Here is a 115,343-nt window from a genome sequence, read left to right as displayed (position 1 = left end):
CCGCGCTCCAGGCGCTGGATCTTGCCCAGGCCGCAGTTGCGAGCGATGTCGCTGGCCTTGCTCGACCATGGCGAGATGGTGCCGAAACGCGGCAACACCAGGAACAGACGACCGGTCGGTTCCTGGACCGGAACACTTGGACCGTACTTCAGAAGGCGCGCCAGCACCTGCTGTTCGTCGCCGGTCAGGACGCCGGTAACTTCGGCGAAGTGAGCGAATTCAGCATACAGGCCGCTGACAGCCGGAACCTTCTGGCTCAGTTGCTCAAGGAGCTTGCTGTGGCGAAAGGCAGAAAGGGCAGGAGCGCCGCGCAGGATCAACATCTTCGGGACAGCCTCGGGAAGGGGTGTGCTTTGAGGCCGTGCATTCTAGCCTAAACAGCCCGCGACAGCACCCGAAACGCTACGCACGGTTGCACTCGAGTGCCGATCTGTGTTTCTGCCCCGAGAGTCAGGTTAACCGGGCGTGTGGCGACAGCTTATTTTTACTGTATCAAAATGCACAAAAGGTCCATTCCTGCGGGCTTTCGGCCGGTTTTTCGATCGCTAGCAGATAGGCCCTTCGCTGTCGAGATATGGCGCCCGTGGTCCTTTGCGTATACTGCGCAGATGTTTTCCCCAACGGCTTTGCGTCCGCGGTACGCCAAATGGCTGATCGCAACCGGACTCTTCCTGATGCTCAGTGGCTGTGTTGATAAACCCAACACACTGGAGCGCGTAAAGGAGGATGGTGTGCTGCGGGTGGTTACCCGGAACAGCCCCGCCACCTACTTTCAGGATCGCAACGGTGAAACCGGCTTCGAATACGAGCTGGTGAAGCGCTTCGCCGACGATCTGGGGGTCGAGCTCAAGATCGAGACGGCCGACAACCTCGACGACCTGTTCGATCAGGTGGGCAAGCCCAATGGCCCGGTACTGGCGGCCGCTGGCCTGGTCAGCAGTGAAGCGCGCAAGAAGCAGGTGCGGTTTTCCCACTCCTACCTGGAAGTCACGCCGCAGATCATCTACCGCAACGGCAAGTCGCGCCCTACCGACGCCAAGGATCTGGTCGGCAAGAAGATCATGGTGCTCAAGGGCAGCACCCACGCCGAGCAGCTCGCACAGCTGAAACAGAAATTTCCCGGCATCGAATACGAAGAATCCGACGCGGTCGAGGTCGTGGATCTCCTGCGCATGGTCGACGAAGGTCAGATCGATCTGACACTGGTCGACTCCAATGAAGTGGCGATGAACCAGGTGTACTTCACCAACATCCGGGTCGCCTTCGACCTGGGGGATGCCAGCAACCAGAGCTGGGCCGTGGCCCCGGGTGACGACAACAGCCTGCTCAACGAGATCAACGAGTACCTCGACAAGGTCAAGAAGAACGGCACCCTGCAACGCCTCAAGGACCGTTACTACGGGCATGTCGATGTGCTCGGCTACATGGGCGCCACCACGTTCGCCCAGCACTTGCAGCAACGCCTGCCCAAGTACGAACAGCATTTCAAGGCGTACGCCAAGAAAGAGAAAGTCGATTGGCGCCTGCTGGCGGCCATCGGTTATCAGGAGTCGTTGTGGCAACCGACCGTCACGTCCAAGACCGGCGTGCGTGGCCTGATGATGCTGACCCAGAACACCGCGCAGGCCATGGGCGTGTCCAACCGCCTCGATCCGAAGCAGAGCATCATGGGCGGCGCCAAGTACCTGGCCTACATGAAAGAACAGTTGGACGATTCGATCCAGGAACCGGATCGCACCTGGTTTGCCCTGGCCGCCTACAACGTCGGCAGCGGTCACCTCGACGACGCCCGCAAGCTGGCCGCCAAGGAAGGATTGAATCCGGACAAATGGCTGGACGTGAAAAAGATCCTGCCGCGCCTGTCCGAGAAGAAGTGGTACAGCAAGACCCGTTACGGCTACGCCCGTGGCGGCGAACCGGTGCATTTCGTGGCGAACATCCGTCGCTACTACGACATCCTGACCTGGGTCACGCAGCCGCAGCTTGAAGGTGATCAGGTGGCCGAGGGTAACTTGCATGTGCCCGGCATCGACAAGTCCAAGCCGTCCCAGGAACCTGCCCCCCTCTAACATCCACCACCAAACAACTGTGGGAGCCAGCCTGCTGGCGATAGCGGTTCATCATTCAACATCTTTGTTGACTGACACTCCACTATCGCCAGCAGGCTAGCTCCCACATTGGTTTTGTGTTGTTGCTCAGGCCTTGGCCGCAGCCAGGATCAAGGCTTTCATTTCGGACACGGCGGATTTGAACCCCACAAACAACGCATGGGCCACCAGCGCATGCCCAATGTTCAGTTCGTTGATGCCCTTGATCGCCGCCACCGCCTCGACGTTGTGATAATGCAGGCCGTGGCCGGCATTGACGATCAGGCCTTGAGTCAGGCCGAACGCTACGCCATCGGCGACGCGCTTGAGTTCTTCAGCCACTTCGGTCGGCGTCTCGGCGTCGGCATAACGCCCGGTGTGCAGTTCGATGGCTGGCGCACCGACGCGACGCGAGGCCTCGATCTGCCGTTCGTCGGCATCGATGAACAGCGACACTTCCGAACCGATCTTCGACAGGCGCTCCACCGCGGCCTTGATCCGCGCTTCCTGCCCCGCCACATCCAGCCCGCCTTCGGTCGTCAGTTCCTGTCGGGTTTCCGGCACCAGGCAAATATGCGCCGGGCGAATACGCTCGGCGAACTGCATCATTTCCTCGGTGACGCCCATTTCGAAGTTCATGCGGGTTTGCAGCACGTCCTTGAGCAGCAGCACGTCGCGCTCCTGGATGTGCCGGCGGTCTTCACGCAGGTGCACGGTGATGCCGTCAGCGCCCGCCTCTTCCGCATCCAGTGCTGCCTTGACCGGGTCCGGGTAGCGAGTGCCCCGGGCCTGACGCAGGGTGGCAACGTGGTCGATGTTTACGCCAAGAAGAATGCGGGTGCTGGTGGTCACGGAAGCGCTCCAGAATCAGAAAAAGTTCGGTGCACAGCATACGGGGAGACTACGGCTTGCGAAACAGCTCGCGACTGACCAGAGGCCGGCCACCCAGGTGAACGGCCAGCGCCTGGCGCATCAGACGCTTGGCCGCCGACAACGCACCCGGTGCGCTCCAGTCAGCTTCAGCCATGGCCAGCAGCTCCGTGCCATTGAACAACCCGGGCTGCAGCAGATAGACCCGCTCCAGGCCCGCATCCACCTGCAAACGGTAAAGACCGTCTGGCGCAACGGGTTGGTCGTGGATATCGGTTTTCAGTGAAAAACCGTAGCCCAGGTCATCCAGCAAGCGCCATTCGAACGAGCGCAGCAACGGCTCCAGCGGACGGCCTTCGGCCAAGGCCAGCAAAGTCGCGGCATAGTGATCGAACACTGCGGGGAAAGGGTCTTCGGCAGGCAGCAGGCGAATCAACAGCTCATTGAGATAAAGCCCGCTGAACAGCGCCTCGCCGTTGAGCCAGGTGGCGATGCCGGCACTCTCCATGCGCCCGACGTTCTTCAGCTCGCCCCGCCCGCGAAACTCGACCTCCAACGGCACAAACGGGCGCGCCAGCGTCCCGGCCTTGCCCCGCGCGCTGCGCAACACCGCCCGCAGCCGACCTTGCGGCGTGAGGAAGTCCACCAGGGCGCTGCTTTCGCGGTAGGCACGGGAGTGGAGGACGTAGGCGGGTTGGGGGATGGGTTGGGACATGGAGATCAGAGCTCTCAATGAATAAACGCAGTTTTACAAGCAACCCAAAACCAATGTGGGAGCGGGCTTGCTCGCGAAAGCGGTGTAACAGTCAACATCAATGCTGAATGTTACATCCTCTTCGCGAGCAAGCCCGCTCCCACAGGGTTTTGCTGTGTATCTGAAGCCCCAGTTACAGGTCGCCGTAACCCAGCGAACGCAAGGCGCGCTCGTCATCGGACCAGCCACCCTTCACCTTCACCCACAGGTTGAGCATGATTTTGGAGTCGAACAACAGCTCCATGTCCTTGCGCGCTTCGGTGCCGATGCGCTTGATGCGCTCGCCCTTGTCGCCAATGATGATCTTCTTCTGGCCATCACGCTCGACGAGGATCAGGGCATGGATGTGCAGGGTCTTGCCCTGCTGCTTGAACTCTTCGATTTCAACGGTGATCTGGTACGGCAGCTCGGCGCCCAGCTGGCGCATGATTTTCTCGCGTACCAGCTCGGCGGCGAGGAAACGGCTGCTGCGGTCGGTGATCTGGTCTTCCGGGAAGAAGTGATCGTTTTCCGGCAGATGATCAGCGATGACCTTTTCCAGCGCGTCGAGGTTGTGCCCGTGCTGCGCGGAAATCGGGATGATCTGCGCGTTCGGCAGCTGCTCCTGCAACCAGCTCAGGTGCGGCATCAGCTCGGCCTTGTCTTCGATGCGATCAGTCTTGTTCAGTGCCACGATCAGCGGGCCGGTCACGTACTGGACGCGCTCGAGGACCATCTGGTCTTCGTCGGTCCACTTGGTGCGATCGACCACGAAGATCACCACGTCGACGTCTTTCAACGCCGCCGAAGCGGTCTTGTTCATGTAGCGGTTCAGGGCCTTCTCGCCACCCTTGTGCATACCAGGGGTGTCGACGTAGATCGCCTGCACATCGCCCTCGGTCTTGATGCCGAGCATGTTGTGACGGGTGGTTTGCGGCTTGCGCGAGGTGATCGCCAGCTTCTGGCCGAGGATGTGGTTGAGCAACGTGGACTTGCCCACGTTCGGACGGCCGACGATGGCAACATAGCCACAGCGTGTTGCGTTTGTATCAGTCATTGCCATTCTCCACACCCAGGGCAATCAGTGCTGCGGCGGCCGCTACCTGTTCGGCAATACGACGGCTCACACCCTGACCTCGGCTTTTTTCATTCAATAGGATGATTTCACATTCGACGAAGAACGTCCGGCAATGCGGTTCACCCTGGATATCCACCACTTCGTAACGCGGCAGCTCGCAACCACGGGACTGCAGGAATTCCTGCAGGCGGGTCTTTGGATCTTTGTTGGTGTCGACCAGCGTCAGGCCTTCGAACTCTCCGGCCAGCCAGGCCAGCACGCGCTCGCGTGCCACTTCCATGCCAGCGTCCAGGTAGATCGCACCAATCAGCGCTTCCAGGGCATCGGCCAGGATCGACTCGCGACGGAAACCGCCGCTTTTCAATTCACCGGAGCCCAGGCGCAGGTATTCGCCCAGGTCGAAACCACGGGCCAGTACGGCCAGGGTCTCACCTTTGACCAGGCGTGCGCGCAAACGCGACAGCTGGCCTTCGCGGGCCAGCGGGAAGCGATCGAACAAGGCCTCGCCGGCGACGAAGTTGAGGATGGCATCACCGAGGAATTCCAGGCGCTCGTTGTTACGCCCGGCAAAACTGCGGTGAGTCAGAGCCAGGACCATCAGTTCCTGATCCTTGAAGGTGTAGCCGAGCTGACGCTCGAGACGGCTTAAGGAGACGCTCACGGTTTACCCACGCTGAGTTCGTGGTTGGATTCCACCGCCATCGCCGTGAGTCGGCGCAGGCTTGGGACAATTAACGCTGTGTTCAAAAATAACGTCCTGAATATCGTTGTTTTCATGCAACTGTCGCCGATTGTACCGACTCCAGAAATGCATTCGGCGCTGTGTTCAACAGCGCCGTGTTTGATTACTGGATCAGGCCAACCCGCGAGAAATTCGGCAGGTGACTGAGTTTGGGTTCCGGCCAGCTCATCCAGACTGCGAAGGCCTTGCCGACGATATTCTTGTCGGGAACCATGCCCAGCAGATCCTTGGGAATGGCTGGATCATCCCAGTAGCGACTGTCGTTGGAGTTGTCGCGGTTGTCGCCCATCATGAAGTAGTGCCCGGCTGGAACGGTCCAGGTACGGTCCGGCGTTGCGCGGTAGCGGCTCATTTCCTTGCGGATCAGGTGCTCGGCGACACCGAGTTTTTCCTTGTAGAGCTCGGCGCTGCCCAGTGTGCCCGGTTCGGAGCCGACCAGCTTTTCGGCAATCGACTCGCCGTTGACGAACAGACGCTTGTCAGCGGTGTACCGCACCGTGTCGCCCGGCAGCCCCACTACACGCTTGATGTAGTTGACGTTCGGATCGCTCGGGTAGCGGAACACCATCACATCGCCACGCTGTGGCTCACCGACTTCGATGACTTTCTTGTCGATCACCGGCAAGCGGATCCCGTAGGAAAACTTGCTCACCAGGATGAAGTCGCCGACGTCCAGGGTCGGTTTCATCGAGCCGGACGGGATCTGGAACGGTTCCACCAGGAACGAACGCAGCACCAGCACGATGAACAACACCGGGAAGAACGACTTGCCGTATTCAACCAGCAGCGGTTCCTTGCTCAGCTTCTCGACCACCACCCCGTCAGGCTGGCTGACGCTGCCCTGATAGGAAGCGATGGCGGCACGCCGACGCGGTGCCAGGATCAACAGATCGAGCAACGCCAACAGGCCGCAGACGAACACGGCGATGACCAGCAACAGCGGGAAATTTAGTGACATAGGACCTAACTATCCAACCTGAGCACGGCAAGGAAGGCTTCTTGTGGAATTTCCACGTTGCCGACCTGCTTCATGCGTTTCTTACCGGCCTTTTGCTTTTCCAGCAGCTTTTTCTTACGGCTGACGTCACCGCCGTAGCATTTGGCCAATACGTTCTTTCTGAGCGCCTTGACGGTTGTACGCGCCACAATCTGCCCGCCAATGGCGGCCTGGATTGCCACGTCGAACATCTGCCGCGGAATCAGTTCTTTCATCTTCTCGGTCAACTGGCGACCTTTGTAGTGCGCATTGTCACGGTGCACGATCAGCGCCAGGGCGTCGACCTTGTCGCCGTTGATCAGCACGTCCAGTTTCACCAGACTAGCCGATTGGTAACGATCGAAATGGTAATCCAGCGAAGCATAGCCGCGACTGGTGGATTTCAGGCGATCGAAGAAGTCCAGCACCACTTCGTTCATCGGCAAGTCGTAGGTCACCTGGACCTGGGAGCCGAGGAACAGCATGTCGACCTGCACGCCACGTTTTTCGATACACAGGGTAATGACGTTACCCAGGTGCTCTTGCGGCACAAGGATATTGGCGCGCACGATCGGCTCGCGCATGTCTTCGATCGACGACAGATCCGGCAATTTAGACGGGTTATCGACGTAGATCGTCTCACCGGTCTTGAGCAGCAGCTCGAAGATTACCGTCGGCGCCGTGGTGATCAGGTCCAGGTCGTACTCGCGCTCCAGGCGCTCCTGGATGATTTCCATGTGCAGCATGCCGAGGAACCCGCAACGGAAGCCGAAGCCCAGGGCGTCGGAGCTTTCCGGGGTGTACTGCAGCGACGAGTCGTTCAGGGTGAGCTTTTGCAGGGCTTCACGGAAGTCTTCGAAGTCGTCGGAGCTGACCGGGAACAGACCGGCGTAGACCTGCGGCTGAATGCGCTTGAAACCTGGCAGCACATCGACGTCCGGTGTCGAGCTCAAGGTCAGGGTGTCACCTACCGGTGCACCGTGAATGTCCTTGATACCGGCAATGATGAAGCCCACTTCACCGGCCTTCAGGTCGACGGTAGCGGTGTGTTTCGGGTTGAACACGCCCACGCTGTCCACCAGGTGGATCTTGCCGGTGGACTTGACCAGGATCTTGTCGCCCTTCTTCACGCGACCGTGGCGCACGCGCACCAGGGACACGACGCCCAGGTAGTTGTCGAACCAGGAGTCGATGATCAACGCCTGCAGCGGATCTTCGATGTTGCCGGTTGGCGCAGGAATGGTGGTAACCAGGCGCTCCAGCACTTCATCGACGCCCAGGCCGGTCTTGGCACTGCAAGTGACCGCGTCGGTGGCATCGATGCCGATGATTTTTTCGATTTCTTCTTTGACGCGGTCCGGATCGGCCTGTGGCAGGTCGATCTTGTTCAGCACCGGCATCACTTCCAGGCCCTGCTCGATCGCCGTGTAGCAGTTGGCAACCGACTGTGCCTCGACGCCCTGACCGGCATCGACCACCAGCAGCGCGCCTTCACAGGCGGCCAGCGAACGGCTCACCTCATAGGTGAAGTCAACGTGGCCGGGGGTATCGATGAAGTTCAGCTGGTAGGTGACGCCATCGCGAGCCTTGTAATACAGCGTAACGCTGTGCGCCTTGATGGTGATCCCGCGCTCACGCTCAAGATCCATGGAATCCAGTACCTGGGCTTCCATTTCACGCTCGGCCAGGCCGCCGCACATCTGGATGAAGCGATCGGCCAGCGTCGACTTGCCATGGTCAATGTGGGCGATGATGGAGAAATTGCGGATATGACTCAAATCACTCACGGATCAACACTCAAAAAGGCTGCAGGCATAGCCCGCCGAAAAATAGCCGGGAATTGTACCTGATCCACGGCGCAAGCGTCACGTTTGCAGGCCAGACGGCCCGTACAAAAACGCCCCGGTCTGGTGACAGGGGCGTTTTTCATCATCGGCGCAGCGCGGAACAGGCCGCCATCAACCGGCGCGACGCAACAACCAGAGCCCGGCCAGGGCACAGACACTGGCGGGCACGAGCACCGCGAACAGTGGCGAAAAACCGAACACCAGGCTCGAAGGCCCGAGCAAATCCTGGGCAATACGGAAGGTGAAGCCCACCAGTACGCCAGTGAACACCCGCTGACCAAGGGTCACAGAGCGCAGCGGACCGAAGATGAAGGAGATCGCCATCAGCACCAGGGCCGCGGTGACCAGGGGCTGCAACACCTTGACCCAAAATGCCAGCCAGTAGCGGCCGTTGTTCAGCCCCTGGTCCGCCAGATAGTGGATGTAGCCCCAAAGCCCCGAGATCGACAGCGATTCCGGCGCCATCACCACCGTACTCAACAGTTGCGGGCTCAACGCCACTTCCCAGCGCTCGACCGGAGCGGTGACCACTTCGGTGCTCTTCTCGTGGAATACCGTGGTGGTGACATCGGACAACTGCCAGTGATCCTTGTCGAACTCCGCGCGCTTGGCGAAGCTCGCCGACAACATGTGGCGTTCCTTGTCGAAGTGATAGCGGGTCACGCCATACAGCAGGCCATTGGGTTGCACGGAGTTGACGTGGATGAACTCGTCACCCTGGCGATGCCACAGGCCGTGCTTGGCGCTTTGCGCGTCGCCACTGCCCTGGGCCAGCGAGCGGTTGGCCTGGGCGGTGCTTTCGGTCGCCGGCGCCACGTATTCGCCGATCAGCACCCCCACCACCATCAGCACCAGCATCGGCTTCATGACCGCCCAGACGATGCGCCCGATGGACACGCCAGCCGCGCGCATGATGGTCAGCTCGCTGTTGCTGGCCAGGCTGCCGAGACCGATCAGGCAACCGATCAGGGCTGCCATCGGCAGCATGTCGTAGAGCCGGCGTGGCGCCGTCAGCAACACGTAGCTCAGGACATCGAGCAGGGTGTAGGTATCGCTGGCGTCGCCCATCTCGTCGATGAACGCGAACAGCGTGGCCAAGCCGAGAATGATCCCCAGTACCGCCAGGATCGCCACGAATACGCTGCTACCGATGTAGCGATCGAGCTTAACCACGGGCCACCTCCCGCGCGCTGCGGCGACTCGCCCGCTTCAATTGCAAGGGTTCCCAGTAGAGCAGGCCCAGGCCGATGACCAGGAATATCCCGTGCACCCACCACAAGCCCAGCGCCGGCGGGATCTTGCCCTTTTCGAGGGCGCCGCGCGCGGCAATCAGGATGGTCAGGTAAGCCATATAAAGAAGGATCGCCGGCAACAGCTTGAGGAAACGGCCCTGGCGCGGATTGACTCGCGACAACGGCACCGCCATCAAGGTAACGATGAACACCAGCAACGGCAGGGACAGGCGCCATTGCAGCTCGGTGCGGGAACGGATGTCGTCGCTGCCCAGCAAGGAGCCCGTGGTCATGGCGTCACGGTCGGTCACTTCGTCGCTGACGTCCGGCTTGGGCAGCAGCACGCCGTATTCGTCGTACTTGATCGCCCGGTAATCAGCCTGCCCCGGGTTACCGTCATAGCGGTAGCCGTTGTCGAGGATCAGGTAGCGGTTGCCGTCGGGGCGGATTTCCTGCCGGCCTTTTTCAGCCACCAGTACGGAGATCCCGCGATCCTTCTTGTCGGAACTGATGTTCTTTTGCGAAATGAAGACCCCCGCCAGGTTGATGCGGTCGTCTGTCAACTGCTCGGTATAGGTCACCCGCGTACCGTCGCGCAGGGCCTGGAAGCGGCCTGGCTCGAGGGTGTCGAACTCGGTCAGGGCATCCTGCTTGTTCAGCAGCAACTGGAACTGATTGGCACCCTGGGGCGCCAGGCTCAGGCTCAACCAGGCAACGACCAGGGCAACCAGGGTCGCCGGGAACAGGGTCATGCGAAACAGGCGTTGCTGGCTCATGCCCGTGGCCGACAGCACGGTCATCTCGCTTTCAAGGTACAGGCGGCCATAGGCCAGCAGGATCCCGAGAAACAGGCCCAGCGGCAGGATCAGCTGCAGGAACCCTGGCAGGCGAAAGCCCATGATGAGGAACAGCGAGCCCGGATCCAGTTGACCCGAAGCGGCCTGCGCGAGGTACTTGATGAAGCGTCCACTCATGATGATGACCAGCAACACCGCACTGACGGCGCTCAAGGTCAACAGGACTTCGCGGGATAGATAACGGAAGACAATCAAACCAGACACTCCAGGGTTGTCAGGCTAAGGCGGCCAAACAAGCAAACACATCAGACAGCCCGCATTGCAGAACTGCTGAAAAAAAGATGGCGCATTATCCTGTGATTGGGTGCGCCTGTCACTGCGCAATGCGCGGGCAGGTATGTAGGAGCGAGCTCGCTCGCGATGGTCGTCAACGATAACGCGTGAAGCCTGACACCCCGTGGCGCTCTCAGGTTTTTCGCGAGCAAGCTCGCTCCTACAGTGGCCGACGAAACCGTGAAGATCGTACAACACAGGGTTGTCAGGCCCCGCCGGCGAGGTTCAAACTGCCGCCTTCGTCGCCGGTCGATCCTGGCGCCTCTCTCTTTATAAGCAAGCGCTGCCCGCACCTTGTCCAGCGCTTGCGTATCGACCATCAATTCAGGGACCCGGACATGGAACTGGTTGTAAAAAGCGTCAACCCGCAAACGTTGAAAACCGCCACGCTGGTGGTTGCCGTCGGCGAAGGCCGCAAGCTCGGCGCTGTTGCCAAACAGCTCGACGAACTCAGCGCCGGCGCCATCAGTGCCGTGCTCAAGCGCGGCGACCTGGCCGGTAAGGTTGGCCAGAGCCTGTTGCTGCACAGCCTGCCGAACCTGAAAGCCGAGCGCGTATTGCTGGTCGGCGTGGGCAAGGATGAAGAACTGGGTGACCGCCCGTTCCGCAAGATCATTGCCGGCATCCTCAACACCCTCAAGGGCCTGGGCGGCAGCGATGCCGTGCTGGCACTGGATGAAATCGTGGTCAAGGGCCGTGACAGCTATGGCAAGACCCGCCTGCTGGCCGAAACCCTGGTGGACGGCGAATACCAGTTCGACCAGTTCAAGAGCCAGAAAGCCGAGCCACGCGCCCTGAAGAAAATTACCCTGGTGACCATCAAGGCCGCCGAGGCTGAAGTGCAACGCGCCGTGAACCACGCCACCGCGATCGCCAACGGCATGGCTTTCACCCGCAACCTGGGCAACCTGCCGCCGAACATCTGCCACCCGACTTTCCTCGGCGAGCAGGCCAAGAGCCTGGGCAAAGAGTTCAAGGACCTGAAAGTCGAAGTCCTCGACGAGAAGAAGATCAAGGCCCTGGGCATGGGCTCGTTCTACGCCGTCGGCCAGGGCAGCGCCCAGCCTCCGCGCCTGATCGTCATGCAATACAACGGCGGCAAGAAGTCCGAGAAGCCTTACGCCCTGGTCGGCAAGGGCATCACCTTCGACACCGGCGGCATCAGCCTCAAGCCGGGTGCCGGCATGGATGAAATGAAATACGACATGGGTGGCGCCGCCAGCGTGTTCGGCACCCTGCGTGCCGTGCTCGAACTGAAGCTGCCGATCAACCTGGTGTGCATCCTGGCTTGCGCCGAGAACATGCCGAGCGGCAACGCTTCGCGTCCGGGCGACATCGTCACCACCATGAGCGGCCAGACCGTGGAAATCCTCAACACCGACGCCGAAGGCCGCCTGGTGCTGTGCGACGCCCTGACCTACTCCGAGCGCTTCAAGCCGCAAGCGGTGATCGATATCGCCACCCTGACCGGTGCCTGCGTGGTTGCACTGGGTTCCCACACCTCGGGCCTTTTGGGCAACAACGACGAACTGATCGGCCAACTGCTGAGCGCCGGCAAGGCTGCCGACGACCGCGCCTGGCAACTGCCGCTGTTCGATGAGTACCAGGAACAGCTGGACAGCCCGTTCGCCGACATCGCCAACATCGGTGGCCCGAAAGCCGGCACCATCACGGCGGCCTGCTTCCTGTCGCGCTTCACCAAGAACCTGAACTGGGCGCACCTGGACATCGCCGGCACAGCCTGGACCAGCGGCGGCAAGGACAAGGGCGCCACTGGCCGTCCGGTTCCATTGCTGACCCAGTACCTGCTGGACCGCGCCAAAGCCTGAAACCAATGATCCCGGGTGGCGTTGCCTGCCAGTGACGCCACCCCGGCTCAGGAACCGCAATGACCAAAGTCGACTTTTATATCCTGCCCAGCGCCGATCCTTCGGCACGCCTGGACTTTGCCTGCAAGCTCACCGAGAAAGCCTGGCGCATGGGCCACCGCATCTACCTGCATTGCAGCGATGCGACCCAGCGCGATGATCTCGATGCGCGGCTGTGGGCGTTCAAGGGCGAAAGCTTCGTGCCCCACGGCCCTGCCGACAGCGAACCAGACGGCTTGATTGTCCTGGGATTGGGCGAAGACTGCGGTCAGCATCAGGATTTGCTGGTCAATCTCGACCTGAAAGTCCCGGCCTTCGCCAGCAAGTTCGCCAGAGTGGCGGAAGTGGTGGTGGAGGATCCGACGATCAAGGCTGCTGCGCGGGAGAGTTTCCGTTTCTACCGCGAACAGGGCTATCCTCTGCAAGATCACCGTTTACAGCGACTCTGAGCATTCCGATGGACACTCCAAAACCGCTGCAACAATCCGCGCACCTGCTGGACGACCTCGAGTCGATCCGCCAACTGCTCGGCGATGACAACCTGCAACCACCGCTGCTGACCGATACGGTCGAAGAAGGTGACCAGGAACAGATTCCGATGCTGTTCGACACCGTCAGCGAGCCTGCGCCGGTCGTCGAGCCACCCGCCCCCAAACCCGCCGCTGATCCGGCACCGACGGCCAGTAAAAGCGCCGACGCCCTGCTGTATCTCGACAGCGAACTGCGCGCCGCCGCGCAATTGATCATGCAAGACGTGATCGACGACTTCGCGCCGCACATCGAAACCGAAATCAAACGCCGCCTCAGCGCGCGGATGGATCGGCTCCTGAGTCAGTACAACGACTGAGCCATACACAGATCCACCTGTGGGAGCGGGCTTGCTCGCGAAGGCGTCGTGTCAGTCAGCATCAATATTGAATGTACGACCGCATTCGCGAGCAAGCCCGCTCCCACATTTGATCTTGTCGCGCCTTTGATAAGGCGCCCTGTCCGCACTCGCTCGCCCTGCGCCCCATGCCCCGCTATACTTGCCGGCTTTTCCTGAACAAATGCCAATAGGGTCCCGCCGCGCATGGATAAGACCTACCAGCCGCACGCCATTGAAACTTCCTGGTACAACACCTGGGAGTCAGAGAATTACTTCGCCCCGCAAGGCGCGGGCGAGTCCTACACCATCATGATCCCGCCGCCGAACGTCACCGGCAGCCTGCACATGGGTCACGGCTTCAACAACGCGATCATGGACGCCCTGATCCGTTTCCGCCGCATGCAGGGTCGCAACACCCTGTGGCAACCGGGCACCGACCACGCCGGTATCGCCACGCAAATGCTGGTGGAGCGTCAACTCGAAGCCCAGGGCCAGAATCGCCACGACCTGGGCCGCGAAAAATTCCTCGAGAAAGTCTGGGAATGGAAGGATCAGTCCGGCGGCAACATCAGCCGTCAGATCCGTCGCCTCGGCTCTTCCGTGGACTGGAGCCGCGAGCGCTTCACCATGGACGACGGCCTCTCTGAAGCCGTTAAAGAAGCGTTCGTGCGCCTGCACGAAGACGGCCTGATCTACCGCGGCAAGCGCCTGGTCAACTGGGACACCAAGCTGCACACGGCGATTTCCGACCTTGAAGTGGAAAACCACGACGAGAAAGGTTTCCTGTGGAACCTGAAATACCCGCTGGCCGATGGCGCCAAGACCGCTGAAGGCAACGATTTCCTGATCGTCGCGACGACTCGTCCGGAAACCATGCTCGGCGACTCCGCCGTCGCGGTTAACCCGAACGATGAACGCTACAAAGCCCTGATCGGCAAATTCGTCGAGCTGCCGCTGGTCGGTCGCCGCATCCCGATCATCGCCGACGATTACTGCGACCCTGAATTCGGCACCGGTTGCGTGAAAATCACCCCGGCCCACGATTTCAACGACTACGAAGTCGGCAAGCGCCACAACCTGCCGCTGCTGAACATCTTCGACAAGAACGCCCACGTGCTGCCAGCCGTGCAGGCATTCAACCTCGATGGCACCCTGAACGAAACGATCGACGGCAAGATCCCGGCGGAATATGCCGGCCTGGACCGCTTCGAAGCGCGCAAGCAGATCGTTGCAGCCTTCGAAGCCGCAGGCCTGCTGGTCAGCGTCGACGATCACGCCCTGAAAGTGCCGAAAGGCGACCGCTCCGGCACCATCATCGAGCCGTGGCTGACCGACCAGTGGTATGTGTCCACCAAGCCGCTGGCCGAACCTGCGATTGCCGCTGTTGAAGACGGCCGCATCCAGTTCGTGCCGAAACAATACGAAAACATGTACTTCTCGTGGATGCGCGACATCCAGGACTGGTGCATCAGCCGCCAACTGTGGTGGGGCCACCGGATTCCGGCCTGGTATGACGAGTCGGGCAAAGTCTACGTCGGTCGCGACGAAGCCGAAGTGCGCGCCAAGCACAACCTCGGCCCGGACGTCGCGCTGCAACAGGACAACGACGTACTCGACACCTGGTTCAGCTCGGGCCTGTGGACCTTCTCCACCCTCGGCTGGCCGGAACAGACCGAGTTCCTGAAGAAATTCCACTCCACCGACGTGTTGGTCACCGGCTTCGACATCATTTTCTTCTGGGTTGCCCGGATGATCATGCTCACCATGCACTTGGTGAAGAACGAAGACGGCACGCCGCAGGTACCGTTCAAGACCGTGTACGTACACGGCCTGGTGCGTGATGGCCAGGGCCAGAAGATGTCCAAGTCCAAGGGCAACGTCCTTGACCCGCTGGACATCATCGACGGCATCGAGCTGGAAGAGCTGGTGCAGAAACGCACCTCCGGCATGATGCAGCCGAAACTGGCGAAGAAGATCGAGAAGCAGACCCGCGAAGAGTTCGCCGAAGGCATCGCCAGCTATGGCACCGACGCCCTGCGCTTCACCTTCTGTTCGCTGGCATCCACCGGTCGCGACATCAAGTTCGACATGGGCCGCGTCGAAGGCTATCGCAACTTCTGCAACAAGATCTGGAACGCCGCGCGCTACGTACTGGACAAAGGCGAAGACTGCGGTCAGAACGGCGAAGCCTACGAGCTCTCGCTGGCCGATCGCTGGATCATTTCGCAGCTGCAACGCACCGAAGCTGAAGTGACCCGTCAGCTCGACCAGTTCCGTTTCGACCTGGCCGCGCAAGCCTTGTACGAGTTCATCTGGAACCAGTATTGCGACTGGTACCTGGAACTGTCCAAGCCTGTGCTGTGGGACGAAAACGCACCGGTCGAACGCCAGCGCGGCACCCGTCGCACCCTGGTTCGCGTGCTCGAAGTGGCCCTGCGCCTGGCGCATCCGTTCATGCCGTTCATCACCGAAGAAATCTGGCAGCGCCTCGCGCCGCTGGCCGGTATCGAAGGCAAGACGATCATGCTGCAACCTTGGCCTGTGGCCAATGAAGCACGCATCGACCAGGCCGCCGAAGACGACATCGAATGGCTCAAGGGCCTGATGCTCGGCACCCGTAACATCCGTGGCGAAATGAACATTGGTCCGGGCAAACCGCTGCCATTGTTCCTGAAGAATGTCAGCGCCGAAGATCAGCGTCGCCTGAGCGAGAACGAAGCGCTGCTGAAGAAACTGGCGCGTCTGGAATCGATCACCGTGCTGGCGGCTGGCGAAGAAGCCCCCCTGTCCGCCACCGCACTGGTTGGCGAGATGGAAGTGCTGGTACCGATGGCCGGCCTGATCGACAAGGGTGCCGAGCTTGCGCGCCTGGACAAGGAAATCCAGCGCCTGCAAGGCGAAGTGCAGCGCGTCGGCGGCAAGCTGTCCAACGCCGGTTTCGTTGACAAGGCGCCCGCTGAAGTCATCGAAAAAGAACGCGCCAAACTGGCCGAAGCCGAACAGGCTCTGGGCAAGCTGGCGGAGCAACATGCGCGGATTGCCAGTCTGTAACGGCAGATCGCAATAAAAAAGGGAGGCCATGGTGGCCTCCCTTTTTTCTTGAACACCAAAACTCCCCTGTAGGAGCTGCCGCAGGCTGCGATCTTTTGATCTTGCTTTTAAAAACAAAATCAAAAGATCGCAGCCTGCGGCAGCCCCTACAGGGGGCACACCGATTGTGACAGGATGTGGGACAATGCCCGCCACTTTCAGCCATACCCGAATCGATCACACCCATGACCGCCCCCCGCACACCCAGACCTGCGCGCAAGAAGCCCGAATCCGCGACCCCGGCCAAGGCTGTGGAGCCACGTGAAAAGGCCAGCCTGCACCCGCGCAATCGCCACCAGGGTCGCTACGACTTCCCGGCACTGATCAAGAGCACGCCGGAGCTGGCGAAGTTCGTGATCATCAACCCGTACGGCAAGGAAAGCATCGACTTCGCCAGCCCGGACGCGGTGCGGGTGTTCAACCGGGCGCTGCTCAAGGCGTTCTACGGCATCGCCCACTGGGACATTCCCGCAGACTACCTGTGCCCGCCGGTGCCGGGTCGTGCGGACTATGTGCACTTTCTCGCAGACCTGTTGGCCAGCATCAATAACGGCGTCATCCCCCGCGGTGCGGCCGTGAAGGTGCTGGACGTGGGCATGGGCGCGAACTGCGTGTACCCATTGATCGGTCACAGCGACTACCGCTGGCAGTTCCTTGGCTCTGAGATCGACGCCACCGCCATTGCCGCCGCCAAGGCCATCATCCAGTCCAACGGCTTGAACAAGGCCATCCAGGTTCGCCAGCAGGGCAACCGCAAGCATATTCTGCTGGGTCTGCTGGAGAGCGCCGAGCGCTTTGACCTGACGATGTGCAACCCACCCTTCCACGCCTCGCTGGAGGAAGCCACCCGGGGCAGCAGCCGTAAATGGCGCGCGTTGGGCAAGGCCGATCCGAAACGCAAACTGCCGGTGCTGAATTTCGGCGGTCAGGCGGCGGAATTGTGGTGCGAAGGCGGCGAGGCACGGTTCGTCACGCAACTGATCAGCGAGAGCGCGCAGGTGGGCCAGCAGGTGTTGTGGTTCAGCACCTTGGTGTCGAAGGCCTCGAACCTGCCGGCGATTCAGACCGCCCTGAAGAAGGCCGGTGCCCTGCAAAGCCAGGTGGTGGAAATGTCCCAGGGTCAGAAGCAGAGCCGATTCGTCGCCTGGACCTTCAAGACCCCCTCCGAACAGCAGGTATGGCGCGAACGTTGGGCGCAGAAAAGCTGAGCCACTGCCTGGTAAATCGCGGACACAAAAAAACCGTGCCCGGATCCCTCCGGCGCACGGTTTTTTTTAACAAGTCTTACTTGTTAACAGCGTCGGTCAGGCCTTTGGCCACAACCAGCTTGATCACTTTCTTGGCAGCGATTTCGATGGCAGCGCCAGTCGAAGGGTTACGGCCAGTACGGGCAGGACGCTCAGTCACTTTCAGTTTGCCGATACCTGGCAGAGTGATTTCGCCGCCGTTTTCCAGCTGATCAGCAACGATTTGGCCCAGTTGGTCCAGAGCGTTACGCGCGGTAGTTTTCGGCGCGTCGATAGCTTCAGCGATGTCGGCGATCAGTTGGTCTTTAGTAAGAGCCATGTAGTGTTCCTTCCCTATCAAATTCATATGGATTGCAGAGTGCAGTGTCAGCCATCGAGCCCGATCTTCTGGATCTGGCACCCTCGGTTGAATAACCACGGGATCGGGGTTATAGATTCCGAAATCAGGGTTTGGTTCGACCTGACAAATGCTGAATGCACGCTTAACGCAGTGACTACGCGTAAGACCGGGCAAAACTAGCACAGAGACGGGGAAATATCCGCCTCTAGCTACCCAATTGGTCAGCTTTATTGCTCTAAATCTGGAAAAAAACGCATAAGCACCACCGGTCGCCCTGGAAATGCCCTTCGCACCGCGCCAAATCCAGTGGTTGCGGTACACTGGGCGCTTTTTCGGGGAGCGCGCCCTCCCGTCTTCAATCAGCCGAGAAGCCCATGCCGATCCGTCATTGCATCGTCCACCTGATCGACAAAAAACCCGACGGCACACCAGCAGTTCTGCACGCTCGCGACTCCGAGCTGGCCGAGTCGAGCGCCATCGAGAACATGCTTGCCGACCTCAACGAAAGTTACAACGCGAAACAAGGCAAGGCCTGGGGTTTCTTCCATGCTGAATCCGGGGCGCATCCGTTCAGCGGCTGGCTGAAGGAGTACTTCGAGGGCGGCAAGGATTTCACCGCCTTCAGTCGCGTGGCGGTCGAGCACCTGCAAAAACTGATGGAAGAGTCCAACCTCTCGGTCGGCGGCCACGTCCTGTTCGCCCACTACCAGCAAGGCATGACCGATTACCTGGCCATCGCCCTGCTGCACCACAGTGAAGGCGTTGCGGTGACCGAACAGCTGGACGTGACCCCGTCCCGGCACCTGGACCTGGGCCAATTACACCTGGCGGCACGGATCAACGTGTCCGAGTGGCAGAACAACAAGCAGTCCAAACAGTACATCTCGTTCATCAAGGGCAAGAACGGCAAAAAAGTCTCGGAGTATTTCCGCGACTTCATCGGTTGCCAGGAAGGCGTCGACGGCCCCGGCGAAACCCGCACCCTGCTCAAGGCCTTCAGTGACTTCGTCGAAAGCGAAGACCTGCCCGAAGACGACGCTCGCGAAAAAACCAAGACCCTGGTGGATTACGCAAGCAGCCAGGCCAAGCTCGGTGAGCCCATGGGCCTGGAAGAGTTGTCCGGGTTGATCGACGAAGAACGCCCGAAAGCCTTCTACGACCACATCCGCAACAAGGACTACGGCCTGTCGCCGGAGATCCCGGCCGATAAACGCACCTTGAACCAGTTCCGCCGCTTCACCGGACGTGCCGAAGGCCTGTCCATCAGCTTCGAAGCGCACCTGCTGGGCTCGAAGATCGAGTACGACGAAGAAGCCGGCACCCTGATCATCAAGGGACTGCCGACCTCGCTCACCGACCAGCTCAAGCGCCGCAACTGATGCTGGGCAACGTACTGAAGAAATGCCTGCTGATCCTGCTGGTGGTCGTGGTCTATCAGAACTGGGGCAAGATCGAGCGGGTGTTCAACCCTTCGCAAGTGGTGTCCGAGCAGACCCAGGCCAAGGCCAACGTCGTGCTCTACGCCACCGAGTGGTGCGGCTACTGCAAGCTGACCCGGCGCTTTCTCGATCAGAAGGGTATCCCTTACAAGGAGTTTGATATCGAGAAGGATGCCGAGGCGCGCGAGGCCTATCAGGCGTTGGGTGGCGGTGGGATTCCGATCATCGATGTGAACGGGACGTTGATTCGCGGGTATGACCCGGATGCGATTCTGGCAGCCTTGAAATGACCTGTAGGAGCTGGCTTGCCAGCGAATGCGGTGGTTCAGCCGGTACATTTGTCGACTGAACCACCGTCTTCGCTGGCAAGCCAGCTCCTACAGGGTCGTGTATGGCGGGGTTATTGTGCTTCGATGCGGAAGCCGAATCGCGGAACGTGCACATGCACCACGCCGCTGCGCTCGTCTTCTCGACGCACAATCAATTCCTCGCTGCCAGCGAACACCAATTCCCCCGCCACTGGATCAACGCCGTAGTCAGTCGCGGCGATCACCACCTGCTGACCCGCCTGAAACCCATTCGGATCGGCAAACTGCTCATCCGGCAAGGCAGCAGGCATCGCATCGCGGGCCACGTTCAGCGCTTCCTCGGAAGTCATGTCACTCGGCGCACCGTGGCCAAACCCCAGCACCCGCGCCAACCACGCCGAGACCGCCGGATAGTTATCCACAAGCGGCGAGGTCACGGGCGTTGCCTTGAGGAACCACAGCGGGTGAGCCATGGCAAAGTCGGCAATCGACGGCTCGCCGAACAGGTAATCCCCCTCTTCGCGCTGCAGCTGCTGCTCCAGGCGCGCCATGATCGTCGGCCATTGGTGCCTGGCCTGCTCGGCGGACAAGCGGGTGGCACTGCCGCCACTGAACAGGCCCGCGCGGTCGGCGATGAACGCCTTGATCGCTTCCGGCGGCATATTGCCGAAACGCACCGCTATCGATTCCGGCTGGAACACCAGGCTGACCGCATGCTGGAACACCACCGAATCGGCCCACGCCGCGAAGGACGCGGCGATCATTTCCTGCCCCTCGGGGAAGAACGCCGGCAGGGTTTTTTCCTGCTCAAGGCGACGGGCGATCATGGCGGTGTCGCAATAGATGTCCGCACCGATCTGCAACACCGGAGTCTTGCGATAACCACCGGTCAAGGCGGTGAGATCGGGCTTGGGCATCACGGGCGAGATCGTCACCGAGCGCCAGGACAACCCCTTGAAACCCAGGAGCAGCCGGGCTTTTTCGGCGAAAGGGGACGTCGGGTAATGATGCAGAATCAACTCGGACATGCTCGGCTCCGCCGCAAAGATCAGGAATCCGCAGCTTAGCGCGCATTCGCAGGGCAGCCTACAGAACCACCTGATGGGAACTTATCAGTCAGATTGATAAGCCGGCGGCGGCGCTGGCCACCAGACATTCCTTCGCGCTCTTCCTGAGTTTCTTGATCAGCCGCTCCTGGCGCAGCGCGTCGCTTTTATCGCGGCAGAGTTCGGTATAGACCAGCGCCACGGCCGGGCTGGAGAGAAAAAAGCGCGCGCCCTTACCGCTCTGGTGAGTGGCGAAGCGGCGCACAGGATCGTCACTGATCCCGCAGTAGAGCGATCCGTTGGCCGCCCGCACGAGGTAGACGAACCAGGGTTTGCTCACCGGTGAATCGGCGTCGGGAGGATTTTCGCTGAGGGTGGTCACGGCACGATCGAGGCTTGAAAGGAAACAAGCCGCGATCTTATCAGCGACTGGCCTGGAATGCCTTCAGCCCCTTTCGGGCCTGCGCGCGGACGGCGTTGCGCACCAGCGGACTCCAACCCAGCAGCAGGCCTTTGAAACCCAGCGCCTGACGCGACCACTTCCACAAATCAAAGTGATCGTGATGCTCGCAAATCTTGCCGTCGCGAAAGACGAATCGTGCCTGGATGTCGTTGACCACGGTGTTGCCAGTCTGGCTGAACAAGTACGTCGCCACCCAATGAGCAGCACTGGTGCGCTCATCCGCACGAACGTCATCGAAGGTCAGGGAAAAATCCTTGGCCCGGGTGGTCAGCATCCGCCACATATCACCCGCGTCGCGCCCGCGAAGCTCGCCGAACGCCGGATCACTGAACACCACGTCATCGGTATAGCAGGCGCTCATGGCCTCGGCATCCAGCCGTTGGAAGGCTTGGTAGAACTGGGTGATCAATGCGCTGTGGGCATCACTCATGGGCAGGCTCCGTTCAATCGATGGATGGCCTGCACGATAGTCTGCAAATACGCCGAACACTATCGGCATTCGCCAGGCGAATACCGACAGTGCGCAGGGGTCAGACCTTTTCGCTTTCGACTTGTACGTACAGTGCGCGCCCGGCACCGAGGCCGGCGATGATCGCACCCAGGCCGATGACGCCGAAGATCCAGCCCACGGCGTTCCAGCCACCGGTCCAGTCGTGCACGATGCCGACCGCGAATGGCCCCATCGACGCCAGGGTGTAACCGAAGCCCTGGGCCATGCTCGACAGGTTCGCCGCCACATGGGAGTCCCGCGAGCGCAGCACGATAAGGGTCAACGCCAGGCTGAACGTGGCGCCCTGCCCCAGGCCCAACACGATCGCCCAACCCCACAGGCCTTCGATCGGCGCGTACAGGCAACCGAACAGACCACCCAGGGTCAGCGCCATGACGATCACGATCGCCAGGCGCTGGTCCTTGCCGCGCGTCGCCAGCCAGGGCGCGGCGAGGGAGCTAACCAACTGAACGATCACCGAACCCGAGAGCACCAGGCCGGCCTGGGTCGGGGTCAGGCCACGACCGATCAGGATCGACGGCAACCAGCCGAACACGATGTAGGCCAGGGACGATTGCAGGCCCATGTACAAGGTCACTTGCCAGGCCAGCGGGTCGCGCAGCAGGCCGCGAACCCGATAGGCCACGTTGTGCGCGCCGTGTTTCTGCCCGACCTGGGGCAACCAGAAAATCGCCGCGACCAGCGCGGGAATCACCCAGAAACCGAGGCCCATTGCCCAGCTCTTGTCGAAGTGTTCGCTCAGCGGCACCGTCGCGCCCGCCGCCATGGCCGCACCGAGGCACAGGGCCATGGTGTAGACACCGGTCATGGTCCCGGCCTGTTTGGCGAAGTCACGCTTGACGATGCCAGGCAGCAATACACCGATCACACCGATGCTGGCGCCGGCCAGTACGCTGCCGGCGAACAGGCCGATCTCGCCAAAGGAACTGCGCAGGATGATCCCGCCCGCCAGGGTCAGGAGAATGCCCAGCACCACCCGCTCCGCACCGAAACGACGCGCCAGCACTGGCGCCAGCGGCGCGAACAGGCCGAGGCAGAGCACCGGCAAGGTGGTCAGCAACCCGGCCTGCGACGCCGACAGACCCAGGCTTTTCGATACTTCGCTGAGCATCGGCGCCATGCTCGACAGCGCCGGGCGCAGGTTCAGCGCCACCAGGATCAGCCCCAGCAACAACAGCCACGGCCGAACCAGGAGCGGCTGGGTTTGCTGGACCTGTTCGTCATCGGCCTCGGCGTCGATCAGCAACTCTTCCAGCTCTGCCGTGCGCTTGGGGGATGTGAGATCTCTGGACATGGTGTTCTCGGTTTCAAGGTTCATTGATCAACTGCCTCGACAGGGCCTTGGCCCGTTCCGGGTCGCGTTGCTCCACGGCATCGAGCAGTTCGACGTGCAGGTCGAAGACCTCCTGGCGCCGTGGCGTGATGTTCAGGCAGTGGCGCAATTGCTCGCCGACAACGCTGGAGAAATAGCGATACAGCTCGCTGAGGGTCGGGTTGTGCGCGGCGTCCACCAGGCGGCGGTGGAACACCAGGTCACAGGCAATGTAGGTATCGAGATCGCCGTGATAGTGGCTGCCGCTGACGCCCAGTGCCTCGCGCAATGCCACCAGGTCCTCATCGGTACGACGCAGGGCGGCCAGGCCGATGGCCTCGACTTCGAGGATGTGCCGGGTTTCCCGCGCCTGCTCGAGCGAGCAGCGGGACAGCGCCTTGAGGGTGTCCAGCGGGTCGACCAGGGCCCGCAGGTAACTGCCGTCACCCTGGCGAATCTCGATCAACCCGGAGAACGCCAGCACCCGCATGGCTTCGCGCACCGTGTTGCGGCTGATGCCCAGTTCGGCGGACAGCTCGGGTTCGGTTGGCAGGCGCTGCCCCACCGTCCAGGCGCCCTGGTTGATGCGCAAGCGCAGCTGCTCCAGGGCCTGATCGACCAGGGAGCGTTTAACTAACGGAGAAATTTCTGACATGGGATTCGCCCTGTCATCCAATCATAGGATGAATTTTCTGACATGTTAGTCAGCTTCATCCAATAGAACAACCCTCCCCGCTCCCACAATTTGCAGGCGAAAAAAAACCCTTCACGAATAACCGTGAAGGGTTTTTCGATGCCCGAGTATCAGGCTTCGGTCTTGGCTGCCGCAGCTTTGGCCGCCGCGTCCTTGATCAGGGACTGCAGCGAACCGTCAGCGGACATCTCAGTCATGATGTCGCTACCGCCGACCAGCTCGCCCGCTACCCACAGTTGCGGGAAGGTTGGCCAGTTGGCGTATTTAGGCAGGTTGGCGCGGATTTCCGGGTTCTGCAGGATATCCACGTACGCAAATTTTTCGCCACACGCCATCACGGCCTGCGATGCTTTCGCGGAGAAGCCGCACTGCGGGGCATTCGGCGAGCCTTTCATGTAAAGCAGAATGGTGTTGTTGGCAATCTGCTCTTTAATCGTTTCGATGATATCCATGGAGCACCTCGGCTGAACTTTCCGACTCATGGGTCGGCACGGTGGCGCATTGTAACGGAAAGCCGAGCGCCCTGCTCGGTCTCTCCGTCAGATGCGATCAGGCCGCTACCACGGTCACCGGCACACCGTTCAACGCCGCGTTGCCCGACAATTCATCGAGCTGACACTCGTCGGTCAGGTCATTGGCGCTGGAACCCGGCTGGCCGCTGGCGATGCTCATTTGCACCCCCGGCCGCGCGTGGCCCCAACCGTGCGGAAGGCTGACCACTCCTTTCATCATATCCAGGCTGGCCAGGACTTCCACCTCGATGACCCCGACCCGCGAACTGACCCGCACCCGCTGCCCGTCGGTGAGCCCGCGACTGGCCAGGTCCTCTGGATGCATCAACAACTGATGACGCGGCTTGCCCTTCACCAGGCGGTGATAGTTATGCATCCACGAGTTGTTGCTGCGCACATGTCGCCGGCCGATCATCAACAACTCATCGGTGGTCGGCGCCTGCAATGCGGCGAAGCGCGCCAGGTCGGCGATTATGGCGCCGGGGGCCGCCTGGATTCGCTGGTTGGCGGTTTTCAGCCGGGACGCCAGGTTGGATTTCAGCGCGCCCAAGTCAATCCCATGAGGATGATCGAACAGGGTGGCCAGCGACAGCTTGTGCGGCGACGCATCGCCGTACGGCCCCATGCGCAGACCGCGGTCGATCATCTGCGCCGGGGCGATGGTGGGCTTCAACTCCTTGCCCGTCCTGATCGCGAACGCCTTGGCCAAGCCGACAAAAATCTCCCAGTCGTGCAAGGCGCCTTCAGGCTTGGGCAGGATGGCGCGATTGAAACGGCTGACGTTGCGCACCGCGAACATATTGAAGGTGGTGTCGTAATGATCATTTTCCAGCGCCGAGGTGGACGGCAGGATCAGGTCGGCATAACGCGTGGTTTCATTGATGTACAGGTCAATGCTGACCATGAACTCCAGGCCGTCCAGCGCCTGTTCCAGCTGGCGGCCATTGGGCGTGGACAACACCGGGTTGCCCGCCACGGTGATCAACGCGCGAACCTGCCCTTCGCCTTCAGTCAGCATCTCTTCGGCCAAGGCCGACACCGGCAGTTCACCCCCATACTCAGGACGCCCGGACACCCGGCTCTGCCACAGATTGAAATGCCCGCCCGAGGTCGAGGCCACCAGATCCACCGCCGGCTCGGTGCACAAGGCACCACCGACGCGGTCGAGGTTGCCGGTGACCAGGTTGATCAACTGCACCAGCCAATGGCACAGCGTGCCGAACGCCTGGGTCGAGACGCCCATGCGGCCGTAGCAAACCGCGCTCGGCGCGGCGGCAAAATCCCGGGCCAACTGGCGGATCTGCTCCGCAGGCACCGCGCACAATGGACTCATGGCTTCGGCACTGAAACCTGCCACGGCTTCGCGTACCTCATCCAGACCGTCCACCGGCAAATGACTGTCGCGGACCAGGCCTTCGGCGAACAAGGTATTGAGCAAACCGAACAAAAGCGCCGCATCGCCACCGGGACGCACGAACAGATGCTGGTCGGCGATCGCCGCCGTTTCGCTGCGACGTGGGTCGACCACCACCACTTTGCCGCCCCGGGCCTGGATCGCCTTCAAGCGTTTTTCCACATCCGGCACTGTCATGATGCTGCCGTTGGAGGCCAGCGGGTTGCCGCCGAGGATCAGCATGAAGTCGGTGTGATCGATGTCCGGTATTGGCAACAGCAGACCGTGGCCGTACATCAAGTGACTGGTCAGGTGATGCGGCAACTGATCGACCGACGTCGCAGAAAACCGGTTGCGGGTTTTCAGCAGGCCAAGAAAGTAATTGCTGTGGGTCATCAACCCATAGTTGTGCACGCTGGGGTTGCCCTGGTAAACCGCCACCGCATTTTGCCCGTGGTGCTCCTGAATCGCCGCCAGGCGTTCGGCCACAAGGTCGAAGGCGGCGTCCCACTCGATCGGCTGCCATTCGCTGCCCACCCGCAGCATCGGTCGATGCAGGCGATCCGGATCGTTCTGGATGTCTTGCAGGGCCACCGCCTTGGGGCAGATATGGCCGCGGCTAAACGTATCCTGGGAGTCGCCCTTGATCGAGGTGATCTGCAGGTGGCCTTCGAGCTCAGTGGTTTCGATGGTCAGGCCACAGATGGCTTCACACAAATGGCACGCACGGTGATGGAGAGTCTTGGTCATGGCCAGTCTCTGTCTTGTTCTGGGCGGGCAATAGCGACCGCGGGAACAAAACTATGGCGCCTGCCCTGCCACCGCGCCAGCGACGTTCGTCTTGTGAATCGGCGGCCATCAGGCCTGCCGATAACCGCCGGCAATCAGCTCGACGGCAGTCCTGGCGGCACCTGGAAACCGACTGTCCCAACACCATTACCGTCCCGCTTGTTTGCAAACCTCCACGGCGCCGGTGTACAAATGCTTGGCTGCAGTCAGGAAACAGGCTTCAAAAGCGCTATCGCGGTCACCCCATAGCCCCTCCGAATCCCCTAAAAACCGTAGCCCTATTGGTAAGACGCGACATTTAATTATAAGATCGCGCCTTCCCCTATTTCGTCGCCCCGTGCGGCTTACGCCGCAGGTCTCGCCCGTTGTTCCGTTAAACAAGGCTTTGAGCATCTGCGGTTTGTAGCAAAAAGGTAGTCAATGATGAGCGCAAGGCACTTTCTCTCCCTGATGGATTGCACGCCCGAAGAGCTGGTCAGCGTGATCCGTCGAGGCGTTGAGCTCAAAGACCTGCGTAACCGCGGCGTACTGTTCGAGCCCTTGAAAAACCGCGTGCTCGGGATGATTTTCGAAAAGTCCTCGACCCGCACCCGAATTTCCTTCGAAGCCGGCATGATCCAGCTCGGTGGCCAGGCGATCTTCCTGTCGCCTCGCGATACCCAGCTGGGCCGTGGCGAGCCTATCGGCGACTGCGCGATCGTCATGTCGAGCATGCTCGACGCCGTGATGATCCGCACCTTTGCCCACAGCAACCTGACCGAATTCGCCGCCAATTCCCGCGTGCCGGTGATCAACGGCCTGTCCGACGACCTGCACCCGTGCCAGTTGCTGGCCGACATGCAGACGTTCCTCGAACACCGTGGCTCGATCCAGGGCAAGACCGTGGCCTGGATCGGCGACGGCAACAACATGTGCAACAGCTATATAGAAGCGGCGATCCAGTTCGACTTCCAGTTGCGCGTTGCCTGCCCGGAAGGCTATGAACCCAATCCAGAATTCGTGGCCAAGGCCGGCGATCGAGTCACCATCGTTCGCGATCCGAAGGAAGCCGTGCGGGGTGCACACCTGGTGAGCACCGACGTCTGGACCTCCATGGGCCAGGAAGAGGAAACCGCCAAGCGCCTTCAGCTGTTCGCCCCGTATCAGGTCAACTGCGCCCTGCTCGACCTGGCCGCTGACGACGTGCTGTTCATGCACTGCCTGCCAGCACACCGTGGCGAGGAAATCAGCGTCGACCTGCTCGATGACAAACGCTCGGTGGCCTGGGATCAAGCCGAAAACCGTCTGCATGCGCAAAAAGCCCTGCTCGAGTTCCTCGTCGAACCGGCGTACCACCACGCATGAGCCAGCCATTACTGCTTAACCTGCGCAACCTCGCCTGCGGCTATCAAGACCAGCGCGTGGTGCAAAACCTCAACCTGCACCTGAACGCCGGTGACATCGGCTGCCTGCTGGGTTCTTCAGGCTGCGGCAAGACCACCACCCTGCGCGCCATCGCCGGCTTCGAACCGGTGCACGAAGGGGATATCCAGCTGGCGGGCGAGACCATCTCCAGTGCCGGTTTCACCCTCGCGCCAGAGAAACGCCGGATTGGCATGGTGTTCCAGGATTACGCGCTATTCCCGCATTTGACCGTGGCCGACAACATCGCCTTCGGCATTCGCAAGCATCCGAACAAGGATCGCGTCACCGAAGAACTGCTCGAGTTGGTCAACCTGAAAAACCTCGGCAAGCGCTACCCCCACGAGCTTTCCGGTGGCCAGCAGCAACGGGTCGCCCTGGCGCGTGCATTGGCGCCCGAACCGCAATTGCTGCTGCTGGACGAACCCTTCTCCAACCTCGACGGTGAATTGCGCCGCAAGCTCAGCCACGAGGTGCGCGACATTCTCAAGGCCCGTGGCACCAGTGCGATCCTGGTGACCCACGACCAGGAAGAAGCCTTCGCAGTCAGCGATCATGTCGGCGTGTTCAAGGAAGGCCGGCTGGAGCAGTGGGATACGCCCTACAACCTCTATCACGAACCGCTGACGCCCTATGTGGCCAGCTTCATCGGCCAGGGTTACTTCATCCGCGGTCAGCTGAGCAGCCCGGAGTCGGTGCAGACGGAGCTCGGAGAATTGCGCGGCAACCGTGCCTACACCTGGCCGGTCGGCGGTGCGGTGGATGTATTGCTGCGTCCGGACGATATCGTTTATGCGCCCGACAGTGCCTTGAAGGCGCGGATTGTCGGCAAGTCTTTCCAGGGCGCCTCGACGCTTTATCGCCTGCAAATGCCCACCGGCGCGCAACTGGAATCGATCTTCCCGAGCCATGTCGATCATCTGGTCGGCGCAGAGGTCGGCATTCGTGTCGCGGCGGAACACCTGGTGCTGTTCCAGGCGTCCGGCAGCATGGCGGCGCAGATTCCGACGGTTGATTCAGGGGTGCGGCGCTACAGCCCCGCGCACTGATCCCCCCTGTAGGAGCGAGCTTGCTCGCGATGGTGGTCAACGATAACGAGGGCTGCCTGAATGCACGCGGTGCCCTGACGTCCATCGCGAGCAAGCTCGCTCCTACAGTTCAAGCACGGCCAATCTCGGCAAATTTCGCCTGGGTATGCTCCGCCAGCACCGCCGGTGCCAGCTCGACTTCCAGCCCCCGCCGTCCCGCACTGACAAAGATGCTCGCCAACGGCTGCGCCGAGCTGTCGATAAAGGTGCGCAAGCGCTTCTTCTGCCCCAGCGGGCTGATACCCCCCAATAGATAACCGGTGGAGCGCTGGGCCGCAGCAGGGTCGGCCATTTCGACTTTCTTCACCCCGGCCGCATGCGCCAGCCCCTTCAAGTCCAGGCTTCCGCCAACCGGCACCACCGCCACCAGCAACTCGCCTTTCTCACTGGCCGCCAGCAGGGTCTTGAACACCTGCGCCGGGTCCAGTCCGAGCTTCTCCGCGGCTTCCAAGCCATAGGAAGCCGCCTTCGGGTCATGTTCATAACTGTGCACGCGGTGTTCGGCCCGAACCTTTTTCAGCAAATCCAATGCGGGTGTCATGACAGCTCCAGACTGGGTGGCAGTGGAAAAATCCTGCGCCGGATTCTAAGACATTGATCCAAAAAAGGCTCTATCGCCGAACCGTTGCAAAAAAGCGCCCCGGCCACTCGCTGACGCGGTCATTCACACAACTTATAGATTATTTGTGACCGATGGTTCACTTTCGACCTTTGACAGCAGCGTTTCTTGTCTATATTTTTTCGTTTCTGAATCTGAATGAAAAGTCCTACCGCAGTGCCCAGCTGTAAAACGGGAACAGGATGGGGATCCTGCCTCAATCAAGAACGCGCTTTGACCCTGCTGGAATGAAAGCGTCAGACAAGAAAAACAATGAGGTTTCAATGACAACTGCTCTACAACAACCGTCACTCTCGAGCCAATGCATGGCCGAGTTCCTGGGAACTGCGCTGCTGATCTTCTTCGGCACTGGGTGCGTTGCCGCGCTCAAGGTCGCGGGTGCCAGCTTTGGCCTGTGGGAAATCAGCATTATCTGGGGTGTCGGCGTGAGCATGGCGATCTATTTGACCGCAGGGGTTTCCGGCGCTCATCTGAACCCTGCCGTGAGCATCGCGCTGAGCATTTTTGCCGACTTCGAAAAGCGCAAACTGCCTTTTTACATCATCGCCCAGGTGGCTGGCGCCTTTTGCGGCGCCTTGCTGGTGTACACGCTGTACAGCAACCTATTCTTCGATTTCGAACAAACTCACCAAATGGTTCGCGGCTCCGCAGCCAGCCTTGAGTTGGCGTCGGTGTTTTCCACATTCCCCAACCCAAGCCTGTCCACCGCCCAGGCATTCCTGGTCGAAGTGATCATCACCGCCATCCTGATGGGCGTGATCATGTCGCTGACCGATGATAACAATGGCCTGCCCAATGGCCCGCTGGCACCGATCCTGATCGGTCTGCTGATTGCGGTGATTGGCAGTTCGATGGGGCCACTGACCGGTTTCGCGATGAACCCGGCACGGGACTTCGGCCCTAAACTGATGACTTTCTTCGCCGGCTGGGGTGAAATTTCCTTCACTGGCGGCCGCGATATTCCGTACTTCCTGGTTCCGGTATTTGCACCGATTGTCGGTGCCTGCCTGGGGGCTGCCGCCTACCGCGGCTTGATTGCCCGTCACCTGCCTGACGCCGCACCTGCTACAAAGGATGCAACACCAGCCATTGACGGCAAGCCCAGAACCTCTTGATACCCTTGGCGCGCGACCCTGCCCCTTTTGCTCGCGCGCCAGGCTTCACTCCCCTATTTCGTCCAAGGCAATCGACATGACCGACTCTCAGAACAAGAACTACATCATTGCCCTCGATCAGGGTACGACCAGCTCGCGCGCGATCATTTTCGATCGCGACGCCAACGTGGTCTGCACCGCCCAGCGCGAGTTCGCGCAGCATTATCCGCAAGCCGGCTGGGTCGAACATGACCCGATGGAAATCTTCGCCACCCAGAGCGCGGTGATGGTCGAGGCCCTGGCGCAAGCGGGACTGCACCACGACCAAGTCGCGGCCATCGGCATCACCAACCAGCGTGAAACCACCGTGGTCTGGGACAAGAACACCGGCCGACCGATCTACAACGCGATCGTCTGGCAATGCCGACGCAGCACCGAGATTTGCCAGCAGCTCAAACGCGATGGCCACGAGCAATACATCAGCGACACCACGGGCCTGGTCACCGACCCGTACTTCTCCGGCACCAAGCTCAAGTGGATTCTCGACAACGTCGAAGGCAGCCGCGAACGCGCGCGCAACGGCGAGCTGTTGTTCGGCACCGTCGACAGCTGGCTGATCTGGAAATTTACCGGCGGCAAGGTGCACGTCACCGACTACACCAACGCCTCGCGCACCATGCTCTTCAACATCCACACCCTGGAGTGGGATGCGAAGATGCTGGAAGTGCTGGATATTCCGCGGGAAATGCTGCCGCAAGTGAAGTCGTCGTCGGAAATCTACGGTCACACCAAAAGCGGCATCGCCATCGGTGGTATCGCCGGCGACCAACAGGCCGCGCTGTTCGGTCAGATGTGTGTCGAGGCCGGGCAGGCGAAAAACACCTACGGCACCGGTTGCTTCCTGTTGATGAACACCGGTGACAAAGCCGTGAAATCCAACCACGGCATGCTCACCACCATCGCCTGCGGCCCCCGTGGCGAAGTCGCTTACGCGCTGGAAGGCGCAGTGTTCAACGGCGGCTCCACCGTGCAATGGCTGCGCGACGAGCTGAAGATCATCAACGATGCCCACGACACCGAATACTTCGCCAACAAGGTCAAGGACAGCAACGGCGTGTATCTGGTGCCGGCCTTCACCGGCCTCGGCGCGCCGTACTGGGACCCCTATGCCCGTGGCGCGCTGTTCGGCCTGACCCGCGGCGTTCGCGTCGATCACATCATCCGCGCCGCGCTGGAGTCGATTGCCTACCAGACTCGCGACGTGCTCGATGCGATGCAACAGGACTCCGGCGAACGCCTCAAGGCCCTGCGTGTGGACGGCGGCGCGGTGGCGAACAATTTCCTGATGCAGTTCCAGGCCGACATCCTCGGCACTCAGGTCGAGCGTCCGCAGATGCGCGAAACCACAGCACTCGGCGCCGCTTACCTGGCGGGCCTGGCCTGCGGTTTCTGGGGCAGCCTGGACGAATTGCGTGGCAAGGCAGTGATCGAGCGCAAGTTCGAGCCGACGCTGGATGAAACGGCGAAGGAAAAACTCTACGCAGGGTGGAAAAAAGCGGTCAGCCGCACCCGCGATTGGGCGGCGGAAGACGAAGCTGAATAAACCGCGATACAGGCTCGTATCTGTATGTAACTGGTAGGGAGCAGATTCCTGCGGCATCATGGGCAAATTTTGCACGGCAGCCCAAAGGACGCCCCATGAATCTGCCTCCCCGTCAGCAGCAAATCCTCGAACTGGTCCGTGAACGCGGTTATGTCAGCATCGAGGAAATGGCCACGCTGTTCGTTGTTACCCCGCAGACCATCCGCCGCGATATCAATCAACTGGCGGAAGCCAATCTGTTGCGCCGCTACCACGGTGGCGCGGCTTACGATTCCAGTGTTGAAAACACCGCCTACGCCATGCGCGCCGATCAGATGCGCGATGAGAAACAGCGCATCGGCGAAGCCATCGCCGCGCAGATCCCCGACCACGCCTCGCTGTTCATCAATATCGGAACCACCACCGAATCCATTGCCCGCGCCCTGCTCAACCACAATCACCTGAAGATCATCACCAACAACCTGCATGTGGCTTCGATGCTCAGCGCCAAGGACGACTTCGACGTGCTGCTGACCGGGGGCAATGTGCGGCGTGACGGTGGCGTGGTTGGCCAGGCCAGCGTCGATTTCATCAACCAGTTCAAGGTCGACTTTGCCCTGGTCGGCATCAGCGGCATCGATGAAGACGGCAGCCTGCTGGATTTCGATTATCAGGAAGTGCGGGTATCCCAGGCGATCATCGCCAACGCCCGCAAGGTGATTCTCGCCGCCGACTCCAGCAAGTTCGGGCGCAACGCCATGATCCGCCTGGGGCCGATCAGCCTGATCGATTGCCTGGTCACCGACCAGGAGCCGGTGCCGGCGCTGACCCAGTTGTTGAATCAGCACAAGATTCGCCTGGAAGTCGTTTAACCCTTCTCAACATCAAAAGATCGCAGCCTTCGGCAGCTCCTACAGGTTTTGCATATCCCTATAGGAGCTGCCGAAGGCTGCGATCTTTGCTTTTATGTTCGAATATTTTCCTTTAACCGCCCTTCGATCAGTTTTTTCAATCGAATGCGACTGGCTGTGGGCGTCTTTATGGGCTAAGATTTTCGCAAATGAACATTAATGTTCGAATTCAAATACAGAAAATCAAAGAATTCCGAGGCCTTAGCCGATGCCCACTACTACTTTGCCTACGCCGCCTCTCGCCGAGGTCTACGATATCGCCGTCATCGGTGGCGGCATCAATGGCGTAGGGATCGCGGCAGATGCCGCCGGCCGCGGCCTTTCGGTGTTCCTTTGCGAAAAGGATGATCTGGCCAGCCACACCTCGTCGGCCAGCAGCAAGCTGATCCACGGCGGCCTGCGCTACCTCGAACATTACGAATTCCGCCTGGTTCGCGAAGCGCTGGCCGAGCGCGAAGTGCTGCTGGCCAAGGCCCCGCACATCGTCAAGCCGATGCGCTTCGTGTTGCCCCATCGCCCGCACCTGCGCCCGGCCTGGATGATCCGCGCAGGCCTGTTCCTTTATGACAACCTGGGCAAACGGGAAAAACTGGCCGGCTCAAAGAGCCTGAAGTTCGGCCCGGACAGTGCGCTGAAAAGCGAAATCACCAAAGGTTTCGAATACTCCGACTGCTGGGTCGACGATGCGCGCCTGGTGGTACTGAACGCCATGGCAGCCCGGGAAAACGGCGCCCACGTCCACACCCAGACCCGCTGCGTCAGCGCGCGCCGCACCAAAGGCCTGTGGCACCTGCACCTGGAACGCGCCGATGGCAGCCTGTTTTCGATCCGCGCCAAGGCGCTGGTGAACGCGGCCGGCCCCTGGGTCGCCAAGTTCATTCGCGACGACCTGAAAATGGAATCGCCGTATGGCATCCGCCTGATCCAGGGCAGTCACCTGATCGTGCCGAAACTGTACGAAGGCGATCATGCGCACATCCTGCAAAACGAAGATCAGCGCATCGTCTTCACCATTCCGTACCTCAATCACTTCACCCTGATCGGCACCACCGACCGTGAGTACACCGGCGATCCGGCCAAAGTGGCGATCACCGAGGCGGAAACCGAGTACCTGCTGCAAGTGGTCAACGCCCACTTCAAGAAGCAGATCAGCCGCGACGATGTCGTGCACAGCTATTCCGGCGTTCGTCCGCTGTGCAACGACGAGTCCGACAACCCGTCCGCCGTCACCCGCGACTACACCCTGGCGCTGTCGGGCAGCGGCGAGGAAGCGCCCCTGCTGTCGGTGTTCGGCGGCAAGCTGACCACTTATCGCAAGCTGGCCGAATCGGCGCTGGCGCAACTGGCCCCGCACTTCCCGCAGATCAAGCCAGGCTGGACCGCCACCGCCACCCTGCCGGGCGGCGAAGACATGAGCACACCGCAGGCACTGAGCTCGCTGATCCGCGACAAGTATGACTGGATCCCCAGCGAAATCTCGCGCCGCTGGGCCACCACCTACGGCAGTCGCACCTGGCGCATGCTCGAAGGCGTACAAAACCTCAATGACATGGGCGAACACATTGGCGGCGGCCTCTACACCCGTGAGGTCGATTACCTGTGCAGCGAAGAATGGGCGACCAGCGCCCACGACATTCTGTGGCGTCGCAGCAAACTCGGTTTGTTCACCACTCCTGAGCAGCAGCAGAGGCTCGCGGATTACCTGAGCAAGGTCGAGCAGAACCGCAGCAAGATCGAAGCGGCCTGATTTCCCCTCCTTTGTAGAGCCCGGCTTGCCGGCGAAGACGTCCTCAAGACTTGCGCCAGTCTGTCGGGCGCCTTCGCCGGCAAGCCGGGCTCCTACACATGCGCGTTCGGCTTTCCGAACGCGACTTGGTGGTCGATTCGGTAAACCGGATATCTTCTGCCCCACAATGCCCTCCATAAATATTTAATCTCCTTATAAATCAACAAAATATGTCCTACTGCCTGGCCTGGCACGAGTCATGCTCTACACTCTTGGACGAATGCCTGTTGCGCCAACACTTCAGGAGCCGTCAGGCATTCGAAGCACAAAAGGGCCGAACAACTGGCTCCATAAAAAAAACAATGTCGAGGAAAATTTGATGCGCATCGTTCCCCATATCCTGGGCGCAGCCATTGCTGCCGCTCTGATCAGCACGCCAGTTTTCGCCGCCGAACTCACCGGCACCCTGAAGAAGATCAAAGAGTCCGGTGTCATCACCCTCGGGCATCGTGACGCTTCCATTCCTTTCTCCTACATCGCGGACGCCTCCGGCAAACCGGTCGGCTACTCCCACGACATCCAGCTGAAAGTCGTCGAAGCCCTGAAAAAAGACCTGGACCTGCCGAACCTGCAGGTCAAGTACAACCTGGTCACCTCGCAAACCCGTATCCCGCTGGTGCAGAACGGCACCGTGGACCTGGAATGCGGTTCGACCACCAACAACGTCGAGCGCCAGCAACAAGTCGACTTCTCCGTCGGCATCTTCGAAATCGGTACTCGCCTGCTGTCCAAGGCAGATTCCAAGTACAAGGATTTCCCGGACCTGGCCGGCAAGAACGTCGTGACCACCGCCGGCACCACGTCCGAGCGCATCCTCAAGGCGATGAACGCCGACAAGCAGATGGGCATGAACGTCATCTCCGCCAAAGACCATGGCGAGTCGTTCCAGATGCTGGAAACCGGCCGTGCCGTGGCCTTCATGATGGACGACGCCCTGCTGGCCGGTGAAGCGGCCAAGGCCAAGAAGGCCAGTGACTGGGCCGTGACCGGCACTCCACAGTCCTACGAAATCTACGGCTGCATGGTGCGCAAAGGCGACGAGCCGTTCAAAAAGGCCGTGGATGACGCCATCAAGGCCACCTACGCGTCGGGCGAGATCAACAAGATCTACGAAAAATGGTTCATGCAGCCAATTCCGCCAAAGAACCTGAACCTGAACTTCCCGATGAGCGACGAGCTCAAGGCCCTGATCGCCAATCCGACCGATAAAGCGGCTGACGACAAGAAATCCTGATTTCTGACTAACCTTATCTCCTGGGAGGGCCCTGGCCCTTTCAGGAGGTGGTCACTTCCTGCTGGCATTTTTGGGAAACACTCGAACCGGTGGCTGTCGAGCCGGGAGCGTGTGCCTGATCGTAAAGATCAGGCGGGAACGGAGCTTCCCCCAAGCGGGTACCTGTACATCGATCGATCTGAGGGGAGACCCTAATGAATTACAACTGGGACTGGAGCGTGTTCTTCAAGTCCACCGGCGTGGGCAGCGAGACGTATCTCGACTGGTACGTGTCCGGTCTGGCCTGGACCATCGGCATCGCCATCGCGGCCTGGATCATTGCCCTGACACTGGGTTCGATCCTGGGTGTCATGCGTACCGTGCCGAACCGCATCGTATCGGGCATCGCCACCTGCTACGTCGAACTCTTTCGTAACGTGCCGCTGCTGGTTCAGCTGTTCATCTGGTACTTCCTGGTACCCGACCTGCTGCCAGCCGACCTGCAGGAGTGGTACAAGCAGGACTTGAATCCGACCACCTCGGCTTTCCTCAGCGTCGTCGTGTGCCTGGGCCTGTTCACCACCGCCCGGGTTTGCGAACAGGTGCGCACCGGTATCCAGGCGCTGCCCCGCGGCCAGGAATCCGCTGCCCGCGCCATGGGCTTCAAGTTGCCGCAGATCTACTGGAACGTGCTGCTGCCCCAGGCCTACCGAATCATCATTCCGCCGCTCACCTCGGAATTTTTGAACGTCTTCAAGAACACCTCCGTGGCCTCGCTGATCGGTCTGATGGAGCTGCTCGCGCAGACCAAACAGACCGCCGAGTTCTCCGCGAACCTGTTCGAAGCCTTCACCCTGGCCACGCTGATCTACTTCACCCTGAACATGAGCCTGATGTTGCTGATGCGCCTGGTCGAGAAAAAAGTCGCCGTGCCTGGCCTGATTTCCGTAGGGGGTAAATGATGGAATTCGACTTCTCGGGCATCGTCCCGGCCATTCCCGGCCTGTGGAACGGCATGGTCATGACCCTCAAGCTGATGGTCATGGGCGTGGTCGGCGGGATCATCCTCGGCACCATCCTGGCGTTGATGCGCCTGTCCCACAGCAAACTGCTGTCGAACATTGCCGGTGCCTACGTCAACTATTTCCGCTCGATCCCGTTGCTGCTGGTGATTACCTGGTTCTACCTGGCGGTGCCGTTCGTGCTGCGCTGGATCACCGGCGAAGACACCCCGATCGGTGCGTTCACCTCCTGCATCGTGGCGTTCATGATGTTCGAAGCGGCGTACTTCTGCGAAATCGTCCGCGCCGGTGTGCAGTCGATTCCCAAGGGGCAGATGGGTGCCGCCCAGGCACTGGGCATGAGCTATGGCCAGATGATGCGCCTGATCATCCTGCCGCAGGCGTTCCGCAAGATGACCCCGCTGTTGCTGCAGCAGAGCATCATCCTGTTCCAGGACACCTCGCTGGTGTACGCCGTCGGCCTGGTGGATTTCCTCAATGCTTCGCGCGCCAGTGGCGACATCATTGGCCGCTCCAATGAGTTCCTGATCTTCGCAGGTCTCGTGTACTTCATCATCAGCTTTGCCGCCTCGCAGCTGGTTAAGCGTCTGCAAAAAAGGTTCGCCGTATGATCTCTATCAAAAACATCAACAAGTGGTATGGGGACTTCCAGGTGCTGACTGATTGCAGCACCGAGGTCAAGAAAGGCGAAGTGATCGTGGTGTGCGGGCCGTCCGGTTCCGGCAAATCGACCCTGATCAAATGCGTCAATGCCCTGGAACCGTTCCAGAAAGGCGACATCGTGGTCGACGGTACGTCCATCGCCGACCCGAAGACCAACCTGCCGAAACTGCGTTCGCGGGTGGGCATGGTGTTCCAGCATTTCGAATTGTTCCCGCACCTGACCATCACTGAAAACCTGACCATCGCGCAGATCAAGGTGTTGGGCCGCAGCAAGGAAGAGGCCACCAAGAAAGGCCTGCAACTGCTCGAACGTGTCGGCCTCTCAGCGCACGCCCACAAGCACCCGGGCCAACTGTCCGGCGGTCAGCAGCAGCGCGTGGCGATTGCCCGTGCGCTGGCGATGGACCCGATCGTCATGCTGTTCGACGAACCGACCTCGGCGCTGGACCCGGAAATGGTCAACGAAGTGCTGGACGTGATGGTGCAACTGGCCCACGAAGGCATGACCATGATGTGCGTGACCCACGAAATGGGCTTCGCCCGCAAAGTGGCCGACCGCGTGATCTTCATGGACCAGGGCAAGATCATCGAAGACTGCAAGAAAGAGGAGTTCTTCGGCGACATCAGCCACCGTGCCGAGCGTACGCAGCACTTCCTCAACAAGATTCTGCAACACTAAGAAAACACCGCTCCCCAAATGTGGGAGCGGGCTTGCTCGCGAAAGCGGTGTGAAAGTCGCACCTGTTTTGAATGTGCCGCCGTCTTCGCGAGCAAGCCCGCTCCCACATTGGGTCAGCGGTGATTTCAAGATTTGTGTTGTGGTTGACCCAAGGCATCTGTGATGAAATGCGACCCCACTCTCTATCGCGCCACGTCGCCATCACTCGCCGTGAAACCCCGCCTGATTCGCCATCTGTTCCTGCCGCCGCTGATCATCGCGCTGATGATCGGACTGGGTTATATCGGCTTCTGGACCAGTGAACACTATGGGATCCGCAGCCTCGGCGAAAACGGCCAGCGCCAGCTGGAACTGCACGCCCGCGCCGTCGAAAGCGAGATCAGCAAGTACACCTACCTGCCCAGCCTGCTGGAACTCGAAACCAGTGTTTCCAGGCTGCTGGCCGACCCGACGCCGGAACACCGGCAGACCGTCAACGATTACCTCGAAGGCCTGAACCGGCGCAGCCGCAGCCGGGCCATCTACGTGATGGACACCACCGGCCGTGTCATGGCCACCAGCAACTGGCGCGATGTCGACAGTTACCTGGGCGAAGACCTGTCCTTCCGTGCCTATTTCCAGAACGCCGTGCGCGGCCAGCCCGGACGCTTCTATGGCATCGGCAGCACCAACGGCGAACCCGGTTACTATCTGGCCCATGGCCTGGAAGAACACGGCAAGATCATTGGCGTCGCGGTGGTCAAGGTGCGCCTCGAAGCCATGGAAGAACGCTGGCAGCGCGCGCGCCTGGAAGCCTTCGTCAGCGACGAGAACGGCATCATCATTCTCTCCAGCGACCCGGCGCGACGCCTCAAGTCAGTGGTGCCGCTGAGCGAAGACACCAAGGAAAAGCTCGCCCGCAGCCTCCAGTACTACTGGTTTCCGCTGAACGAATTGCAACCGCTGGCCCGGGAAACCCTGTCCGAGGGCGTGGAAAAACTCACCTTCCCCGCCAACAGCGAACTGGTCTCCGATGATGAAAACATCAGCTACCTGTCGCAAACCCGGCCCTTGAGCGATACACCGTGGAATTTCACCCTGCTCACGCCACTCCAGGATTTGCGCAGAGAAGCGATCAACCAGGGGATTCTGGTCGCCGTGGCATTTGCCCTGGTGGCGTTCCTGCTCATTGCCTGGAACGAGCGGCGCAAGGTGATCGCCACCCGGCTGGCCGCCCGGGAAGCCTTGCAGGAAGCCAACAATCAACTGGAGCGTCGGATTACCGAACGCACCACCGACCTGCGCGCCAGCAACGAACGGCTCAAGGGTCAGATCCGCGAACGCCGCCAAGCCGAAGAGACGCTGCGCCGTGCCCAGGATGAACTGGTGCAGGCTGGAAAACTCGCCGCGATCGGGCAGATGTCCACCAGCATCGCCCACGAATTGAACCAGCCGTTGGCGGCGTTGCGCACCCTGTCCGGCAACACCGTGCGTTTTCTCGAGCGCGGTCAGCTTGACGTGGCCAGCACCAACCTCAAGACCATCAACGAATTGATCGACCGCATGGGCCGGATCACCGCCAGCCTGCGCTCCTTCGCCCGGCGCGGTGACGACAAGGGCCAGGCCTGTCTCGGCAAAGCCGTGGACGCCGCCTTGCAATTGCTCGGCGGGCGCTTGGAAAGCGCCCATCTGCAATTGCATCGGCACTTCGACGATGTGCAGGTGCGGATCGACCAGACCCGCCTCGAGCAAATCCTGGTCAACCTGATCGGCAACGCCCTGGACGCCATGCAGGCGCAACCGCAGCCGGAACTGTGGCTCGAAGGCGAAGTATTCGATGGTAAATATCGGCTGCGCGTACGGGACAATGGCCACGGCATCGATGCCGAAGCGCGCAAGCACCTGTTCGAACCGTTTTTCACCACAAAGCCCGGCGAACAAGGCCTGGGCCTCGGCCTGACACTCTCCGCGAGCCTGGCCGCCGCCACTGGCGGTCACCTGGGTGTCGAGCACCCGGCCAGCGGTGGTACCGCTTTCGTCCTCAGTTTACCGTTGGTAAGCCCCACTCCCGCTGAGCCAATATGAACAACGACCTTAGTGTATTGATCGTCGAAGACGACCCCCATGTGCTGCTCGGCTGCCAACAGGCGCTGACCCTGGAAGACATTCCCTGCATCGGTGTCGGCAGCGCCGAGGAAGCCCTGGAACGGGTCGGCGACAACTTCGCCGGCATCGTCATCAGTGACATTCGCCTCCCGGGCATCGATGGCCTGGAACTGCTGAACCGACTCAAGGCCCGCGATCGCAGCCTGCCGGTCGTGCTGATTACCGGTCACGGCGACATTTCCATGGCCGTCGGCGCCATGCAGAAAGGCGCCTACGACTTCATGGAGAAACCCTTCTCGCCCGAACGCCTGGTGGATGTCGCCCGTCGTGCCCTGGAGCAACGCAGCCTGGCACGGGAAGTCTCGTCGTTGCGCCGGCAACTGGCCGAGCGCGACTCCCTCGAAGGGCGGATCATCGGCCGCTCGCCGGCCATGCAGAACCTGCGCGAATTGATCGCCAATGTCGCCGATACTTCAGCCAACGTGCTGATCGAGGGCGAGACCGGCACCGGCAAGGAACTGGTCGCGCGCTGCCTGCACGACTTCAGTCGTCGGCACACCCGGCAATTCGTCGCGCTCAACTGCGGCGGCCTGCCGGAAAACCTCTTCGAAAGCGAGATCTTCGGCCACGAAGCCAACGCCTTCACCGGCGCCGGCAAACGGCGGATCGGCAAGATCGAACACGCCGACGGCGGCACGCTGTTCCTCGACGAAGTGGAAAGCATGCCCCTGCCCCTGCAGATCAAACTGTTGCGGGTGTTGCAGGAGCGCACCCTCGAACGTCTCGGCTCGAACCAGAGCGTGGCGGTGGACTGCCGGGTGATCGCGGCCACCAAATCCGATCTCGACCAGTCGAGCAAGGCCGGTGAATTTCGCAGCGACCTGTATTACCGCCTCAACGTGGTGACCCTGGAACTGCCGCCCCTGCGCGAGCGCCGCGAAGACATCCTGCAATTGTTCGAGTACTTTTTGCAGCAGTCGTCATTGCGCTTCGACCGCGCCGCGCCGGAACTCGACAACCAGACCCTGTCAAACCTGATGAGCCACGACTGGCCGGGCAACGTGCGCGAACTGCGTAACGTCGCCGAGCGCTTTGCCCTGGGCCTGCCGGCGTTCAAGAAACCCGGTGCGGGCGGCAGCGCCCAAGGCCTGGCCTTCGCCGAAGCGGTGGAGGCCTTCGAGCGCAACCTGCTGAGCGATGCCTTGCAACGCAGCGGCGGCAACCTGACCCAGGCCAGCCTGGAACTGGGCATGGCCAAGACCACGCTGTTCGACAAAGTGAAAAAGTACGGCCTGAGCCATTAAGCGAGACCTGTGTGGACCTGATACTCAAAGCAACCCTGGGCGCGGCGGTGGTGGTGATCCTCGCCGCCCTGGCCAAGACCCGGAACTATTACATCGCCGGGCTTGTGCCGCTGTTCCCGACCTTTGCGCTCATCGCCCATTACATCGTCGGCAAGGGCCGTTCGCTGGATGACCTGAAGACCACCATCGTGTTTGGCATGTGGTCGATCATTCCGTACTTCATCTACCTGGCGACCCTGTATGTGATGGTCGATCGAATGCGCCTCGAGGCGTCGCTGGCCGTCGCGGCCGTGGCGTGGTTGATCGCGGCGACGGCATTGGTCAGCGTCTGGGTTCGCCTGCACGGCTGATCCGTGCGCTAAAGAAGGTTGTGGTCAGCCACAGGCTCGATCTGCGCCCAATGCGAAGTGTCCTCGCGATGCGCCCGCAGATAGGGCAACACGGCTGCCAGCAATGGCGCCTTGAACGCTTCCTGAAAACGATGCGCCAGGCCCGGTATCAACTTCAACTGGCTGCCACGCAGATGCGCCGCCAGGTGCACGCCATGCATCACCGGCAACAACGGATCGGCCGTGCCATGCACCACCAGCGCCGGCACCCGTAGCTGATTGAGCAATGCCACTCGGCTCGGTTCGGCCAGGATCGCCAGGATCTGGCGCTTGGCGCCCTCGGGATTGAAGGCCCGGTCGTACGCCTGTGCCGCCTGCTGCAGCAATGCCTGGCGATCATCAGTCACCGCCGGACTGCCCAGTGCCGCCAGCAGGTCCGCCTGCTGCTCCAATGCAACTTCACGGTTGGGCGCACCCCGACGCGCCAGCAACTGCAACAGCGCCGCACTCGGCGCGGGCAAGCCTTCGGCTCCTGAAGTGCTCATGATCAGGGTCAGGCTCTCGACCCGTTGTGGCGCCATCGCTGCCATGTGCTGGGCAATCATTCCGCCCATGCTCGCGCCCAGCACGTGAAATTGCTCGATGTGCAACGCATCCATCAGCCCCAGTCCGTCGTCCGCCATATCGGTCAGGGTGTATGGCGCCGACACAGGCAAGCCGAGCTTGTAGCGCAGCACTTCGAAGGTCAGGTTGGCCTCGACCGGCGTTTGCCGCCAGGTCGACAGGCCGACATCGCGATTGTCATAACGAATCACCCGGAAACCTTGCTGACACAGCGCGACCACCACCTCGTCGGGCCAGTGAATCAACTGCCCGCCCAGCCCCATCACCAGCAGCAGTGCCGGGTCGGACGCACGGCCAATGCTCTGGTACGCCAGGCTTACCTGGGCCAGATCAACCCGTTGGGTTGCAACATTGACGTCACAGCGAGACGCCGCCAGAGACGGCAGGCCGCACAACAGTGCGGCCAGGAAAACCATTCGTGAAAAGAACCAAGCACCCATGGAAAAACACCAAAACGCAGAACCCCAGTAGAGCGCGAGTCTGATGAAGTTTGTTCAAGCGCGCTGCCACAGTTGCGTGACAGTTTCATGAATGCCGCTCAATGGTCGATGCGATAACTATGTAGTGCCACCGGCACAGGGGATTTTTCTTAAATGGCGCTTGATCAGGAGTGGACCCGCCGCTCCTCATGGATGAGCCACGCAATCATGACCGAAAGACTCCCAACACTCGCACCCTCCTCGCCGACCGCCATCCCCGAGTTTTCAACGCTGACCAGCAATCCCCACCAGAGCCTGTTGCAAAGCGCCTTGGCGAGCTGGCAAGCCTGTCAGGAAAGCTTGCAGGCACTGTTCGCAAGCGCGCCGCTGGATGAAGGCGCGACGGCCTATTGGCAGGCCCGTGCCCCGGGTACACCGCTGTCGCGCCGTGATCGGGCCGAGCAGCTATACCGCGCTCACATTGAATCAGCGGCGCAACTGGGGTTCGCCCTGAGAACCCTGGGTGCCGAACAATTGAAACCGCTTTGGTTGATGCTGGACGCCGGGACCGAGACGGTGCATCTGGACGACCAGCCCATCCATTGCGAACAACTGGCGCTGAAGCTGAGCGACAACAGCCTCTGGAAAATCCCGGCGGCCTGGGTGATCACCGTGGGCAACCAGCAACCCGTCGCGCAATTGCTCTACCTGCCCTCTCGCCCGGTTCCCGTCCAGGCCTTCGAGGAGCGCAGCGACATGGAGCATTGGCTGTCCGCGCAACTACTTGCTCCGCCCGAGTTACCCAGCCATTACAGTTTTCAGTACACGACCACTACCGGGCCATTGACCACAGGCATCAGCGACCTGTTTGCGCCCGAACTGCAAGCCCGGCGTGCCGGAGCGTTTGCCCAGGCGCCAAGCCTTGAGAGCCTGGAGTTGACCGAAGGCTTTGGCGATGAGGATCGATCAGCGCTGTTCGATAGCCTGTCTGCCGATATTCCCCTGGCCATGCGCCTGACCTCGCTTCGCCAACAGCAGGCGGCGCTGGAAACACTGCTGGGAGAGGACAGCGCTACTGACCTTCAGCGGATATTCGATGACACCCTCAAGGCTCTGGAAACGGCGGAACAGGCTGCCGACAGGGCCGCATCCGCCCTGCTTTACCGATCGCGCGTCCTCGACCTGACGACTTTCAACCGAGAGTCCAGCGCGCTTTATCAGGCCCACAAGGACGGGTTGCAGGCCGAGGCCAAACTGCAGAGGTCGCTCAATCAGCTCGACAGTTCGCAGTTCGACATGCTCCAGGCCATCCTGGAACCGTCTGCGGCTGACGAAACCGACTCCGATGTCGTGGCGGCCAGTCTGTCGTTGATCGAACACACCAGCGGCAACCAGACCCAGGCGTTGGAGGGGCCGTTTGTCATCACCCGCTCCCAGGTGCTGCTCGATCCCGCCGCGCCTCACAGCCTGCTAATTTACTGGCCCGGCATTGGCGGCGGCTTGCAACGCTTCGCCAGTCGCAGGGACCTGGAGCTGGAACTGTTCAAGATCCGCGAACAGGATCCTGAGCTGACCCTGCAGCTGACAAAAATCAGTTGCGATCCGTTGCTTTACAGCCAGGATAAACAGATCAGTCGCTTTGAAGAACAGGCCGCGCAAGTACGCCAGCGCCATGCCGACCCGGCGCAGGCGGCAGAACGCGCCGATGAACTGGAAAAGCTGCGGCGCAAAACCCTGGCCAAGCTGCAGGTCCCGGTTAACCCAGCCCGTCATCTGGCTCTGGCGCAGCGCCTGGAACAAAGCCGCAGTGCCGCCATGGCTTCGCGTCTGCCCACCTGGCTGGCGACATTGTCGGTGTCAGCCGGCGCCGAGCTGAAAAAGCTGATTGAGGCCTATATCCAGGCCATGCATCGCAGTCACGCACAACTGGAAGCGGCCCTGGCGCCCCGTGACGCATTCACCCGTCAACACCTCCAGGTGCGGTTGCGCGCAGACTTCTCGATTGAAGGGGAGTTTGACGTCCAGCTGGACCTGCCGGATTCGGTCAAGCTGGAAAAACAACTGGCCGACGGCGCGGCCCCAGGCACCCCGCAAAAACTGGTGGCGGTGCCCAGTGCCACGCGCAGCCGAATGTCCCTCGAGGAGCTGGCCCAGCTCAATATCGATAACACCCCGTCCATGCAGCTGGAGCCTCTTTCACTGCGACTGGCCCAGATGCGGGTGCACGTCAACGCAACGGACGAAAACGAACGCCAGGCACTGGTGACCGGCATCACAAACACCTACCTGCGCAAGGTCCTGCCCGAGCTTGACCTTGCACAGCGCTACGAAGATCTGATCCGTAATACCTTCATGGGCTCGGCCAGCGAAACGCCCTTCGTCAGGGAGCATCGCCGCGAATGCCTGGTCGAGCCCTGGCGCCTGATGCTCAAATTGCAGGGTCAATGCGCGCACCTGCAAAACCAGATCAACCAGGACCAGCTACAGGTCCTGACCATTGCCATCGATGCCCAGGCCCCTGAGGCCTGGCAAGCGAACGGCAATCGTATCGTACTGTTCCCGGCCTACCTGAGTGCCGGCGGCAAGGACACGCCAAACGAAGGCCCGACCACCCTGTCCGGCGTGACCTTCATTGAAGAGCAGGTCAGCGGGATGACCCTGCTGTATCTGCCCGACAGCCCCGACGGCCAATGCCTGCGCCGCTACGACAGCCTGGAGAGCGCTCGCCGGGCCTTGTTTAATCTATGCCTGCGCAGCGAGATGGTCAGCTACCTGGCCGGACGAGCCTTGAAAGGCAGCGAGGCGGCCCACGCAAGCCGCATCAACCAGGCCGTGTTGAAGCATTTCGACGCCATGATCGGCGTTGGCCTGGCGTGGCCATCGACGACGTCGCTGGCCGAACATTTGCTCAATGCCCACATGGGCCGCCTGATCGAAGCCCATCGCGACACCTCGCGCTCGCGCACCGACCTGTATCTGGAACGCTACGCACTCAGCGGTGCGAAAGCGTTCAACTACATCAAGATGGCGATAGGCCTGGTGCCCTTCGTCGGTGCGGGAGTTGCGCTTTATGATGCCTGGAACAGTGCCAACAACGCGGTCGCTGCTCTGTCGCATGGCGAGGTGGCTGAGGGCCTGGCAGAGATAGAGTCGGTGTTGTTGTCGTTGATCGATGCCGCCATGGACATCGCCGGTACTTCGCCGGCCACCCGCTCGACCACCGTCGTCCGCTCGCTGGCGCGTGCTCGTCAGTTGACGGCGCTGGGCAAAGGCGCCACGGCATTGCGGTCGACGTCAGCACGCCACGCACGACATATCGCCCAGCGCTTCGCCGGATACGAGTATGAAAAACCGATTTCCCTGGCCGGCTTGCAACCGCTCGAGCACGGGGTCTATCGCAATGTCTACCGGCATGCCGACGGCGACTTCATCACGCGCCAGGGCCGCATCTTCCAGGTTGAACCCAGTGCGGACTCACGCGGCTTGAGACTGAGCGGCACGCGGAAAAAAACCTACCGGCAACCCATCGCGCTCGATGAAGCCGGCCAATGGGATACCTGGTTCGGCGTCTACGGGTCGACATTCGAAGGCGGCGGGCTGGGTGGCGGCGGCGTGCTCGGGCATCTGGCCGATGCACTTGACCCGATCTGGCCTGCTGCCATTCGCGAACGCCTGCCAAGGTGGTGGGCCGATCGGGTGTTTCGTCGTCACAATGCACTGACCGACGCCGCCGACAACTTGGCGCCGCAAATCGATGCTCGGGTCTCGCGCACCAATGCGGCACTGGAAAAGTACAACAGTGTTGCCGCAGAAGCCCGTCCGGCCCTGATTCAGGAGACCGAAGCAGCCTGTATCGGCGACATCGAACTGGCCAGCGGGCATTACCAGACGCTGGTCGAGCTGGCGCCCCTGGCACATGGCAACAAACGACGCCTGCTCAGTGAAATGCAAAGTCATGACGCCCTGATAATCGCCGACAGGCAAAAGCAGAGGGTTTTCTTTGCCAACCATCGGTCTAATCCGCTCACCGACCGAATTGACGCTCTAATCGATCAACTGGACGAACTACCAGACAGTGCGCTCGCCGAACGCGTTCGGATTCTGCACGACATTCGAAAGCTACGCCTGGAAGTCATCGGCCACCTGGAACAGATTGAAACGGCAATGCGCGACCTCAACCGGTGGTACGAGCGCATTACGGTCAGAACCGAAAAGGCACAAATGACATCCGAAGTAGAGGCGTTGAACGGACGCCTCAACGAGCCCACTCTGCTTTACCTGAGAACAGCTCATCTTCTGGAGACCGTCAATCGCTTTGACACGGTACGGGATCTGTCCTGGTTCCATCTACAGACCCAAGCCGAAAGCCTGCGCATCAACGTCGACCGTGCATTGTTCACTCAATTCAGCCTGCAGGAGGTCCCTGCCACCCGAGCCCAACGCAATCAGATTTTCCAGGAATGCCTCGAGCACTACAGCCAGTTCCGTCGCGGCATGAATGCCTGGACCGCCAGCGATCCCCAGCACTTCTATCTCGACGCGGTCGCGCCCTTGCTGGAGGGAATCGAAAAAATGGCCCAACGGGCACGCAAGGGCATCGACCAACCCGCGCCAGCCGTGCCGGCCGGGCAACGCAGCAAGAAGGTCTTCATCACCGAAGACGACCACTTGTTGATCGGGGGGGAGCGCTTGGAACCAACGACCCAGAAACGTCAATACATCCTGACCGGGAAGGGTGGTGTCGAGGAAATATGGGAACAGGGTGCAAACGGCAAGTCTCGCTTGCTCAATCCTCCCGAGCCAATCGCTCGCCCCGTGCAAAAGGACGCGGCTGCCATGATCGAAGATGCGCGTAATCGCCTGCAGTCGCAGCCGGCCTACCGGTCGAGGATTCAAGCCTATGCAGCGCAGGATATGCTCCCGGTCGATCTGGAGCACATGATGGTCAACGAGGCCAACGAACTGAAGCGCCGGGCGCTCGATATCGAAGCCATTTCCCCACAGAGCCCCGTCATCGAGCAACTGCGTAACAAGGCAGTGGAATTGATTGCCACCGGACGTCGGATGCGCACCCGTCAGTCACTGCGCAGCAAAAACCCTACGGATGGAATGCTCGATGATCTGATCAGCCAAAATGCCGCAGAGATACGCAAGACCAGTGAGCTGAAAACCCTGGGCAAACGTCCTGATCGGCGAATCGATTACTTGCAGGAATACGAAATATGGGACATGACGGCAACGCCTCCCACGCTGTTGTGGTATGCCCATTTCCACTACGCCAAGCCGGCCCCCGCCTTTCTCGAGTTCGAAAAAGCGCATCTGAAACTACCCGAACACCGCGCCTTGACTCACGCCGATAACGCCAACCTGCCTTACGCCGATATCGGCAAGAAATCAGCGGCGCTCAGACATTTCGATCAGGGCTGACAGGCCGCACGGGAGCGGTCAATCCGCTCCCGTGCAGGTTCCTCAAGCCAGTTGGCTTCGCAGCTGGCGTGCCGCGGCCACCATGTTCACCAGGGCCGCCTCAGTCTCCGGCCAGGCGCGGGTCTTCAACCCGCAATCGGGGTTGACCCACAACCGCTCGGCCGGGATCCGCTTCACCGCCTTGCTGATCAACTTGACCATCTCGGCCGTGTCCGGCACCCGTGGCGAGTGGATGTCATAGACACCCGGACCTATGTCGTTGGGGTAGTCGAACGCTTCGAAGGCCTGCAGCAACTCCATGTCCGAACGCGAGGTTTCGATGGTGATCACATCGGCATCCATCGCCGCGATCGCCCCGATCACGTCATTGAATTCGCTGTAGCACATGTGGGTGTGGATCTGCGTTTCATCACGCACACCGCTGGCGCTCAAGCGGAATGCCTGCACCGCCCATTCCAGGTATTCCTGCCATTGTGCCCGACGCAGCGGCAGGCCTTCGCGGAATGCGGCTTCGTCGATCTGCACGATCTTGATGCCGGCCGCTTCCAGGTCGAGCACTTCGTCGCGCAGGGCCAGCGCCAGTTGCTGTGCCTGGACTTTGCGCGACACGTCTTCGCGGGGGAAGGACCACATCAGCATCGTCACGGGACCGGTGAGCATGCCTTTCATGACCTTGTCGGTCTGGCTCTGGGCATAGGTGATCCAGTCGACCGTCATGGCTTTCGGGCGGCTCAGGTCGCCGTAGATGATCGCCGGTTTCACGCAGCGTGAACCGTAGCTCTGCACCCAGCCAAAACGCGTGAACAGATAGCCATCGAGTTGCTCGGCGAAATACTCGACCATGTCATTGCGTTCGGCTTCACCGTGCACCAGCACGTCCAGCCCCAGGCGTTCCTGGATTTGCACGGCGTGGCGAATTTCGTGGTGCATGGCGTCGGTGTAGTCGTTGGCCGACAGCTTGCCTTGCTTGAAAGCCTGGCGCGCCAGGCGAATCGATCCGGTCTGCGGGAACGAGCCGATGGTGGTGGTCGGGAACGTCGGCAGTTTCAACCGTGCACGCTGTTGCTCGATGCGTTGGGCAAACGGCGATTGGCGCTGGCTGTCCGCTGTGCCAATGGCATCGATGCGGGCTTGCACCTGGGCTTTATGGATGCGCGGCGATTCGGCGCGACTGGTGGCAATGGCACGGCTTTCGGCCAGCGCGGCTTGCACCTTGGGCGCTTGCGGATCGTTCAGGGCATCGCGCAGTACGGCAATTTCGCCACACTTTTGTACGGCAAACGCCAGCCAGCTTTTCAGCTCGGGATCGAGTTTGTCTTCGCGTTCCAGGTCCACCGGGCTGTGCAGCAGCGAGCAGGAGCTGCTGACCCAGAGGTTGTCGCCAAAGCGTTCCTGGGCAAATTGCAGTTGCGCCAGCACCGGTTCCAGCTCGCAGCGCCAGACGTTGCGGCCATTGACCAGGCCCACTGAGAGGATCTTGTAGGTCGGCAGGCGATCGAGCACGTGCAGCAGTTGATCCGGCGCGCGCACCGCGTCGATGTGCAAGCCTTGCACCGGCAGGCCGACGGCCAGGCCGAGGTTGTCCTGCAGGCCGCTGAAGTAGGTCGCCAACAGTTTTTTCAGCGGCGAGTATTGGAGGATGTGGTAGGCGCGTTCAAAGGCGTTTTTCCATTCCTGCGGCAGGTCGAGGGTGAGGATCGGTTCATCGATCTGTACCCACTCCACCCCTTGGGCAGCGAGGCGCCCGAGGATTTCGTTGTAGACCGGCAGCAGGCGTTCCAACAGGTCGAGTTTGTCGAAGTCGTCGCCCTTGACCTTGCCCAGCCACAGGTAAGTCAGCGGGCCGATGATGACGGGCTTGACGGTGTGCCCCAGGGCCTGGGCTTCGCCCACTTCGTCGAACAGCTGCTCCCAGCTCAGCTTGAACTGTTGGTCTGCGCTGAATTCCGGGACCAGGTAGTGGTAGTTGGTGTCGAACCACTTGGTCAGTTCCTGGGCGTATTGCGCCTGGCCGTGCTCGCTGCCGCAACAGCTCACGGTGGCGCCACGGGCCATGGCGAACAAGGTGTCCAGGGTCGGCAGGCCGCGTTCGTCCCGGGTGCTGTCGAAGCGCTCGGGGATCACACCGAATGCCAGGGAATGGGTCAGTACCTGGTCGTACCAGGCGAAGTCGCCGACCGGCAGCAGGTCGATGCCGGCGTCTTTCTGCAATTGCCAGTGGGTGTTGCGCAACTGGCGACCGACGCTGTGCAGCGCCTGCTGGTCAAGGTCGCCCTTCCAGTAGGATTCGAGGGCTTTTTTCAGTTCGCGGTCGGCACCGATGCGGGGAAAACCAAGGGTGTGGGCTACGGCCATGTCGAATTGCTCCTGTAAAAGATGGCGCTATTGTCGACAGCCAGGGCATCATGAGACAAACTCAACCTTTTCGTGTTGATCACAAGTTTTCCTCATGGAGCCCCCGGTGCTTGAAATCCGTCACCTGAAGACCCTGCACGCCTTGCGCGAAGCCGATAGCCTGGTGGATGCGGCCGACCGCCTGCACCTGACCCAGTCGGCGCTGTCCCATCAGTTCAAGGAGCTTGAGGAACGCATGGGGATGCCGCTGTTCGTGCGCAAGACCAAGCCCGTGCGTTTCACCAGCGCCGGTTTGCGCCTGCTGCAACTGGCCGATGCCACCTTGCCGCTGCTGCGCGCGGCCGAGCGCGACATCGCGCGGTTGGCCGGAGGCACCGCCGGGCGCCTGCACATGGCCATCGAATGCCACAGTTGCTTCCAGTGGCTGATGCCAACCATCGACCAGTTCCGCGATGCCTGGCCGGAAGTCGAGCTGGACCTGGCGTCCGGCTTCTCTTTCGCCCCCCTGCCCGCCCTGGCCCGTGGCGACCTGGACCTGGTGGTGACGTCCGATCCGGTGGAGCTGGTAGGCATCACCTATGTGCCGCTGTTTACCTACGAGGCCATGCTCGCGGTGGCGAACCAGCACCGCCTGGCCAGCAAGGCCTACATCGTCCCGCAGGACCTGCTCAGCGAGACCCTGATCACCTACCCGGTGGAACGTGACCGGCTGGATATCTTCACGCGCTTTCTGGAACCGGCCGACGTCGAGCCGGCCCAGGTCCGCACCTCGGAACTGACGGTGATGATGATGCAGCTGGTGGCCAGCGGTCGCGGCGTGTGCGGCATGCCCCATTGGGCGCTGCATGAATACAGCTCACGGGGCTACGTGAAGGCCAAGCGCCTGGGCGAGAAAGGCTTGTTTGCGACGCTGTATGCGGCGATTCGGGCCGACATGCTCGATGCGCCGTACATGAGAGATTTTTTGCTGACGGCCAAGGACACGTCATTTTCGACGCTGGATGGGGTAAGCGCCGTTCGTTTTTGATCGGGGTGGATTTAGAGTTCGCGCCACATGTGGATCTTGTCGAAGTATTCCTCACCCACCCGCACCGCCATCGGCTCCAGGCCGAACTGGACGAAGCCGCAGCGCCTATAGAGGTTGAATGCGGCATCGTTGCCGGCGGTGACGGTCAGTTTGATCACCCGCAGATGTTGATGGGTCCGCGCCTCGGTCAGCACCGCCTGCACCAGTTGCAAACCAAGTCCGCGCTGGCGCACGTGAGCGGACACATACATGCCAAACAGCGTCGCCTTGTGCCGGGCCTTTTCCCGGGGCTCGAAGGCCAGCCCGGCGATGCCCGCCAACCGGCCCTCGTCGAAAGCGCCTAGCACCACATCCAGCTTGCCGGTCAGGCGCGACTCCCACCAGCTCAAGGGCATCGTTGCACGTTCGCGCACGCTGGAGGTGAACGCCCGGGGGTGCCGGTCGTAAGCTTCGAGCGTCATCGTCCGATAGTCCAGCGCATGGCTGGCATCCAGTCGCTGAATCAACATGTTCAGGCCATCCGTTTTTGCTCGAGCATCAAGCGCAACGCCAGCGCCGACAAGACAAAGCCCATGAAATAACGCTGCATCGCCAGCCAGGTCGGATTGCTGACAAACCATGAGGCGATGCCGGCCGCGAACAGGGCGATCATCAGGTTCACGCAGAAACTGACGCTGATCTGGGTCAGGCCCAGGACGATACTTTGCGTGAACACCGAACCGTGCTCGGGGCTGATGAACTGCGGGAACACCGACAGGTAGAACACCGCAATCTTCGGGTTCAGGGCGCTGGTGAGAAAACCCATGGTAATGAGCCTGCGCGACGAGTCCGGTGGCAGCTGCTGCGCTTCGAACGGCGAACGCGCACCCGGCTTGACTGCCTGCCAGGCCAGCCACAACAGGTACAGGGCGCCGGCCCACTTCAACACTTCATAGGCCATCGGCACCGCCAGGAACACCGCGGTCAAACCGGCCGCGGCGGCGAACAGATGCACGAAGAAACCCGCGACCACGCCAAGCAACGAGGTGACCCCGGCCTTGCGTCCCTGGCAGATCGAACGGGAGATCAGGTAGATCATGTTCGGCCCCGGTGTCAGCACCATCAGCAACGCGGCAGCGGCGAAAATCAGCAGGTCTTGAAGCGGGATCATGGGCGAAGTCCCTTGCGTAATGATCAGGCGATAGCGGTCAGCGAAGCTCGATAAAACGGCAGGATCAGGTCCCGTGTCAATGGCGCCAGAACGACACCACCGTCGCTGGCCGGATCGATCCAGATCACTTCTTCGATCTCGGCAGCCGGGGTGACTTCGGCATCGATGGTCAGCAGAAACAGTTCGGCCTGCACGACAAAACCCGGCTCATTGGCGGCGGGGGCCAAGAACTGCCCGAGGAACGTGGCATGCGCCGTATCGATCAGCAGACCCAACTCTTCTTCCAGCTCCCGGGCCAGTGCGCTGACCGGTTTTTCATCGGCCTCGATCTTGCCACCCGGTTGCATGAATGCCTGGGTACCGCGCTTGCGCACCAGCAGGGTTCGCCCGTCGGGACCGATCAACAGGGCGGCGGCGATGTGGATAAGGGCAGAGGGCTGGGCAACAGACGTTGACATAAAAAAGGCCTTTGACTCAAAAACGCCATTATATTCGACATTGATGTTGGCTGACGCACCGCCATCGCGAGGTGGTTTGTGTATTGCCAAAGTTTTTGAGTCCGAACCCAAGGAAACCGTATGAGCCTGTCACTCCTGAGCCGCTACGCCTTCTTTGCCGTCTGCGTGATCTTCACCCTCGCCAGCCTGCCCTTCCTCGAGCACGACTGGCTCTGGCCCATCACGGCCGTCACCGGCGTGCTCAGCCTGATCGGCCTGTTCGATCTGCTGCAAAGCCCCCACGCAGTGCGCCGCAATTACCCGATCCTGGGCAATATCCGCTATCTGGTCGAAGGCATTCGTCCGGAAATCCGCCAATACCTGCTCGAATCCGACAGCGACGCCCTGCCCTTTTCCAGGGCCCAGCGCTCGCTGGTCTATTCCCGGGCCAAGAATGAAAGCGCCGACAAACCGTTCGGTACCTTGATCGACGTCTACCAGTCGGGTTTTGAATTCATCGGCCACTCAATGCGCCCGGCGCCCTTGAGCGACCCGAGCGGTTTCCGGGTCACGGTCGGCGGCCCGCAATGCACCCAGCCGTATTGCGCGTCGGTGTTCAATATTTCGGCCATGAGCTTCGGCTCGCTCAGTGCCAATGCCATCCGCGCGTTGAACCAGGGTGCCAAGCTCGGCAACTTCGCCCACGACACCGGCGAAGGCAGCATCAGCCCTTATCACCGCGAGCACGGTGGCGACCTGACCTGGGAACTGGGCAGCGGCTACTTCGGCTGTCGCACCAGCGATGGCCGCTTCGACCCCGAGCGTTTCGCCGCACAGGCCCGAACGCCCCAGGTGCGGATGATCGAAATCAAGATGAGCCAAGGCGCCAAACCCGGCCACGGCGGGATCCTGCCCAAGCACAAGGTCACCCGCGAGATCGCCGACACACGCGGCATCCTGATGGGCGAAGACTGCATCTCGCCGTCCCGCCACAGTGCGTTTTCCACGCCGATCGAGATGATGCATTTCATCCAGCAACTGCGCGAGCTGTCCGGTGGCAAACCGGTAGGCTTCAAGTTTTGCCTGGGTCACCCGTGGGAGTTCATGGGCATCGCCAAGGCCATGCTGGAAACCGGCATTCTCCCGGACTTCATCGTGGTCGACGGCAAGGAAGGTGGCACCGGCGCCGCGCCTGTGGAATTCACCGACCACATCGGCGTGCCGATGCGCGAAGGCCTGCTGTTCGTGCACAACACCCTGGTCGGCCTGAACCTGCGGGACAAGATCAAGCTCGGCGCCAGCGGCAAGATCGTCAGTGCGTTCGATATCGCCAGCGTGCTGGCCATCGGTGCCGATTGGGCCAACTCGGCGCGCGGTTTCATGTTCGCCATCGGTTGCATCCAGTCGCAAAGTTGCCACACCAACAAATGCCCGACCGGCGTCGCCACCCAGGACACCCTGCGTCAGCGTGCGCTGGTGGTGCCGGACAAGGCCCAGCGCGTCTACAACTTCCACCGCAACACGCTCAAGGGCCTGGCCGAGATGCTCGCTGCCGCCGGCCTTGAACATCCGTCGCAACTGTCGGCCAAGCACCTGGTGCGGCGCATGTCGGCCACCGAGATCAAGCTGTTCTCACAGCTGCATGTGTTCCTCAAGCCGGGGGAGTTGCTCACCGGTGAAGTGAATGGCGAGTTCTACTCGCGGATGTGGCAGATGGCGCGGGCGGACAGTTTCGAACCCAACGAAGAGGCTGCGGCCTGACCTTCACGGCTCCGACATTGCGCTTTACCAATGAAGCGATTTGATCGGGGCCGGTTCTTTCATCACGATAAATCCGTAATCGCCAATCAGGTAAATCCGGTAGAACTGGCTCTCCACCAACGGCGTGTAACCTAGATAACCCACCCGCGTCGCATTGCGCCGCTCTTTCTCCGCCACCACGTTGGTGATGCCGACTTTCGGCAGGTTTTCCGCCAGCATGTAGAAGTCGACGTTCAGCAGGTAATGCAACACCGGCATCTGCTTGAACGAACCTGCCGCCCCCAGCAGCCAGTGATCGGAATAGGTCACCGACATGTAGATGCGCTTGGCGTCACGCAAGGGTTGATGGCTGGCGATGTTATGTTCAAGGCTGCTCAGCGCGCTGCCGGCGAAGGCTTTCTGCACCGTCAGGACCCGGCCATAGGCGAATGACAACGACAACATGGCCAGCAGCGGCACCAGCAACAACAGCGGCAAGCGTTCGTGGAGTGTGGCCAGGGCCAGGTGACTCAAGTAGAACAGCAGCACCAGCAACACCGCGAATCCCATCAGGGTCCTGGCGCCTTCGTTGAAGTCGCGAAAGACCAGCGCGACGCCGGACACCAGCAACACCACGACCGGCACTGTCAGCAAACACAGCAGGCCGATCAGCAGTCTCTTCGGCCCGCTGTCCTTGCGCTCGATAACCTTCAATCCCAAACACACTGCACCGGCAATGGCACAGAGCACCAACCCGGCCGCCACCCAGGCAAATCCGCCATGGAACAGCAGCACGACTTTTTCCAGCACCCGCGCAATGTTGATGTGGATCTGCAGCAAAGGCTGCGCTGCCCAGTCCAGCAACACCGTGCGACCCTGCCCCATGAAGGGGTATGCACTGACAAGGTAAATCAGCCAACCGAGAAACAGCTGGGCAATTCTCCAGCCGATCAAACCGCCCCAGCGCGGCCAGGCCACTTTGTCATTGACCGCCCTGAGCACTTCAAGACAGCACAGGCCGAGAAACACATTGACGCTGATTTGATACAGGCCCAGCGCCAGCGCAATCAGGAAAGAAGGCACCAGCCATTGCAGGCTGCGCGAAGGGTGACGAAAGGTGATGGCGTAGATCACCGCCACCACACTCAAGGTCATGACCGGGCCGTCGTATTGATAGGTCAGGTTTTGCAGGAAGAACGGGCTGTACCAGAGCGGCAACAGCACCAGGCAGCAGCCGAAGGTCGGTTCGCGGAAGTGATGAAAGGTCAGGCTTGTCAGTGCCCAGGACATGGCCAGGGTGGCGATCAACAACGGCAGCGGAAAAATGTTCGGCGCGCCACTGCTGAAGGTCAGCGCGTTGTAGAACAACTCGGCGAACAGACGCCCTTCCTTGGCCCAGGCCATGCCGGCCGACAGCGAGCGCCAGTTGTCATCGATGTAGGGATAATCCGCAAGGATCAGCGGCAGCACGTACACCAGGGTCGCCAGCAGAAAAAACAGCCAGGCCTGGCGTCGAGTGAGTTCCTTGGTGAAGAAATCGCTGAACCTGCCCATGCTAGGGTTTGCGCCTGTCTTTGCCGCCGACGATGTCCTTGACCACATAGCGCGGCCGGTGCTTGGCTTCGATGTAGATCCGCCCGACATACTCACCGAGGATGCCGATGCCAATCAGTTGAACGCCGCCGAGAAACAGAATAGCGGTCATCAACGAAGGGTAACCGGGCACGCTGTTACCGAAGAAAATCTTGTCCAGCACCATGTACACCGCATAGAGCACGGCAAAGATCGACACGCATCCGCCGACGTACGTCCATAACCGCAGCGGTACCGTGCTGAACGAGGTCACGCCTTCCAGCGCCAGGTTCCACAGTTTCCAGCCGTTGAACTTGCTATCCCCCGCCACCCGCCGGGCGCGTTCGTACTCCACCACCACGGTGTTGAAGCCGGCCCACGACAGCACGCCCTTCATGAACAATTGATGCTCGGGCAAGGTGCGAATCACGTCCACCACCTTGCGATCCATCAGCCTGAAATCCCCGACGTTTTCCTCGATCCGGGTGTAGGAAATTCGATTCAACAGGTGGTAGAACAGCGCTGCGCTGTGGCGTTTCAAGTAACTGTCGGCGGCGCGGTCGCGGCGCTTGGCCAGTACCACATCCGCGCCTTTTTGCCATTGTTCGATCAACAACGGGATGACGCTGATCGGGTCCTGCAGGTCTACGTCCATGGGGATCACCGCATCGCCGCTGGCATATTCCAGCCCGGCAAACAGCGCCGGTTCCTTGCCGAAATTGCGCGAGAAATTGATCAGCAGGACCTGTTCGTCCGCCTGCGCCAGGGCCGCCACCTGTTCGGCCGTGCCATCGGAGCTGCCGTCATTGATGAACACGATCTCGACTTCGGTCGCGTCGAGTTTCAACTCTCGTCGTACCGCCTGGTAAAACAGATTGATCGCCTGTTCTTCGTTAAACACCGGGACGATAAGCGAAACCTTCATACGTCACGCTCACGGAACACCACGTACTTGGAAAACAGGAAACCGAACACCAGGCTCAACGCAGAAAACAGCGCCACGGTCAGCAACCCATGCAACCGCCAGACATCGCCGACATGGCCGACGCCCAGGCTGAGCGCCCCCATCGCCAGCATGAACAACAGGTAACCGCCGACTGACGCCTTGGCATCAAAGGTATAGAGCGCATTCATATAAAAGGAAAACGAGGCCGCTACGCAAAAGGCTGCCAGGTTGCTGGCCGCTTGCGTCAAGCCGAAGCCCACGCTCAAGAGAAAAAAGATTTGCCAGTGAATCAGCGTATTGGCGACGCCGATCACGGTGTAGCTGGACAAGCCCTTGTATGAAAGTCTCACGTGACGCTCCTGCGATTGAACGCTGCTCACACAAACATTTGAGCTTGTCTACTGTCAGAAATCGCAGGAATACCGACCTTTCAGACCAGCGGTCGGGCTCTGCGCCCACCTCAGGAGACATCCCGCAATACCCCGCCTTTGCAATTACCAGCGAATCAGTCCACCCTGCGCGCCGCCAATAGGCGGCAAGCAACTTTTTGCGCCTTCGGCTCATCCTTTGTTCAATACCTGTTTACCAGCGAGCCTGCCGTCATGACGTTAGCGCGCGATCACCGGATCGATTTTTTTCGCGGCCTGGCACTGATCTTCATTTTCTGGGATCACGTGCCCCACAACCCCTTGGGTCAAATCACCCTGCGCAACTTCGGCTTCAGCGATGCCGCCGAAGTCTTCGTGTTCCTGGCCGGTTACGCGGCCGTCCTGGCCTACGGCAAAGTCCTTGCGCGGGAAGGTTTGCTGATCGCCTGGGTGAAAATCCTGCGCCGCGCCTGGGTGCTCTATGTGGTGCACATCTTCCTGCTGGCGATGCTGATGGGCATTGTGTTCTTCGCCAACAGCCATGTGGAAACCCGCGACCTGGTGGAAGAAATGGGCATGCACCATTTCATCAGCGACCCCCAGCAGGCCTTGATCGATGAGCTGCTGTTGCGCTTCAAACCGAACCTGATGGACCCGCTGCCGCTGTACATCGTGCTGCTGGCGGGCTTGCCGCTGGTGCTGCCGATACTGGTGCGCAAGGTCTGGCCGGTGGTGGCGGTGTCCTTTGCGCTGTACCTGACCGTACCGTTGTTTGGCTGGAACCTGGCCGCGATCAAGGATGGCGTGTGGTACTTCAACCCCGTGGCCTGGCAACTGCTGTTTATCCTCGGCGGCGCGGCGGCGATTCATGCTCAACGCCCACGTTTGCCCGACACCCGGCCGCTGGTGCGCCAGCCGTTGTTCATGACGGCGGCGGTGTATGCATTGATCGCCGCGGTGCTGACGGTCGCCTGGCGCTGGCCGCAGATCCACGACGCCCTGATGCCTGCGAGCCTGAGCAATCTGCTGTACCCGATCAGCAAGACCAACCTGTCGCCTGTTCGGCTGTTGCACTTTCTCGCGCTGGCCTACGTCGCCGCGAAACTGTTGCCCGACACCGGCTGGACGCAAAACTGGCTGGCACAGCAATGCTGCCGCATGGGGCGTTTTTCCCTGGAGATCTTCTGCCTGGGCGTGTTGCTGGCGCCCCTGGCGGACATGCTCAATGCACTGACCGACGATGCGTTCGCCATGCAGGTCTTCACCGCGTTGGTGGGGGCTGGGTTGATGGCGTTGCTGGGGGCGTGGCTGGAATTCAACAAGCGCTTGAATCGACCGGCTCCCGCCGTCGCCGCCTTGTAGGAGCTGGCTTGTCGAGTCGCCGCATCGCAGCGAAGACGGCCTTGAGTGTTACGCTGGTCTTCCGGGCACCTTCGCTGCCAAGCCAGCTCAGGTTGATTGGCGTCGTGCCCAAGATCTGTGCGCGCTGGTGATCCCCTGCGGGAGCGAGCTTGCTCGCGAAAGCGGTGGGTTAGATGACATCTTGATTGACTGATCAGCAGTCATCGCGAGCAAGCTCACTCCCACATTTTGATTGGCGCCGTGCACAAGATCTGTGTGCACTGGAGATCCCTTGTAGGAGCAAGCTTGCTCGCGAAAGCGGTGGGTCAGATGACATCTTGATTGACTGATCAGCAGTCTTCGCGAGCAAGCTCACTCCCACATTTTGATTGGCGCCGTGCACAAGATCTGTGTGCACTGGAGATCCCTTGTAGGAGCGAGGACAGCCACGGATCCGTGCCAAACATAAAACATTGTAGGAGCCCGGCTTGCCGGCGAAGGCGGTCTTGAGTATTGCGCTGGCCTTTCGGGCTTCTTCGCTGCGATGCGGCGACCCGACAAGCCAGCTACAGGATGAAAAAAGCCCCGATCATTTGACCGGGGCTTTTGCATTTCAGGCGTTACGACTTACGAAGCCGAACCCACCGCACCTTGCGTCGCATTGGTCGGTTGCAGCTTGAATACGTAGAACAACACCGTCAGCAACACCAGGAACGCCGGGCCCACATATAGCGCCACGCGGGTGTCCGGGAAGTACGCCATCAGGCCGACCACCAGCACCAGGAACGCCAGCGCCAGGTAAGAGCTGATCGGGAACAGCCACATGCGGTACTTGAGGCCGGCACGCTCGCTGGCGCTCAGGCCTCTGCGGAACTTGAGCTGGGCCAGCAGGATCATCACCCAGGTCCAGATCGCGCCGAAGGTGGCAATCGCCGTCACCCAGACAAACACCTTCTCAGGCACCAGGTAATTAAGCAGCACGCCCAGCAGCAGCGCGCCAATCGACAGCAGCAAGGCGCGACGCGGCACGCCGTTGCTGGAGGTCTTGGCGAAACCGGCTGGGGCCTGGCCGTTCTGCGCCAGGCTGTAGAGCATGCGCCCGGTGCTGAAGATGCCGCCGTTGCAGGACGACAGCGCGGCCGTGATCACCACGAAGTTGATGATGCCGGCGGCGGTCTTGATGCCCAGGCGCTCGAAGGTCATCACAAACGGACTGCCCTGGGTGCCAATTTCGTTCCACGGGTAGATCGACAGGATCACGAACAACGCGCCAACGTAGAACAGCAGGATCCGCCAGAACACCGAGCCGATGGCGCTGGGAATAGTCTTCTGCGGGTTCTTCGCTTCACCGGCGGTCAGGCCGATCATTTCCACGCCGAGGTAGGCGAACATGACCATTTGCAGGGACATCAACACGCCCTGCACGCCGTTTGGCATGAAACCACCGTGGGTCCAGAGATTGGAAATCCCCAGGGCCACACCGTCGTTGCCGAAACCGAAGGCGATGATGCCGATACCACCCAATACCATCGCAATGATGGTGACGATCTTGATCAGGGCGAACCAGAATTCGAATTCACCGAAGGCTTTCACCGCGATCAGGTTGATCGAGCCCATGCTGACCAGCGCGGCGAGCGCCCAGATCCAGCGCGGCACATCGGGGAACCACACGCCCATGTACACCGCCACGGCGGTGATTTCCGCGACACAGGTCACCAGCCACAGGAACCAGTAGTTCCAGCCGGTCAGGAAGCCCGCCAGCGGGCCGAGGTAGTCCTGGGCGTAACGGCTGAACGAGCCGGCGACCGGGTTGTGCACGGCCATTTCGCCGAGCGCGCGCATGATCACCAGGATGGCCAGGCCGCCAATGATGTAGGACAGCATGATGGCCGGGCCAGCCATTTCGATGGCCTTGGCCGAACCCAGGAACAGACCGACGCCGATACAGGCACCGAGCGCCATCAAGCGAATATGCCGTTCGCCGAGTTCGCGTTTGAGCGGGCCGCCTTGAGCGGTCTCGCCGTGGGGCAACTGATTGCCTACGGGCATGGGGTACAACCTCGTCTTGTTATTGGATATATCCACCGAGCGGCGAAGCGTTGACCGATAAGCCAGCGCCTCCCGTAACCGACCCTGCTTCATGGGCAGAACCGTCTTGCAGGGCAAAACCTGCGCGATCAGCGGGGGGTGCAGTATAAAAAGCGCGCGACAGAGATTTTCACTCTATAAATCACAAAAATCAGGTGTAAATCTCGGTAAAAGCGCTATCTACGGAGATGGATTGCCTAGGCTTTGTAGGATTTTTCGCTTTTGAAACGGCGGCGAGTATTGCACGGTATTGGTGCGTCGTCATGTTTCGGTAATGCTCTGGACGCCTCTGGATCGGCCCTGTAGGAGCTGCCGAGTGCAACGAGGCTGCGATCCTTTGACTTTGTTGTGTGAAAGCAGGATCAAAAGATCGCAGCCTGCGGCAGCTACTACTAAGCTTCAGACAAGTCCGATCAATCTGCGCGTGAATGGATCAATCGACTATGGGCGCTTTAGAACAAACCGATTCGAGTAAAAACGTGGTCCAGACTGAACCTGTGGATGAAGCGCCAATACCTGAAAAACCTCCTCGCAGTCGCGTCAAGCACGGCTGGAAAGCGTTTTGGTTGTTAGTGGTGATCATTGCAATTGTCCTGGGCCTCGCGGCGTCCAAGGAGATGCGCACGTCACGGTTTCAAGCTCGGGAAGCCAGCAAGTTCGCCAAGACCCTGAGCTATGAACTCAAACCCGGTCCCACCGACTCGATCCGCTACCCTGGCGCTGGCCCCTTCGATTTGCGCCTGGGTTACAGCTCGCTGGGCGAGTTCCTGCCGCGCCTGCTCAAGCGTGATTACGTGATTTCCGCCCAGACGCGGTTTTCTCCTGCCCTGATGGACTACACGGGCAAGGGCCTGTTCGTGCCTTATGCGGAGAAAATCCAGGCGGGATTGTCGATCACCGATTGCCGCGCCAACCCCTTGTACCAGTACAAGTATCCGCAACAGCTCTATTCCAGCTTCGAGGCGATCCCGCCGGTGGTGGTCAACAGCCTGCTGTTCATCGAAAACCGCTTTCTGCTCGACCCACGCCAGCCCCTGGCCAACCCGGCTGTGGACTGGCCGCGATTCGGCATGGCGGCCTATACCCAAGTCGCCAAGATGCTGCACCTGCCCGGTCAATCGGCAGGCGGCAGCACCCTGGCCACGCAACTGGAGAAATATCGGCACTCACCCGACGGGTTGACCGTGTCGGGCGGGGAAAAAATTCGCCAGATGGTTTCCGCCACCGTGCGCGCCTATCAGGATGGGCCGCAAACGCTCAAGGCCCGGCAGAACGTGGTGCGCGACTACCTCAATAGCGTGCCGCTGTCGGCGGTGCCGGGCCACGGTGAGGTCCATGGCATGGCCGAGGGTTTGCGCGTGTGGTACGGCGCCGACTTCAACACGGCCAATAAAACCCTGGCGAGCGATGCCACGGATGCACAGAGCCTGGCGGACAAAGGCCTGGCCCTGCGCGAAATGCTGTCCTTGATGATTGCCCAACGTCGTCCTTCCCATTACCTGACCAAGGGTCGCGATGAACTGGCCGACCTCACCGACAGCCACATTCGCCTGCTTGCACAGAACGGAGTGATCGATGCGCCCTTTGCCGCCGCGGCATTGGCGAGCAAAGTGACCTATCGCGACTGGGCCACCCAACCGACCATTCAACCGATCGAAACCAACAAGGGCATCAGCGTGGCACGCAGCCGCCTGGCCGGGCTGCTCAATCGTCCGCTGTACGATCTCGACCGGCTCGACCTCTCGGCCACCAGCACCCTGCAAGGCGACCTGCAAACCCAGGCCACCGCCTACCTCAAGCGCCTGGCCGACCCTGCCTATGCCGCTGAAATCGGCCTGATGGGCGAACGCTTGCTGACCCCCACCAGCACCACCCAGGTGCGCTACAGCTTCACCCTGTTCGAACTGACCCCGGATGGCTCGCGGGTGCGGGTGCAGACCGACAGCACCGACCAGCCGTTCGACATCAACGAAGGCAGCAAGCTGGAACTGGGCTCCACGGCAAAAATGCGCGTGCTGACCACTTACCTGCAGATCATTGCCGAGCTGCACGACAAATATGCCGAGATGAGTGTCCCGGACCTGAAGAAAGTCGAGGTGCCGGAGCAGGATCGCCTGAGCCGCTGGGTGGTCGACTACCTGATCCAGAACAAGGACCACGGCCTGCAACCCATGCTCGGCGCCGCGCTGGATCGCAAGTACTCCGCCAGCCCCGGCGAAGCGTTTTTCACCGGTGGCGGCTTGCATGTGTTTCATAACTTCCGCAAGGAAGACAACGGGCGCAACCCGACCTTGCGCGATTCCCTGCGTGAGTCGATCAACCTGCCGTTCATTCGCCTGATGCGCGACCTGGTGCGCTACACCACCTATTCGGGCCCCAACAACCGGGCCGAACTGCTCAAGGATGATCGCGACCCTCGGCGCCAGGAATACCTGGCCTCGTTCGCCGACCGCGAAGGCACGTCGTTCCTGCTCAAGTTCTGGAAGAAATACAAGAACAAGGACACCCAGGCGCGGCTCGAGACCTTCCTCGACAGCATGCGCCCGACGCCCATCCGCCTGGCCGCCGTACACCGTTACCTGTTACCCCACGCCAGCCAGCAAAGTTTCAACACCTTTGTGCGTTCGCACCTCACAGGCGAAAAGTCCACCGACAAGGAGAAACTCACCGACGAGCGCCTCGAACGCCTGTACCTCGCCTATGGTCCCGGCACCTACGACTTGCCCGACCAGGGCTTCATCGCCAAGGTCCACCCGTTGGACCTGTGGATGATGGGCTACCTGCTGACCCACCCGGACGCCACGTTCAAGGACATCGTCAAGGCCAGCCAGTTCGAGCGCCAGGAAGTCTACAGCTGGTTGTTCAAGAGCCGTCACAAGGGCGCACGTGACAACCGTATCCGCACCATCCTGGAAATCGAAGCGTTCCTCGACATCCACCAGCGCTGGCAGAAAGTTGGCTATCCATTCGATCACCTGGTGCCCTCGCTGGCCACTGCCATCGGCAGCTCCGGTGACCGGCCGGCGGCGCTGGCCGAGCTGATCGGCACCATCCTCAACGACGGTGTGCGCATGCCGACGCTACGCATCGACAGCCTGCACTTCGCGGCGAACACACCCTACGAAACCAAGCTGATCAACGACCCGGACGTCGGCAAACGGGTGATGCCATCCGAAGTCGCCACGGCCATGCGCGAAGCCTTGTCGCAGGTGGTGGACGCCGGTACGGCCAGACGTGTATCCGGCAGTTTCATCACCCCGGATGGCAAGGCGTTGGCCATGGGCGGCAAGACCGGCACTGGCGACAACCGTATCGAAGCCATTGGCTCCGGTGGGCGAATTCTCAGCTCCAAGTCACTCAACCGCACGGCCACGTTCGTGTTCTACATCGGCGACCATCATTTCGGCACCCTGACGGCATTCGTGCCGGGGCGCTCGGCCGAGGCGTTCACGTTCACTTCGGCGTTGCCAACCCAAGTGCTCAAAGGCATGGCGCCGATCCTCACCCCTTATTTGCAACCAGGGAGTAATACACAGTGCCTGCCCGTAGAGGTGGCACGGCGTTGAGGAACCCGGGTAGTAATTAATTATTTTCGGCATGGAAAATCCCGCTGTTTCGTACGGACGAACAGCGGTTTAACAGCAAGAATTCAGACTTTTACTTTGGGCGATGGAAGATAGGCTGGTGACTTCCATTGGTACTCAAGGTTTATTAAAAATGAATGAACTACAAGGACGTACAACCGATAATAATGGCCGCCACTACGATTTCATTAAAAATCGAATTCCTTCTGTCATCCAGGCGGCTTCCCTGCAGCGGATACAGGCACTGGACGCCGCTAAAAAGGGCCCCTCGCGCTGGGTCACGACAGCCTCGAACTACAATCACAACCGGCTGAAAAATGCCAACCTGGAACTCTGGGCAACACACAACAAGGTCGATAAGGCCCTGGACAAGCTACAAAATATTTACGAATTCGCCGAACCGCTATTAAGTGCTGCACTGAAAAAACAATACGGCGTCGATGACGACGTTCGAACAACTTACTTACATCTTTACTTGCCTAAAGAACGACCCTGGTATGCCCTCAATATCTCAAGTGGCGTCACCACTCGTACTGTTTCCCTGCTGGACGCCGCATTGCATAATTTCGCCCTCTCCGAAACCTGCGAAGCGGATTCCGATTTCATCAGTCAGCCCGATGAACGCGGACTGTTTGACATCAAACCGATCAAACGCAAAATGTCGATTGCCCAGTTCCAGACCCTGTGTCGCGAACTGGACATCGGCGCGCAATACACCGAACACCTTGAAAGCTTTTTGCTACCCGGCGATCCGGTCGCAGAGACTTACCTGAAACGCAGCGTGGTCAAAAGCCAAAAAGCCGCGTTCACGGCGGCTGCACAACTGGCCGTGATGACTGGCGACATTCAGCGCGACACCCTTCAGCTCGTACTCGCCATGCTCGATGGCCAGCGCAACCTCACCTTCAAGGGCAAAATAGTACAGTTCGGCGAATTGTCGATCATGGGTACGGCGCTGACCGGCATCGTGCTGATTTCGCCAGACCTTGAGCGAACCCGCGAGGTCGCGCCGATCATCGCTTACCTCCCTCATGATCCCGACCATCCCCTGAAGGAATACCCGTCGGTCACCGACTTCCTGAACGAACTGACCCGCCAGTTGCGCGATAACAATTTCATCCCTTCCAGCGGCATGACCTATCGTCAATACTTCAGCCAGTTCGTCGATCAGCCCGAGCGCGGGGCGTTTTTTGCCGGGCTGCAGCAACGTCTGTTCACAATTGAATGGCATCAGAAGGAGCCCCTGGATCAACGCCCGACATGGCGCGAGGAGCCCGTGCCTACCCCGCACCTGCAATTTGCCGTGACACCGGTCAGCGGTGATCTCTGGGAACATCTCTTTCAGAAAAAACTGAACAAGATCCTTAACGACGCCAAGCACATTGCCGTGTCCACCGCCGACACCGACAGCAATGCCCGCTGGGCCTGGTGGGACAATTTCAAAAAAGTAGTTTCCGACATCTTCAATGTCGCGCTGATGGTCCTCACCCCGTTCGTACCCGGCCTGGGCGAATTGATGATGGCCTATACCGCCTACCAGATCACCAGTGACGTTATCGAGTCGTTGGTAGACCTGGCCGAAGGCTTGTGGATCGAAGCCGCCGAACATATCGTGTCCGTGGTGACCAATGTCGTGGAGTTGGCAATTTTCGCGGCGGGGGCCGAGCTTGGGAAAATCCCCCGGCTGAGGCTCTCGGCATTCATCGAAAGCCTGAAGCCTGTCGTACTCCCCGAGGGTCAGACCCGCCTGTGGAACCCCGATCTCACCCCCTACGCATTACCAGACTTCAAGTTGCCGGCCGACAGCCAACCCAATGCATTGGGACTGCACACCCACGAAGGCAAGCACATCCTGGCGCTGGATAACCAGCATTACGAAGTCCAGCGGCAAGACCCGATAACACAGCGCTATCGCATCAAGCACCCACAGCGCCCGAACGCCTATTCACCTGAGCTTGAGCACAATGGCCTGGGCGCCTGGACCCATGAAGCTGAAAACCCGCGAACCTGGGACAGCCCGACGCTGATGCGTCGACTCGGCCATGGCGTGGACGGATTCAGTGACGCCGAACTCGAGCAAACCCGCATTGCCAGCGGTACAGAGGAAGGCGAGCTGCGCCGGATGTACGTCGACAACACCCCGCCACCACCGCTCCTGGCGGACAGCCTCGAGCGCTTGCAACTGCAGAAGCAGACCCGCCAAGCCATCGAAAACATCCGCACCGGCGACGCGCTTGAACCGACCGCTTACTGGTTCGAACCGCTGGCGACTTATCTGGACGGCTGGCCCACGGAAAAAGCCCTGAAGGTCTACGAAAACGCCGATCTCACAGGACACTCTCGTCACTACGGCAATGCCGAGGCAACGCCGGCGCAAACCCTGTCCGTCAGCCTCTCTCACATCACCAGCGGTGAACTGCCACAAAGCCTTGTCGATTTTCTGAGTAAAGAAGAACTGCGCGACTTGATCGGCAGTCACCCCGCCAAGCAGGAGCAGCTCCAGGCCTTGCGCAATCGCCTGGCTGATCAGGCCAACAGCCTCGAGCCGGATATTTTCAATCAGCTCTACCGGGCAGCGCAAAGCTCCGACACCCCCTCTGTTCAACTGCTTTGCACCACGTTCCCGGACTTGCCGGCCAATGTGGCGCAGACGCTGCTGACCCGTGCCAGTGCCACCGAATTTGAACGCATGACGGACCATCAACAGATACCGTTGCGCCTGAAATCCCTTGCCCGTGAAGCAGCCTTCGAAGCACAAACCAATCATGCCTACGAAGGGTTCCAGGATGATGTACAGATGGTGGCGGACACGGAACGATTGGTGCTGAACACACTGAGGGTTTTCACCGACTCGTTCGGTGATTTGCGTATCGAAGTCCATGACGGCACCTACGACGGTGACTTGCGTTGCAGTGTTGGCCCTGAGGACGCTTCGACCCTGCGCAAACTGATCAGGGAGCAGCCGGGAAAATATGCCGTTTATGACGCTTCAAACACCCCACTGCATGCAGCCGATGATTTTTACCAGGCAGTGCTCAACGCGCTACCCGCCGACCAACGTGCTCGCCTGGGTTATCGACCCGGCCAGGGCGCGCAGTTCAAGCAGTGGGTGATGGTGAAAACCGAGGCACCGGCTGAACGTCGGACCGTGCTGGCCGAGCCACCGATTCGCGCGACCCAGGATTTGCAGACCGAACGGTTACTGCGTGGCCCGAGCCTTTCTACCATTGCAGAGACGCCGGAAGAACGGGTGCGAGAGATCTATCCGCATTTCAATGAACGGGAGGTCGCGGTATTTGTAGATTCGCTGGGCGAGCCAGACGAAGCGCTCGAGACGCTCAAACGCCTGGAACGCGAACAGTACGAGCTGGGTGAAATTCTCGACAAATGGCGCAACCAGCAACCGGAGCACTGGGGCCCTGACAGGAACGGGTTTTTAAACGGTGGTGGGCAGCATATTGCCGACCGGCTCATGCAATGTTTCGAAAGGAAGTCGACCGTGTTCGGCGAGCGCAGCACGCGCCTTGAAGACGGCTACGTATTGGACCTCTCAGTCGAATTAAGCCGCTACGATCTCGAGTTGTGGTGGAAAAAGCTGCCGGATATCCAGCGCTACCTCGATCAGATAGAAACCCTGAACCTGGATCGCACGACGTTTTCCGCCAACGCCGGCGGCCTGCTGAAAAACTTTTCGAAACTACGACAATTGAGTGCCAGGGGCTGCCAATTGACGCAACTGCCGGAAGGTATCGGCGCCATGCACTATCTGCGAACCCTGCGCCTGATGAGCAACCGGATCAGGTTGACGCCGCGCGCTGTCGAGCACCTCAAGCACCTGACGCGCATGGAAACCATCAGGCTGGACGACAACCCGCAGCTGGGATTGATGCCAAACGTGGAGCGCATGCCAAAACTGAAGATCCTGAGCTTGAGCAATACCGGCGCGACCACCTGGCCTGAGGGCCTGCTCAACAAGCGCCGGCCGCGGGGTTTTCTACTGGACCTGATGCAAAACCCGCTCACCGAGATTCCAAGCGTGGTACCGGGTTCCGATAACGCGCGCCTCGTGGCGCGGGCACGGCTCTATGTGAAAGACCTCTCGGACGCCAATCGTATCGCCTACCAGGACTACAGGCGCTCGGTAGGCCTGAATGCCGAGCAGGTCTATTCGGCCATGGCCGATCGAGCGATCGATCAATGGCCCATGTCGGACGACTCCCAGTGGTGGAGCGACCAGGCGACCGGTTTGGGGACTTTCAGAGTGGAAGCCTGGCACGACTTGATGAACGAGCCTGGCGCCGAAGATTTTTTCGCCTTGATCCAGAAGCAGACGCGCTCCGCCGATTACCTTGCGGGAGGTGACCTGCGCCAACAACTCAGTGATCGGGTGTGGCGGATGATCGAAGCCATGGACCTGGACAGTGACCTGCGCACAGAGCTGTTCGAGATGGCAACATCGCCTACCACCTGCGCCGATGCCGGGGCCCAGGTGTTCAACCACATGGGCATCAAGGTGCTCGCAGCCGAAGCCTATGCCTTGTCGACGTCGGCCACCGTCCTGGAAAGCCAACTGGTCACGCTGGCAAAAGGTGCCGCGCGCCTGATGCGGGTCGATGACATCGCCCGCGCCGATTTCGGCAGTCGTACCGGTACGCCCGATGAAGTCGAAGTGTTCCTGGCCTATGAAACCGGACTGGCTGAGCGCCTGGGTCTGCCGTGGCAATCGCAGGCAATGCTTTATCGAGAAGTTGCCGGTGTCAGTGCCGAGACTCTCGACATCGCTTTTGATACGGTGATTTCGATGGGAGAAGGCGATGGCTTGATCAACGACATGCTCACCCAGACATTCTGGGAAACCTGCCTGCGCAACACTTACCCGCGTGAGTTCCAGCGTAATGCCCGAAATTTCGAGCTCAAAAACGATCTACTCGAAGAACTGCGGGACGCACAACGCGCCTGGTCTGAATCGCCAGGATCGTCGATTGAGCAACGACAAAAGAGCAAGCAACGGTTGCTGGACCTCGCCACGCAACTCAATGTTGCGCCAACCACCGTGCTCACCGCAGAGCGAATGAGCGACGCGGTGTACGAAGGATTACAAAACGACATCGGTTACGAGGAACAACAACTGAGCAGGCGATTGACCCGTGAGGCCCTGCAACGCGCCGGGCAGTAGTCGATCCCTGGCCAGGATACGCCCCTGAAGGTCACCTTCAGGGGCGTGCATTCATACCTCCGAATCCCAGATGACATTGACCCAACCCGAATACTGTCGTGATTGTCGCGGCTTGATCATCTCCCCTACTTCGTCGGGCGCAATCTCGAAATGCAGCGTTCCCGGTTTGCGGTCCACATAGATGCCTGGCTGAAACAGTTCGGTGCCGCTGCCATCCATCAACAACCGGCGGCGATTGACGGCTAACCCGTCAGCGTCGGTCAACCCATGGGGCAGGCTCACACTGACCAACAGCGGTACGGTATGACCGGACAGGGGTTCATACAACGAGCAGGTCTTGCTGTCTTGGGAGTGCTGGCATTCCAGGCTCATCTTGAACCGCGAGCTGGCGGAGATGTTGAACGTCTGGTCGCGCAACAGACGCGTCGGCTTGCGCCCCTGGGTGAGCCAGGATTGCCAGCCACCCTGGGGGACCAGCTCCACGCGATTACCGCCGGGGGGAGTTTCGACCTTAAGGGTATGCCGAACATCCAGGGTGAAATTGAGCGTCAGCTGGGTGTCATCTGGAATCATGACATCGCCCATATCAAAATCCTTGTGAGGACCGACCGAATAGGTAATCGAGCCCCTGTATTGTCCTGACACCATGTTCAACGGGGTAGGCGTACGCAGTTCATAGGCGTAAACAAAATAGAGATACCGGAAGGCCAGTGGAATATCGAAAAGCGCCTTTTTACTGCATACCCCCGCTCCGACGGGCACTCTCCAGAAACTGTTGTAGCCCCGGGGTCCATGGGTAAACCAACCAACGCCTTGACATGGCGCCGGTGCATACGCCCATCCGCCTTGCTCCCAGAGATCGTTCCAATACCCACCGCCCGTCAGTTCGGCAACCGGCAGTGGCACGGCCGACTCATGACCGATACCTCCAATCCGTATGGATAGCACCTTGGAGTCACCCGACTCATGGGTCACGCGAACGTCTCTCCATTCCGAGGGTACTCGGGCCATCCCCCCCTGACGAGGATCTGTATGGTTGGCCTGGATGGGCGCATTGGCAGTGAATGAAATTCGCCCGATGAGACTGAAAAGCTCAAAGGGTTTGCAGGCTTGCGGGACCTGAAGACAGAAGCCCTCGGATGGCGTGGTATTGACGAATTCATTCCTTTGCGGCTGGCCCGAGTCGGGCTCGAACACTGCCGTGATCTCGGCTACCACTGCGTGCGCCGGCAGTGCGAACAGGGTGCCTAGCAGACTGATCAAACCCCAGATACCCAGCGATCGCCCAAGCACAAAACCCATGGTTATCCCCTTAAAATTCTGTCTCGATAGCACAGGGACAGCTCGGGGGCTCAGGCCCCCGGCATCACTGCATTGAAGATCAAATTGACGCTGCCAAAATAGCTACCGGGTTTGTAGACTCCATCGGCAGGTGGCATGGGCAGGATTTCCAGCAACACCCGTTTACCCGGCGCCGCATCGCTCAGGGAAACCACTTCGCTGCTTTGCAGTTCGCTCAACGCCGTGCCGTTGAACAGCACCTGCAAGCCGATGTCATGGGCCGCGAATCCGTTGGACAAATAGGGCCGACCTTCAAGCCTGGCCTCTATGGCGCCCGCTTCGTTCTTGACGTCGAAATACTTGCGCAAGCCGCCCAGCGTCGAGGCGCTCAGGTTCCAGGGCAGTTGTTGTTCGCGGTGGATCCAGCCGGGGTCAGCGGGAATGACGTAAAACCCCAGGGTCGGAATGGTGACGAACACGTCGAACGTTTGCACTTCCCGGGCCGCAAATGTCGACAGGCTGGCCCACGCAAAGGTCGTAGCAACAAGCACCCGTGAAAGCTTCTTGAACATGGCGTTATCCCTTCACATCAAGTTTTTTGCTGCTCTGGCCTTCCACCAGCGTGAAGTGGTACTGACGACCCGCCTGTTTTTCGAAGGTGAACGTGCGGCCCGCGAGAATGTGGTGTTTGGTGGTGGGTTGGCAGTCTTGTTCGTTCTTGATCGAGCAGTCGCGAAACTCATCGACCACCACGACGGAATTGCCGTTGTTGCGGATTCGATAGTTGCCCGGGTCATTCTCGATGGCACTGTTGAAAACCGTGTCCTTGGGCCGGACAAAAAACACCGCGCCATAACCGGCCAACACGGTGACCCCGGCGGACAATTCCTTTTTATAGTCATCGCGCTCTTCACTGGAGACCGCGAACTCATCCTCTTTCTCGGGCACCACCGGCACGAAACGCACGCGGAAATAGCGCTCTTTGTCACGCTCGCCCATGAACAACAGGCGTGTGCCCTGCATGCCGTTGGCCGGCACGATCAGCCGCGCCGGGCTGGCCATCAGGCCATCGCGGGAATTGCCGTCGGCATGGGTCTTGAGCGGCACTTCCTGGGATGTGCCATCGGCGCTGTAGAGAATCTCGAGGATGTTGACCTTGACGAACGCCGTACTGTCGCCGCCATTGAAAACGCGTTTCAAGAAGGTACTTTTGTCTCCGTCCAGATAGTCATACACGGTGCCGATATTGATGTTCGGGGCGGCCTGGGCCACCTGGGTGAGCAGACAAAAACCAACAGTTGCCAACAGACGTTTCATCGTCCTGTACCTCGTCGAATGGATGTGCAATAACGCAAAGACCTAGACTTCGGAGTCCCAGATAATCGTGACCTGGCCCGAGTAATGCCGCAGTTGTCGCGGCTTGATCATTTCCGCAACTTCGTTCTGGGCAATCTCGAAATGCAGCGTTCCCGGTTTACGGTCCACATAGATGCCTGGTTGGAATAGTTCGGTACCGCTGCCATCCAGCAATAACCTGCGGCGGTTGATGGTTTGCCCGTCAGCGTCGGTCAACCCATGGGGCAGGCTCACGCTGACCAATAGCGGTACCCCATGTCCGGACCGGGGCTCATACAAAGAGCAGGTCTTGCTGTCTTGTGAGTACTGGCATTCCAGGTTCATTTTGAAACGCGAACTGGTGGAAATACTGAATGTCTGGTCGCGGAACAGACGCGTCGGTTTCAGGCCTTGTTGCAACCAGCTCTGCCAGCCATTCTGGGGTTCCAATTCAACGCGGTTACCACCAGGAGGAATCTCAACTTTCAATATGTGTTCAACATCCAGCACAAAGTCGAGCACGATCACGTTGTCTTCGGGCTGCATGATGTCGCCGAGATCAAAATCCTTATGGGGACCTACTTGAAACACGTGCTGGCCGGTGTACTGACCCGCGACCATTTGCAGCGGGTTGGGGGTCGTCAGCTCATAGGTGATGTCGAATGTCAGATAACGAAAGGGCTGTGGGATATTGACGAGCGCACGCTTGGCACACACCCCGGCACCCACCGGGTGTCTCCAGAAGCTGTTGAAACCAATGTCATCGCCCGCCCCGTCAAGACCTGTGCAAGGTGGCCCCGCGTGCATCCAGATTCCGTGTTCCCACACAAAATTGTGCCCGGCCCCATCCGTCAATTCCGGTGCGGGAAGTGGCAGCATGTAGGCGACGCCCATACCTGCAACCCGGAATTTGACAACTTGCGGCGGCGCGGTGGGATGCGTCACAACAATGTCCTGCCAGTCCGAGGGTATGTTGAACATGGCTCCCTGGCGTGGATTCGAATGCAGTCCCTGGATCGTGGCAATCGAATGGGAAGGAATCGGTAATCGGAGGCTGAATAAATTGGCTTCGCGGCATTGCGATGGGTTATCCAGGCAAAATCCGCTGTTCGGGGTTTTGTTGATGAATTCGTTGTACTGCGGGTTTGTCGGATCCGGCCGGAAGGTGGCGCTGATTTGCTGAGTCACCGCCCCCACGGAAGCCGGCAGCAGCATCGCCAAGCTGAAAAAACACGCGGCGCTGCCACCCAACCGCTTCGGTAATACGCGAAAAAACTTCACTGTCCTGCCCCCTTGAAATACGTCCGAGACGGTTTAACCCGCCTCCCCTTCCGCCTGCCCGATACCCGCCAACGTATCCGGCGTGCAGCGCAGATCGCCGATCATCAACACGTTGTTTTCAGTGCGCCCAAGGCTCGGGTCCAGGCGGAACTGGCAGAGCAACTGGTTGCCGTGGCGCACCTCCAGCGTCGGTGAGCCTGCATTCATTTCCATGGAGAAAAACCCGTCCACTTCACTCACGCCGCGACTGGCGTGGTTGATGATGTGGTGGCCCTTGAGCGGATTGCCCTGGGGGTCGATCAAGCGGCCGAGCACGGTGAGGGTTTTCATCACGCGGACCTGGCGATATTCCACGCCACCCTTGTTCAGGTGATAGCTCGAACGGGCGGGCTGGATGGTCGCGGCAGGCACGTGATTGCCCTCGAAATCGAAGCTCACCGAGCTGCTTCTGTAGGCGGTGATCGGCACGAAATTTCGCCCCGGGCGCAGCACCGCGCTGCCGCCACTGAGGTCGTCGGCACGCAGGGCAATGCCCTCGATATCGGACTCCACGTCGATGATCATGCCGGCGCCGTTACGGTGGTACTGGCTGGTCATGACCATTTTCTGTCCGCCAACGGCCACGGTGCTGTCCAGGTTCAGGCCACCGGTGAGGTCGTTGTTGTAGGACGAGCGCTGAATGAAACCGTCGCCGTTGACCAGGTCCGAAGTCATGGTCGCCATGGCGTTCAAACCGATGCCGTAAGTGTCGGTGATGGCCGTCGCCGAAACGCTTTGCAGCAGGTGATCCTGCAAGTCCTTGCGGTAGGTGACCGAGGCATTGTTGTCCCGCCCGCCATCGCGGTCGGTGCGTGAGCCGATGCTGCCGGAGATCTGCTCACCCGGCCCGCCCAAGGCCAGGGTCAGGCTCAAGTCGACGCCACGATTTCTATCGTCACCGGAGCTGTAACTGCCAGGCCGATCGAACAGCGACAGCCGCCAGTTGGCATCGCTGCCGAACAGGCGCGTGCGCTGGGTCCAGCCGAGATCGACGCCGGTGCCTTCGGTGTTGCCTTCACTGTGGGAGACCCGGGCGTTGAGCGAGTTTTTACTGTCGAGCCGATGATTCACCGACAACGAAGAGTTGCTGGTCTGGCCAACAAACACGTTGCGCTGCCGCACCCGCGTACCATCGGGCAAGGTGTCGTAGAGTCGGGTCGTGTCGAGCCAGCTGCGGGTGTGGCTGGCGACGATGCTGCCGCTGCCATAGGACCAGAGCCCCTGCACATCGAGGCCGGTGCCGTAGTCTTCGGTCTGGTAGATGTTGGCAAAGAGATTGGCATTGTTGACGATCGCCCAATCGACCGACGTGCCGTATTGCAACGTGTCGCGCACCTGCCGCCCGCTTAAGCCCAGGATGACCCGCGGGTGCAGCAGGAAGTTGAAGGCCGCGCCGGCGGTCATGTCGCCGTCGTCCTGCTCGTCCCAGTTACTGAGCACCTTGGATTCACGGCCGGCAAACAGGTTGTAGCGCCAGCGCTCGTCGTGATTGCGCCAATTGTTGGGTTTGTAGATCAGCTCCTGTGTGCTGGAGGTGATCTGGCCGTCCTCGATCAGGCGCACTTCCACTTCATAAATGCCGCCGGGTAGCGGCCGGGTATCGAGGGTCTGCAATCCGGCCGGTACGGCCTGGGTATTGATCAACAGACCGTCGCGGTAGATTTCCACCGCCCCCTGGCGATTGGCGGTGACGTAGACCGGATAGACCGCCGGTTTCGGGTTGTTGATGGCCAGGCTGTCGGAGCTGCCATACATGACGCCCACCGCGGTGTCGGGGCTGGTGCCGAAGGTACGCGGTTGGCGGGTCAGGCCTTCGGACGAGGGCGTGAAAAGACCCAGGCGCAGGAAGTTGCCCTCCAGTTCGCGTTGGGTGTACAGCTCGTTGACCGAGTGATAGAGCTGGTTATCCAGGCCACCCAGTCGAGACAACTGAACGTTCAACGCTTGCGTCCAGTTGCCCAGGCTGCTGCTGGCCTCCAGGCCATAACGCCCACCCAGGTCCTGGTTCTGGCCACCGTTGAGGTTCAACTGGTTGCGCACGATCAAGCCGGTACTGCCGCCTTCGGGCAGGCTGTAGTAACGCTGCACCTGGTCGTCGCGCTCGGCGTTTTCGGTCAGGATCGAAACCAGGGAATTTTCCAGGCTGTAGTGCACGGCCAAAAGCTGTTCCGGGCACTTGGCCTGACACCCGCCCAGCGCTATGCCTTGCTTGAGATAGCTCGACCAGGTATCGCGTTCACTGGCCTTGATGGAGCTGTCGCTGACATCAGTGAAGTCAACGAGGGTGATGCGATCGTCGCGCGATAACACGACCATCGCCTCACCGAGAAATTGTTGATCAAGTTCCACGCGCACCGCCAGCGGCACATCAAAGAAGTGCTCTTCAAACTCACTCGGTAAACCTTTGGCTTGCGCCAGCAAACTTCGAGGCGTCTGGCTGTTATCCATGGGCGCAGCCAGGGCGCTTGCACAAAAACACAGGGCAAGCGCCGTCGCGATGGGCGTCATCGGGAACATGAACGGAATTCTCTGAAGATAAATGCATTGAAACCCGATCGACGGACAGAAGTTACCCGTCGACCGGTATTTGTCATCAAACAGGGACAGTGCCCTGGTGAATAACCGTATTACTGGGTGATGCGAGGAATGGCGTCGAAGACCACCACTGGATTGGCGGTGTACAGGCCGGTCTGACCATCGCCCGGTTTGGCCGCCGTAATACGCATCTCGGCACGCATCCCGCCATTGGACTCGGTGTCACCCACCACTTCCTGCGAAGTGCCGGTCAGTGTTACGCCGTTGAAGGTGTAGGTCAGTGGAATGTTTTGCGCTGGATTGCCATTGAACAATGGCTGCGGGCCGCCTTCGACGTAAGCATTCACCGAGCCGTTGGTGTGCTGGATGTCGAACATGCCGGCTACATCGGTCAAGGTACCGGTGCCCAACTGGTACCGCATATTTTCGTCTTTGCCGAAATCCGGGTTCACAGGCTGGGCATGAAACACCTTGCTCGGAATATCAGCGGTGATGTTGATGGAGGTGCGCGCTTCTTCCGCAGCGAACGCCATCGAAGTGCTGAGGGCCAGGAGGGTCATCGGGACGGCGATTGCAAACTTCTTGAACATTGTCGAGTACCTGTGTTTTCAAAGGATTGGTCTGTAGAAAGTTTTGATGATCCGTGCCAACAACCAGAATGATGGCGTTTCGGTTCAACTTTCGACACGGAGAATGATTGACCAATTTCCTAAGAAAGTAAGTACGAAAACTCTGCGCAACATGTAGTAAAAGTGACTCACGCATCGACAGAAAAAGCATTCAAATCAGACAACTACGACATTTACCCATCAGCCATATCCTACACACAGTTTTATCTGAAAATGCATACAGACAAAAACTAAAACAACTTCTGTAAGAACCATACTACTTAGCCAGTAACTAACTACTGACAATAGTTGGAAGCCTGATAATTAGTTTAATTACTCTAAAATAGCCAGCACTCCTTTCTCCCGCCGGACCGACGGGCGCGGCGCACCTACCGACCGCTGGTCAAAAAAGCTTGCACGGGGCATAAGATATATCTTACGTTGTATCTAGACACGACAGGAGAAGGAAAAAATGAGAGACCATCATTCCCCCCACCGCGAACACGGCGACGGTCGCGACGGCTTCGAAAAACGCCCCGGCCGCGAACGCGGCGGTCGCGGACCCCGGGTATTCGCCCCCGGCGACCTGAAATTGCTGTTGCTGGCCCTGATCGCCGAACAGCCCTGCCACGGCTACGACCTGATCCGCCAGATCGAAGGCATGTTCGACGGCGCCTACAGCCCCAGCCCCGGTGTGATCTACCCCACCCTGACCTTTCTGGAAGAAAGCGAAATGATCCAGGGCGATGCCGAAGGCGGGAAGAAACGCTACAGCGTGACCGACGCCGGCCGCCTGTCCCTGAGCGATCAGGCCATCGCCCTCGAAGGCGTGCGGGTGCGCATCGATGTCAGCAAACGCTCACTGCGCGGTCATGATCGCCCGCCGGAAATCCACGAGGCGGTGCATAACCTGCGCCATGCCCTGCAACTGCACCACGGCCGCTGGAGTGCGCAAGAGATCCAGCGCGTCGCCACCCTGCTCAACAACACCGCCAAAGCCATTGTCGACGGCCCAGCCGTTCAGGCTGGCCAGGAGATCGCCGAATGACCGCAGTCGATACCACAACCATTCACCGTGTGATGCACGAGATCAAACGTCGCAAACTTGAAGTCCTGCGCGTCGTCGACCTGACCCCGCGCATGCGCCGCATTACCCTGGGCGGCCCTGAGCTGGCCGGTTTCATCAGTCTCGGCACCGACGATCACGTCAAGCTGCTGTTCCCGCAGAACGCGGCGCAACAGGCGGCACTGGACACCCTGGTACTCGGCGCCGGCAAGGACGACAGCCCAAAGCCGGCCATGCGCGACTACACCCCGCGCCGCTATGACCTGGATGCCCTGGAACTGGATATCGATTTCGTCCTGCACGGCGACGGCCCTGCCTCGACCTGGGCCGAACAAGCCCAACCCGGGCAGTTCCTGCACATCGGCGGGCCACGGGGTTCGATGATCGTGCCGGACATCTTCGACAGCTACCTGCTGATCGGCGACGAGACCGCCCTGCCCGCCATCGCCCGACGCCTTGAAGGCCTGGCGGCCAATCGCAAGGCGCTGGTGATTGTCGAAGTGGAAAACGGCAAGGAACAGCAGGTGTTGGAGAGTGCTGCCGAGGTCAATGTAATCTGGGTGCTGCGCGAAGGCGGCAAGGATCATCTGCTGAGCACCGTGCGCCAGATCCAGGTGCCCGCCGGCAGCCTGTACGCGTGGGTGGCGACCGAGAGCAAAGTGTCGCGGCAGATTCGTCGGGTGTTGCTCGATGAGCATGGGCTGGATGAGCAGTTCGTCAAGGCCGTGGGTTACTGGCGGCTGGATGACAGCGACGAGGAGTGACCGGCTTCAGGGCCCCATCGCCAGCAGGCTGGCTCCCACATGGGATCTGTGTACACCACACCCTAGTGGGAGCCTTGTGGTGCCATGCTGGTTCAAATGATGGTGAGTAAAATCGGGTCTGAATCTGTAGTCAGACTCGATTCTCCTGTTCCCTGATAACGCAATTCCACTATTCGACCCTTGAACCATTGCAACTGCGCCAGGGACAGCTCGACCTCCAGGTCTTGGCTCTGTTGATATTCACCGTCTTCCGGTTCTGCATCTGGCGATGAGGGTACCCACTCGCCTGCGGCGATGTCGGCACCTTTCAATTCGGGGTCTTCAGGATCGCCGATAATGGCATAGACAATGCCTTCGGGATAAAGCTTTGCGATATTGGGGATGCAGAGGCACAGAGGTCCCTTGAACTTTGCGAGCGTAATCGTTGCTTTCAAGGGAGAGCCGCTGACCTTGATATTCAGCGTTGGCGCAGGATTGGCCATGATAAAAGCTCCTTGTAGTTTAGCCAGGTGCCGGCTTCTGCCGTGCACCCGATGGCTTCAGGGGAGACTTATCCGCTGCGGGCTTGTTGGGGGAAACTGTTAGAAATAACAGTTCCGACCAGTGGCCCTATCGCCAGCAGGCTGGCTCCCACATGGGATCTTGTATACATCACACTTGTGGGAGCCAGCCCTGCTGGCGATGGCGATGTTACCTACACTACAAATCCAGGACTTTGACACGACGCCCCAGCCACCGATCCCAGCCGATCACCATTAACGCAATCAAGACAAACCCCACCAGCAATCCCCCGGCATTGATGAACACCTGTGGATAACCCAGTTTCTCGACATCAATGAATGGGTAGGGATAAACCGCCAGCACATGCCCACGCAGCAGCGAATAGGCGAAGTAGGCCAGCGGATAGATCACCCACAATCCGATGTGTCCCACCCGCAGCCTGCCCTTGGGCACGCAACGCCACCAATACACCAGGAACAGCAGCGGCATCACGTCATGCAGCAACTCATCGGCCAGCCATTGCCAGCCTTCTGGATGCCATAGATGACGCAGCAACAGGTTGTAGGCCAGGCTGACCACAACGATGCTCACGGCAATGCCACTACTGACCCACGGCTGCAGGAACCAGCGACGCGCCGCCGATTCGCGGGACGTCGCTGCACAGGTCAGCACGGTCGCCACCAGGGTGTTGCTCAGTACGGTGAAATAGCTGAAGAAACTCACCAGGCCGCCGAGCAGACTGGCGCCGAAATTCCAGCGCGCAAAAAAAATCAGGTACAGCTGGATACTCAGGCCGGCCCAGCCCAGCACGGCCGCCAGTGTAATCAAGCGTCGCTGCATACCCTGCGCGGGCGGCATGTCAAACCGGACGCTTGGTGCGCATCAGTTTCACGTATAGACGTTCGACTTTCTCCCGCGCCCACGGGGTCTTGCGCAGGAACGTCAGGCTCGACTTGATGCTCGGATCGCTCTTGAAGCAACGGATATCGATGCGCTCGGCCAGCCCCGACCACTCGTAGTGTTCAACCAGCGCGTTGAGGATCTGTTCAAGTGTCACGCCGTGCAGCGGATCGGGGTTGTGTGCGTTCATGCCAGGCCTTCGAGCAGAGTGGGAATTGGAAGCCGCGCACCTTACGTTAAATGTAGGTGAAACGGAAAAGATCGCAGCCTGCGGCAGCTCCTGCAGGACTGTTACCAAATCTGAAAGGATGCATGTCGGTAAAAGCGCTTTCTCTATTTGTAACAGAACATTATCCTTACGCCCGCCCAAGCTGAAACGCTTCTGCCGTCAGCTTTGCTTCTGTCGTTTACGTTCATCCCCCAGAAAAAGATCAAGAATTCCTTCTCTATGCCTGAATTACGATTCTCGAAAGACAGCGCTGTCTTTGCGCATGTCGCATGCCTGCTCACAGGCCTCGGCGCTTTCAGCCTCGCCACTTGCGCCCAGGCGGCGCCCGCCTTCGACAGCGACTCCCCGTGGATGCTCGGTGACTGGAACGGCACCCGCAGTGAACTCTCGGCAAAGGGCTACGATTTCAAGATCGACTACACCGGCGAAATGGGCAGCAACCTGCATGGCGGCTACGATCACGATCGCACCGCTCGCTACAGCGATCAGTTCGCCCTGGGCACTCACCTGGACCTGCAGAAAATCCTCGGCTGGGACGACGCCGAGTTCCAGCTGACCATCACCAAGCGCAGCGGCAACAACATCAGCAACGACCGGATCAACGACCCTCGGGTCGGCGGCTTCACCTCGGCCCAGGAAGTCTGGGGCCGTGGCCAGACCACGCGTCTCACCCAGATGTGGTACCAGCAGAAATTCCTCGACCAGAAACTCGACATCAAGGTCGGCCGTTTCGGCGAGGGCGAAGATTTCAACAGCTTTCCCTGCGACTTCCAGAACCTGGCGTTCTGCGGCTCCCAGGTCGGCAACTGGGTGGGCGACATCTGGTACAACTGGCCCGTCAGCCAGTGGGCGATGCGGGTCAAGTTTCACCTGACACCCGAGTTGTACGCGCAGGTCGGCGCCTATGAGCAAAACCCGTCGAACCTCGATCGCGACAACGGCTTCAAGCTCAGTGGCAGCGGCACCCAAGGGGCCATCCTGCCGGTGGAACTGGTGTGGACGCCGAAGCTCAATGGCCTGCCAGGTGAATACCGTGCCGGCTATTACTACAGCAACGCCAACGCCACCGATGTCTACAAGGACAGCCACGGCCAGCCTGCCGCCCTGAGTGGCGAGGCTTACCGCAGCGCGTCAAGCAAGCACGGCGTGTGGCTGGGCATCCAGCAGCAAGTCACCAGCATCGCCAGCGACCATTCCCGCGGCCTGAGCCTGTTCGCCAACGGCACGATGCACGACAAGAAAACCAACGCCATCGACAACTATGTCCAGGCCGGCCTCGTCTACAAAGGCCTGATCGATGCCCGCGCCCGGGATGACATCGGCTTTGCCATGGCCCGCGTGCATGTCAACCCGGCGTATCGCAAGAATGCCGAGGCGAGCAATCAGGCCAAGGCTGTCTTCGACTACGACGACCCGGCCTTCCTGCCGCCGCAGGACACCGAATACAGCGCCGAGCTCTATTACGGCGTGCACGTCACGAACTGGCTGACCGTGCGCCCGAACCTGCAATACATCCGCCACCCCGGTGGCGTGAACGAGGTCGATGACGCGCTGATTGGCGGGATCAAGATCCAGTCGTCCTTCTAACCAACACCACAAAACCCCTTGTAGGAGCGAGCTCGCTCGCGATGGTCGTGAACGATAACGCAGCGAAAACCTGACACCCCGCATCGTTCTCAGGTTTTTCGCGAGCAAGCTCGCTCCTACAGGGGATTGCGTGAACCCGATAGATATATCTGAACCATGCCCACGCGGGATCGTCATCTACAGTGAACCTGCGCGGGACCACTTGAAACGTCACGGAGAACCACACTATGAGCACTGAGGGTGCTTTGAGTCGAAGCCGTCTATTGCCGACCTTGCTCGGCATACTGCTTCTGGTAATGGGCCTGGCCATGCTGGCCGGCGGGATCAAGCTGAGCATGCTCGGCGGTTCGCTGTACTACCTGCTGGCCGGTATCGGCCTGGCGCTGACCGGCATCCTGCTGATCGCCGCGCGCCGCGCCGCGCTGGGCCTGTACGCACTGGTGCTGTTCGCCAGCACCGTCTGGGCACTGTGGGAAGTCGGCCTCGACTGGTGGCAGCTGGTGCCGCGCCTGGCAATGCTGTTCGCCCTGGGCCTGGTCATGTTGCTGCCGTGGTTCCGCCGTCCACTGCTGCGTAATGGCGCCGCCCCCATGGGCACCGGCGCCCTGAGCGTGGCCGTGGTGATCGCGGGCGCAACCGCCCTGGCCAGCCAGTTCACCAACCCGGATGAAATCAAGGGTCAGCTGGATCGCGACAGCGTGCCGGGCATGACCAACACCGCCCCGGCCATGCCTGACGGTGACTGGAACTCTTATGGCCGCAGCGCCCATGGCGACCGTTACTCGCCGCTGGCGCAGATCACCCCGCAGAACGTCAACAAGCTGGTACCGGCCTGGACCTACCGCACCGGCGACCTGCCAGGGCCGAACGACCCGGGTGAAACCACCGCCGAAAACACCCCGCTGAAAGTCAACGGCATGCTCTACGTGTGCACGCCGCACAGCCAGGTGATCGCGCTGGACCCGGACACCGGCAAGGAAATCTGGCGATTCGATCCGAAGCTGTCGACGCAGAACGCGGCGAACTTCAAGGGTTGGGCGCACATGACCTGCCGTGGCGTGACCTATCACGATGACGCGGTGTATGCCTCCGAGCAGAGCCCGACCGGTTCGGCCAGCCCGGCCCCGGCCAGCGCTTGCCCGCGCAAGATCTTCCTGCCGACCGCCGACACCCGCCTGATCGCCCTGAACGCCGACACCGGCAAGATGTGCGAAGACTTTGGCGACAAGGGCCAGGTCGACCTGCGCGCCAACATCGGCGGCTTCACCGCCGGCGGTTACTACTCCACCTCGCCTCCCGCGGTCACCAAGGACCTGGTGGTGATTGGCGGCCACGTCACCGACAACGTCTCCACCGACGAGCCGAGCGGCGTGATCCGCGCGTTCGACGTGCACACCGGCAAACTGGTGTGGAACTGGGACAGCGGCAACCCCGACGACACCACCCCGATTGCCGAGGGCAAGACCTACACCCGCAACTCGCCAAACATGTGGTCGATGTTCGCGGTCGATGAAAAACTCGGCATGCTCTACCTGCCGATGGGCAACCAGACCCCGGACCAGTTCGGCGGCGCGCGTACCCCCGAATCGGAATTGCACGCGGCCGGCCTGACCGCCCTGGACATCGCCACCGGTAAAGTGCGCTGGCACTTCCAGTTCACCCACCATGACCTGTGGGACATGGACGTCGGCGGCCAGCCAACCCTGATGGACCTGAAAACCGCTGACGGCGTGAAGCAGGCCGTTTTGACGTCGACCAAGCAAGGCAGCATCTACGTGCTGGACCGCAGCACCGGCCAGGCCATCGTGCCGATCAACGAAGTGCCGGTGCCGCAAGGCGCGGTGGAAGGCGACCACACCTCGCCGACCCAACCGAAATCCGACCTCAACCTGATGCCACCGCCGCTGCAGGAGCGCGACATGTGGGGCGTCACGCCGTTCGACCAACTGATCTGCCGGATCGACTTCAAATCCATGCGCTACGACGGCCCGTTCACACCGCCATCGCTGCAGGGTTCGATCGTCTATCCCGGTAACTTCGGCGTGTTCGACTGGGGCGGAATCTCGGTTGACCCGGTGCGTCAGATCGCATTCGTGAACCCGAGCTACATGGCGTTCAAATCGAAGATGATCCCGGCCGCCGAAATCGCCGCCCAGGGCCCGCGCAAAAGCGAAACCGAAGGCGTGCAACCCAACAAGGGCGCGCCGTACGGCGTGGTGCTCGAAGCCTTGCTGTCGCCAATGGGCCTGCCGTGCCAGGCGCCGGCGTGGGGCTACGTGGCCGCGATCGACCTGACCACCCATGAAAAGATCTGGATGCACAAGAACGGTACCGTGCGCGACAGCTCGCCGGTTCCGATTCCCCTGAGCATGGGCGTACCGAGCCTGGGCGGCACCTTCACCACCGCCGGTGGTGTCGGTTTCCTCAGCGGTACCCTCGACCAGTACCTGCGAGCCTATGACGTGAAAAACGGCAAGCAATTGTGGGAAGGTCGCCTGCCGGCAGGCGCGCAAACCACGCCGATGACCTACACCGGCAAGGACGGCAAGCAATACGTGCTGGTCGTGGCTGGCGGTCACGGTTCGCTGGGCACCAAACAGGGTGACTATGTGATTGCGTACAAACTGTCGGAATAAGCGACAACCGTAGTTAAAGCCAGGGCGACTCTCGCAAGAGGGTCGCCTTTTTTGTGCCCTGAAACCGGCACTCGGCCCCTTGCCTCAGCGCCACAGCCGTCTAACATCAAACAAAAGGAAATTTTGTCCCAATCCCCTCAAGTTGAAGGACTCGACTACCGACACAGTACTCATTGGGCAATCGCCCCAGACAACAGCAAATCGGCCAAGCAGCAGGCAAATTCCCCCAGGGTGGATTGTCCCTTTGACTGCCATCACGGGATTGCCAATACTCATGGCAACTTGACGCTACCCGCACGGAACAAGGAATAACCCTTTGAAGCTGGAACTCAAGAACAGCTTGTCGGTGAAGTTGCTCCGGGTCGTGCTCCTGTCGGCATTGATCGTCGGCGTGGTCTTGAGCTGCGCGCAGATTGTTTTCGATGCCTATAAAACACGCCAGGCCGTCGCCGGCGATGCCGAACGCATCCTCGACATGTTCCGCGACCCTTCGACCCAGGCCGTCTACAGCCTGGACCGGGAAATGGGCATGCAGGTGATCGAAGGCCTGTTCCAGGACGATGCCGTGCGTCAGGCGTCCATCGGCCATCCCAACGAAGCCATGCTGGCGCAGAAATCCCGTGAGCTGCAGCACTCCAGCAGTCGCTGGCTGACCGACCTGATCCTCGGCAAGGAACGCACCTTCACCACCCAGTTGGTGGGACGCGGCCCTTACAGCGAGTACTACGGCGACCTGAGCATCACCCTCGACACCGCCACCTACGGCAAGGGTTTTATCGTCAGTTCGGTGATCATCTTCATTTCCGGGGTATTGCGTGCCCTGGCGATGGGACTGGTGCTGTACCTGGTCTATCACTGGCTGTTGACCAAACCTTTGTCGCGCATCATCGAGCACCTGACCGAAATCAATCCCGACCGCCCCAGCGAGCACAAGATTCCTTTGCTCAAGGGCCACGAGAAAAACGAACTGGGGGTGTGGATCAACACCGCCAACCAGTTGCTCGAATCCATCGAGCGCAACACCCACCTGCGCCACGAAGCGGAAAACAGCCTGCTGCGCATGGCCCAGTACGATTTCCTCACTGGCCTGCCGAACCGCCAGCAATTGCAGACGCAGCTGGACAAGATCCTGGTCGATGCCGGCAAGCTGCAACGCCGGGTCGCGGTGCTGTGTGTCGGGCTCGATGACTTCAAGGGCATCAACGAACAGTTCAGCTACCAGACCGGCGACCAGTTGCTGCTGGCCCTGGCCGATCGCCTGCGCGCCCACAGCGGACGCCTGGGCGCCCTCGCCCGCCTGGGTGGCGACCAGTTCGCCCTGGTCCAGGCCGATATCGAGCAACCCTACGAAGCCGCCGAACTGGCGCAAAGCATTCTCGATGACCTGGAAGCGGCGTTTGACCTGGATCACCAGCAGATCCGCCTGCGCGCGACCATTGGCATCACCCTGTTCCCCGAGGATGGCGACAGCACCGAGAAGCTGCTGCAAAAAGCCGAGCAGACCATGACCCTGGCCAAGACGCGCTCGCGCAACCGCTATCAGTTCTATATCGCCAGCGTCGACACCGAAATGCGTCGGCGTCGCGAACTGGAAAAAGACCTGCGCGATGCACTGACCCGCGACCAGTTCTACCTGGTCTACCAACCGCAGATCAGTTATCGCGATCACCGGGTGGTCGGCGTCGAAGCGTTGATCCGCTGGCAGCATCCGGAGCACGGGATGGTACCTCCGGACCTGTTCATCCCGCTGGCCGAGCAGAACGGCACTATCATCGCCATCGGCGAGTGGGTGCTGGACCAGGCCTGTAAACAGTTGCGCGAGTGGCACGACCAGGGCTTCAGCGACCTGCGCATGGCGGTCAACCTGTCCACAGTGCAGTTGCACCACGCCGAGTTGCCACGGGTGGTCAACAACCTGCTGCAAATGTATCGCCTGCCACCGCGCAGCCTGGAGTTGGAGGTCACCGAGACCGGCCTGATGGAAGACATCAGCACCGCCGCCCAGCATTTGCTCAGCCTGCGCCGCTCCGGCGCGCTGATCGCGATCGACGACTTCGGTACCGGTTATTCGTCACTGAGTTACCTGAAAAGCCTGCCGCTGGACAAGATCAAGATCGACAAGAGCTTCGTCCAGGACCTGCTCGATGACGACGACGACGCGACCATCGTTCGCGCCATCATTCAACTGGGCAAGAGCCTGGGCATGCAGGTGATTGCCGAAGGCGTGGAAACCCTGGAGCAGGAGGCCTACATCATCTCCGAGGGCTGCCACGAGGGGCAGGGCTACTTCTACAGCAAACCCCTGCCGGCGCGGGAGTTGAGCGCTTACCTGAGGCAGGCCCAGCGTAGCAACGCGGCCATCTTGTAATCCCTATGTGGGAGCGAGCTTGCTCGCGATGGACGTTAACGATAACGCGTGCTGTCTTAATAAACGCGGCGCCCTGACGTTCATCGCGAGCAAGCTCGCTCCCACAAGGTGAATAAGAAATATTTCCAACCACAACCCTTTACACATAATGCGAAAGATTTGCATTATGTCGCAGTTTTGCGCGCTGGACGCGTTATACCACCCCCTCTCGAAGCAGGATGTTCGCCATGATTCGTATGCCTCTGGCTACCGCCAGTCTGTTGGCCATCGCAATTTCCCTCGCCGGTTGCGGTGAAGGTAAAGACAAAGAAAAAGCGGCCGCTCCTGCGCCAGCGGCCAGCACCGCTGCTGCCCCGGCCGCTCCAGCCGCTGCACCTGCCGCTGCCAGCAAGGTCGACGAAGCCGCTGCCAAGGCCGTTGTCGCACATTACGCCGACATCGTGTTCGCCGTTTACAGCGATGCCGAATCCACTGCGAAAACCCTGCAAACCGCCGTTGACGCTTTCCTGGCCAAGCCGAACGCCGACACCCTGAAAGCCGCCAAGGCTGCCTGGATCGCCGCCCGCGTTCCTTACCTGCAGAGCGAAGTGTTCCGCTTCGGCAACACCATCATCGACGACTGGGAAGGTCAGGTGAACGCCTGGCCACTGGACGAAGGCCTGATCGACTACGTCGACAAATCCTACGAGCACGCACTGGGTAACCCTGGCGCCACGGCCAACATCATTGCCAACACTGAAATCCAGGTCGGCGAAGACAAGGTCGACGTGAAGGACATCACCCCGGAAAAACTCGCCAGCCTGAACGAGCTGGGCGGTTCCGAGGCCAACGTCGCCACTGGCTATCACGCCATCGAATTCCTGCTCTGGGGCCAGGACCTGAACGGCACCGGCCCTGGCGCCGGCAACCGTCCAGCTTCGGACTACCTGGAAGGCAAAGGCGCCACCGGCGGTCACAACGATCGTCGCCGCGCCTACCTGAAATCCGTGACGCAATTGCTGGTCAGCGACCTGGAAGAAATGGTCGGTAACTGGAAGCCGAACGTGGCCGACAACTACCGCGCCACCCTGGAAGCGGAACCGGCTGAAAGCGGCCTGCGCAAAATGTTGTTCGGCATGGGCAGCCTGTCCCTGGGCGAACTGGCGGGCGAGCGCATGAAGGTTTCCCTGGAAGCCAACTCCCCGGAAGACGAACACGACTGCTTCAGCGACAACACCCACAACTCGCAGTTCTACGATGCCAAAGGCATCCGTAACGTGTACCTGGGCGAATACACCCGCGTCGATGGCACCAAAATGACCGGCGCCAGCCTGTCGTCCCTGGTGGCCAAGGCCGACCCGGCTGCCGACACCGCGCTCAAGGCCGACCTGGCCGCCACCGAAGCCAAGATGCAGGTCATCGTCGATCACGCCAACAAGGGTGAGCACTACGACCAGCTGATCGCTGCCGGCAACACCGCCGGCAACCAGATAGTCCGTGACGCCATCGCCTCACTGGTCAAGCAGACCGGTTCGATCGAAGCCGCCGCCGGCAAACTGGGGATCAGCGACCTGAACCCGGACAACGCTGATCACGAGTTCTGATCAACGCAGGCCAGCCTGTGCATAAAAATGCCCCGACACGTTCGGGGCATTTTTTTGTCGCTTCGCTTGCCTCAGATGCGGAAAACGAAAATATTCACCGCGCCACCTTCCACCGGCTGCTGGATACCGCCGATCAATGTCACCAGGTTGTTGTCAGCTTGAGCTTGAACGAACAACGCACGGGTTGCAGGGTCCATCTGGTGAGTCCTTGGACCGACATAGCTGCCGCCCTCGACCACGTCCCCCACGACGCTGCGTAAGGTCAACCAATACAGCGTCTCACGCCCCGGACGCCGGAAAATCAGCTCGGACCCGGCACCGCCGGGGACCACCTGGTAGCGACTGCCGGTCAATCGCTCGGTCATCAATGTCCGTAGCGTACTTCCAGATCCGCTACTGAGCGCGTCATGCAACAGCACATCAACCCCTTCAGTGCTGAAATGCAGCCGACTGTAATAACCTGGAGGGCTGTTGAGCGTCCAGGACCCATCCAGTGCCCTCGGCGCTCTCGGCAGCATCGACAACGGATCACCCAATGACGCTCGGGTTGCCGAGGGCCCGAAACGCCAGTTCTGCAGGGTGCGCCGCATCGAAGTGATCCCCCAGCCGGTTGGCCCCGCTGGATTGGCCTGATTGAACAGGCGGTTGGCCACCTGCAACCGCGAATCCACGGTCAACGTCGCAAACCCATCCTCCACGTACGCAGCGATACTTTTCTCGAAAGGCAACTCGATCGGATGTACCCACCGGGACAGTGTCGTACTGAAGGTGGCCACTCTTGGCTGGCTGAACAGATCAGACCGCAGCAACTGCTCGAATTGCACAAAATTATTGATCTCGATGGCCGGGTCGTACATGAAAACCAGCCCCTCTCTCACGGTTCCCCCGGCAGGCAGGATCGGATAATAGCGCTCGTCGATCTTGACGTAGTCGCGCCCGACCAACGCCGGGTCGCCCGCCGTTCGTCGATAGATCCCCATTTGCGCGTTTTGCAACTGAAGCTGGGTCGCATCAATGACTTGCCCCCAATCGGCAAATTTCTCATTGGCTGGACGGGCCGGGCGCGACGGGGCGGGCGCCGGTCGACTCGGCCCTGGCGTCGGCTCAACGGGTGCCGGTCGAGTGGTGTCGGTAACCTCGCCGCCGCTCCATGAGCGCGAGAAATCCAGGCCTCTGAGGCGTAATTGCAAACGATGGGGAGAGATCGTCAGGTACGGGTCGAAAACACTCAGGTCCATCCCTCTGCGCAGGTGATCAACCAGACTCAATTCGAACTCGCTTTGACGTCCTCGCGGAAAAAGGAACGAGTCGAACACGCGCCTGGCCTGTGTTTCGTCAAGAAACGGTCGAACATCCCTGAGTGCTCTCTCGGTGACTCCGCCGCCCAACCCGGGCGCATCGTGATGAGTGCCGATTTCCCAGTGCCCCGCCGAATCCTGGCGAATCGGTGAGTAATGCCCCTGGATCGGTTTGCGAGCGTCCCTGACTCGCCAGGCGTCCTCGAAACCTTCATCGATGATCGAGTACCAGTGGTTTCGGTCATTGAGGAAATACTGCTTTGAACCATCGACTTTCGATGTTCTGTAGTGGATGCCCTTGCCCTCCCACCCCGGCAAGGGCAACAGCCCCTCGGGCTTTTTCCCTAGCGCCATTTCCGGGTTCAACCATCGCGCGCCTGGAGCGACCTTCAGCCCGCCACTGACATGCCGCGAGCCGACAAACCCATCGGCCAACGCACCGACAAACTCGCCCAATGCCCGGACGACGTGATGGGCCGCGGCGGTTCGGTCTCCCAGGCTCGCCGCTTCCACCACGTTGAAGACGGAATACAGGCTCCTGGCCAGGCCGATCGGCAAGGTCACCCGCACCGGCAATACCATCATCAGCACATCGAGCGCCGTGGTGGCAACGCTGATTCCAGTCTCGACGTTGGTTTGCTCGGTGGTGGTCACTTGAGCCGCTGCATCGTTGATCGCAAAATTGACCTCGGTTTCGTAGGCGTCCTCAAAGAGGTTGTTGGCAATCCTGGACATGTGAACCATTGAAAGGTCGCCCCGACCTCTCAACGTGGACCGGACATGGGGTTGGAACGCCCGCTCTACCCGCCCAACCAGATACTCCCGCCATTGACTGTCATGGGTGAAATCAAGCGTGAAGCGCTCAGCGACAAACTCATGAAACACCCGCCCGCCAGGCGCCTGGGGCGTATACGCCACAATTGAACCGCCGGCCGCGGACGTACGGAACAACAACACCCCGCGTACCCGCTGACCGCGCAGCTTCAAATGTTCTACCACCACCCGATGCCCCTCGACCTCGCGACGCTTATCGTCGTCGACCGGCGCATCGAGCACCGCCTGTACCCAGTTGAAACCACGTGCCAGCCGGTCCGGGTAAAAATCGCCATTGATCTTGGCTTCAATGGCGTCCAGGCGCAGCTGCCGTTCCATGACCCGGGCATAAGCTTGCTTGCGAACCGCCGCCTGCGGGGAAGTGATCAATGCGTCCTTCAAAAAAGCGTCGTAATTTTTACCGACGTTGAGCCTGCGGACCAGGTCCTTGACCTGCTCAAGGCTCAAGTCGTCAAACGTCTCGGCCGATTTCGCTGCCTGCATATCCTCGGGCTGCAAGGCTTCCTCGGGCTTGTCGCTGCCCTCGACCTTCAAGGTCATCCTGGAGAAATGGGTGAAGTTGAAATCCAGTCCACCGACATTTTCCAGGGCCAGCTCGGTCAACGTCCGCTTGCGGTGCTTGTACAGCGGCTCGCCGGGATCGCGGATGGTGGAGCCGGGCGCGCCGGGGGGAACGACAATCGGAGGGACTGATGGCTCCTTGCTGTGGACGATGATGTCGTCCGGATTGACCGTCAGGCCATACTCGCCCTCGAGGGCCGCGCGAAGTCGGCGATTGCTGTAGGCCAACAGGTCACGGCGGTTGCTGAACTGGGTTAATGACGGAAACCCTTCGGGCTCGGACAGGTTGGCCAGTTCCTCGCCATAACTGGCCGTTGCTGTGGCCCAGGCATTTTTGTCGGTTTCGTCGGCATCCTGCAGAAAGGCCGCCAACCGGGCCCGGCAGCGCTTTTTGATCCGCGCCCACAAGACCTGCTCGACATCAAAGGCCCTGCGCAAATCGGTCACCCGGTCAAATCCGCAGGGCAGGTCCGCCTTATCGATGTGCGCCCCCGTATCCTGGTACCTGTCAACGGTCGAGGCGAGGTTTTCGCGAATCAGCAGGCACTGCGATTCAATGCCATGGCTGAAGGGAGAGTCCAGACGCTCAAGGTAGTGCACCCGATCGCGTTCAGGGGCAGCACGATGCAAGGCCAGGCCGCGGGCCTGGTCCTTGTCGGCCACCAAGGCCAGCAACGTCGTGAACTCGGCGCCATGGCTCAATCTTCGATGCAGTTCGCGGTCAAGGCTGGCCAACGAGTCGAACGCCTCAAGACCCATGGCGGGGACAAACAATAACACCTGGCCCACATTGGCTGTCGGCGCAACGGGACGAATCGTCGGGGCAGCGTCCTTGGTATCCCACTTCACCTCCGAGTCTTGCGGGTCCCGTGCGGTCAGGATGAACGCACCATGCAGCGGGATATGGGCTGCCTCATCGTCCGTGAGGGCCAGCCCATACACACAAGGACGATAACTTTTTAAAATCTGCCGAGCCTGGGCGGTCGGGTAGCGCAACACTTTGCCAAACAGCGCCTCATCGGTGGCGTCGAGCAGGCCATCACCCTTGAGCAAGGCGACTTCGGCTTTCAGCGCCTCGGTTCGAGTCTCGATCAACCATTGCTTGCGGGTTCGCGAATCGGTCGGGCCCACGGCGCCAGCCCAGTATTCATCCAGGTACTGTCCATAGTTCGCCAGCAACCCGCCGGCCAGGTCATCGAGAAATGTATCGAACGCCCCGGGCGTGAGCGCGGTCAGGAGCGTCGCTTCCCCGCCCGCTTCGGGTACTCGATAGAAGCGGGCCTTGCGACTGGTAAAGTCCGCCGCTTGCCCGGTGACGATACGTTGCACCACCGCGTCCATCAGGCTGGACGACATCGACTGGATATCGAACGTGTCGTCCGGCTCCCCGGTGGACGCGTCGTCGGTTTCGAGACACTCGATAAAGCTGCGCAGCAGATCCAGCGACGGCGTCAGATCAGGGAACGCCTTGTCGAAGTGCTGTTGCACGAAAGCATGGAAGGCAGGTTGGCCCTGGAACAGCTCTGCGGTCTGGATACTCAGTGCCGACAACTTCCTGCTCTGGGTGATTTGCAAGGAATTGTCCCGGACGGCAGGTAACGCTGCCAGGGATGAAGGTTCATGCAGCATGGCGAATCTCTTCTGTGGGTAAACAGCCCCCATCGTGCCCCTGGGAGAACCCCCTGGTGCGTTACATATGTATTGGGTGCGTCAGGCCTGGGTCTATGTCCCAAATCAGGCAAACGATAATTCCTCTTATTCAAAACCCCCTGCCCTGTTAGACTTTGCGCCCTTGTTTTGCTCGTCTTGCAGGATGTCTGATGCCCTCGCTGCCTCTTCGCTTGTCCGCACTGTTGCTGGCCCTGTGCCTGAGTGCCTGCGATGACGCCCCGAAGTTCACCCAGGCCGAACCCGGTGAAGCCCGCTCCGGCGGCAGCACGACCGTGCGCAAGACCGACCAGAACGCCTTTTCGCTGCCCTCCGCCAACCTGCCGCCGTCACGGCGCGTGGACTTCAGCGTCGGCAACAGTTTCTTTCGCAGCCCCTGGGTGATCGCGCCATCGACCACCACCGCCCGCGACGGCCTCGGCCCGCTGTTCAATACCAATGCCTGCCAGGGCTGCCATATCAAGGACGGCCGCGGTCACCCGCCGCCCGCCGATGCGTCGAATGCCGTGTCTATGCTGGTACGCCTGTCGATTCCTGACGCCCCGGCCTACGCCAAGGTCATCGAGCAGCAGGGCGTCGTACCGGAGCCGGTCTATGGCGGGCAGTTCCAGGACATGGCCGTGCCTGGCGTCACCCCGGAAGGCAAGGTGCGGGTCGAGTACACGCCGGTGCCGATTCGCTTCAAGGACGGCACCGAAGTCCAATTGCGCAAACCGAGCCTGAACATTACCCAACTGAACTACGGCCCGATGCACCCCGACACGCGATTCTCGGCCCGGGTGGCGCCGCCGATGATTGGCCTGGGCTTGCTGGAGGCCATCCCGGAAGAGGCGATCCTGGCCAATGCCCAAGCGCAGGCAAAGGCCAATAACGGCATTGCCGGGCGTCCGAACCGGGTCTGGGATGACGTGCAGCAGAAAACCGTGCTCGGGCGATTTGGCTGGAAAGCCGGGCAACCGAACCTCAATCAACAAAATGTGCATGCGTTTTCCGGTGACATGGGCCTCACGACCAGCCTTCGCCCCTTTGACGACTGCACCGACGCGCAAACCGCCTGCAAACAGGCACCAAGCGGCAACGGCCTAAATGGCGAGCCTGAAGTCAGCGACAACATCCTGCGCCTGGTGCTGTTCTATACCCGCAACCTCGCCGTGCCGGCGCGTCGCGATGTCGGCACGCCCCAGGTGCTGGCCGGCAAAAACCTGTTCTACCAGGCCGGCTGCCAGTCCTGTCACACCCCGAAGTACACCACCGCCGCCAACGCCGCCGAACCTGAACTGGCCAATCAAGTGATTCGCCCCTACAGCGATCTGCTGCTGCACGACATGGGCGAAGGCCTGGCCGACAACCGCACCGAGTTCCAGGCCAGTGGCCGCGATTGGCGCACCCCGCCGTTGTGGGGCATTGGCCTGACGCAGGCGGTCAGTGGCCACACCCAGTTCCTGCATGACGGCCGCGCCCGCAACCTGCTTGAAGCCGTGCTCTGGCATGGCGGCGAGGCAACAGCGGCGCAGCAACAGGTTTTGACTTTCAATGCCGAGCAGCGCGCTGCGTTGCTGGCGTTCCTGAATTCCCTTTAATACGCATCTTCCAGCGGGAGCCCGACATGTTCCGTCCCAAATTGTTGTTCACCAGCCTTGCCGCACTCGCCCTGGGCGCCTGCTCGCCGCAGGACCCGCAGGCCGTCACCTCGGCAGCGATCGCCAAGTCGGTGATCCTGCCGACCTACACCCGCTGGGTTGAAGCCGACCGCCAGTTGGCCGTCAGCGCCCTCGCCTATTGCGAAGGCAAGGAAAACCTCGAAACCGCCCGTGCCGACTTCCTGCACGCGCAAAAAGCCTGGGCCGAGCTGCAACCGCTGCTGATTGGTCCATTGGCCGAGGGCAACCGTGCCTGGCAAGTGCAGTTCTGGCCGGACAAGAAGAACCTGGTCGGTCGTCAGGTCGAACAACTGGTCACCGCGCAACCACAGATCGATGCCGCGGCGCTGGCCAAGTCCAGCGTCGTGGTGCAAGGCCTGTCGGCCTACGAATACATCCTGTTCGACAGCAAGCCTGATGTGGCCAACGCCGAGCAGAAGGCCAAGTACTGCCCGCTGCTGATCGCCATTGGCGAGCGCCAGAAACAGCTGGCCGAAGAGATCCTCAAGAGCTGGAACAACACCGACGGCATGCTCGCGCAGATGAGCAAGTTCCCGAACCAGCGCTACGCCGACTCCCACGAAGCGATCGCCGATCTGCTGCGTGTGCAGGTGACCGCCCTCGATACCTTGAAGAAAAAGCTCGGCACGCCGATGGGCCGCCAGAGCAAAGGCGTGCCGCAGCCGTTCCAGGCCGATGCGTGGCGTAGCCAGTCGTCCCTGAGCGCCCTGGAGGCCAGCCTCGCCGCCGCCAAAACGGTGTGGGAAGGTGTCGACAACAAAGGCCTGCGCGGCCTGTTGCCGAGCGATCAAAAGCCATTGGCCGACAAGATCGACGCGGCCTACGCCGCCTCGTTGAAACTGTTCGCCAGCAGCCAGCGCTCGCTGACCGAAATGCTCGACGACGACGCCGGTCGCCAGCAACTCAATGATCTCTACGACAGCCTGAACGTCGTCCACCGCCTGCACGAAGGCGAGCTGGCCAAGGCGCTGGGCATCCAACTGGGCTTCAACGCCAACGACGGTGACTGATGAGGGCAAGTTCCATGCTGCGACGCCAGGCGCTGAAGTTAGGGAGTTTGCTGCTGGGTGCGGTGACACTGGGCGGCTGGACGCTGTCCAGGCACAAGGATGAAAGCCCGCTGCTGCTCTCGGCGCGGGACGATACCGACGGCAAGCACTACGCCGTCGGTTACCGACTGGACGGCACCCGGGTGTTTGCCACCCAGGTCGGCCAGCGCTGCCACGACATCATCAACCACCCGGCGCTGCCGATCGCGCTGTTCGTTGCCCGGCGTCCGGGCACCGAGAGCTACCTGATCGACCTGCGAGACGGCACGCTGCTGCAAACCGTGACGTCGCAGCCGAACCGGCACTTCTACGGACATGCGGTGATTCACCACAGTGGTGACTGGCTGTACGCCACAGAAAACGACACCACTGATCCGGGTCGCGGCCTGCTTGGTGTCTACAAGTTCGAAGGCGAACGCCTGGTCCACAGCGGCGAGATCTCCACCCACGGCATCGGCCCGCATCAAGTGTCGTGGATGCCCGATGGCGAGACCCTGGTGGTGGCCAACGGCGGCATCCGCACCGAAGCCGAAAGCCGGGTCGAGATGAACCTCAATGCCATGGAGCCCAGCCTGGTGCTGATGCAGCGCGACGGCACCCTGCTGAGCAAGGAAACCCTCGGCCAGCAGATGAACAGCGTGCGTCACCTGGGCATCGCCAGCGACGGCACCATCGTTGCCGGCCAGCAATTCATGGGAGCGGCTCACGAGCACTCGGAGCTGCTGGCGATCAAGCGTCCCGGCCAGCCGTTCGTGGCGTTCCCGGTGCCTGAGCATCAATTGCAGGCCATGGGGCACTACACCGCCAGCGTCGCGGTGCACAGCGACTTGCGCCTGGTCGCCTTGACCGCACCCCGGGGCAATCGCTTTTTCATCTGGGACCTGGACAGCGGCGAAGTGCGCCTGGATGCGCCACTGCCCGATTGCGCCGGGGTGGGTGCGGTGGCCGACGGGTTTGTCGTGACCTCGGGCCAGGGCCGTTGCCGTTACTACGATTGCCGCCAGGAAAACCTGCTGGCAAAACCGCTGGAGCTGCCTGCGGGGCTCTGGGACAACCATCTTCACTTGATGGCTTGATGGAGATCCTGTAGGAGCCGGCTTGCCGGCGAAGGCGCCCCAAAGATCGCTGCAAATCCAGCGACCCCTTCGCCGGCAAGCCGGCTCCTACAGATGGGGGGAAGCCCCAAAAAACATCCATTGGAATCACCTGCGGAGTCGGGGTAAGGTTCCCCACTGTCTCACCTGATTTTCTCCAAGGAACTGGAAATATGCTGCGTCGCCGCATGCTGATCATGTTGGGTGTTGTTCTGTTGGTCGTGCTGGTCCTGGCCGGTTACAAAGCCTTCTCCATCTACACGATGATCCAAGGCTTCTCCGCGCCCAAACCGCCGATCAGCGTCGCCGTGGCCACGGCAACCGAACGGCCATGGCAGGCCCGCCTGCCCACGGTCGGCACGCTCAAGGCGCTGCAAGGCGTGGACCTGAGCCTGGAGACCGACGGCACGGTCGTCGATCTGCAGTTCGAGTCCGGGCAGAAGGTCAAGGCCGGTCAACCGCTGCTGCGCCTGGACAGCGCCGTGGAAACCGCCTTGCTCGAAACCGCCCAGGCCGACCTCGGGTTGGCCCAACTCGATTACGGTCGCGGCAGCCAGCTGGTGGGCAGCCAGGCCATTTCCAAAGGCGAGTTCGATCGCCTGTCGGCGGTACAGAAAAAGAGCAAGGCCACGGTCAATCAACTCAAGGCGGCGCTCGGCAAAAAAAGCATCGTCGCCCCCTTCAGCGGGACCATCGGCATTCGCCAGGTGGACGTTGGCGACTATCTGGCCAGTGGCACCATGATTGCCACCCTGCAAGACCTCAGCAGTCTCTACGTCGACTTTTTCGTGCCCGAGCAGTCGGTGCCGAAGGTCGCCATCGGCCAGCCGGTGGAAATCATCGTCGCGGCCTACCCTTCCCTGACCTTCCCCGGCACCATCAGTGCGATCAACCCGAAACTGGAAAACAGCACGCGCAACATGCAGGTCCGCGCGACCCTGGCCAACCCCGATGGCAAGCTGCTGCCCGGCATGTTCGCCAGCCTGCAGGTGATGTTGCCCAACCCGCAACCGAGCATCGTCGTGCCGGAAAGCGCGATCACCTACACGCTCTATGGCAACTCACTTTATGTGGTCGCAGAGAAAAAGGCCGAAGACGGCAGCCTCGAAAAGGACGACAAGGGCCAGCCGGTCCTGATCGCTGAACGGCGCTTCATCGAAACCGGTGAACGCCGCGACGGCCAGGTGGTGATCACCAAAGGTGTGAAGAACGGCGAAAAAGTGGTCACGGCCGGCCAGATCAAACTGGACAACGGTGCGCACATCGCCATCAGCGACGACAAGACCCTGGCCGAGAAGAACAGTCAGCCTCGCGCGGACTGATCAAGGAACCCCCAATGGCTTTTACCGACCCGTTCATCCGTCGCCCGGTGCTCGCCACCGTGGTCAGCCTGCTGATTGTGCTGCTGGGCTTCCAGGCCTGGAGCAAGTTGCCGCTGCGCCAATACCCGCAAATGGAAAATGCCCTGATCACGGTCACCACCGCGTACCCCGGGGCCAACGCCGAAACCATCCAGGGCTATATCACCCAACCGCTGCAACAGAGCCTGGCCAGCGCCGAGGGTATCGACTACATGACCTCGGTCAGTCGCCAGAACTTCTCGGTGATCTCGATTTATGCGCGCATCGGCGCCAACAGCGACCGCTTGTTCACCGAACTGCTGGCCAAGGCCAACGAGGTCAAGAACCAGCTGCCCCAGGATGCCGAAGACCCGGTGCTGAGCAAGGAAGCCGCCGACGCCTCGGCGCTGATGTACATCAGTTTCTTCAGCAAGGAACTGAGCAACCCGCAGATTACCGACTACCTGTCGCGAGTCATCCAGCCGAAACTGGCGACGCTGCCGGGCATGGCCGAAGCCGAGATCCTCGGCAACCAGGTATTCGCCATGCGCCTGTGGCTGGACCCGGTGAAGCTGGCCGGTTTTGGCCTGAGCGCCAGCGACGTGACCAACGCGGTACGCCAGTACAACTTCCTTTCCGCCGCCGGCGAAGTGAAAGGCGAGTACGTGGTCACCAGCATCAACGCCAACACCGAACTCAAATCCGCCGAAGCCTTCGCCGCGATCCCGCTCAAGGTCGACGGTGACAGTCGTGTGCTGCTAAGCGATGTCGCGCGGGTCGAGATGGGCGCGGAGAACTACGACACCATCAGCTCCTTCGGCGGTACGCCCTCGGTGTACATCGGCATCAAGGCCACGCCCGCGGCCAACCCGCTGGACGTGATCAAGGAAGTGCGCAAGCTGATGCCGGAACTGGAGGCCCAGCTGCCACCCAACCTCAAGGGGGAAATTGCCTACGACGCCACGCTGTTCATCCAGGCGTCGATCGACGAGGTGGTGAAGACCCTGTTCGAAGCAGTGCTGATCGTGATCGTGGTGGTGTTCCTGTTCCTCGGTGCGTTGCGCTCGGTGGTGATCCCGGTGGTCACCATTCCGCTGTCGATGATCGGCGTGATGTTCTTCATGCAGATGATGGGTTACTCCCTGAACCTGCTGACCCTGCTGGCGATGGTGCTGGCCATCGGCCTGGTGGTGGACGACGCCATCGTGGTGGTGGAAAACATCCACCGTCACATCGAGGAAGGCAAGACACCGCTGGACGCCGCCATCGAGGGCGCCCGGGAGATCGCCATGCCGGTAGTCTCGATGACCATCACCCTGGCGGCGGTGTATGCGCCGATCGGCTTCCTCACGGGCCTGACGGGAGCCTTGTTCAAGGAGTTCGCCCTGACCCTGGCCGGTGCGGTGGTGATCTCCGGCATCGTCGCCCTGACCCTGTCACCGATGATGTGCGCCCTGCTGCTGCGCCACGATGAAAACCCCACGGGCCTGGCCCACCGCCTGGACATGATTTTCGAACGCCTCAAGCGCCGTTACCAGAAAATGCTCCACGGCACCCTCAACACCCGGCCAGTGGTGCTGGTGTTCGCGGTGATCGTGCTGTGCCTGATTCCGGTGCTGCTCAAGTTCACCAAGTCGGAACTGGCACCGGATGAGGACCAGGGCATCATTTTCATGCTGGCCAACGCTCCCCAACCGACCAACCTCGACTACCTGAACACCTACACCGACGAGTTCATCGAGATCTTCAAGGCGTTTCCCGAGTACTACTCATCGTTCCAGATCAACGGCTTCAACGGTGTGCAATCGGGCATCGGCGGTTTCCTGCTCAAGCCCTGGAACGACCGCAGCCGCACGCAGATGGAGATCCTGCCCGAGGTCCAGGCCAAACTGGAAAGCATTTCCGGGTTGCAGGTTTTCGGCTTCAACCTGCCCTCCCTGCCGGGCACCGGCGAGGGTCTGCCGTTCCAGTTCGTCATCAACACCGCCAACGATTACGAGTTGCTGCTGCAGGTGGTCGACCGAGTGAAAAAACGCGCGATGGAGTCCGGCAAATTCGCTTTCGTCGACGTCGACCTGGCCTTCGACAAGCCGGAAGTGGTGGTGGACATCGATCGTGCCAAAGCGGCCCAGATGGGTGTGTCGATGCAGGACCTGGGCGGGACACTCGCGACCTTGCTGGGTGAGGCGGAAATCAACCGATTCACCGTTGATGGGCGCAGCTACAAAGTCATTGCCCAGGTCGAACGGCCCTTCCGCGATAACCCTGACTGGCTGAACAATTACTACGTGAAGAACACCCAGGGCGAACTGCTCGCCCTCTCGACCCTGATCAGCGTGACCGACCGGGCGCGGCCGCGGCAACTGAACCAGTTCCAGCAACTCAACTCGGCGATCCTGTCCGGGGTACCGCTGGTGAGCATGGGTGAAGCCATCGACGCCGTGCGCCAGATCGCCCGGGAAGAAGCGCCGGCAGGCTTTGCCTTCGACTATGCCGGCGCATCGCGGCAATACGTCCAGGAAGGCAGTGCGCTATGGGTCACCTTCGCCCTGGCATTGGCGATCATTTTCCTGGTGCTCGCAGCTCAGTTCGAAAGCTTCCGCGACCCGCTGGTGATCCTGGTGACCGTACCGCTGTCGATCTGCGGCGCATTGCTGCCGCTGTTCCTCGGCTGGTCGAGCATGAACATCTATACCCAGGTCGGGTTGGTGACGTTGATCGGCCTGATCAGCAAGCACGGGATCCTGATCGTCGAGTTCGCCAACCAGTTGCGCAAGGACAAGGGCCTGACGCCCCGCGAAGCGGTGGAGGAAGCCGCGTCCATTCGTCTGCGTCCGGTATTGATGACCACGGCGGCGATGGTGTTTGGCATGGTGCCCTTGATCATCGCCACGGGGGCGGGCGCGGTGAGCCGGTTCGACATCGGTACGGTGATCGCCACGGGGATGTCGATCGGTACGTTGTTTACCCTGTTTGTGTTGCCGTGCGTGTACACGCTGCTGGCCAGACCCGATAAACCTTAAAATCAAAAGATCGCAGCCTTCGGCAGCTCCTACAGGGTGTACGCCGATCCCCTGTAGGAGCTGCCGAAGGCTGCGATCTTTTGATGTTGCCGTTAAACAAAAGGCCTCGCATTTAGCGAGGCCTTTTATTTGGGCTTCAATCTGTTCAACTTTGCGGCCTCAGTCCTTGAGAAAGTCCGAACATGAACAGCAACAGATCATGATCGGGTTGAGTGGCCACGGATGCCTTGGCAACTCGTGGCAACGGACAGTGCGCATCACTGTGTACTGAACTGAGGACTTGCGTGCGGGGCTGCTCCCATGCCGCCACCGCGAGTGAAGCAACTGCCAAGGCTCCTACCAGAAACAAACCTCGCGCAACTTCAAGTTTCATTTCTATAAACCTTTGATAGCGCTGCCAAACGCCGTCTCATAAAAATAGACGAGTTTCTTCCAGTCCGTCGTGCTGAATGACGAGTGGCGGCGCAGCTGCTTCATGTCATGGGCAGCCGCCTGGCGGGCGCTCAAGCGCTGCCGGCACTTCTCCAGATCGATCAAGGCAACCTCGACTTTGGCCGCCTCGCCCTCACCGGTGACGCGAACAAATACGTGCTTGATATAGATGCAGCTGTGTTGCCAACGCCCCTTGTGCATGCGCGCCAGATTATCGGCCAGGTCCTTGAGCACGCGATCGTGCACAGCCTCGCCATGGCGCTCGCGTCCACCACCTTCGTACCACTTCTCGATTTCCTCGAAGCCGTCCAGGGACTTGGTCACCAGCAATGCGCGCCATTTGTGCACGGGATCGCGTTGTGCTTCACAGAAAACGATTTCCGGAACTCGAACATTGAGTAGGCGAAGGCCGGTGAGTGCATCACGCTCACGCAACACCGTCGGCCGTCCGAAAGGGTGCAAGAGCCCCCGATGGATATGGCCGGTCTGGCGTTTTACGTAGAGCAACTGCCCATCACTGCCCATCAGGCGCTGCACGCCACTCTCACCACCGCGCCGGACGTTGGGCTCTTCCACCCATTCTCCGCGCTGATTCCAGAAGAAATCGAATCGGTCCTGGGAGGCCAGGCCCGATCCTGCTGCACACTGCTCTGCCATCTGTTACCTCTTGCGCAATACGTAAACTCGCCACATGGCATAGAGCGGCAAAAAGTCGATACGTTCCTGAATACGGAAACCTGCCTGCTCAAATTCTTTTTCTACGACAGCTGCCGGTAACACAAATCGATTTTGGTAACCTTCCTGCCCACGGGTTCTCTCCGCACGCTTGCGTTTCCAGGCTTTGAAATTGCCGTCGACCCATAGCGAGAGGATGACGCTGTCGCGGCTGACGCGCTCGAACTCGCGCAAGATCGCCAGTCGATGCTCGGCTTCACCGATGTGGTGGAGCAAACGCATGCAGAAAATACTGTCGACGGCGTTATCCGGCAACGCGATGTCGAACGCAGACGTCTGCAAGGGTTGTACCCGTTTCACCACTTCAGCCGGCTGCGACTGTGTAGCGATCTTGATCATGGAATCGGAGTTGTCGGCACCGATGATCACGCGGTTGGGTTTTTCCGCCAGCATCGGCCAGAAACGCCCCGCGCCGCAGGGCAGATCGAGGACCAGGCCCGGCTCGCCAACCAACGCCAGCGCCTTGCGCGCCATTTGCACGTCGCGCCAGTGGGACAAGCGGCGGCCAACGCCATCCTTATGCTTTTGCAGGTAACGTTGGGCGTGTTGATCGTCGTACTTGTTGGAAAAATCCAGTTTGATCGGGCCATCCACCATCTTCAATCTCTCCTGAGCTTCTGATGCCGACCACCTTAGGTAGCGATGTGTCAGTTTCAGGTCATGCAATTGTGAAAAATTTGTCATGTACAACCCAGAATCATTTCAAGGTTTTACAATTCAGCGATACCGATCAATTCACATTCGATGTATTGAACTGGACCTGAAAACGACAGCCATTGGGTTCCATGGTCGTCAGGATGACGCTCCAGCCCTGGTTTTCACAGATCCTTTGTACTAACGATAGCCCAAGACCCAAGCCCTCTCCGCGTTTCTCGTTACCCCGCACGAAAGGTTCGAACATCGCTTCGCGTTTTTCCTCGGGAATGCCCACACCACTGTCCTCGACCATGAACCCCGTGGGCATCAGGCTCAGGCGGATAAACCCACGGTCGGTGTAATGCAGCGCGTTACGCAACAGGTTGCCCATCACCGCCTGCAGGAGCGTCGCGTTGTAACGCGTCGTGTGTGGGCTTCCCCAGTCGACGATCAGCTTGAGACCTTTGGTCTCGATCGGCTCGCGCCACAGGCTGATCAACCCGTCGGCCACTTCGCCCAACGTCTGCTGCGCAGACATGCCGGCATCTTCGCGCTGAGTGCGAGCCAGCATCAGGAAGGTTTGTACCAGCTCGCGCATTTCTTCACTGGCGCGGGCAATTCGCTCGACCTGAGCGCGGCCGCGCTGATCGATGCCGGGGTTTTCCAACAGCAACTCGCAGGAACTGGCCAGCACCATCAAGGGTGTGCGCAGTTCATGGCTGACGTCGCTGGTGAACATGCGCTCGCGGGTCAGCGCCTGGCGCAAACGGCCGAGGGTCGCGTCGAAGGCCACGGCCAGTTCACCCACCTCATCCGCCGCATAATCAGGCGCCAGCGGCGGCGCCAGGCCCAGCAACTGATCGCGATGACGTACCTGGCGCGCCAGCCTGACCACCGGCGCCATCACCTTGCGTGCCAGTACCCAGCCGAGGAACACCGCCAGCGCCAGACTCAACACGAACCCCACCAATACCACGGCAAACAGCACCCGCTCGCGTTCTTCGAAGTCACTCTGGTCTTGCAACAGGACATAGCGCCGGCCATCGACGATCTCGACCATCGCGTGGTACGACAGCTGCTCGCGGAAGACTTCGTGAAACCCCGAGTCCAGGTGGCGCAAATCCTTGGGCAACTCGAAATCGCCCGGCCCGCCGCTGAAATAGAACAGTTGGTCCGGTTCCGGGCGGTGGCTCCAGTCCGAAACGTTGTCCATCAGCAACAGGCGCTGCAAATCGCCGCCCAGGCCCGCCGAGATCAGTTTTTCTTCCACCAGGTGCACGGTGAAGACGATACCCATGGCAAAGGCGCCCGCCACCAGTGCGCTCATCAGCGCAAAGGCAATGATGATCCGTTGCGAAAGGCTCTGTTTAAACTCCATCACGCCCCTCGGCCAGGCGGTAACCCACACCGTGCACGGTTTGCAGCAGCGGTTTGGCGAACGGCTTGTCGATCACCTGGCGCAATTGATGGACGTGGCTGCGCAGGCTGTCGCTGTCCGGGCAGTCATCGCCCCACAGGGCCTCTTCGAGAATTTCCCGGCGCAGTACATGCGGGCTTTTCTGCATCAGTACCGCCAGCAACTTCAGGCCCACCGGATTGAGCTTGAGCAAGCGGCCTTCACGGGTGACTTCCAGGGTGTCGAGGTCATAACTCAGGTCGCCGACCTGCAAGGTCCGGCGACCGCCCCCCTGGGTGCGACGCATGACCGCTTCGACCCGCGCCGCCAGTTCGGACAAGGCGAAAGGTTTGATCAGGTAATCGTCGGCACCGGACTTGAAGCCCTGTAGCCGGTCGTCCAGTTGATCGCGAGCGGTGAGCATGATCACTGGAGTGTCGCGGCGGGCATCTTCGCGCAGGCGTTTGCACAGCGTGTAACCGTCGATGCCAGGCAACATGATGTCGAGCACGATCAAGTCGTAATGCTCGGTGGCTGCCAGATGCAGGCCCGACAAGCCGTCCTGTGCGCAATCCACGGTATAGCCCTTGAGTCCCAGGTAATCGGCCAGATTGGCCAGGATATCGCGGTTGTCTTCAACCAATAAAATTCGCATGGGCATCTTCTCCGTACACAGTGACGGCCGTCTTGGCCCGCGCAGCTTAAGGCCAAGTAAGCCTCAGGGCCAGGGTTGTGTGCAGGCGTTTGCCTGGCGAAATGACCGGCTCGAGCCTCAACGTTTTTTTCACTATCGGTTCACAGGTTGACGACAGGATAGAGCGCAGACTCCGCGCGGCTGCGTACTCAAGAACATTCCACTGACCAAGGATTTGCCATGGTTTCGATCTCTGCACGCCCCGCTTCCCGACCGCTCAACTTCTGGGTGTGCCTGGGTGTTCCCGCCATTGCAGCCATCATTCTGGTATTACTCGAACTGACGACCCTGGACATGGACCTGGCCAGGCTGTTCTACGACCCGGTCGCCGGGGATTTCATCGGGCGGCACAGTTATTTCCTGGAAACCGTCCTGCACGACCGGGCCAAGCAACTGGTCATCGCCTTTTCGGTGCTGGCAATCTTCGGCTTTGCCGGTTCATTCTTCATGACCCGGCTCAAACCGTTCAAGCGGGAATTGGGCTGCCTGGTGCTGTCCCTGGGGCTGGCGACGTCCTTCGTCACCCCGATGAAAGCGGTAACGGCGGTGCAATGCCCGTGGAGCCTCGAGCAGTTCGGCGGCCACGAGACCTACAGCGAATTGTTGAGCCCGCGTCCGGCCACGGAGAAACCGGGTCGTTGCTGGCCTGGCGGTCACGCCGCGACCGGTTTCACCCTGTTTGCGCTGTTTTTCGTGTTGCGTGATCGCCGTCCACGCATGGCACGTGCGGCACTGGTTTTCGCCTTTGCCCTGGGTTCGGTGTTTTCCATCGGCCGGATGCTGCAGGGGGCACACTTTTTCTCGCACAACGTGTGGACGGCGGTGTTTTGCTGGCTGATTTGCCTGGGGTCTTATTACTGGATTCTGTATAAGCCTGCTTCGAGGGTTGAGCCCGTGGTCAATGTTCAAACGGCCTGAGCCTGAACGAAGATCAAAAGATCGCAGCCTGCGGCAGCTCCTACAGGGGGAACGCATTTCCATGTAGGAGCTGCCGCAGGCTGCGATCTTTTGATCCGGGCAATAATAAAAAACCCCGCCTGCTTTCGCAGGCGGGGTTTTTTACTACAGGGGTAAGGCTGGCTTACATCATGCCGCCCATGCCGCCCATACCGCCCATGTCTGGCATGCCGCCGCCAGCACCGCTGTCTTTCTTCGGTGCATCAGCTACCGCAGCTTCGGTGGTCAGGATCAGACCGCCGATCGACGATGCAGCTTGCAGCGCGGAACGGGTGACCTTGGTAGGATCCAGGATACCCATTTCGATCATGTCGCCGTATTCGCCAGTCGCAGCGTTGTAACCGAAGTTACCTTTGCCGTTCTTGACTTCGTTGACCACAACGCTTGGCTCGTCACCGCTGTTGGCAGCGATCTGACGCAGCGGTGCTTCAATGGCACGGCGCAGAACAGCGATACCTACGTCCTGATCAGCGTTGTCGCCTTTCAGATCGTTCAGGGTTTGCAGAGCGCGGATCAGCGCAACGCCACCGCCAGGTACCACGCCTTCTTCAACGGCTGCACGGGTAGCGTGCAGGGCGTCTTCAACGCGGGCTTTCTTCTCTTTCATTTCAACTTCGGAACCAGCGCCAACCTTGATCACCGCAACGCCGCCGGACAGCTTGGCCAGACGCTCTTGCAGTTTTTCACGGTCGTAGTCCGAGGAAGTCTCGGCAACCTGGGCACGGATCTGGTTGATACGTGCTTCGATGTCGCCTTGAACGCCAGCACCGTCAACGATGATGGTGTTTTCCTTGGACAGGGTCACGCGCTTGGCGTTACCCAGGTGCTCAAGGGTAGTGCTTTCCAGGCTCAGGCCGATCTCTTCGGAGATCACGGTACCGCCGGTCAGAACGGCGATGTCCTGCAGCATGGCCTTGCGACGGTCGCCGAAGCCCGGCGCCTTGACGGCTGCGACTTTGACGATGCCACGCATGTTGTTCACAACCAGAGTCGCCAGGGCTTCGCCTTCAACGTCTTCGGCCACGATCAGCAGTGGACGGCCGGCTTTGGCAACGGCTTCCAGCACTGGCAGCATTTCGCGGATGTTCGAGATCTTCTTGTCGACCAGCAGGATCAGCGGGCCGTCCAGCTCAGCGACCATGGTCTCTGGCTTGTTGACGAAGTACGGGGACAGGTAGCCACGGTCGAACTGCATGCCTTCAACAACCGACAGTTCGTTTTCCAGGCCCGAGCCTTCTTCAACGGTGATCACGCCTTCTTTACCGACTTTTTCCATGGCTTCGGCAATGATGTCGCCGATGGAGTTGTCGGAGTTGGCGGAGATGGTACCTACCTGAGCGATAGCCTTGGTGTCAGCGCATGGCTTGGACAGGGCCTTCAGCTCTTTGACGATCGCGATGGTCGCTTTGTCGATACCGCGCTTCAGGTCCATCGGGTTCATGCCGGCAGCAACGGCTTTCAGGCCTTCGTTGACGATCGATTGAGCCAGAACGGTAGCGGTGGTGGTGCCGTCGCCTGCGTCATCGTTGGCACGGGAGGCAACGTCTTTGACCAGCTGCGCGCCCATGTTTTCGAAACGGTCTTCCAGTTCGATTTCTTTGGCTACGGAAACGCCGTCCTTGGTGATGGTCGGAGCGCCGAAGCTCTTCTCGATGATCACGTTACGGCCTTTCGGGCCCAGGGTCGCTTTTACCGCGTCAGCCAGGACGTTGACGCCTTTGAGCATTTTCTTGCGGGCGGAATCGCCAAACAGAACTTCTTTAGCAGCCATGATCGATATTCCTTAAATACTTTGTAGTAACGGGAAAATGAGCGGGTAATCAGCCTTCGACAACAGCGAGGATTTCGTTCTCGCTCATTACCAGCAGGTCTTCGCCGTCGACTTTCACTGTGTTGCTGCCGGAGTAAGGACCGAACACAACCTTGTCGCCCACTTTCACGGACAGTGCACGCACTTCACCGTTTTCCAGTACGCGGCCGGTGCCGACAGCGAGGATTTCGCCGCTGTTGGCTTTTTCAGCAGCCGAACCTGGCAGGACGATACCGCCAGCGGTTTTCTTTTCTTCTTCGCTGCGACGGATGACGACGCGGTCATGCAGAGGACGAAGCTTCATTGTCGATCTCTCCTAATTGTGGTTTTCATCGGCCGGTGTAGTCCCGGCGGGTTTAACAAAGTCCGGCGGTGCCGGGTGCGGTTCGTCGAGCGAACCGCGGAAGTCTGTCTGGCGTGCTCGCCAGAAACCTTGCGGTGACCGTTACATAAGGGCGTACAAGCTGATTACAAGGGCGGGGATCGAAAAATTTTTTACGCCGATCTCCCGAAAACGAACACGGCACCCGAAGGTGCCGTGTGCAGGTGACGTATCACTTGGTATCGCGGTGTTCGAACTCGCCTTCGATCACATTGGGCTCGCGACCGAGCGGCTCGCGGGGTGCGGGACCGCCACGGGGCGCAAGATCATCGGCGAACGCACGCTGGCGGATCGCTTGTTCCTCGGCACGCTGGCGCATTTTATTGGCCAGCAGGCGACGGCTGACCGGCAGCAACATGACCAGGCCGATCACGTCGCTGATGAATCCCGGAAGGATCAACAGGCCCCCGGCCAAAGCCAGCATCAGGCCCTCGAGCATGGTCTGGGCCGGCAGCTCGCCGCGGTTCAGGCTTTCACGGGCACGCAGCGCCGTGGCCAGCCCGGCGACGCGCAACACGAACACACCGAACATCGAGCCGAGAATGATCAGCAGCAGGGCCGGGAAAAACCCGATTGCCCCTGCCACCTTGACGAATATGAACAGCTCCAACACCGGGAACAGCAGAAAGAGCAACAAAAAAGGGCGCATCAAATGGTTCCTCAACGCAAGAATGCCTTGCCAGTAATCCTTAGATGACGTCGCCGTTTCGTGAATTCAAGCGTCGGCCACTGCATTTTTCGGCCAATGTTCGGCGTGAGCCAGGAAAACCAAGGCTTCGCGAACTTGTGTCGGCGTATTACAAGGCGCTTGGAACGGCAACCAATGCAGCCCTTGACCGATCAGCAGGTGCATACCTTCGCTGTCGATGCCCACCAGCCTGGCTGGCGAGGTATTCGGCAGGCCGGCCAGTTCGACGTAATGCGCGATGGCCTTGGCGTGATCGGCGTTCATGTGCTCGATCATGCTCAGCTCGGCCTTGCCGGCAAAGGGGTTGGCCAGGGTCAGCTCGTTGACCCAGTGAATCGCGCCGAAGCCGCCGATGTAGCGATGACGCACCGGCGTGAGCACCCAGAAATCGAAATCGTGGGCCTTGTGATAACTCTGCGAATCCGGGAAATAGCGGTAGTAACGTTCGGCAGCGGCTTCGATGGCTGCCTCGTCTTCGATCTGTTGCGCCTCGGCCAGGTACGTCAGGCGACCAACGGCCTGGACATCTTCAGCGCCTCGCTCGCCCACGAACAGCGAGCATTTTGGATCCTTTTGCAGGTTGTGGGTGTGCTGGGCGATGCGGCTGATAAGGATCAGCGGCCGGCCGAGCTCGTCCAGGCAGTACGGAACCACGGAGCCGAACGGGAAACCGGGCATCGATTTGGAGTGTGTCGAGAGCACCCCACGGTATTCCTTGAGGAGCAATTCTCGTGCATTCTTAGCCGCTTCAACGCTCAATTTATGACTCCTTATTAAGAATCCGTCGTAAAAACGGATCAGCTACTGGCACAGGTACCAGTTGACCATTGGGGGCAGTTCTCATGTGCCAAGGTAGGCGTGATGGAGAAGATGCCTTATGAAAAAACACCCAAACCTACCGGGGCATTACGAATGCAACTCACTGACAAAGTAATCATTATCACTGGCGGTTGCCAGGGTTTAGGCCGCTCCATGGCCGAGTATTTCGCCGCCAGGGGCGCGAAGCTGGCGCTGGTGGACCTGAACCAGGAAAAACTCGACGACGCCGTTGCCGCCTGCAAGGCCAAGGGTGTCGAAGCCCGCGCCTACCTGTGCAATGTGGCCAATGAAGAGCAAGTAAGCCACATGGTCGCTCAGGTCGCTGACGACTTCGGCGCGATCCATGGCCTGATCAACAACGCCGGTATTTTGCGTGACGGCCTGCTGCTCAAGGTCAAGGATGGCGAAATGACCAAGATGAGCCTGGCCCAGTGGCAGGCGGTCATCGACGTCAACCTGACTGGCGTATTCCTGTGCACACGTGAAGTCGCGGCGAAAATGGTCGAGCTGGACAACAGCGGCGCGATTATCAATATCTCGTCGATTTCCCGCGCCGGCAACGTCGGCCAGACCAACTACTCCGCCGCCAAGGCCGGTGTCGCTGCGGCGACGGTGACCTGGGCCAAGGAACTGGCGCGCTACGGCATTCGCGTGGCCGGCATTGCACCGGGCTTCATCGAAACCGAAATGACCCTGAGCATGAAACCTGAAGCGCTGGAGAAGATGACGTCGGGGATTCCGCTCAAGCGCATGGGCAAGCCGGAAGAAATCGCCCAATCGGCGGCTTACATCTTCGAGAACGACTATTACACCGGTCGGATTCTGGAGCTGGATGGCGGGTTGCGGATTTAAAGCCCCCATCGACCAATGTGGGAGCCAGCCTGCTGGCGATTGCGGTGGTTCAGCCAACATATTTGTTGAATGTGAATTCGCTATCGCTAGCAGGCTAGCTCCCACAGTTGATTGTGTGTCAGGCCATCAATCGTCGCTGATGCTGATGTTCGGCATCGCCGGCGTCAACGCCTCCTGCAACACGATCCGTGCGCCGACATGGCGCGCCAGCTCCTGGTAAACCAGGGCGATCGGGCTGTCAGGCTCGGCGATCACCGTTGGCTTGCCGCCATCGGCCTGCTCGCGGATGGCCATTGCCAGCGGCAACGAAGCCAGTAGCTCGACGCCATACTGATTGGCCAGCTTCACCCCGCCGCCCTCGCCGAACAGATGTTCGGCATGCCCGCAGTTCGAGCAGATGTGCACGGCCATGTTTTCCACCACGCCCAGCACCGGGATGTTGACCTTGCGGAACATCTCCACGCCCTTGCGTGCGTCCAGCAGTGCCAGGTCCTGGGGGGTGGTCACGATCACCGCACCGGCCACCGGGACTTTCTGTGCCAGGGTCAGCTGGATATCCCCGGTGCCTGGCGGCATGTCGATGACCAGGTAATCCAGGTCGCCCCACGCGGTCTGCGTCACCAGTTGCAGCAAGGCGCCAGAGACCATCGGCCCGCGCCAGACCATCGGCGTGTTGTCGTCGGTGAGGAACGCCATGGACATCACTTCGACGCCGTGGGACTGGATCGGCACGAACCATTTCTGATCCTTGATCTGCGGCCGGGTACCCTCGGCGATGCCGAACATGATGCCCTGGCTCGGACCATAGATGTCCGCATCGAGAATGCCGACCTTGGCCCCTTCGCGGGCCAGGGCCAAGGCCAGGTTGGCGGCGGTGGTGGACTTGCCCACGCCGCCTTTGCCGGACGCCACGGCCACGACGTTCTTGACGTTGGCCAGACCCGGGATCTGTGCCTGGGCCTTGTGCGCGGCGATCACACTGGTGATGTCGACGCGGGCAGTGCTGACACCGTCGAGGCCTTCAATGGCCATTTGCAGCATCTGCGCCCAACCACTCTTGAACAAACCGGCGGCATAGCCCAGTTCCAGCTGCACGCTGACGCGGTCGCCCTGGATCTCGATATTGCGCACGCACCCGGCGCTGACCGGATCCTGGTTCAGGTAGGGGTCGGTGTATTGGCGAAGGACGGCTTCCACCGCTGCGCGATTGACGGCGCTCATGGGCAACTCCGAAAACAGGACTGGGAATAGATGGCGGGTATCCTACCCCTTCTGTCTTCCGGACGGCATGCCCGGCAACGATTTGCAGGGGTGAAATATCTTTGCCGGCGCTTTATAGTGGCCGACCTCCGTTTCATCAAGTAGCCGAGCCCCATGTCCGAGCCACGCAAGATCCTCGTCACCAGCGCCCTGCCCTATGCCAATGGTTCGATTCACCTCGGCCATATGCTGGAGTACATCCAGACCGATATGTGGGTGCGCTTCCAGAAGCACCGCGGCAACCAATGCATTTATGTCTGCGCCGACGACGCCCACGGTTCGGCGATCATGCTGCGCGCGGAAAAGGAAGGCATCACCCCGGAACAACTGATCGCCAACGTCCAGGCTGAACACAGCGCCGACTTTGCCGAGTTCCTGGTGGAGTTCGACAACTTCCACTCCACTCACGCCGAAGAAAACCGTGAGCTGTCGAGCCAGATCTACCTCAAGCTGCGCGACGCCGGGCACATCGCCCAACGCTCGATCACGCAGTATTTCGACCCGGAAAAGAAAATGTTCCTGGCCGACCGCTTCATCAAGGGCACCTGCCCGAAATGCGGCACTGAAGACCAGTACGGCGACAACTGCGAAAAATGCGGCGCGACCTACGCACCGACCGACCTGAAGGATCCGAAGTCGGCAATCTCCGGCGCCACCCCGGTGCTCAAGGATTCCCAGCACTTCTTCTTCAAGCTGCCGGACTTCCAGGAAATGCTGCAGGCCTGGACCCGCAGCGGCACCCTGCAGGACGCCGTGGCGAACAAGATCGCCGAATGGCTGGATGCCGGCCTGCAACAGTGGGACATCTCCCGCGATGCGCCGTACTTCGGCTTCGAGATCCCTGACGAGCCGGGCAAGTACTTCTACGTCTGGCTGGATGCACCAATCGGCTACATGGCCAGCTTCAAGAACCTTTGCGACCGTACGCCGGAGCTGGACTTCGACGCGTTCTGGGGCAAGGACTCGACCGCCGAGCTGTACCACTTCATCGGCAAGGACATCGTCAACTTCCACGCCCTGTTCTGGCCAGCGATGCTCGAAGGCGCGGGTTACCGCAAGCCGACCGGCATCAACGTGCACGGCTACCTGACCGTCAACGGCCAGAAAATGTCCAAGTCCCGTGGCACCTTCATCAAGGCCCGGACCTACCTCGACCACCTGTCGCCGGAATACCTGCGCTATTACTACGCGGCCAAGCTGAGCCGTGGCGTCGACGACCTCGACCTGAACCTCGAAGATTTCGTGCAGAAGGTCAACTCCGACCTGGTCGGCAAAGTCGTCAACATCGCCAGCCGTTGCGCCGGGTTCATCAACAAGGGCAATGCCGGCGTGATGGTCGAGACCAACGCCGCGCCGGAGCTGACCGAAGCCTTCCTGGCCGCCGCGCCAAGCATCGCCGACGCCTATGAAGCCCGCGACTTCGCCCGCGCCATGCGCGAGATCATGGGCCTGGCCGACCGCGCCAACGCCTGGATCGCCGACAAGGCACCGTGGTCGCTGAACAAGCAGGAAGGCAAGCAGGAAGAAGTCCAGGCCATCTGCGCCACCGGCGTCAACCTGTTCCGTCAGCTGGTGATCTTCCTCAAGCCGGTACTGCCGCTGCTGGCCGCCGATGCCGAGGCGTTCCTCAATGTTGCGCCACTGACCTGGAACGATCACGCGACCTTGCTCGCCAACCATCAGTTGAACGAGTTCAAGCCGTTGATGACCCGTATCGACCCGGTCAAAGTGCAAGCCATGACCGACGCCTCGAAAGAAGACCTGACCGCCAGCCAGACCGACACCGGCGAAGCCACGCCAGCCGGTAATGGCGAGCTGGCCAAGGATCCGCTGTCGCCGGAAATCGAGTTCGACACCTTTGCCGCGGTTGACCTGCGCGTCGCCCTGATCGTCAAGGCCGAACACGTGGAAGGTGCCGACAAGCTGCTGCGCCTGACCCTGGACATCGGTGACGAGCAACGCAACGTCTTCTCCGGCATCAAGAGCGCCTACCCGGACCCGTCCAAGCTCGATGGTCGCCTGACCATGATGATTGCCAACCTCAAGCCACGGAAAATGAAGTTCGGCATTTCCGAAGGCATGGTGATGGCAGCCGGTCCTGGCGGTGAAGAAATCTACCTGCTCAGCCCTGACAGCGGCGCCAAGCCTGGTCAGCGGATCAAGTAAGGCACTGCGGTAAACCGATCCCACAGTCGTGCCTGGCGCGACTGTGGGATTTTCATGTCTGGCCCATACTATTACTGAACTCGGGCATTACTTGTAGGAGCTGCCGCAGGCTGCGATCTTTTGAATTTGCTTTGAAAAAGATCAAAGATCGCAGCCTGCGGCAGCTCCTACAGGGTTATCGAGCAACGGATACGGACGATCATGACCGAAACCCTGCTTACGCTTATCGGCACTGCCCTGCTCAACAACTTCGTGTTGCACTGGCCGCTGGGTGTCGAGCCGCTGCTGGCCAGCGAACGTCGCCAGGTCCATGCCTTGGGCATCGCCACGACCTGCCTGATGCTGATTACCGGGGTGCTCGGCTATGCGCTCTATCACTGGTTGCTGGTGCCGCTGGAGATGACGGCGCTGCGCCTGTTTGTGTTTCTGCCATTGAGCGTGCTGCTGATCGGCCCGTTGTTGCAGCTGCTGGCACGGGTGTTTTCGACATTGTCCTTCGAAGGCCTCTGGCCTTTGCTGCTGTGTAATGCCGGGGTGCTCGGCGTGGCATTGCTCAACGCCCGGGAGGACATGGGATTTTTTCACGCCACAGCCTTGAGCCTCGGTGCCGGGCTGGGCTTCTGGCTGGTACTGAGCCTGTTCAACGACCTGCGCCAGCGCACACTTGATA

At 60.4% G+C, this 115,343-nt stretch carries 89 protein-coding genes (2 of these 89 only partly in view); 42 read left to right on the top strand and 47 right to left on the bottom strand.

The features are described from left to right. A protein-coding gene (gene purL, locus ACM6I6_RS26950) for a phosphoribosylformylglycinamidine synthase (RefSeq protein ID WP_323626995.1) crosses the window boundary here: on the bottom strand, positions 1-323 show its beginning. Its footprint begins 3,574 nt before the window's first position; the window shows 323 of its 3,897 coding nt (coding positions 1-323); its start codon is at positions 321-323; its stop codon lies beyond the left edge, outside the window. 285 nt (positions 324-608) lie between these two features. On the opposite strand from purL, the gene mltF reads away from it, so the two are divergent. Continuing rightward, positions 609-2,069, top strand: a complete 1,461-nt coding sequence (gene mltF, locus ACM6I6_RS26945; RefSeq protein ID WP_323607851.1) for a membrane-bound lytic murein transglycosylase MltF — start codon at positions 609-611, stop codon at positions 2,067-2,069. A 126-nt stretch (positions 2,070-2,195) separates the two neighbouring features. Here the strand turns inward: mltF and pdxJ are convergent, their stop codons facing one another. From pdxJ to lptF, 8 genes are all read right to left on the bottom strand, one after another. Continuing rightward, positions 2,196-2,939 (bottom strand): pyridoxine 5'-phosphate synthase, encoded by a 744-nt coding sequence (pdxJ, locus tag ACM6I6_RS26940; protein ID WP_323607852.1) that lies wholly within the window; start codon positions 2,937-2,939, stop codon positions 2,196-2,198. Between the two features lie 49 nt (positions 2,940-2,988). Further along, positions 2,989-3,672 (bottom strand): DNA repair protein RecO, encoded by a 684-nt coding sequence (recO, locus tag ACM6I6_RS26935; protein ID WP_323607853.1) that lies wholly within the window; start codon positions 3,670-3,672, stop codon positions 2,989-2,991. Between the two features lie 172 nt (positions 3,673-3,844). Continuing rightward, the gene (era, locus tag ACM6I6_RS26930) at positions 3,845-4,747 is read right to left on the bottom strand and encodes a GTPase Era (protein ID WP_020799458.1); all 903 of its coding nucleotides are present in this window, start codon (positions 4,745-4,747) and stop codon (positions 3,845-3,847) included. After that, positions 4,740-5,429 (bottom strand): ribonuclease III, encoded by a 690-nt coding sequence (gene rnc / locus ACM6I6_RS26925; protein WP_018927089.1) that lies wholly within the window; start codon positions 5,427-5,429, stop codon positions 4,740-4,742. Before rnc ends, era begins: the two co-directional genes overlap by 8 nt. A gap of 184 nt (positions 5,430-5,613) precedes the next feature. Further along, positions 5,614-6,468: a signal peptidase I gene (gene lepB, locus ACM6I6_RS26920; RefSeq protein WP_180205237.1), complete on the bottom strand. Its 855-nt coding sequence runs from the start codon at positions 6,466-6,468 to the stop codon at positions 5,614-5,616. Positions 6,469-6,473: 5 nt separating this feature from the next. Continuing rightward, a complete protein-coding gene (gene lepA / locus ACM6I6_RS26915; protein ID WP_046818874.1) occupies positions 6,474-8,273 on the bottom strand; it encodes a translation elongation factor 4 in 1,800 nt (599 codons plus the stop codon). A gap of 171 nt (positions 8,274-8,444) precedes the next feature. After that, positions 8,445-9,506 (bottom strand): LPS export ABC transporter permease LptG, encoded by a 1,062-nt coding sequence (lptG, locus tag ACM6I6_RS26910; protein WP_323607854.1) that lies wholly within the window; start codon positions 9,504-9,506, stop codon positions 8,445-8,447. Next, positions 9,499-10,617, bottom strand: a complete 1,119-nt coding sequence (gene lptF, locus ACM6I6_RS26905) for an LPS export ABC transporter permease LptF (protein WP_274074300.1) — start codon at positions 10,615-10,617, stop codon at positions 9,499-9,501. The genes lptG and lptF overlap by 8 nt, the downstream gene beginning before the upstream one ends. 416 nt (positions 10,618-11,033) lie before the next feature. Between lptF and ACM6I6_RS26900 the strand changes: the two genes are divergently transcribed. The 5 genes from ACM6I6_RS26900 (at position 11,034) to rlmF (ending at position 17,729) form a co-directional block, all read left to right on the top strand. Further along, on the top strand, positions 11,034-12,524 hold the full coding sequence (locus tag ACM6I6_RS26900; protein WP_323626997.1) for a leucyl aminopeptidase: 1,491 nt from the start codon (positions 11,034-11,036) through the stop codon (positions 12,522-12,524). A 59-nt stretch (positions 12,525-12,583) separates the two neighbouring features. Next, on the top strand, positions 12,584-13,012 hold the full coding sequence (locus ACM6I6_RS26895; protein ID WP_274074298.1) for a DNA polymerase III subunit chi: 429 nt from the start codon (positions 12,584-12,586) through the stop codon (positions 13,010-13,012). A gap of 8 nt (positions 13,013-13,020) precedes the next feature. Next, positions 13,021-13,410 (top strand): DNA polymerase III subunit chi, encoded by a 390-nt coding sequence (locus ACM6I6_RS26890; protein WP_414920947.1) that lies wholly within the window; start codon positions 13,021-13,023, stop codon positions 13,408-13,410. Positions 13,411-13,635: 225 nt separating this feature from the next. Continuing rightward, positions 13,636-16,482 (top strand): valine--tRNA ligase, encoded by a 2,847-nt coding sequence (locus tag ACM6I6_RS26885; protein ID WP_406592468.1) that lies wholly within the window; start codon positions 13,636-13,638, stop codon positions 16,480-16,482. 224 nt (positions 16,483-16,706) lie between these two features. Continuing rightward, complete coding sequence (rlmF, locus tag ACM6I6_RS26880; protein WP_274074295.1) at positions 16,707-17,729, top strand: 23S rRNA (adenine(1618)-N(6))-methyltransferase RlmF; 1,023 nt, start codon at positions 16,707-16,709, stop codon at positions 17,727-17,729. A 76-nt stretch (positions 17,730-17,805) separates the two neighbouring features. Here the strand turns inward: rlmF and ACM6I6_RS26875 are convergent, their stop codons facing one another. After that, a complete protein-coding gene (locus tag ACM6I6_RS26875; RefSeq protein WP_007905514.1) occupies positions 17,806-18,087 on the bottom strand; it encodes an HU family DNA-binding protein in 282 nt (93 codons plus the stop codon). A 395-nt stretch (positions 18,088-18,482) separates the two neighbouring features. Between ACM6I6_RS26875 and yejK the strand changes: the two genes are divergently transcribed. Both yejK and ACM6I6_RS26865 read left to right on the top strand, forming a co-directional pair. After that, entirely contained in the window at positions 18,483-19,487 is a 1,005-nt protein-coding gene (gene yejK / locus ACM6I6_RS26870) for a nucleoid-associated protein YejK (protein ID WP_274074294.1), read from the top strand. Continuing rightward, entirely contained in the window at positions 19,487-19,837 is a 351-nt protein-coding gene (locus ACM6I6_RS26865) for a glutaredoxin family protein (RefSeq protein WP_274074293.1), read from the top strand. The genes yejK and ACM6I6_RS26865 overlap by 1 nt, the downstream gene beginning before the upstream one ends. Before the next feature lie 110 nt (positions 19,838-19,947). Here ACM6I6_RS26865 and ACM6I6_RS26860 read toward each other — a convergent pair whose 3' ends face one another. From ACM6I6_RS26860 to ACM6I6_RS26830, 7 genes are all read right to left on the bottom strand, one after another. Further along, complete coding sequence (locus ACM6I6_RS26860; RefSeq protein WP_414920946.1) at positions 19,948-20,883, bottom strand: glutathione S-transferase family protein; 936 nt, start codon at positions 20,881-20,883, stop codon at positions 19,948-19,950. Positions 20,884-20,971: 88 nt separating this feature from the next. Then, complete coding sequence (locus tag ACM6I6_RS26855) at positions 20,972-21,283, bottom strand: GIY-YIG nuclease family protein (RefSeq protein WP_323606904.1); 312 nt, start codon at positions 21,281-21,283, stop codon at positions 20,972-20,974. A 40-nt stretch (positions 21,284-21,323) separates the two neighbouring features. Beyond that, a complete protein-coding gene (locus tag ACM6I6_RS26850; RefSeq protein ID WP_414920945.1) occupies positions 21,324-21,794 on the bottom strand; it encodes a nuclear transport factor 2 family protein in 471 nt (156 codons plus the stop codon). A gap of 100 nt (positions 21,795-21,894) precedes the next feature. After that, positions 21,895-23,193: a CynX/NimT family MFS transporter gene (locus ACM6I6_RS26845; protein ID WP_414920944.1), complete on the bottom strand. Its 1,299-nt coding sequence runs from the start codon at positions 23,191-23,193 to the stop codon at positions 21,895-21,897. Continuing rightward, positions 23,183-23,842, bottom strand: coding sequence for a FadR/GntR family transcriptional regulator (locus ACM6I6_RS26840; RefSeq protein ID WP_274074288.1), 660 nt, complete (start codon positions 23,840-23,842; stop codon positions 23,183-23,185). Before ACM6I6_RS26840 ends, ACM6I6_RS26845 begins: the two co-directional genes overlap by 11 nt. A gap of 149 nt (positions 23,843-23,991) precedes the next feature. Further along, a complete protein-coding gene (grxD, locus tag ACM6I6_RS26835) occupies positions 23,992-24,333 on the bottom strand; it encodes a Grx4 family monothiol glutaredoxin (protein ID WP_274074287.1) in 342 nt (113 codons plus the stop codon). Positions 24,334-24,430: 97 nt separating this feature from the next. Continuing rightward, positions 24,431-26,536 (bottom strand): molybdopterin oxidoreductase family protein, encoded by a 2,106-nt coding sequence (locus ACM6I6_RS26830; RefSeq protein ID WP_414920943.1) that lies wholly within the window; start codon positions 26,534-26,536, stop codon positions 24,431-24,433. A 462-nt stretch (positions 26,537-26,998) separates the two neighbouring features. Here ACM6I6_RS26830 and argF point away from each other — a divergent pair, with 462 nt between their 5' ends. Beyond that, positions 26,999-27,919, top strand: a complete 921-nt coding sequence (gene argF, locus ACM6I6_RS26825) for an ornithine carbamoyltransferase (RefSeq protein WP_274074285.1) — start codon at positions 26,999-27,001, stop codon at positions 27,917-27,919. Next, on the top strand, positions 27,916-29,025 hold the full coding sequence (locus ACM6I6_RS26820; RefSeq protein ID WP_323627481.1) for an ABC transporter ATP-binding protein: 1,110 nt from the start codon (positions 27,916-27,918) through the stop codon (positions 29,023-29,025). The genes argF and ACM6I6_RS26820 overlap by 4 nt, the downstream gene beginning before the upstream one ends. A gap of 109 nt (positions 29,026-29,134) precedes the next feature. On the opposite strand, the gene ybaK is transcribed toward ACM6I6_RS26820, so the two are convergent. Beyond that, positions 29,135-29,605, bottom strand: a complete 471-nt coding sequence (ybaK, locus tag ACM6I6_RS26815; protein WP_274074283.1) for a Cys-tRNA(Pro) deacylase — start codon at positions 29,603-29,605, stop codon at positions 29,135-29,137. 341 nt (positions 29,606-29,946) lie between these two features. On the opposite strand from ybaK, the gene ACM6I6_RS26810 reads away from it, so the two are divergent. The 11 genes from ACM6I6_RS26810 to ACM6I6_RS26760 all read left to right on the top strand — a co-directional run bounded on the left by ACM6I6_RS26810 (position 29,947) and on the right by ACM6I6_RS26760 (position 42,372). Next, on the top strand, positions 29,947-30,798 hold the full coding sequence (locus tag ACM6I6_RS26810) for an MIP/aquaporin family protein (RefSeq protein WP_323607003.1): 852 nt from the start codon (positions 29,947-29,949) through the stop codon (positions 30,796-30,798). Positions 30,799-30,874: 76 nt separating this feature from the next. Beyond that, positions 30,875-32,380, top strand: a complete 1,506-nt coding sequence (glpK, locus tag ACM6I6_RS26805; RefSeq protein ID WP_323606909.1) for a glycerol kinase GlpK — start codon at positions 30,875-30,877, stop codon at positions 32,378-32,380. Between the two features lie 95 nt (positions 32,381-32,475). Further along, entirely contained in the window at positions 32,476-33,231 is a 756-nt protein-coding gene (locus tag ACM6I6_RS26800) for a DeoR/GlpR family transcriptional regulator (protein ID WP_274074281.1), read from the top strand. A gap of 247 nt (positions 33,232-33,478) precedes the next feature. Further along, positions 33,479-35,017, top strand: a complete 1,539-nt coding sequence (glpD, locus tag ACM6I6_RS26795; RefSeq protein ID WP_274074280.1) for a glycerol-3-phosphate dehydrogenase — start codon at positions 33,479-33,481, stop codon at positions 35,015-35,017. A 358-nt stretch (positions 35,018-35,375) separates the two neighbouring features. After that, positions 35,376-36,290 carry a glutamate/aspartate ABC transporter substrate-binding protein gene (locus ACM6I6_RS26790; RefSeq protein ID WP_008056636.1) on the top strand — a complete coding sequence of 305 codons (915 nt, stop codon included), beginning with the start codon at positions 35,376-35,378 and terminating at the stop codon, positions 36,288-36,290. Between the two features lie 194 nt (positions 36,291-36,484). Next, positions 36,485-37,231 carry an amino acid ABC transporter permease gene (locus ACM6I6_RS26785; RefSeq protein WP_274074279.1) on the top strand — a complete coding sequence of 249 codons (747 nt, stop codon included), beginning with the start codon at positions 36,485-36,487 and terminating at the stop codon, positions 37,229-37,231. Further along, the gene (locus ACM6I6_RS26780; RefSeq protein WP_274074278.1) at positions 37,231-37,902 is read left to right on the top strand and encodes an amino acid ABC transporter permease; all 672 of its coding nucleotides are present in this window, start codon (positions 37,231-37,233) and stop codon (positions 37,900-37,902) included. The genes ACM6I6_RS26785 and ACM6I6_RS26780 overlap by 1 nt, the downstream gene beginning before the upstream one ends. Then, complete coding sequence (locus tag ACM6I6_RS26775) at positions 37,899-38,633, top strand: amino acid ABC transporter ATP-binding protein (RefSeq protein ID WP_095197146.1); 735 nt, start codon at positions 37,899-37,901, stop codon at positions 38,631-38,633. The genes ACM6I6_RS26780 and ACM6I6_RS26775 overlap by 4 nt, the downstream gene beginning before the upstream one ends. A gap of 162 nt (positions 38,634-38,795) precedes the next feature. Next, complete coding sequence (locus tag ACM6I6_RS26770) at positions 38,796-40,697, top strand: sensor histidine kinase (RefSeq protein WP_274074277.1); 1,902 nt, start codon at positions 38,796-38,798, stop codon at positions 40,695-40,697. Then, the gene (locus tag ACM6I6_RS26765; RefSeq protein WP_274074276.1) at positions 40,694-42,022 is read left to right on the top strand and encodes a sigma-54-dependent transcriptional regulator; all 1,329 of its coding nucleotides are present in this window, start codon (positions 40,694-40,696) and stop codon (positions 42,020-42,022) included. The genes ACM6I6_RS26770 and ACM6I6_RS26765 overlap by 4 nt, the downstream gene beginning before the upstream one ends. Positions 42,023-42,042: 20 nt before the next feature. After that, positions 42,043-42,372 carry a GlpM family protein gene (locus tag ACM6I6_RS26760; RefSeq protein WP_180205389.1) on the top strand — a complete coding sequence of 110 codons (330 nt, stop codon included), beginning with the start codon at positions 42,043-42,045 and terminating at the stop codon, positions 42,370-42,372. Between the two features lie 8 nt (positions 42,373-42,380). Here ACM6I6_RS26760 and ACM6I6_RS26755 read toward each other — a convergent pair whose 3' ends face one another. After that, a complete protein-coding gene (locus ACM6I6_RS26755) occupies positions 42,381-43,415 on the bottom strand; it encodes an alpha/beta fold hydrolase (RefSeq protein ID WP_414920942.1) in 1,035 nt (344 codons plus the stop codon). A gap of 207 nt (positions 43,416-43,622) precedes the next feature. Between ACM6I6_RS26755 and ACM6I6_RS26750 the strand changes: the two genes are divergently transcribed. Continuing rightward, positions 43,623-48,821 carry a dermonecrotic toxin domain-containing protein gene (locus ACM6I6_RS26750; RefSeq protein ID WP_414920941.1) on the top strand — a complete coding sequence of 1,733 codons (5,199 nt, stop codon included), beginning with the start codon at positions 43,623-43,625 and terminating at the stop codon, positions 48,819-48,821. Between the two features lie 42 nt (positions 48,822-48,863). On the opposite strand, the gene metE is transcribed toward ACM6I6_RS26750, so the two are convergent. Continuing rightward, positions 48,864-51,176 (bottom strand): 5-methyltetrahydropteroyltriglutamate--homocysteine S-methyltransferase, encoded by a 2,313-nt coding sequence (gene metE / locus ACM6I6_RS26745; protein WP_414920940.1) that lies wholly within the window; start codon positions 51,174-51,176, stop codon positions 48,864-48,866. A 106-nt stretch (positions 51,177-51,282) separates the two neighbouring features. On the opposite strand from metE, the gene metR reads away from it, so the two are divergent. Continuing rightward, entirely contained in the window at positions 51,283-52,203 is a 921-nt protein-coding gene (gene metR / locus ACM6I6_RS26740; RefSeq protein ID WP_414920939.1) for a transcriptional regulator MetR, read from the top strand. Positions 52,204-52,214: 11 nt separating this feature from the next. Here metR and ACM6I6_RS26735 read toward each other — a convergent pair whose 3' ends face one another. The 3 genes from ACM6I6_RS26735 to ACM6I6_RS26725 are packed head-to-tail and all read right to left on the bottom strand — an operon-like array spanning position 52,215 to position 53,811. Continuing rightward, positions 52,215-52,712 (bottom strand): GNAT family N-acetyltransferase, encoded by a 498-nt coding sequence (locus tag ACM6I6_RS26735; protein ID WP_414920938.1) that lies wholly within the window; start codon positions 52,710-52,712, stop codon positions 52,215-52,217. A 2-nt stretch (positions 52,713-52,714) separates the two neighbouring features. Then, positions 52,715-53,353 (bottom strand): LysE family translocator, encoded by a 639-nt coding sequence (locus ACM6I6_RS26730; RefSeq protein ID WP_274074270.1) that lies wholly within the window; start codon positions 53,351-53,353, stop codon positions 52,715-52,717. Positions 53,354-53,376: 23 nt separating this feature from the next. Beyond that, positions 53,377-53,811, bottom strand: a complete 435-nt coding sequence (locus ACM6I6_RS26725) for an NUDIX domain-containing protein (protein WP_323606914.1) — start codon at positions 53,809-53,811, stop codon at positions 53,377-53,379. Between the two features lie 120 nt (positions 53,812-53,931). Between ACM6I6_RS26725 and ACM6I6_RS26720 the strand changes: the two genes are divergently transcribed. After that, positions 53,932-55,551: an FMN-binding glutamate synthase family protein gene (locus ACM6I6_RS26720; RefSeq protein ID WP_274074268.1), complete on the top strand. Its 1,620-nt coding sequence runs from the start codon at positions 53,932-53,934 to the stop codon at positions 55,549-55,551. Between the two features lie 24 nt (positions 55,552-55,575). Here ACM6I6_RS26720 and ACM6I6_RS26715 read toward each other — a convergent pair whose 3' ends face one another. Genes ACM6I6_RS26715 through ACM6I6_RS26705 form a run of 3 tightly spaced genes read right to left on the bottom strand, consistent with a single transcriptional unit; the run spans position 55,576 to position 58,398 of the window. Further along, positions 55,576-57,084: a glucosyltransferase domain-containing protein gene (locus ACM6I6_RS26715; RefSeq protein WP_323606916.1), complete on the bottom strand. Its 1,509-nt coding sequence runs from the start codon at positions 57,082-57,084 to the stop codon at positions 55,576-55,578. Between the two features lies 1 nt (position 57,085). Beyond that, positions 57,086-58,027, bottom strand: a complete 942-nt coding sequence (locus ACM6I6_RS26710; RefSeq protein ID WP_274074266.1) for a glycosyltransferase family 2 protein — start codon at positions 58,025-58,027, stop codon at positions 57,086-57,088. Continuing rightward, entirely contained in the window at positions 58,024-58,398 is a 375-nt protein-coding gene (locus tag ACM6I6_RS26705) for a GtrA family protein (RefSeq protein ID WP_274074265.1), read from the bottom strand. Before ACM6I6_RS26705 ends, ACM6I6_RS26710 begins: the two co-directional genes overlap by 4 nt. A 252-nt stretch (positions 58,399-58,650) precedes the next feature. Here ACM6I6_RS26705 and ACM6I6_RS26700 point away from each other — a divergent pair, with 252 nt between their 5' ends. Beyond that, positions 58,651-59,778, top strand: a complete 1,128-nt coding sequence (locus ACM6I6_RS26700; RefSeq protein ID WP_274074264.1) for an OpgC family protein — start codon at positions 58,651-58,653, stop codon at positions 59,776-59,778. Between the two features lie 606 nt (positions 59,779-60,384). On the opposite strand, the gene ACM6I6_RS26695 is transcribed toward ACM6I6_RS26700, so the two are convergent. Further along, positions 60,385-61,806 (bottom strand): amino acid permease, encoded by a 1,422-nt coding sequence (locus ACM6I6_RS26695; protein ID WP_274074263.1) that lies wholly within the window; start codon positions 61,804-61,806, stop codon positions 60,385-60,387. A gap of 482 nt (positions 61,807-62,288) precedes the next feature. On the opposite strand from ACM6I6_RS26695, the gene ACM6I6_RS26690 reads away from it, so the two are divergent. Beyond that, entirely contained in the window at positions 62,289-65,411 is a 3,123-nt protein-coding gene (locus ACM6I6_RS26690) for a transglycosylase domain-containing protein (protein ID WP_414920937.1), read from the top strand. A 103-nt stretch (positions 65,412-65,514) separates the two neighbouring features. After that, positions 65,515-70,605: a dermonecrotic toxin domain-containing protein gene (locus ACM6I6_RS26685; RefSeq protein ID WP_414920936.1), complete on the top strand. Its 5,091-nt coding sequence runs from the start codon at positions 65,515-65,517 to the stop codon at positions 70,603-70,605. Positions 70,606-70,656: 51 nt separating this feature from the next. On the opposite strand, the gene ACM6I6_RS26680 is transcribed toward ACM6I6_RS26685, so the two are convergent. From ACM6I6_RS26680 to ACM6I6_RS26655, 6 genes are all read right to left on the bottom strand, one after another. Continuing rightward, positions 70,657-71,907 carry a hypothetical protein gene (locus tag ACM6I6_RS26680; protein ID WP_406591844.1) on the bottom strand — a complete coding sequence of 417 codons (1,251 nt, stop codon included), beginning with the start codon at positions 71,905-71,907 and terminating at the stop codon, positions 70,657-70,659. A gap of 50 nt (positions 71,908-71,957) precedes the next feature. After that, positions 71,958-72,458: a CS1 type fimbrial major subunit gene (locus ACM6I6_RS26675; RefSeq protein WP_406591845.1), complete on the bottom strand. Its 501-nt coding sequence runs from the start codon at positions 72,456-72,458 to the stop codon at positions 71,958-71,960. Positions 72,459-72,462: 4 nt separating this feature from the next. Then, complete coding sequence (locus tag ACM6I6_RS26670; RefSeq protein WP_323606921.1) at positions 72,463-73,203, bottom strand: molecular chaperone; 741 nt, start codon at positions 73,201-73,203, stop codon at positions 72,463-72,465. A 42-nt stretch (positions 73,204-73,245) separates the two neighbouring features. Next, the gene (locus ACM6I6_RS26665; protein ID WP_274074258.1) at positions 73,246-74,502 is read right to left on the bottom strand and encodes a hypothetical protein; all 1,257 of its coding nucleotides are present in this window, start codon (positions 74,500-74,502) and stop codon (positions 73,246-73,248) included. 33 nt (positions 74,503-74,535) lie between these two features. Continuing rightward, positions 74,536-77,058 carry a TcfC E-set like domain-containing protein gene (locus ACM6I6_RS26660; RefSeq protein WP_414920935.1) on the bottom strand — a complete coding sequence of 841 codons (2,523 nt, stop codon included), beginning with the start codon at positions 77,056-77,058 and terminating at the stop codon, positions 74,536-74,538. Positions 77,059-77,168: 110 nt separating this feature from the next. Then, the gene (locus ACM6I6_RS26655) at positions 77,169-77,666 is read right to left on the bottom strand and encodes a CS1 type fimbrial major subunit (RefSeq protein ID WP_274074257.1); all 498 of its coding nucleotides are present in this window, start codon (positions 77,664-77,666) and stop codon (positions 77,169-77,171) included. A gap of 490 nt (positions 77,667-78,156) precedes the next feature. Here ACM6I6_RS26655 and ACM6I6_RS26650 point away from each other — a divergent pair, with 490 nt between their 5' ends. Next, on the top strand, positions 78,157-78,732 hold the full coding sequence (locus ACM6I6_RS26650; protein ID WP_274074256.1) for a PadR family transcriptional regulator: 576 nt from the start codon (positions 78,157-78,159) through the stop codon (positions 78,730-78,732). Continuing rightward, positions 78,729-79,514, top strand: coding sequence for a siderophore-interacting protein (locus tag ACM6I6_RS26645; protein WP_414920934.1), 786 nt, complete (start codon positions 78,729-78,731; stop codon positions 79,512-79,514). The genes ACM6I6_RS26650 and ACM6I6_RS26645 overlap by 4 nt, the downstream gene beginning before the upstream one ends. Positions 79,515-79,606: 92 nt before the next feature. Here ACM6I6_RS26645 and ACM6I6_RS26640 read toward each other — a convergent pair whose 3' ends face one another. From ACM6I6_RS26640 to ACM6I6_RS26630, 3 genes are all read right to left on the bottom strand, one after another. After that, positions 79,607-79,996, bottom strand: a complete 390-nt coding sequence (locus ACM6I6_RS26640) for a hypothetical protein (protein ID WP_414920933.1) — start codon at positions 79,994-79,996, stop codon at positions 79,607-79,609. A gap of 217 nt (positions 79,997-80,213) precedes the next feature. After that, positions 80,214-80,855, bottom strand: coding sequence for a Pr6Pr family membrane protein (locus ACM6I6_RS26635; RefSeq protein ID WP_406591850.1), 642 nt, complete (start codon positions 80,853-80,855; stop codon positions 80,214-80,216). A gap of 19 nt (positions 80,856-80,874) precedes the next feature. Next, positions 80,875-81,105 (bottom strand): VF530 family DNA-binding protein, encoded by a 231-nt coding sequence (locus tag ACM6I6_RS26630; protein WP_414920932.1) that lies wholly within the window; start codon positions 81,103-81,105, stop codon positions 80,875-80,877. Positions 81,106-81,363: 258 nt separating this feature from the next. Between ACM6I6_RS26630 and ACM6I6_RS26625 the strand changes: the two genes are divergently transcribed. The 4 genes from ACM6I6_RS26625 to ACM6I6_RS26610 all read left to right on the top strand — a co-directional run bounded on the left by ACM6I6_RS26625 (position 81,364) and on the right by ACM6I6_RS26610 (position 89,318). Beyond that, the gene (locus ACM6I6_RS26625) at positions 81,364-82,731 is read left to right on the top strand and encodes a carbohydrate porin (RefSeq protein ID WP_414920931.1); all 1,368 of its coding nucleotides are present in this window, start codon (positions 81,364-81,366) and stop codon (positions 82,729-82,731) included. Between the two features lie 227 nt (positions 82,732-82,958). Continuing rightward, entirely contained in the window at positions 82,959-85,367 is a 2,409-nt protein-coding gene (locus ACM6I6_RS26620; protein WP_414920930.1) for a glucose/quinate/shikimate family membrane-bound PQQ-dependent dehydrogenase, read from the top strand. A gap of 316 nt (positions 85,368-85,683) precedes the next feature. After that, positions 85,684-87,735 carry a putative bifunctional diguanylate cyclase/phosphodiesterase gene (locus ACM6I6_RS26615; RefSeq protein ID WP_274074247.1) on the top strand — a complete coding sequence of 684 codons (2,052 nt, stop codon included), beginning with the start codon at positions 85,684-85,686 and terminating at the stop codon, positions 87,733-87,735. 227 nt (positions 87,736-87,962) lie between these two features. Next, entirely contained in the window at positions 87,963-89,318 is a 1,356-nt protein-coding gene (locus ACM6I6_RS26610) for an imelysin family protein (RefSeq protein ID WP_274074246.1), read from the top strand. 71 nt (positions 89,319-89,389) lie between these two features. Here the strand turns inward: ACM6I6_RS26610 and ACM6I6_RS26605 are convergent, their stop codons facing one another. Beyond that, positions 89,390-93,640, bottom strand: a complete 4,251-nt coding sequence (locus ACM6I6_RS26605) for a dermonecrotic toxin domain-containing protein (RefSeq protein ID WP_414920929.1) — start codon at positions 93,638-93,640, stop codon at positions 89,390-89,392. Positions 93,641-93,831: 191 nt separating this feature from the next. On the opposite strand from ACM6I6_RS26605, the gene ACM6I6_RS26600 reads away from it, so the two are divergent. The 5 genes from ACM6I6_RS26600 to ACM6I6_RS26580 all read left to right on the top strand — a co-directional run bounded on the left by ACM6I6_RS26600 (position 93,832) and on the right by ACM6I6_RS26580 (position 101,846). Further along, entirely contained in the window at positions 93,832-95,259 is a 1,428-nt protein-coding gene (locus tag ACM6I6_RS26600; protein WP_414920928.1) for a di-heme oxidoredictase family protein, read from the top strand. 26 nt (positions 95,260-95,285) lie between these two features. Further along, a complete protein-coding gene (locus ACM6I6_RS26595) occupies positions 95,286-96,350 on the top strand; it encodes an imelysin family protein (RefSeq protein ID WP_274074243.1) in 1,065 nt (354 codons plus the stop codon). Positions 96,351-96,364: 14 nt separating this feature from the next. Beyond that, positions 96,365-97,465 (top strand): DUF1513 domain-containing protein, encoded by a 1,101-nt coding sequence (locus ACM6I6_RS26590; RefSeq protein WP_414920927.1) that lies wholly within the window; start codon positions 96,365-96,367, stop codon positions 97,463-97,465. A 191-nt stretch (positions 97,466-97,656) separates the two neighbouring features. Continuing rightward, complete coding sequence (locus tag ACM6I6_RS26585; RefSeq protein ID WP_274074241.1) at positions 97,657-98,805, top strand: efflux RND transporter periplasmic adaptor subunit; 1,149 nt, start codon at positions 97,657-97,659, stop codon at positions 98,803-98,805. A 14-nt stretch (positions 98,806-98,819) separates the two neighbouring features. Further along, the gene (locus ACM6I6_RS26580) at positions 98,820-101,846 is read left to right on the top strand and encodes a multidrug efflux RND transporter permease subunit (RefSeq protein ID WP_274074240.1); all 3,027 of its coding nucleotides are present in this window, start codon (positions 98,820-98,822) and stop codon (positions 101,844-101,846) included. Positions 101,847-101,991: 145 nt separating this feature from the next. Here the strand turns inward: ACM6I6_RS26580 and ACM6I6_RS26575 are convergent, their stop codons facing one another. The 5 genes from ACM6I6_RS26575 to colR form a co-directional block, all read right to left on the bottom strand. Continuing rightward, positions 101,992-102,219: a hypothetical protein gene (locus tag ACM6I6_RS26575; RefSeq protein WP_081504798.1), complete on the bottom strand. Its 228-nt coding sequence runs from the start codon at positions 102,217-102,219 to the stop codon at positions 101,992-101,994. A gap of 2 nt (positions 102,220-102,221) precedes the next feature. Then, the gene (locus tag ACM6I6_RS26570; RefSeq protein WP_274074239.1) at positions 102,222-102,935 is read right to left on the bottom strand and encodes a lipopolysaccharide kinase InaA family protein; all 714 of its coding nucleotides are present in this window, start codon (positions 102,933-102,935) and stop codon (positions 102,222-102,224) included. A gap of 3 nt (positions 102,936-102,938) precedes the next feature. Beyond that, a complete protein-coding gene (locus ACM6I6_RS26565) occupies positions 102,939-103,607 on the bottom strand; it encodes a class I SAM-dependent methyltransferase (protein WP_274074379.1) in 669 nt (222 codons plus the stop codon). A gap of 136 nt (positions 103,608-103,743) precedes the next feature. After that, the gene (locus ACM6I6_RS26560) at positions 103,744-105,027 is read right to left on the bottom strand and encodes a sensor histidine kinase (protein ID WP_406591858.1); all 1,284 of its coding nucleotides are present in this window, start codon (positions 105,025-105,027) and stop codon (positions 103,744-103,746) included. Next, positions 105,017-105,700, bottom strand: coding sequence for a two-component system response regulator ColR (colR, locus tag ACM6I6_RS26555; protein WP_053155177.1), 684 nt, complete (start codon positions 105,698-105,700; stop codon positions 105,017-105,019). The genes ACM6I6_RS26560 and colR overlap by 11 nt, the downstream gene beginning before the upstream one ends. A 219-nt stretch (positions 105,701-105,919) precedes the next feature. Between colR and ACM6I6_RS26550 the strand changes: the two genes are divergently transcribed. Next, positions 105,920-106,657 (top strand): phosphatase PAP2 family protein, encoded by a 738-nt coding sequence (locus ACM6I6_RS26550; RefSeq protein WP_323606932.1) that lies wholly within the window; start codon positions 105,920-105,922, stop codon positions 106,655-106,657. 163 nt (positions 106,658-106,820) lie between these two features. On the opposite strand, the gene groL is transcribed toward ACM6I6_RS26550, so the two are convergent. The 4 genes from groL to ACM6I6_RS26530 form a co-directional block, all read right to left on the bottom strand. After that, positions 106,821-108,467, bottom strand: coding sequence for a chaperonin GroEL (groL, locus tag ACM6I6_RS26545; protein ID WP_274074236.1), 1,647 nt, complete (start codon positions 108,465-108,467; stop codon positions 106,821-106,823). 49 nt (positions 108,468-108,516) lie between these two features. Further along, entirely contained in the window at positions 108,517-108,810 is a 294-nt protein-coding gene (locus tag ACM6I6_RS26540; RefSeq protein WP_020799908.1) for a co-chaperone GroES, read from the bottom strand. 250 nt (positions 108,811-109,060) lie between these two features. Then, positions 109,061-109,537 carry an FxsA family protein gene (locus tag ACM6I6_RS26535; RefSeq protein WP_274074235.1) on the bottom strand — a complete coding sequence of 159 codons (477 nt, stop codon included), beginning with the start codon at positions 109,535-109,537 and terminating at the stop codon, positions 109,061-109,063. A 66-nt stretch (positions 109,538-109,603) separates the two neighbouring features. Continuing rightward, the gene (locus ACM6I6_RS26530) at positions 109,604-110,335 is read right to left on the bottom strand and encodes a HugZ family protein (RefSeq protein WP_274074234.1); all 732 of its coding nucleotides are present in this window, start codon (positions 110,333-110,335) and stop codon (positions 109,604-109,606) included. 153 nt (positions 110,336-110,488) lie between these two features. On the opposite strand from ACM6I6_RS26530, the gene ACM6I6_RS26525 reads away from it, so the two are divergent. Further along, positions 110,489-111,247, top strand: coding sequence for an SDR family oxidoreductase (locus tag ACM6I6_RS26525; RefSeq protein WP_274074233.1), 759 nt, complete (start codon positions 110,489-110,491; stop codon positions 111,245-111,247). Between the two features lie 126 nt (positions 111,248-111,373). On the opposite strand, the gene apbC is transcribed toward ACM6I6_RS26525, so the two are convergent. Further along, a complete protein-coding gene (apbC, locus tag ACM6I6_RS26520; protein ID WP_406592745.1) occupies positions 111,374-112,468 on the bottom strand; it encodes an iron-sulfur cluster carrier protein ApbC in 1,095 nt (364 codons plus the stop codon). A gap of 153 nt (positions 112,469-112,621) precedes the next feature. Here apbC and metG point away from each other — a divergent pair, with 153 nt between their 5' ends. Beyond that, positions 112,622-114,673, top strand: coding sequence for a methionine--tRNA ligase (metG, locus tag ACM6I6_RS26515; RefSeq protein ID WP_414920926.1), 2,052 nt, complete (start codon positions 112,622-112,624; stop codon positions 114,671-114,673). 201 nt (positions 114,674-114,874) lie between these two features. After that, on the top strand, positions 114,875-115,343 hold the 5' portion of the coding sequence (locus ACM6I6_RS26510) for an electron transport complex protein RnfA (RefSeq protein ID WP_414920925.1). 101 nt of this gene lie beyond the right edge of the window; only the first 469 of its 570 coding nucleotides appear in the window; it begins with the start codon at positions 114,875-114,877; its stop codon lies off the right edge, out of view.

It is taken from the genome of Pseudomonas sp. IT-P218 (genome assembly GCF_949767605.1).
GTDB lineage: Bacteria > Pseudomonadota > Gammaproteobacteria > Pseudomonadales > Pseudomonadaceae > Aquipseudomonas > Aquipseudomonas putida_AE.
This window is presented reverse-complemented; position numbering and strand designations above follow the sequence as displayed.

What these genes read in the sequence shown, in the direction of transcription:
- ACM6I6_RS26800 (WP_274074281.1), top strand. Translation starts at nt 32,476, where the DNA reads ATGAATCTGCCTCCCCGTCAGCAGCAAATCCTCGAACTGGTCCGTGAA.
- ACM6I6_RS26845 (WP_414920944.1), bottom strand. Translation starts at nt 23,193, where the DNA reads ATGAACCTTGAAACCGAGAACACCATGTCCAGAGATCTCACATCCCCC.
- yejK (WP_274074294.1), top strand. Translation starts at nt 18,483, where the DNA reads ATGCCGATCCGTCATTGCATCGTCCACCTGATCGACAAAAAACCCGAC.
- ACM6I6_RS26575 (WP_081504798.1), bottom strand. Translation starts at nt 102,219, where the DNA reads ATGAAACTTGAAGTTGCGCGAGGTTTGTTTCTGGTAGGAGCCTTGGCA.
- ACM6I6_RS26875 (WP_007905514.1), bottom strand. Translation starts at nt 18,087, where the DNA reads ATGGCTCTTACTAAAGACCAACTGATCGCCGACATCGCTGAAGCTATC.
- ACM6I6_RS26710 (WP_274074266.1), bottom strand. Translation starts at nt 58,027, where the DNA reads ATGAAGGTTTCGCTTATCGTCCCGGTGTTTAACGAAGAACAGGCGATC.
- mltF (WP_323607851.1), top strand. Translation starts at nt 609, where the DNA reads ATGTTTTCCCCAACGGCTTTGCGTCCGCGGTACGCCAAATGGCTGATC.
- ACM6I6_RS26535 (WP_274074235.1), bottom strand. Translation starts at nt 109,537, where the DNA reads ATGCGCCCTTTTTTGTTGCTCTTTCTGCTGTTCCCGGTGTTGGAGCTG.
- lepB (WP_180205237.1), bottom strand. Translation starts at nt 6,468, where the DNA reads ATGTCACTAAATTTCCCGCTGTTGCTGGTCATCGCCGTGTTCGTCTGC.
- ACM6I6_RS26680 (WP_406591844.1), bottom strand. Translation starts at nt 71,907, where the DNA reads ATGGGTTTTGTGCTTGGGCGATCGCTGGGTATCTGGGGTTTGATCAGT.
- glpD (WP_274074280.1), top strand. Translation starts at nt 33,479, where the DNA reads ATGCCCACTACTACTTTGCCTACGCCGCCTCTCGCCGAGGTCTACGAT.
- argF (WP_274074285.1), top strand. Translation starts at nt 26,999, where the DNA reads ATGAGCGCAAGGCACTTTCTCTCCCTGATGGATTGCACGCCCGAAGAG.
- ACM6I6_RS26820 (WP_323627481.1), top strand. Translation starts at nt 27,916, where the DNA reads ATGAGCCAGCCATTACTGCTTAACCTGCGCAACCTCGCCTGCGGCTAT.
- groL (WP_274074236.1), bottom strand. Translation starts at nt 108,467, where the DNA reads ATGGCTGCTAAAGAAGTTCTGTTTGGCGATTCCGCCCGCAAGAAAATG.
- ACM6I6_RS26885 (WP_406592468.1), top strand. Translation starts at nt 13,636, where the DNA reads ATGGATAAGACCTACCAGCCGCACGCCATTGAAACTTCCTGGTACAAC.
- ACM6I6_RS26540 (WP_020799908.1), bottom strand. Translation starts at nt 108,810, where the DNA reads ATGAAGCTTCGTCCTCTGCATGACCGCGTCGTCATCCGTCGCAGCGAA.
- ACM6I6_RS26895 (WP_274074298.1), top strand. Translation starts at nt 12,584, where the DNA reads ATGACCAAAGTCGACTTTTATATCCTGCCCAGCGCCGATCCTTCGGCA.
- ACM6I6_RS26735 (WP_414920938.1), bottom strand. Translation starts at nt 52,712, where the DNA reads ATGTTGATTCAGCGACTGGATGCCAGCCATGCGCTGGACTATCGGACG.
- ACM6I6_RS26720 (WP_274074268.1), top strand. Translation starts at nt 53,932, where the DNA reads ATGAGCCTGTCACTCCTGAGCCGCTACGCCTTCTTTGCCGTCTGCGTG.
- ACM6I6_RS26810 (WP_323607003.1), top strand. Translation starts at nt 29,947, where the DNA reads ATGACAACTGCTCTACAACAACCGTCACTCTCGAGCCAATGCATGGCC.
- ACM6I6_RS26765 (WP_274074276.1), top strand. Translation starts at nt 40,694, where the DNA reads ATGAACAACGACCTTAGTGTATTGATCGTCGAAGACGACCCCCATGTG.
- era (WP_020799458.1), bottom strand. Translation starts at nt 4,747, where the DNA reads ATGACTGATACAAACGCAACACGCTGTGGCTATGTTGCCATCGTCGGC.
- ACM6I6_RS26865 (WP_274074293.1), top strand. Translation starts at nt 19,487, where the DNA reads ATGCTGGGCAACGTACTGAAGAAATGCCTGCTGATCCTGCTGGTGGTC.
- ACM6I6_RS26860 (WP_414920946.1), bottom strand. Translation starts at nt 20,883, where the DNA reads ATGTCCGAGTTGATTCTGCATCATTACCCGACGTCCCCTTTCGCCGAA.
- ACM6I6_RS26695 (WP_274074263.1), bottom strand. Translation starts at nt 61,806, where the DNA reads ATGCCCGTAGGCAATCAGTTGCCCCACGGCGAGACCGCTCAAGGCGGC.
- ACM6I6_RS26660 (WP_414920935.1), bottom strand. Translation starts at nt 77,058, where the DNA reads ATGTTCCCGATGACGCCCATCGCGACGGCGCTTGCCCTGTGTTTTTGT.
- ACM6I6_RS26690 (WP_414920937.1), top strand. Translation starts at nt 62,289, where the DNA reads ATGGGCGCTTTAGAACAAACCGATTCGAGTAAAAACGTGGTCCAGACT.
- ACM6I6_RS26585 (WP_274074241.1), top strand. Translation starts at nt 97,657, where the DNA reads ATGCTGCGTCGCCGCATGCTGATCATGTTGGGTGTTGTTCTGTTGGTC.
- ACM6I6_RS26600 (WP_414920928.1), top strand. Translation starts at nt 93,832, where the DNA reads ATGCCCTCGCTGCCTCTTCGCTTGTCCGCACTGTTGCTGGCCCTGTGC.
- ACM6I6_RS26580 (WP_274074240.1), top strand. Translation starts at nt 98,820, where the DNA reads ATGGCTTTTACCGACCCGTTCATCCGTCGCCCGGTGCTCGCCACCGTG.
- ACM6I6_RS26595 (WP_274074243.1), top strand. Translation starts at nt 95,286, where the DNA reads ATGTTCCGTCCCAAATTGTTGTTCACCAGCCTTGCCGCACTCGCCCTG.
- ACM6I6_RS26610 (WP_274074246.1), top strand. Translation starts at nt 87,963, where the DNA reads ATGATTCGTATGCCTCTGGCTACCGCCAGTCTGTTGGCCATCGCAATT.
- ACM6I6_RS26775 (WP_095197146.1), top strand. Translation starts at nt 37,899, where the DNA reads ATGATCTCTATCAAAAACATCAACAAGTGGTATGGGGACTTCCAGGTG.
- ACM6I6_RS26675 (WP_406591845.1), bottom strand. Translation starts at nt 72,458, where the DNA reads ATGTTCAAGAAGCTTTCACGGGTGCTTGTTGCTACGACCTTTGCGTGG.
- metE (WP_414920940.1), bottom strand. Translation starts at nt 51,176, where the DNA reads ATGGCCGTAGCCCACACCCTTGGTTTTCCCCGCATCGGTGCCGACCGC.
- ACM6I6_RS26790 (WP_008056636.1), top strand. Translation starts at nt 35,376, where the DNA reads ATGCGCATCGTTCCCCATATCCTGGGCGCAGCCATTGCTGCCGCTCTG.
- ACM6I6_RS26715 (WP_323606916.1), bottom strand. Translation starts at nt 57,084, where the DNA reads ATGGGCAGGTTCAGCGATTTCTTCACCAAGGAACTCACTCGACGCCAG.
- ACM6I6_RS26830 (WP_414920943.1), bottom strand. Translation starts at nt 26,536, where the DNA reads ATGACCAAGACTCTCCATCACCGTGCGTGCCATTTGTGTGAAGCCATC.
- ACM6I6_RS26635 (WP_406591850.1), bottom strand. Translation starts at nt 80,855, where the DNA reads ATGCAGCGACGCTTGATTACACTGGCGGCCGTGCTGGGCTGGGCCGGC.
- ACM6I6_RS26570 (WP_274074239.1), bottom strand. Translation starts at nt 102,935, where the DNA reads ATGGCAGAGCAGTGTGCAGCAGGATCGGGCCTGGCCTCCCAGGACCGA.
- glpK (WP_323606909.1), top strand. Translation starts at nt 30,875, where the DNA reads ATGACCGACTCTCAGAACAAGAACTACATCATTGCCCTCGATCAGGGT.
- ACM6I6_RS26670 (WP_323606921.1), bottom strand. Translation starts at nt 73,203, where the DNA reads ATGAAACGTCTGTTGGCAACTGTTGGTTTTTGTCTGCTCACCCAGGTG.
- ACM6I6_RS26840 (WP_274074288.1), bottom strand. Translation starts at nt 23,842, where the DNA reads ATGTCAGAAATTTCTCCGTTAGTTAAACGCTCCCTGGTCGATCAGGCC.
- ACM6I6_RS26900 (WP_323626997.1), top strand. Translation starts at nt 11,034, where the DNA reads ATGGAACTGGTTGTAAAAAGCGTCAACCCGCAAACGTTGAAAACCGCC.
- ACM6I6_RS26650 (WP_274074256.1), top strand. Translation starts at nt 78,157, where the DNA reads ATGAGAGACCATCATTCCCCCCACCGCGAACACGGCGACGGTCGCGAC.
- ACM6I6_RS26730 (WP_274074270.1), bottom strand. Translation starts at nt 53,353, where the DNA reads ATGATCCCGCTTCAAGACCTGCTGATTTTCGCCGCTGCCGCGTTGCTG.
- ACM6I6_RS26625 (WP_414920931.1), top strand. Translation starts at nt 81,364, where the DNA reads ATGCCTGAATTACGATTCTCGAAAGACAGCGCTGTCTTTGCGCATGTC.
- ACM6I6_RS26890 (WP_414920947.1), top strand. Translation starts at nt 13,021, where the DNA reads ATGGACACTCCAAAACCGCTGCAACAATCCGCGCACCTGCTGGACGAC.
- ACM6I6_RS26630 (WP_414920932.1), bottom strand. Translation starts at nt 81,105, where the DNA reads ATGAACGCACACAACCCCGATCCGCTGCACGGCGTGACACTTGAACAG.
- ACM6I6_RS26645 (WP_414920934.1), top strand. Translation starts at nt 78,729, where the DNA reads ATGACCGCAGTCGATACCACAACCATTCACCGTGTGATGCACGAGATC.
- ACM6I6_RS26780 (WP_274074278.1), top strand. Translation starts at nt 37,231, where the DNA reads ATGGAATTCGACTTCTCGGGCATCGTCCCGGCCATTCCCGGCCTGTGG.
- rlmF (WP_274074295.1), top strand. Translation starts at nt 16,707, where the DNA reads ATGACCGCCCCCCGCACACCCAGACCTGCGCGCAAGAAGCCCGAATCC.
- apbC (WP_406592745.1), bottom strand. Translation starts at nt 112,468, where the DNA reads ATGAGCGCCGTCAATCGCGCAGCGGTGGAAGCCGTCCTTCGCCAATAC.
- colR (WP_053155177.1), bottom strand. Translation starts at nt 105,700, where the DNA reads ATGCGAATTTTATTGGTTGAAGACAACCGCGATATCCTGGCCAATCTG.
- ACM6I6_RS26605 (WP_414920929.1), bottom strand. Translation starts at nt 93,640, where the DNA reads ATGCTGCATGAACCTTCATCCCTGGCAGCGTTACCTGCCGTCCGGGAC.
- ACM6I6_RS26770 (WP_274074277.1), top strand. Translation starts at nt 38,796, where the DNA reads ATGAAATGCGACCCCACTCTCTATCGCGCCACGTCGCCATCACTCGCC.
- ACM6I6_RS26725 (WP_323606914.1), bottom strand. Translation starts at nt 53,811, where the DNA reads ATGTCAACGTCTGTTGCCCAGCCCTCTGCCCTTATCCACATCGCCGCC.
- ACM6I6_RS26560 (WP_406591858.1), bottom strand. Translation starts at nt 105,027, where the DNA reads ATGGAGTTTAAACAGAGCCTTTCGCAACGGATCATCATTGCCTTTGCG.
- grxD (WP_274074287.1), bottom strand. Translation starts at nt 24,333, where the DNA reads ATGGATATCATCGAAACGATTAAAGAGCAGATTGCCAACAACACCATT.
- ACM6I6_RS26590 (WP_414920927.1), top strand. Translation starts at nt 96,365, where the DNA reads ATGCTGCGACGCCAGGCGCTGAAGTTAGGGAGTTTGCTGCTGGGTGCG.
- ACM6I6_RS26785 (WP_274074279.1), top strand. Translation starts at nt 36,485, where the DNA reads ATGAATTACAACTGGGACTGGAGCGTGTTCTTCAAGTCCACCGGCGTG.
- metG (WP_414920926.1), top strand. Translation starts at nt 112,622, where the DNA reads ATGTCCGAGCCACGCAAGATCCTCGTCACCAGCGCCCTGCCCTATGCC.
- ACM6I6_RS26655 (WP_274074257.1), bottom strand. Translation starts at nt 77,666, where the DNA reads ATGTTCAAGAAGTTTGCAATCGCCGTCCCGATGACCCTCCTGGCCCTC.
- ACM6I6_RS26525 (WP_274074233.1), top strand. Translation starts at nt 110,489, where the DNA reads ATGCAACTCACTGACAAAGTAATCATTATCACTGGCGGTTGCCAGGGT.
- ACM6I6_RS26550 (WP_323606932.1), top strand. Translation starts at nt 105,920, where the DNA reads ATGGTTTCGATCTCTGCACGCCCCGCTTCCCGACCGCTCAACTTCTGG.
- ACM6I6_RS26755 (WP_414920942.1), bottom strand. Translation starts at nt 43,415, where the DNA reads ATGGGTGCTTGGTTCTTTTCACGAATGGTTTTCCTGGCCGCACTGTTG.
- ACM6I6_RS26700 (WP_274074264.1), top strand. Translation starts at nt 58,651, where the DNA reads ATGACGTTAGCGCGCGATCACCGGATCGATTTTTTTCGCGGCCTGGCA.
- recO (WP_323607853.1), bottom strand. Translation starts at nt 3,672, where the DNA reads ATGTCCCAACCCATCCCCCAACCCGCCTACGTCCTCCACTCCCGTGCC.
- ybaK (WP_274074283.1), bottom strand. Translation starts at nt 29,605, where the DNA reads ATGACACCCGCATTGGATTTGCTGAAAAAGGTTCGGGCCGAACACCGC.
- ACM6I6_RS26620 (WP_414920930.1), top strand. Translation starts at nt 82,959, where the DNA reads ATGAGCACTGAGGGTGCTTTGAGTCGAAGCCGTCTATTGCCGACCTTG.
- ACM6I6_RS26640 (WP_414920933.1), bottom strand. Translation starts at nt 79,996, where the DNA reads ATGGCCAATCCTGCGCCAACGCTGAATATCAAGGTCAGCGGCTCTCCC.
- ACM6I6_RS26850 (WP_414920945.1), bottom strand. Translation starts at nt 21,794, where the DNA reads ATGAGTGATGCCCACAGCGCATTGATCACCCAGTTCTACCAAGCCTTC.
- ACM6I6_RS26685 (WP_414920936.1), top strand. Translation starts at nt 65,515, where the DNA reads ATGGAAGATAGGCTGGTGACTTCCATTGGTACTCAAGGTTTATTAAAA.
- ACM6I6_RS26750 (WP_414920941.1), top strand. Translation starts at nt 43,623, where the DNA reads ATGACCGAAAGACTCCCAACACTCGCACCCTCCTCGCCGACCGCCATC.